Origin of the sequence: Nodosilinea sp. E11, assembly GCF_032813545.1 — a bacterium.
Lineage (GTDB): Bacteria > Cyanobacteriota > Cyanobacteriia > Phormidesmidales > Phormidesmidaceae > Nodosilinea.
The window spans coordinates 583,282-698,624 of sequence record NZ_CP136520.1 but is presented as its reverse complement, the minus strand read 5'-3'; the positions used below and the strand labels follow the sequence as shown (position 1 = coordinate 698,624).

96 protein-coding genes (2 of these 96 only partly in view) are annotated in these 115,343 nt (G+C 56.9%); 50 read left to right on the top strand and 46 right to left on the bottom strand.

Annotation, left to right across the window (positions count from 1 at the left end; all coding sequences use genetic code 11):
- A protein-coding gene (locus tag RRF56_RS05580) for a glycoside hydrolase family 2 protein (protein WP_317036645.1) crosses the window boundary here: on the bottom strand, nt 1-491 show its 5' portion. Its footprint begins 1,507 nt before the window's first position; only the first 491 of its 1,998 coding nucleotides appear in the window; its start codon is at nt 489-491; its stop codon lies beyond the left edge, outside the window.
- 483 nt (nt 492-974) lie between these two features.
- Complete coding sequence (locus RRF56_RS05575; RefSeq protein ID WP_317036644.1) at nt 975-2,285, bottom strand: NAD(P)/FAD-dependent oxidoreductase; 1,311 nt, start codon at nt 2,283-2,285, stop codon at nt 975-977.
- 212 nt (nt 2,286-2,497) lie between these two features.
- Between RRF56_RS05575 and RRF56_RS05570 the strand changes: the two genes are divergently transcribed.
- Nucleotides 2,498-3,151, top strand: a complete 654-nt coding sequence (locus RRF56_RS05570) for an MOSC domain-containing protein (RefSeq protein ID WP_317036643.1) — start codon at nt 2,498-2,500, stop codon at nt 3,149-3,151.
- On the opposite strand, the gene RRF56_RS05565 is transcribed toward RRF56_RS05570, so the two are convergent.
- Together RRF56_RS05565 and RRF56_RS05560 are read right to left on the bottom strand one after the other, a co-directional pair.
- On the bottom strand, nt 3,148-3,378 hold the full coding sequence (locus tag RRF56_RS05565) for a hypothetical protein (protein ID WP_317036642.1): 231 nt from the start codon (nt 3,376-3,378) through the stop codon (nt 3,148-3,150). The two genes, RRF56_RS05570 and RRF56_RS05565, sit on opposite strands and share 4 nt — an antisense overlap.
- A 172-nt stretch (nt 3,379-3,550) precedes the next feature.
- Nucleotides 3,551-3,793, bottom strand: coding sequence for a hypothetical protein (locus tag RRF56_RS05560; RefSeq protein ID WP_317036641.1), 243 nt, complete (start codon nt 3,791-3,793; stop codon nt 3,551-3,553).
- Nucleotides 3,794-4,082: 289 nt separating this feature from the next.
- Between RRF56_RS05560 and RRF56_RS05555 the strand changes: the two genes are divergently transcribed.
- Both RRF56_RS05555 and RRF56_RS05550 read left to right on the top strand, forming a co-directional pair.
- Nucleotides 4,083-4,790 (top strand): Crp/Fnr family transcriptional regulator, encoded by a 708-nt coding sequence (locus RRF56_RS05555; protein ID WP_317036640.1) that lies wholly within the window; start codon nt 4,083-4,085, stop codon nt 4,788-4,790.
- Between the two features lie 170 nt (nt 4,791-4,960).
- Nucleotides 4,961-6,115, top strand: a complete 1,155-nt coding sequence (locus RRF56_RS05550) for a Gfo/Idh/MocA family oxidoreductase (protein ID WP_317036639.1) — start codon at nt 4,961-4,963, stop codon at nt 6,113-6,115.
- A gap of 36 nt (nt 6,116-6,151) precedes the next feature.
- Here RRF56_RS05550 and RRF56_RS05545 read toward each other — a convergent pair whose 3' ends face one another.
- From RRF56_RS05545 to RRF56_RS05530, 4 genes are all read right to left on the bottom strand, one after another.
- A complete protein-coding gene (locus tag RRF56_RS05545; protein ID WP_317036638.1) occupies nt 6,152-6,895 on the bottom strand; it encodes an SIMPL domain-containing protein in 744 nt (247 codons plus the stop codon).
- A 338-nt stretch (nt 6,896-7,233) separates the two neighbouring features.
- Entirely contained in the window at nt 7,234-8,901 is a 1,668-nt protein-coding gene (locus RRF56_RS05540; protein ID WP_317036637.1) for an alpha glucosidase, read from the bottom strand.
- 14 nt (nt 8,902-8,915) lie between these two features.
- Entirely contained in the window at nt 8,916-10,736 is a 1,821-nt protein-coding gene (locus tag RRF56_RS05535; RefSeq protein ID WP_317036636.1) for an alpha glucosidase, read from the bottom strand.
- A 480-nt stretch (nt 10,737-11,216) separates the two neighbouring features.
- Nucleotides 11,217-11,603, bottom strand: coding sequence for a hypothetical protein (locus RRF56_RS05530; protein ID WP_317036635.1), 387 nt, complete (start codon nt 11,601-11,603; stop codon nt 11,217-11,219).
- A 383-nt stretch (nt 11,604-11,986) separates the two neighbouring features.
- Here RRF56_RS05530 and RRF56_RS05525 point away from each other — a divergent pair, with 383 nt between their 5' ends.
- A complete protein-coding gene (locus RRF56_RS05525; RefSeq protein ID WP_317036634.1) occupies nt 11,987-12,670 on the top strand; it encodes a hypothetical protein in 684 nt (227 codons plus the stop codon).
- A 770-nt stretch (nt 12,671-13,440) separates the two neighbouring features.
- Here the strand turns inward: RRF56_RS05525 and RRF56_RS05520 are convergent.
- Nucleotides 13,441-13,905, bottom strand: a complete 465-nt coding sequence (locus tag RRF56_RS05520) for a BON domain-containing protein (RefSeq protein WP_317036633.1) — start codon at nt 13,903-13,905, stop codon at nt 13,441-13,443.
- A 579-nt stretch (nt 13,906-14,484) separates the two neighbouring features.
- On the opposite strand from RRF56_RS05520, the gene RRF56_RS05515 reads away from it, so the two are divergent.
- The 9 genes from RRF56_RS05515 to RRF56_RS05475 all read left to right on the top strand — a co-directional run bounded on the left by RRF56_RS05515 (nt 14,485) and on the right by RRF56_RS05475 (nt 21,405).
- A complete protein-coding gene (locus RRF56_RS05515) occupies nt 14,485-14,898 on the top strand; it encodes a phage holin family protein (protein WP_317036632.1) in 414 nt (137 codons plus the stop codon).
- A 233-nt stretch (nt 14,899-15,131) separates the two neighbouring features.
- Nucleotides 15,132-15,824, top strand: coding sequence for an SRPBCC family protein (locus tag RRF56_RS05510; protein WP_317036631.1), 693 nt, complete (start codon nt 15,132-15,134; stop codon nt 15,822-15,824).
- A 44-nt stretch (nt 15,825-15,868) separates the two neighbouring features.
- Nucleotides 15,869-16,285, top strand: a complete 417-nt coding sequence (locus RRF56_RS05505; RefSeq protein ID WP_317036630.1) for a hypothetical protein — start codon at nt 15,869-15,871, stop codon at nt 16,283-16,285.
- A gap of 52 nt (nt 16,286-16,337) precedes the next feature.
- Nucleotides 16,338-17,519, top strand: coding sequence for a zinc-dependent alcohol dehydrogenase (locus RRF56_RS05500; protein ID WP_317036629.1), 1,182 nt, complete (start codon nt 16,338-16,340; stop codon nt 17,517-17,519).
- 98 nt (nt 17,520-17,617) lie between these two features.
- Nucleotides 17,618-17,866: a hypothetical protein gene (locus tag RRF56_RS05495; protein ID WP_317036628.1), complete on the top strand. Its 249-nt coding sequence runs from the start codon at nt 17,618-17,620 to the stop codon at nt 17,864-17,866.
- Nucleotides 17,867-18,020: 154 nt separating this feature from the next.
- Nucleotides 18,021-18,251 (top strand): hypothetical protein, encoded by a 231-nt coding sequence (locus tag RRF56_RS05490; protein ID WP_317036627.1) that lies wholly within the window; start codon nt 18,021-18,023, stop codon nt 18,249-18,251.
- Between the two features lie 248 nt (nt 18,252-18,499).
- Nucleotides 18,500-20,200 carry a beta-carotene ketolase CrtO gene (crtO, locus tag RRF56_RS05485; RefSeq protein ID WP_317036626.1) on the top strand — a complete coding sequence of 567 codons (1,701 nt, stop codon included), beginning with the start codon at nt 18,500-18,502 and terminating at the stop codon, nt 20,198-20,200.
- A 66-nt stretch (nt 20,201-20,266) separates the two neighbouring features.
- Nucleotides 20,267-20,821, top strand: a complete 555-nt coding sequence (locus RRF56_RS05480) for a DUF2231 domain-containing protein (RefSeq protein WP_317036625.1) — start codon at nt 20,267-20,269, stop codon at nt 20,819-20,821.
- A 191-nt stretch (nt 20,822-21,012) separates the two neighbouring features.
- Nucleotides 21,013-21,405 carry a phospholipid-binding protein gene (locus RRF56_RS05475; RefSeq protein WP_317036624.1) on the top strand — a complete coding sequence of 131 codons (393 nt, stop codon included), beginning with the start codon at nt 21,013-21,015 and terminating at the stop codon, nt 21,403-21,405.
- A gap of 103 nt (nt 21,406-21,508) precedes the next feature.
- On the opposite strand, the gene RRF56_RS05470 is transcribed toward RRF56_RS05475, so the two are convergent.
- Nucleotides 21,509-22,930, bottom strand: a complete 1,422-nt coding sequence (locus RRF56_RS05470) for an MBL fold metallo-hydrolase (protein ID WP_317036623.1) — start codon at nt 22,928-22,930, stop codon at nt 21,509-21,511.
- A 365-nt stretch (nt 22,931-23,295) separates the two neighbouring features.
- Here RRF56_RS05470 and RRF56_RS05465 point away from each other — a divergent pair, with 365 nt between their 5' ends.
- The 7 genes from RRF56_RS05465 to RRF56_RS05435 all read left to right on the top strand — a co-directional run bounded on the left by RRF56_RS05465 (nt 23,296) and on the right by RRF56_RS05435 (nt 29,474).
- Nucleotides 23,296-24,324: a hemerythrin domain-containing protein gene (locus RRF56_RS05465; protein WP_317036622.1), complete on the top strand. Its 1,029-nt coding sequence runs from the start codon at nt 23,296-23,298 to the stop codon at nt 24,322-24,324.
- A gap of 103 nt (nt 24,325-24,427) precedes the next feature.
- The gene (locus RRF56_RS05460) at nt 24,428-24,871 is read left to right on the top strand and encodes a hypothetical protein (RefSeq protein WP_317036621.1); all 444 of its coding nucleotides are present in this window, start codon (nt 24,428-24,430) and stop codon (nt 24,869-24,871) included.
- Between the two features lie 258 nt (nt 24,872-25,129).
- Nucleotides 25,130-25,651, top strand: a complete 522-nt coding sequence (locus tag RRF56_RS05455; protein WP_317036620.1) for a DUF421 domain-containing protein — start codon at nt 25,130-25,132, stop codon at nt 25,649-25,651.
- Between the two features lie 235 nt (nt 25,652-25,886).
- Nucleotides 25,887-26,615 (top strand): DUF3891 family protein, encoded by a 729-nt coding sequence (locus tag RRF56_RS05450; protein ID WP_317036619.1) that lies wholly within the window; start codon nt 25,887-25,889, stop codon nt 26,613-26,615.
- Between the two features lie 257 nt (nt 26,616-26,872).
- Entirely contained in the window at nt 26,873-28,024 is a 1,152-nt protein-coding gene (locus tag RRF56_RS05445) for an acyl-CoA dehydrogenase family protein (RefSeq protein WP_410510572.1), read from the top strand.
- Nucleotides 28,012-28,791, top strand: a complete 780-nt coding sequence (locus RRF56_RS05440; RefSeq protein WP_317036617.1) for a PIG-L deacetylase family protein — start codon at nt 28,012-28,014, stop codon at nt 28,789-28,791. The genes RRF56_RS05445 and RRF56_RS05440 overlap by 13 nt, the downstream gene beginning before the upstream one ends.
- Before the next feature lie 89 nt (nt 28,792-28,880).
- Nucleotides 28,881-29,474, top strand: a complete 594-nt coding sequence (locus tag RRF56_RS05435; RefSeq protein WP_317036616.1) for a class I SAM-dependent DNA methyltransferase — start codon at nt 28,881-28,883, stop codon at nt 29,472-29,474.
- Between the two features lie 7 nt (nt 29,475-29,481).
- Here the strand turns inward: RRF56_RS05435 and RRF56_RS05430 are convergent, their stop codons facing one another.
- Nucleotides 29,482-30,786 carry a glycosyltransferase family 2 protein gene (locus tag RRF56_RS05430; RefSeq protein WP_317036615.1) on the bottom strand — a complete coding sequence of 435 codons (1,305 nt, stop codon included), beginning with the start codon at nt 30,784-30,786 and terminating at the stop codon, nt 29,482-29,484.
- Between the two features lie 517 nt (nt 30,787-31,303).
- On the opposite strand from RRF56_RS05430, the gene RRF56_RS05425 reads away from it, so the two are divergent.
- Nucleotides 31,304-32,455, top strand: coding sequence for an iron-containing redox enzyme family protein (locus tag RRF56_RS05425; protein ID WP_317036614.1), 1,152 nt, complete (start codon nt 31,304-31,306; stop codon nt 32,453-32,455).
- 48 nt (nt 32,456-32,503) lie between these two features.
- Nucleotides 32,504-33,247 (top strand): hypothetical protein, encoded by a 744-nt coding sequence (locus RRF56_RS05420; RefSeq protein WP_317036613.1) that lies wholly within the window; start codon nt 32,504-32,506, stop codon nt 33,245-33,247.
- 191 nt (nt 33,248-33,438) lie between these two features.
- Here the strand turns inward: RRF56_RS05420 and RRF56_RS05415 are convergent, their stop codons facing one another.
- Nucleotides 33,439-34,299 carry an SDR family oxidoreductase gene (locus tag RRF56_RS05415; RefSeq protein WP_317036612.1) on the bottom strand — a complete coding sequence of 287 codons (861 nt, stop codon included), beginning with the start codon at nt 34,297-34,299 and terminating at the stop codon, nt 33,439-33,441.
- Nucleotides 34,300-35,033: 734 nt separating this feature from the next.
- On the opposite strand from RRF56_RS05415, the gene RRF56_RS05410 reads away from it, so the two are divergent.
- Together RRF56_RS05410 and RRF56_RS05405 are read left to right on the top strand one after the other, a co-directional pair.
- On the top strand, nt 35,034-37,703 hold the full coding sequence (locus RRF56_RS05410; protein WP_317036611.1) for a PAS domain S-box protein: 2,670 nt from the start codon (nt 35,034-35,036) through the stop codon (nt 37,701-37,703).
- Nucleotides 37,704-37,742: 39 nt separating this feature from the next.
- Nucleotides 37,743-38,426, top strand: coding sequence for a type 1 glutamine amidotransferase domain-containing protein (locus RRF56_RS05405; RefSeq protein WP_317036610.1), 684 nt, complete (start codon nt 37,743-37,745; stop codon nt 38,424-38,426).
- Here RRF56_RS05405 and RRF56_RS05400 read toward each other — a convergent pair.
- The gene (locus tag RRF56_RS05400) at nt 38,423-41,623 is read right to left on the bottom strand and encodes a PAS domain-containing protein (RefSeq protein ID WP_317036609.1); all 3,201 of its coding nucleotides are present in this window, start codon (nt 41,621-41,623) and stop codon (nt 38,423-38,425) included. The two genes, RRF56_RS05405 and RRF56_RS05400, sit on opposite strands and share 4 nt — an antisense overlap.
- A gap of 475 nt (nt 41,624-42,098) precedes the next feature.
- Between RRF56_RS05400 and RRF56_RS05395 the strand changes: the two genes are divergently transcribed.
- On the top strand, nt 42,099-42,308 hold the full coding sequence (locus tag RRF56_RS05395; protein WP_317036608.1) for an acetyltransferase: 210 nt from the start codon (nt 42,099-42,101) through the stop codon (nt 42,306-42,308).
- Between the two features lie 706 nt (nt 42,309-43,014).
- Here RRF56_RS05395 and RRF56_RS05390 read toward each other — a convergent pair.
- A complete protein-coding gene (locus tag RRF56_RS05390) occupies nt 43,015-44,034 on the bottom strand; it encodes an AI-2E family transporter (RefSeq protein ID WP_317036607.1) in 1,020 nt (339 codons plus the stop codon).
- Nucleotides 44,035-44,351: 317 nt separating this feature from the next.
- Here RRF56_RS05390 and RRF56_RS05385 point away from each other — a divergent pair, with 317 nt between their 5' ends.
- Nucleotides 44,352-44,510 carry a YqaE/Pmp3 family membrane protein gene (locus tag RRF56_RS05385; protein WP_317036606.1) on the top strand — a complete coding sequence of 53 codons (159 nt, stop codon included), beginning with the start codon at nt 44,352-44,354 and terminating at the stop codon, nt 44,508-44,510.
- A gap of 643 nt (nt 44,511-45,153) precedes the next feature.
- Here the strand turns inward: RRF56_RS05385 and RRF56_RS05380 are convergent.
- From RRF56_RS05380 to RRF56_RS05340, 9 genes are all read right to left on the bottom strand, one after another.
- Entirely contained in the window at nt 45,154-46,017 is an 864-nt protein-coding gene (locus RRF56_RS05380) for a hypothetical protein (protein WP_317036605.1), read from the bottom strand.
- A 432-nt stretch (nt 46,018-46,449) separates the two neighbouring features.
- On the bottom strand, nt 46,450-47,064 hold the full coding sequence (locus tag RRF56_RS05375) for a DedA family protein (protein ID WP_317036604.1): 615 nt from the start codon (nt 47,062-47,064) through the stop codon (nt 46,450-46,452).
- 165 nt (nt 47,065-47,229) lie between these two features.
- Nucleotides 47,230-47,868, bottom strand: a complete 639-nt coding sequence (locus RRF56_RS05370) for a phosphatase PAP2 family protein (RefSeq protein ID WP_317036603.1) — start codon at nt 47,866-47,868, stop codon at nt 47,230-47,232.
- 120 nt (nt 47,869-47,988) lie between these two features.
- Complete coding sequence (locus tag RRF56_RS05365) at nt 47,989-48,888, bottom strand: CHAD domain-containing protein (protein ID WP_317036602.1); 900 nt, start codon at nt 48,886-48,888, stop codon at nt 47,989-47,991.
- A 12-nt stretch (nt 48,889-48,900) separates the two neighbouring features.
- Complete coding sequence (locus tag RRF56_RS05360; protein ID WP_317036601.1) at nt 48,901-49,329, bottom strand: DUF6335 family protein; 429 nt, start codon at nt 49,327-49,329, stop codon at nt 48,901-48,903.
- Between the two features lie 273 nt (nt 49,330-49,602).
- Nucleotides 49,603-50,031: an MgtC/SapB family protein gene (locus RRF56_RS05355; RefSeq protein ID WP_317036600.1), complete on the bottom strand. Its 429-nt coding sequence runs from the start codon at nt 50,029-50,031 to the stop codon at nt 49,603-49,605.
- 18 nt (nt 50,032-50,049) lie between these two features.
- Nucleotides 50,050-50,451: a MauE/DoxX family redox-associated membrane protein gene (locus RRF56_RS05350; protein WP_317036599.1), complete on the bottom strand. Its 402-nt coding sequence runs from the start codon at nt 50,449-50,451 to the stop codon at nt 50,050-50,052.
- A 5-nt stretch (nt 50,452-50,456) separates the two neighbouring features.
- Nucleotides 50,457-51,371 (bottom strand): YihY/virulence factor BrkB family protein, encoded by a 915-nt coding sequence (locus RRF56_RS05345; protein WP_317036598.1) that lies wholly within the window; start codon nt 51,369-51,371, stop codon nt 50,457-50,459.
- Between the two features lie 391 nt (nt 51,372-51,762).
- Nucleotides 51,763-52,209, bottom strand: a complete 447-nt coding sequence (locus RRF56_RS05340) for a hypothetical protein (protein WP_317036597.1) — start codon at nt 52,207-52,209, stop codon at nt 51,763-51,765.
- A gap of 435 nt (nt 52,210-52,644) precedes the next feature.
- On the opposite strand from RRF56_RS05340, the gene RRF56_RS05335 reads away from it, so the two are divergent.
- Nucleotides 52,645-56,949: a PAS domain-containing protein gene (locus tag RRF56_RS05335; protein WP_317036596.1), complete on the top strand. Its 4,305-nt coding sequence runs from the start codon at nt 52,645-52,647 to the stop codon at nt 56,947-56,949.
- On the opposite strand, the gene RRF56_RS05330 is transcribed toward RRF56_RS05335, so the two are convergent.
- From RRF56_RS05330 to RRF56_RS05310, 5 genes are all read right to left on the bottom strand, one after another.
- The gene (locus RRF56_RS05330; protein WP_410510538.1) at nt 56,946-57,728 is read right to left on the bottom strand and encodes a superoxide dismutase; all 783 of its coding nucleotides are present in this window, start codon (nt 57,726-57,728) and stop codon (nt 56,946-56,948) included. The two genes, RRF56_RS05335 and RRF56_RS05330, sit on opposite strands and share 4 nt — an antisense overlap.
- A gap of 118 nt (nt 57,729-57,846) precedes the next feature.
- The gene (locus RRF56_RS05325; RefSeq protein WP_317036595.1) at nt 57,847-58,569 is read right to left on the bottom strand and encodes a rhomboid family intramembrane serine protease; all 723 of its coding nucleotides are present in this window, start codon (nt 58,567-58,569) and stop codon (nt 57,847-57,849) included.
- 155 nt (nt 58,570-58,724) lie between these two features.
- Nucleotides 58,725-59,315 (bottom strand): hypothetical protein, encoded by a 591-nt coding sequence (locus RRF56_RS05320; RefSeq protein ID WP_317036594.1) that lies wholly within the window; start codon nt 59,313-59,315, stop codon nt 58,725-58,727.
- A gap of 29 nt (nt 59,316-59,344) precedes the next feature.
- Nucleotides 59,345-60,991 (bottom strand): alpha-amylase family protein, encoded by a 1,647-nt coding sequence (locus tag RRF56_RS05315; RefSeq protein ID WP_317036593.1) that lies wholly within the window; start codon nt 60,989-60,991, stop codon nt 59,345-59,347.
- 122 nt (nt 60,992-61,113) lie between these two features.
- Complete coding sequence (locus RRF56_RS05310) at nt 61,114-62,091, bottom strand: TIGR03885 family FMN-dependent LLM class oxidoreductase (RefSeq protein ID WP_317036592.1); 978 nt, start codon at nt 62,089-62,091, stop codon at nt 61,114-61,116.
- A 371-nt stretch (nt 62,092-62,462) separates the two neighbouring features.
- Here RRF56_RS05310 and RRF56_RS05305 point away from each other — a divergent pair, with 371 nt between their 5' ends.
- On the top strand, nt 62,463-62,600 hold the full coding sequence (locus RRF56_RS05305; protein ID WP_317036591.1) for a hypothetical protein: 138 nt from the start codon (nt 62,463-62,465) through the stop codon (nt 62,598-62,600).
- 264 nt (nt 62,601-62,864) lie between these two features.
- Complete coding sequence (locus RRF56_RS05300; RefSeq protein WP_317036590.1) at nt 62,865-63,002, top strand: hypothetical protein; 138 nt, start codon at nt 62,865-62,867, stop codon at nt 63,000-63,002.
- 200 nt (nt 63,003-63,202) lie between these two features.
- Here the strand turns inward: RRF56_RS05300 and RRF56_RS05295 are convergent, their stop codons facing one another.
- Together RRF56_RS05295 and RRF56_RS05290 are read right to left on the bottom strand one after the other, a co-directional pair.
- Nucleotides 63,203-63,544, bottom strand: a complete 342-nt coding sequence (locus tag RRF56_RS05295) for a hypothetical protein (protein ID WP_317036589.1) — start codon at nt 63,542-63,544, stop codon at nt 63,203-63,205.
- Nucleotides 63,545-63,825: 281 nt separating this feature from the next.
- On the bottom strand, nt 63,826-64,119 hold the full coding sequence (locus RRF56_RS05290) for a hypothetical protein (RefSeq protein WP_317036588.1): 294 nt from the start codon (nt 64,117-64,119) through the stop codon (nt 63,826-63,828).
- Nucleotides 64,120-64,694: 575 nt separating this feature from the next.
- Between RRF56_RS05290 and RRF56_RS05285 the strand changes: the two genes are divergently transcribed.
- The 4 genes from RRF56_RS05285 (at nt 64,695) to RRF56_RS05270 (ending at nt 66,934) form a co-directional block, all read left to right on the top strand.
- Nucleotides 64,695-65,003 carry a hypothetical protein gene (locus RRF56_RS05285; RefSeq protein ID WP_317036587.1) on the top strand — a complete coding sequence of 103 codons (309 nt, stop codon included), beginning with the start codon at nt 64,695-64,697 and terminating at the stop codon, nt 65,001-65,003.
- Nucleotides 65,004-65,178: 175 nt separating this feature from the next.
- A complete protein-coding gene (locus RRF56_RS05280) occupies nt 65,179-65,874 on the top strand; it encodes a general stress protein (RefSeq protein WP_317036586.1) in 696 nt (231 codons plus the stop codon).
- Between the two features lie 84 nt (nt 65,875-65,958).
- Complete coding sequence (locus RRF56_RS05275; protein WP_317036585.1) at nt 65,959-66,378, top strand: hypothetical protein; 420 nt, start codon at nt 65,959-65,961, stop codon at nt 66,376-66,378.
- 37 nt (nt 66,379-66,415) lie between these two features.
- Nucleotides 66,416-66,934 (top strand): hypothetical protein, encoded by a 519-nt coding sequence (locus tag RRF56_RS05270; protein ID WP_317036584.1) that lies wholly within the window; start codon nt 66,416-66,418, stop codon nt 66,932-66,934.
- A 156-nt stretch (nt 66,935-67,090) separates the two neighbouring features.
- On the opposite strand, the gene RRF56_RS05265 is transcribed toward RRF56_RS05270, so the two are convergent.
- The 3 genes from RRF56_RS05265 to RRF56_RS05255 form a co-directional block, all read right to left on the bottom strand.
- Entirely contained in the window at nt 67,091-68,860 is a 1,770-nt protein-coding gene (locus RRF56_RS05265) for an ABC transporter ATP-binding protein (protein ID WP_317036583.1), read from the bottom strand.
- Between the two features lie 84 nt (nt 68,861-68,944).
- A complete protein-coding gene (locus RRF56_RS05260) occupies nt 68,945-69,874 on the bottom strand; it encodes a LysR family transcriptional regulator (RefSeq protein WP_317036582.1) in 930 nt (309 codons plus the stop codon).
- 255 nt (nt 69,875-70,129) lie between these two features.
- Nucleotides 70,130-73,777 (bottom strand): CAAX protease, encoded by a 3,648-nt coding sequence (locus RRF56_RS05255; RefSeq protein ID WP_317036581.1) that lies wholly within the window; start codon nt 73,775-73,777, stop codon nt 70,130-70,132.
- A 373-nt stretch (nt 73,778-74,150) separates the two neighbouring features.
- On the opposite strand from RRF56_RS05255, the gene RRF56_RS05250 reads away from it, so the two are divergent.
- The 3 genes from RRF56_RS05250 to RRF56_RS05240 all read left to right on the top strand — a co-directional run bounded on the left by RRF56_RS05250 (nt 74,151) and on the right by RRF56_RS05240 (nt 76,765).
- Nucleotides 74,151-75,158 (top strand): ArsJ-associated glyceraldehyde-3-phosphate dehydrogenase, encoded by a 1,008-nt coding sequence (locus tag RRF56_RS05250; protein WP_317036580.1) that lies wholly within the window; start codon nt 74,151-74,153, stop codon nt 75,156-75,158.
- A 129-nt stretch (nt 75,159-75,287) separates the two neighbouring features.
- Nucleotides 75,288-76,535: an organoarsenical effux MFS transporter ArsJ gene (gene arsJ, locus RRF56_RS05245; protein WP_317036579.1), complete on the top strand. Its 1,248-nt coding sequence runs from the start codon at nt 75,288-75,290 to the stop codon at nt 76,533-76,535.
- Nucleotides 76,536-76,630: 95 nt separating this feature from the next.
- A complete protein-coding gene (locus tag RRF56_RS05240; RefSeq protein ID WP_317036578.1) occupies nt 76,631-76,765 on the top strand; it encodes a hypothetical protein in 135 nt (44 codons plus the stop codon).
- Here RRF56_RS05240 and RRF56_RS05235 read toward each other — a convergent pair.
- The 3 genes from RRF56_RS05235 to mgtE all read right to left on the bottom strand — a co-directional run bounded on the left by RRF56_RS05235 (nt 76,762) and on the right by mgtE (nt 80,015).
- Nucleotides 76,762-77,637 (bottom strand): phosphatidate cytidylyltransferase, encoded by an 876-nt coding sequence (locus RRF56_RS05235; RefSeq protein ID WP_317036577.1) that lies wholly within the window; start codon nt 77,635-77,637, stop codon nt 76,762-76,764. The genes RRF56_RS05240 and RRF56_RS05235 overlap by 4 nt on opposite strands.
- Nucleotides 77,638-77,746: 109 nt before the next feature.
- The gene (gene queC, locus RRF56_RS05230; RefSeq protein WP_317036576.1) at nt 77,747-78,448 is read right to left on the bottom strand and encodes a 7-cyano-7-deazaguanine synthase QueC; all 702 of its coding nucleotides are present in this window, start codon (nt 78,446-78,448) and stop codon (nt 77,747-77,749) included.
- 220 nt (nt 78,449-78,668) lie between these two features.
- Entirely contained in the window at nt 78,669-80,015 is a 1,347-nt protein-coding gene (gene mgtE, locus RRF56_RS05225; RefSeq protein WP_317036575.1) for a magnesium transporter, read from the bottom strand.
- 439 nt (nt 80,016-80,454) lie between these two features.
- On the opposite strand from mgtE, the gene RRF56_RS05220 reads away from it, so the two are divergent.
- Nucleotides 80,455-83,211: a cation-transporting P-type ATPase gene (locus RRF56_RS05220; protein ID WP_317036574.1), complete on the top strand. Its 2,757-nt coding sequence runs from the start codon at nt 80,455-80,457 to the stop codon at nt 83,209-83,211.
- 38 nt (nt 83,212-83,249) lie between these two features.
- Here RRF56_RS05220 and RRF56_RS05215 read toward each other — a convergent pair whose 3' ends face one another.
- Nucleotides 83,250-83,945 carry a hypothetical protein gene (locus RRF56_RS05215; protein WP_317036573.1) on the bottom strand — a complete coding sequence of 232 codons (696 nt, stop codon included), beginning with the start codon at nt 83,943-83,945 and terminating at the stop codon, nt 83,250-83,252.
- Between RRF56_RS05215 and RRF56_RS05210 the strand changes: the two genes are divergently transcribed.
- Nucleotides 83,944-84,966: an aspartate carbamoyltransferase catalytic subunit gene (locus RRF56_RS05210; RefSeq protein WP_317036572.1), complete on the top strand. Its 1,023-nt coding sequence runs from the start codon at nt 83,944-83,946 to the stop codon at nt 84,964-84,966. The two genes, RRF56_RS05215 and RRF56_RS05210, sit on opposite strands and share 2 nt — an antisense overlap.
- On the opposite strand, the gene RRF56_RS05205 is transcribed toward RRF56_RS05210, so the two are convergent.
- Together RRF56_RS05205 and RRF56_RS05200 are read right to left on the bottom strand one after the other, a co-directional pair.
- Entirely contained in the window at nt 84,963-88,544 is a 3,582-nt protein-coding gene (locus RRF56_RS05205) for a PAS domain S-box protein (protein WP_317036571.1), read from the bottom strand. The genes RRF56_RS05210 and RRF56_RS05205 overlap by 4 nt on opposite strands.
- Before the next feature lie 32 nt (nt 88,545-88,576).
- Nucleotides 88,577-89,782, bottom strand: a complete 1,206-nt coding sequence (locus RRF56_RS05200) for an ATP-binding protein (protein WP_317036570.1) — start codon at nt 89,780-89,782, stop codon at nt 88,577-88,579.
- A 615-nt stretch (nt 89,783-90,397) separates the two neighbouring features.
- Here RRF56_RS05200 and RRF56_RS05195 point away from each other — a divergent pair.
- The 4 genes from RRF56_RS05195 (at nt 90,398) to RRF56_RS05180 (ending at nt 94,483) form a co-directional block, all read left to right on the top strand.
- Nucleotides 90,398-92,479: a response regulator gene (locus RRF56_RS05195; protein WP_317036569.1), complete on the top strand. Its 2,082-nt coding sequence runs from the start codon at nt 90,398-90,400 to the stop codon at nt 92,477-92,479.
- 79 nt (nt 92,480-92,558) lie between these two features.
- Complete coding sequence (locus RRF56_RS05190) at nt 92,559-92,933, top strand: response regulator (RefSeq protein WP_317036568.1); 375 nt, start codon at nt 92,559-92,561, stop codon at nt 92,931-92,933.
- A 111-nt stretch (nt 92,934-93,044) separates the two neighbouring features.
- Complete coding sequence (locus tag RRF56_RS05185) at nt 93,045-93,320, top strand: hypothetical protein (RefSeq protein WP_317036567.1); 276 nt, start codon at nt 93,045-93,047, stop codon at nt 93,318-93,320.
- A 47-nt stretch (nt 93,321-93,367) separates the two neighbouring features.
- The gene (locus RRF56_RS05180; RefSeq protein WP_317036566.1) at nt 93,368-94,483 is read left to right on the top strand and encodes an EAL domain-containing protein; all 1,116 of its coding nucleotides are present in this window, start codon (nt 93,368-93,370) and stop codon (nt 94,481-94,483) included.
- Nucleotides 94,484-94,747: 264 nt separating this feature from the next.
- On the opposite strand, the gene RRF56_RS05175 is transcribed toward RRF56_RS05180, so the two are convergent.
- Together RRF56_RS05175 and RRF56_RS05170 are read right to left on the bottom strand one after the other, a co-directional pair.
- Nucleotides 94,748-97,651 (bottom strand): tetratricopeptide repeat protein, encoded by a 2,904-nt coding sequence (locus tag RRF56_RS05175; protein ID WP_317036565.1) that lies wholly within the window; start codon nt 97,649-97,651, stop codon nt 94,748-94,750.
- 92 nt (nt 97,652-97,743) lie between these two features.
- Nucleotides 97,744-98,277: a pentapeptide repeat-containing protein gene (locus tag RRF56_RS05170; RefSeq protein WP_317036564.1), complete on the bottom strand. Its 534-nt coding sequence runs from the start codon at nt 98,275-98,277 to the stop codon at nt 97,744-97,746.
- Between the two features lie 318 nt (nt 98,278-98,595).
- Between RRF56_RS05170 and RRF56_RS05165 the strand changes: the two genes are divergently transcribed.
- The 4 genes from RRF56_RS05165 to RRF56_RS05150 all read left to right on the top strand — a co-directional run bounded on the left by RRF56_RS05165 (nt 98,596) and on the right by RRF56_RS05150 (nt 104,351).
- Entirely contained in the window at nt 98,596-100,140 is a 1,545-nt protein-coding gene (locus tag RRF56_RS05165) for a SagB/ThcOx family dehydrogenase (protein WP_410510571.1), read from the top strand.
- Between the two features lie 73 nt (nt 100,141-100,213).
- On the top strand, nt 100,214-101,782 hold the full coding sequence (locus RRF56_RS05160) for a sensor histidine kinase (protein WP_317036562.1): 1,569 nt from the start codon (nt 100,214-100,216) through the stop codon (nt 101,780-101,782).
- Nucleotides 101,779-102,213, top strand: a complete 435-nt coding sequence (locus RRF56_RS05155; RefSeq protein WP_317036561.1) for a response regulator — start codon at nt 101,779-101,781, stop codon at nt 102,211-102,213. Before RRF56_RS05160 ends, RRF56_RS05155 begins: the two co-directional genes overlap by 4 nt.
- Nucleotides 102,210-104,351, top strand: coding sequence for a putative bifunctional diguanylate cyclase/phosphodiesterase (locus RRF56_RS05150; RefSeq protein ID WP_317036560.1), 2,142 nt, complete (start codon nt 102,210-102,212; stop codon nt 104,349-104,351). Before RRF56_RS05155 ends, RRF56_RS05150 begins: the two co-directional genes overlap by 4 nt.
- Before the next feature lie 198 nt (nt 104,352-104,549).
- Here the strand turns inward: RRF56_RS05150 and RRF56_RS05145 are convergent, their stop codons facing one another.
- The 4 genes from RRF56_RS05145 to gcvT all read right to left on the bottom strand — a co-directional run bounded on the left by RRF56_RS05145 (nt 104,550) and on the right by gcvT (nt 108,803).
- Complete coding sequence (locus RRF56_RS05145; protein WP_317036559.1) at nt 104,550-104,882, bottom strand: hypothetical protein; 333 nt, start codon at nt 104,880-104,882, stop codon at nt 104,550-104,552.
- Nucleotides 104,883-104,995: 113 nt separating this feature from the next.
- A complete protein-coding gene (locus tag RRF56_RS05140) occupies nt 104,996-107,056 on the bottom strand; it encodes a hypothetical protein (protein ID WP_317036558.1) in 2,061 nt (686 codons plus the stop codon).
- Nucleotides 107,057-107,204: 148 nt separating this feature from the next.
- Entirely contained in the window at nt 107,205-107,597 is a 393-nt protein-coding gene (gcvH, locus tag RRF56_RS05135; protein WP_317036557.1) for a glycine cleavage system protein GcvH, read from the bottom strand.
- Nucleotides 107,598-107,705: 108 nt separating this feature from the next.
- Nucleotides 107,706-108,803: a glycine cleavage system aminomethyltransferase GcvT gene (gene gcvT / locus RRF56_RS05130; RefSeq protein WP_317036556.1), complete on the bottom strand. Its 1,098-nt coding sequence runs from the start codon at nt 108,801-108,803 to the stop codon at nt 107,706-107,708.
- Nucleotides 108,804-109,032: 229 nt separating this feature from the next.
- On the opposite strand from gcvT, the gene RRF56_RS05125 reads away from it, so the two are divergent.
- Nucleotides 109,033-109,878, top strand: a complete 846-nt coding sequence (locus RRF56_RS05125; RefSeq protein WP_317036555.1) for a GGDEF domain-containing protein — start codon at nt 109,033-109,035, stop codon at nt 109,876-109,878.
- Nucleotides 109,879-109,927: 49 nt separating this feature from the next.
- On the opposite strand, the gene RRF56_RS05120 is transcribed toward RRF56_RS05125, so the two are convergent.
- Nucleotides 109,928-111,883 carry a hypothetical protein gene (locus RRF56_RS05120; RefSeq protein WP_317036554.1) on the bottom strand — a complete coding sequence of 652 codons (1,956 nt, stop codon included), beginning with the start codon at nt 111,881-111,883 and terminating at the stop codon, nt 109,928-109,930.
- 168 nt (nt 111,884-112,051) lie between these two features.
- Here RRF56_RS05120 and RRF56_RS05115 point away from each other — a divergent pair, with 168 nt between their 5' ends.
- The 3 genes from RRF56_RS05115 to RRF56_RS05105 all read left to right on the top strand — a co-directional run.
- The gene (locus RRF56_RS05115; protein WP_317036553.1) at nt 112,052-112,762 is read left to right on the top strand and encodes a response regulator transcription factor; all 711 of its coding nucleotides are present in this window, start codon (nt 112,052-112,054) and stop codon (nt 112,760-112,762) included.
- Nucleotides 112,763-112,870: 108 nt separating this feature from the next.
- Complete coding sequence (locus RRF56_RS05110; protein ID WP_317036552.1) at nt 112,871-113,647, top strand: RNA methyltransferase; 777 nt, start codon at nt 112,871-112,873, stop codon at nt 113,645-113,647.
- A gap of 43 nt (nt 113,648-113,690) precedes the next feature.
- A protein-coding gene (locus RRF56_RS05105; RefSeq protein ID WP_317036551.1) for a serine hydrolase crosses the window boundary here: on the top strand, nt 113,691-115,343 show its 5' portion. Its footprint extends 270 nt past the window's final position; 1,653 of the gene's 1,923 nt are visible here — the first part of the coding sequence; its start codon is at nt 113,691-113,693; the stop codon falls past the right edge of the window.

Here is a 115,343-nt window from a genome sequence, read left to right as displayed (position 1 = left end):
GCGGCCCAGAGGGTTACGGTCTGCCGGCCATCGGGGCGCAGGACAGAGGTGATATCCATCGAGAAGGGGGTGTGGCCGCCCTCGTGGTCAATCATAAACTCGCCGTTGACCCACACCCGCGCCCGGTAATCGACCGCGCCAAAGTGGAGCAGGACGCGTTGGCCTTTGGCTGGTTTTTGACCATCCCCCTCGGCTAATACTTCAAACTCTCGCTCGTACCAGCAATTTGGATGAAACCCCTGGTCATGAATACCACTGCGGATAGATTCGGGAGCGAAGGGAACTTCGATAGTCTGATTCCACGCTTTGACATCGTTGGGTCGTGCATAGCGCCCTTCGTCATCGTAGGTGAACTTCCAGGAGCCATTCAGCGAGGTCCATTGAGAACGCTGAAGCTGAGGACGGGGGTAGGCTGAGATGGCCTGCGCTCGAATGTTGGGCGTCAAGTCGCAGGGGTATTCTTCTTCAAGACATTTACCGAAGAATTTCATGGGGGTGTCTAACCAAACTGCATTTGTTCAAACTGCATCTGTTAAGGATGCCCTCTGATTGCTCCCTAACTAACTCTATTCTCGCAGTTATTTACCTCTACAACCCAGATTTAATACCTGATAACGCTGCAAAAAAACCTTAAGTAAGGCTGCTTTGCAATGCTGCTGTGGCCGCAAAACGATTGGGGATTGATTTGTTAAAAGGGGCAAAATTCTACAGATTCCCTCTTGTCAGACTAGCATTAGTCAAAAACTGACTCCGGGCTATGAATCTTGTTCGCCTGGTAGGTGCGGTGGTGTCTATGCTGCCTAGACAGCTTTTTGCGTTATCGAGCGATCGGACAGGCTGGCCCCTGTTTAATCGTGAATTTGCCCTGGCTACTGGGCCTAGTACAGCCTGGCGTTAATTGGCTACCCATTCCTGACACCTGAAACCGAGCACCTGAGACCCGAATCAGAGTGCTGCATTTACGCCGCAGAGGACTAGGGCAAGGTCAGCGCTTTCCAGGCAATGCGGGGGGCGAGGAGGTGGGTGGGTGGTTTGGTCAGGTGGGCCACCTCAATAAAAGCGCAGTGAATTTGAGGGTCGTGGTTGGCGGCCTGGGTCACCCGGTCAAAGTAGCGCTGGAATTGTCGACTTAGCCAACCGGGGCGATCGCCGGTCGTCATCGGCCAGCGAAAATCTTCGCCTGTGGCCATCAGCCAGGGAGACAGTAGCTCTTGAGCTAACTGCTTTTGAAACCGACGGCCCTGCCCGCTTGTGGCAGAACGCTGCAAACAGCGATCTAACAGAGTTGCGCCCAGGGCGGCGGCGGTCATACCTTGGCCGTAAACCGGGTTAAACGCACAGACAGCATCGCCTAGGGCGACCACTCCATCAGGTAGATCGGCAAGCTGCTCGTAATGACGCCAGTGGTTGTCGGTGCGGCGGTAGCTGTGAATGGGCGAGATCGGCTCCCAATCCTGCATGGCCTGGGCTATGGATGGATCGCGCAAACTCTGGGCAAAGGCCAGAAATCCGGCCTCATCGGCTGGGGGATAGTCTTTTTCGATGCCGCTGAGGGTGACCACACAGCGATCGCCCTCTACCGGATAGAGCACCCCGCCCCGCCGAGTCACTCCCGGCTGAGACGCCACAATGATGCCCTTGGGAGGCCTGTGGGAGGGTCGCTGGTACCAGCGACTGGCGTAGCCTAAAAAGGAGTTGACGGTGGTGGCAGGGGGGCGTTGTAAACCCTGAGCTGCCAGCCAGTCGACCAGCTTAGAGTTGCGGCCCGAGGCATCGACCACCCAATCGGCGGCAAGGGTTTGGTCACCTCCGTCTTCTGCCAGTACCACCCCAGTGACGCGGGCGGCTTTTCCTTCAAACACCAGGCCAGTGACGGTGGTGGCGGCTTGTAGCTCAAAGCCCGGCATTTGCAACAGGCGATCGCGCAGGTACCACTCCAGCAGGGGCCGACTACAGATCAGGCCCTCTAGGTGTGACACATGCTGGGGCATCCAGTCCCAAGCGGTGAGAAACTGCCAGTCTGCGGTCCAGTCTAGGCGCAGGGCTCCCTGGGCAGTTAGGTCGGCAGTTAGGCTGGGAAACAGTGTCTCTAAAATCTGCTGCCCCCGCAGCAGCAAGGCATGGACATGCTGAGCCTGGGGAATGCCGGGCCGGGGGCCGGGGGCAGTGGGTAGGCGATCGCGCTCTAGCAGCGTCACCCGATCGGCGTGGTTGAGCAACACCCGCGCCGCTAGCAAACCGGCCACACTGCCACCAATTACCACTCCATGGGCTAGAGAAGCCATAGTGAATACCGGAAAAGTGCCTTATACCGAATCCGAATCCCCATACCCCCGATTCCCAACAGGCCAACTCGTAGGGGCGCAGGCCATGCGCCCTGCCGGAATCGGGGGTAACCCAGCAGGATTTGGTATCAATTCTATAACAGGTGCCTAGCTGCATTTAGTAGCCCATGGCTCCTGGGTTAAGCTAACTCCGGTGATGCGAGATCCGTGCGATGACCCCTCAAGTTGCAACCATTCAGGTTGGCCTGCCCCAGACCCTGGGCACCGACCATGCCTCCGACCCCATGGAGCAAACCTGGACTACCGGTTTTTTTAAGACGCCCGTAGAGGGAGAGCGATGGCTCAGCCTCACCAATCTGGCTGGCGATGGCCAGGCCGACCTCAAGAACCACGGTGGCCTTGACAAAGCCGTGCTGGCCTACAGTGGCGACCACTACAACTACTGGCGATCGCAGCTCGACCGCCCCGACCTGCCGCCCGGTGCCTTTGGCGAAAACTTTACGATCGTGGGGCAGACCGAAGCGACGGTCTGCGTTGGTGATGTCTATCAAATCGGCGAGGCCAGGGTGCAGGTGTCGCAGCCCCGGCAGCCCTGCTGGAAACTCTCCCGCCGCTGGCGAGTTGCCGATCTGGCCCTGCAAGTGAAGGCCAATGGCCGCACGGGGTGGTATTTTCGAGTGCTGCAAGCGGGCCTGGTGCAACCAGGGTTAGAGGTGCTGCTGTGCGATCGCCCTTTTCCTCAGTGGACCATTGCCCGCGCTAACCAGATCATGCACCACGATCGCGACAACCCAGCCGCCGTCGCCTTGGCGAACTGTCCACTGCTATCGCAAAATTGGCAAGCAAAACTGCTCCGGCAGCGCTAGGCGGGCTGAAGGTCTAGGGCGCACACCTGGGCAAGCTGGCGCGACACAATCCGCAGCTCGTGGGGGTAGCGGGGACGGGGGTCATTCACGAGCCAGATCGGCGGTACCATCGCGGCCTCGTAGCAATCAATTTCGTAGAGTAGGCCCGGCTGGTCGTCTAGCTCCACGACTGTGCCGGGTAGGTACTCAAACATCTCGTCCCAGTCGGTGGGGGATTGGCTATCCATGGCGCAGATTTGGCGTCGGTTTCAACGCCCAACAAAATGTACAAAAAAATGGCAGAGGATCAGGGATAGAACAACTGATATAGCTATGAAACGTCCTACATAGGGTCGGCTATAGCTATAATGGCTGGATTTTCTGGGAGGGCGTCACCCAAATGGGCTGCCCCTGAAGTTATCAACAGTAGAAATGGCGTCTGTCGAGCACCACTTCTCCGTGGTCGGGCACCCAGGCCACCCAGGCGTCAGCCGACTCCTGGCACAGCAACTTGGCTTCATCCGCTGCATACTCGGTGGGCGAGTGCAGCAGCTTGACCCAGGTGTCGCGGGTGTAGGTAATGTGGCAGACCAGATTCCAGTTCGCGGTGGGGCGGCTGGCGGCGATCGCGGCTTCGGTTTGAGAATTCAGTTGGAGGGCCATAGGCTCGGTTCCTATCGGGCTGACAAGGATCCATCTGCGCTGTCGCAGAGAAGATAGAAAGCTTTTTTCTGTATCCATTTTTACTAAATGCTGGCCAAAAAGCAGCTATCTAGCGGATAAGTTCACAAACCATGACAAAAATTGGCTTTGGCTAAGGGTGGTCCGGCAGTCCCGCGAAGGTCAGGCTGGCTGGGTTTCAATGCTTGGGGCTGGCTCGCTCAACCATCGCGCTCGATAGGGCTGTGGTGTAATGAAGGTTTGACCCAGCTTTTTCAAGCAGCGTTGCACTATGCCGGTAGATGTTCAGCAGCTTCAGAACAGTGCTCTATTTAAAGACTTAGAGCCCGCCCTGCTGGTGCAGTTAGCTGAGCACAGCCGCATTAAAGCCTACGACACCAGCGAGATTGTGTTTCATGAGGGCGATGCCTTGCCTGCCTGCCTTTACCTGCTGGTGACGGGGTCTCTGCGCTTAACCAAGGCCTCTGAATCGGGCAAGGAGACGATTTTGCGGCTGCTGTGGGCCGATCAGATGTTTGCGGCCCCGGCCCTGTTTGGCAATGGCCAGGCCCCAGCCACCGCGACAGCGATGGAGCCCATTGAGGTGCTGACCATTCAGCGAGAGGCTCTGCTTGAGGGGTTTCGCCAGGCCCCCGAATTGGCGCTGCACCTGCTGAGTATCTTTAACCAGCGGCTGCAGCATCTGCACGACCGGGTGCATGGGCTGGTGTCTGAGCGGGCGATCGTGCGGTTGATTCACTATCTAGACTATTTTGCGGCTAGGGCGGGCACCGAGCCGGTGCCCCAGGGTCAACGCCTGCGATCGCACCTCACCTATTACCAGATCGCCCGCAGCATTGGCATCACCTACGAAGAATGTGTGCGTCTGTTTAAGCAGCTCAATGGCGCAGTGGCCTACCAGCGGGGTGGCGAAATCACTATTCTCGACCCTGACCGGCTCGCTGCGATCGCTCAGCACCAGGCCAACCCCTCGGCCTGACCGAGGCCGTGGCCAGCCATTGCCCTAAAACTTCCCCCTTGGTCCTAGCCTAGGTGCCCCCTTAGCTAGAGGTTGAGAGCCGTTGCAGTTTTTAGGCTGAAGGGTAGGCGTGTCTTCAACCATGCTCCAGACCGCGCCCTAAAACTCCTCTAGCAACGCTCGGAACCCCCATGACACCTCCCCAACCCACCACTAACGGCCAGAGCCAGTCTGCTCAAGCAGAGCACCGCAAAATTCGCTACGCAGTCGTGGGCCTGGGTTGGTTTGCCCAGGTGGCGGCCCTGCCCGCGTTTCCTAGCACCGAGAAGTCTGAAGTTGTGGCTTTGGTTTCTGACGACCCCACCAAACTGAAGGAACTCAGTCAGCAATACGGCATTGCCCACACCTACAGCTACGACCAGTACGAAGACTGCCTCACCAGCGGGGCGATCGACGCTGTTTACATCGCTCTGCCCAACCACCTGCACTGTGAGTACACCGTGCGGGCCGCTAACCAGGGCATTCACGTACTGTGTGAAAAACCTATGGCTACGACCCCCGCTGAGGGTGAGCAGATGATTGAGGCCTGCCAGCGCAACGGCGTCAAGCTGATGATTGCCTACCGCTTGCATCTCGATCCGGCCAATTTGCAGGCAATAGAAATAGTGCAGTCGGGGCAAATTGGTGACCCCCGCATCTTCAACTCCGTCTTTTCTCAGCAGGTAGAGCAGGGCAATACTCGTCTACAACAGGCGACGGGCGGCGGCAGTTTAGAAGATATTGGCATCTACTGCATCAACGCAGCGCGGTATCTCTTTCAAGATGAACCGGTCGAGGTGTTTGCCGTAGCCGCCAACAATGGCGAAGCGCGCTTTGCCGAAGTCAATGAAATGACCAGCGTTATTCTCTGCTTTCCGCACCAGCGGCTGGCCACCTTTACCGTTAGCTTTGGCGCGAGTAAGGTCTCAACCTACCGGGTGATAGGCACCCAGGGCGATCTGCGCCTAGAACCCGCCTACAGCTGGCAGGGCGAAAGAACCCACCATCTCACGATCGATGGCGAAACTGAGACGCGTACCTTTGCTTCCCATAGTCAACTGGCGGGAGAGTTCGACTATTTTGCCGATAGCATTCTGCAAGACACCGATCTTGAGCCCTCGGGTTTAGAAGGGCTCAATGACATTCGCATTATTGAGGCGCTGCACCAGTCCATTCAGACGGGTAAGCCTGTGGCTATTTCTCCGTTAGACCACCACCAGCGCCCCACGCCAGCCATTGCTACCGTGCGTCCAGAAAACCCTACCCAACCTGACCCCGTTCACGCCGCCAGCCCAGGGGGATCTTAGGGTTGGGTCGGGTACTCCGCCCAGACAACGGGGGCTCTAGTAGCGAATTTGCAGGGTGACCTGAGCCTGCACCGTTTGCTCACCACCGACGACGGGGGTGGCTACGTCGGCTTGGGCACGGCTATACTCCGCGACACGGGGCATGGGTACCGGCGGCGGCGATGCAGCGCCGTTGATCTGGATGCTGACCACTTCTTCGGGTCTGAGATTGAGGCTGTTGAGCACCGTATTGGCCTGGGCTTGGGCATCGTCTACGGCATTGCGAAGGGCGGCCTGGCGGGCGGCTTCGAGGGCGGCATCGTCGGCGACAAAGCTAATGCCGCGAATTTGGTTGGCCCCGGCATTGACGGCGTCATCGAGCAGGGTGCCGACGCGCTCGGTGGGCATGCGAAATTGGACGGTGTTGCTGCCGCTGTAGCCGATGACCTCAGAGCGGCCATTTTCGTAGTTGTAGCGGGGGCTGAGCTGAATGCCGGTGGTTTCGAGTTTTTCGACTTGGCGCGATCGCAGCAGCTCGACCACTGCTGCGGTACGCTGGGCCACTTCGCGCTGTACGGCGGCGGCATCGGTACCTTGCACATCAACCCCCAAATCGACCTGGGTTTTAGTGGTGGGCACCGACTCTTCGCCCTGGCCGGTTACCATTAGCGTTCTCATTGTGATCTCCTGGGCGATCGCCGTGGGGGTAAATCTAGGGGTAAAGCTCAGCCCTGCGGCTAGGGCCATTGACATCAGCGCCACCGCTGTCAGTCGTTTAGGAGCATAGTGTTTCATTGTCATTGGACTCACCTGGTTGCCTCACACGCTTAGAAGGGTTATGTCCATTTACTGTGCCACGGCGACCTCAAGCCCAGGGCGCGGTTACTAATTTCGATACAGAAATCCAGTAAAAATAGGCCTAGAACGCCGGTACAAAACCCCGGTTTCTAGGCCAAAACGTAAGTGTGCCCTTATAAGTAACAGAGATAAGTGACAGAGAAACCGGGGTTTTATAGCTGTAACCAGTTTGGTTAAGACCTTTCCCCTAAGAGCGTTTGAACTTCGAACGTTCTTAGGGTTCTGGATGTCCTAACCCAGGTGACTATGGCTATAGCCAGACGGTTTCTATGTCAGAGGCTTTAGTTCTGCCAGTCAGTACCTGGCTCAAGCGCCGCAAAATAGACGCCAAAGGGCGGCAGCTCTAGGGTGTCGTGGTAGCTGCGATCGCTGAAGACAATCTCCCCGGTGGGATGCCCCTGGGGTAGGTCAGTCATGTCTTGGTAGACTGTCTCGGGGCTGAGGTTAAACATGCAGAGCAGGGCCTGGTCCTCGCTTTGGCGTACGAACCCCAGCAGGCGATCGTCGCTCAGCGACAGCAATTGCACTCGGCCCTGCTTGAGGGCAGGCTGCCGGTTGCGCCAGTGAATGAGTCGCCGATACTTGTTGAGCAGCGAGTTAGGGTCAGCCTCTTGACCATCGACCGCCGCCTGGCGGTGCTGCTGAGGAATCGGCAGCCAGGGTTCGCTGTGGGTGGTAAACCCGGCCTGGGGCGCAGTTTTTACCCAGGGCATAGGTGTGCGCGACCCATCGCGGCCCAGCACATGGGGGTAACCCTGGATGCCAAAGGGGTCTTTCATCTGAGCATGGGGAATCTCGGCCTGGGTGAGGCCCAGTTCTTCACCTTGGTAAATGCAGCAGCTGCCGCGCAGAGAGAGCATCAGGGCGGCAAACATGTGGTCAAAGGCCTCCTGAAGAAATTCGCTGCTGGGCTGATATTTACTCCAGCGGTTCTTGAGCCGGGGAAAATCGTGGGTGCCTGCGGTCCAGCAAATGATGCCGCGATCGAACAGGGTTTCTACCTGGCGAATCAGGTGCTCGATGCGCTGCACGGTGAGCGGCTCATCGGTCATTAGCGACGAGTTGTAGGCCATGTGCAGCCGGTCATCGCCGTTGACGTAGTCTCGGGAGGTGGTCAGGGCATCTTCGGCACTGCTGATTTCGGCTAGGGTAGTGGCTCCGTAGTGGTCAGTCAGCTCTCGAATGGGCTTGAGCAGAGCAATGGTGTCGGGCTGGCAAAAGTTATAGAGATTAATCTGCGCAAAGAACGGATCGCTCTGGGTCGCCCCCGCCGGACGCGGGATCTCGGGGGGCCGCATGGGGTTGTCTTGAAGGCTGCGATCGTAGGTGAAAAAGTTGACCACATCGAGGCGAAAGCCGTCGACCCCTAGATCGAGCCAGAACCGAGCGGTGTCTAAGATGGCCTCGACCACGGCTGGGTTGTACCAGTTGAGGTCGGGCTGGCTGTCTAAGAAGTTGTGCAAGTAGTACTGCTGCCGCTGCGGTTCCCAGGCCCAGGCGCTGCCGCCAAAGGTAGACAGCCAGTTGTTAGGCGGGGTGCCGTCAGGTTTTGCATCGGCCCACACGTACCAGTCGGCTTTGGCATTGTCGCGGCTGGTTCGACTTTCGGCAAACCAGGCGTGCTCGTCGGAGGTGTGGTTCCACACCTGGTCGATGAGCACCTTAAGGTCGCGATCGTGGGCCGCCGCCAAAATGGCTTTGAAGTCGTCAAGGGTGCCAAATAGGGGGTCTACCGCCCGGTAGTCGGAGATATCGTAGCCAAAGTCCTTCATGGGGGACTTAAAGAAGGGCGAAATCCAGAGGGCATCTACTCCGAGACTGGCGACGTAGTCGAGCTTTTGCAGAATACCAGGCAGATCGCCAATGCCGTCACCATTGCTGTCGGCAAAACTGCGTGGATAAATTTGGTAGATGACAGCGCTACGCCACCAGTCTGATTGAAAAGCCATAGGGTAAACCTTATCTAAGTAACAGCAATTGAAGCGGCCTGAGCATTGGGTTGGGATGTGGCCTGGGTGATCTCGGTTTTAGCTTTCTCGGTTTTGGCCCGATCGCCCGCCGAGGGGTTGGGAGAAGCGGCCTCACGATCGCGATCGCTACCGCTATAGGCCGGCGGTATAGAGGGCTGTAAGTTGCCAAAGAAATAGCCATAGCCGCGCAGGCGTAGCATGCCATCGTTGCGCTTGGCTGCTGAGCTAATGCCGGTTGCCGTGGTGCAGCTCAGCATGTCTTCGGGCAGATCGAAATGGGTTGTCTCTGCGCTGAGGTTAAAGATGCACAGCAGGCGCTGCTGGGGAGCCTCCCGAATAAAGGCAAAGAAGGGCTCTTCGGTCTCAAGAATGTGACACTCGCCCTGCATCAGGGCGGGCTGATCTTTGCGCCAGTGCAGCAGGCCGCGCCAGGTGTTGAGCAGCGAACTGGGGTCTTGGTTTTGCACATCTACCGCAAAGCCGTGGTGGGCCTGGGGAACGGGTAGCCAGGTGTCTTCGCGGCTTGAAAACCCGGCGCTGACGGCGTTGGCCTGCCAAGGCATGGGGGTACGTGACCCATCTCGGCCCACGACGGCAGGGTAGAGGGCTTTACCAAAGGGGTCTTGAATTTGGCTGACCGGAATATCTTCAGGAATGCGGGCCTCGCTCAACCCCAATTCGTCGCCCTGGTAGAGGCAGAGGGCACCCGGCATGGCCACTAGCATGGCCGCCGCCTGATGATAAAAGGTTTCGGGGTAGGGGGTGCCATTGGCGTCGTGGCCCAGCCAGCGACTGCGCAGGCGACCGTAGTCATGGTTGCCCACCATCCAACAGTTGCCGCCGTTGGTAAAGTGCTGCTGCACTTTTTCGAGGGTGCGGCGCATGAGTTGGGCGCTGATCGGTTCTTCCACCAGCAGGGCGCTATTGTAAGCCAGGTGGGCGCGATCGCTCCCCTTTACATACTCACTCGATAGCACAATCGAGTCTTCGCACAGGGTTACCTCAGCCAGGGTAACGGTGCTGGGATATTGATCGATCAGCTCGCGTACCGGCTTGAGAATATCCAGGGCCTCGGGCCGACAAAAGCTGTTTTCAAACATCAGCTTGGCCATTGGGTTGTCGGGGTGAATGCCGTCGGGATGAGGGCAGCCCTCGCCCCGCAATGGCTCATCGCGCAGTTCAGGATCGTGGAGAAAAAAGTTAGGTGCATCGAGGCGAAAGCCGTCTACACCGCGATCGAGCCAGAATTTTGCCCGGCTGAGAATGGCTTCTACCACGTCGGGGTTTTCCCAGTTGAGCTTGGGTTGGCTGCGCAAAAAGTGAAACAGAAAATATTGTTCGCGCTTGGGTTCCCAAGCCCAGGCCGAATCACCATTAAAGGCCGAAAGCCAATTATTGGGCGGCGAACCATCGGGCTTAGGATCAGCCCAAATATACCAATCAGATTTGGGATTATCACGGCTCTCGCTGCTCTCTAAAAACCAAAAGTGGCGATCGCTGGTATGGCCCCACACCTGGTCAACCACCATGCGCAGACCACGGGCGTGGGTTAGCGCTAGCAGTTTGTCAAAGACATCTAGATCGCCAATTACCGGATCAATATCGAGCATATCGGTGATGTCATAGCCCAAATCGTCCATCGGCGATTCGTAAATTGGCGTGAGCCAGATCGCATCGACTCCTAGGGCCGAGATATAGTCGAGCTTATCGATAATGCCGTTTAAGTTACCCCGACCATCGCCATCGGTGTCTAAAAAACTCCAGGGAACGATCTGATAAATTACGGCGTTTTGCCACCATTCAACGGTTTGCATGGATTAGATCCTTAATGTTTTGAAGACGGAACTTCAACCTGCCCTATGCGCTAACCTGGCTGTAGCAGAGTGCCGAAAAGGCAGCTAGCGAGGTCTCGTCTAGGTGGTTAGAGTCAGATCTGCAACCTGTTGCAAAACCGAAAAATGCCGGATTAAACAAAAGCAAGACCTAGAGGTATCCAGAAAAGTAGATGTGCTCGCATTGTGGTCTGCCTGCCGGTATGATCAGACCTCCGGCTAGGAGCCTCGCAGCAGGCGAAGTTCTCGCGTACATGAGTTTTATTATTGTTTAAGTTTAGAGTAAAAAGGGTATCTGCTATAAGTAAGAGTTAAATAGGCTGATGATGATTAAAATAGACTTTATATAGCTACCCTAGTTGTTGCGACGGTAGGGTAGCTTATTGCTGATTAAAATTTAATTTGGTAGCTATAGTGATGGCCTGACTATGCTTTTCAGTCAGGCCATCACTATGACAAAGACTAGTTCCAGGTTCGTTCGCCCGATTCGTCAACGCGGGCCTGACGAATCACGTCAGAAATCTCTTCGGCGTCTTTGATGTGGTGCAGAGCTTTTTGGCCTTCTTCAGGATCATCTACAACAAAGTAGGTCGGCACAACGATGCGATCGCCTGTAATGTCGCCAGTGTCAACGGCAACCTGTTGAGACTTCTCTTGGAGAGTCTTTTCACCATCTACCATATCGCCTGGGTTGAGCACTAGATCATGCTCTTCTAACGCCTTTTTGTGGGCCGCTTTTTGCTCAGGTGAGACTTCTTCAGGGGTTAAAGGTTGATGAATGGGCTGACGCTGCTCAGAGCGTTGTTCGTCAGTAGGTTGCTCGGTGTTCTGGGAATTTTGAGTATCCATAGTTTATCCAACTATTTACAACTGGATTCAGCGTAACGATCTAGGTAGGCGGACAACATCGCCCGAGAGAGGCAATTACCATCTCTCTAATGGCCCAAAATTCTTACGGCCCAATTAGAGACATCTAAAAAGCGGTGACCAAGGCTCCATACTTAGAGCCTGAACGGTTTTAACCGATATCTCAAAGCCGAAAACGGCACCTGAAAGGTGGCCATGATAACTAAATAAATGTCAATAAAACGATCTATGACTTTAGGTCAGCTTACTGGTGTCTCTTATGCGCCTCTAGATAGATGGGCGCAATTGGGGTACGGCATAGAGTAGTGGGCAAGAATTCACCGAAATTCAGTCTCAATCGATAAGAATTGAAAGGAAAGAGAACCATGTCTTACACTAATGAGCCCGGAGCCTACAGGAACGAACCCGGAGCCTATAGGGACGACCCCAACGTTCGAGTTGATACCACAACTACTACTGTACCCGTCGCTGAGTACCATGACTTAGTGCGCTGGGGTCCCATTTTTGCAGGACTTGTCGTTGCGATCGCAACCCAACTTGTATTGACTGGTCTCGGTGCAGCCGTTGGGCTGACCACCTTAGCAAATACCGGCACGCCTCAGAGTGACGCCAGTGGTGTTGGGGCTGCCGTTGGTATTTGGTCCATTATCAGCCTGCTGATCGCCCTATTTCTGGGTGGGTGGGTTACGGCTCGTGCCTGTGGCCCCATGAACAGCAAAACTGCCCTGCTCAATGGCGCTATTCTATGGGCTACTACGCTGGCCGTTAGCGCTTGGCTCTTGACCAGTGGCGTAACCGGTGCGTTTGGTATTGCCGCCCAAGGGGCTGATGCCGTGATCAATCAATTTCCTAACCAGCTGCCCGGCACAAACCCGGGTGCAGTTCAAGATCCAAACATAACGGCTCAGCAGGCCCAAGACATTGCGGGTAATGCCGCCACTGTCGGTTGGTCTTTTGCCCTGGGTTCTTTGCTTGGTTTGGTTGCCGCTATGGCCGGTGCCGCTGTGGGTGCTCGCAGCCCTCGCTCCTATGGTGTAGCCCCTCGCTAAACCCGTTATCAACGTAGAACCATCAACGCAGCAGATAGTGAATTCGGTAGGCCTAAGCCTACCTTTTTTTTGCTCAGATTTCTCTAGACTCGCAGACTGGATCGTGTCCTATCTTGCTCGTGTCTTATACTGAATCCGATTTGGCTAGCCCCGGTTGGGTTGGGCAAACACCATTTGCCCCTACGTAATCCGCCTGTTGGGAATCGGGATTATGTGACTCGGATTTGCTCTAAAAATAACCCTGAGACGGTGCATCGCTGCGCGGATGCACCCTACAATTTTCATCGTTGGGGGTATCGTCTTGGCGACATGGACGATTGGTATTATACCTGACTACCCCCGGTTCAACTGGGCGCATGCCATGAGCCCCTACGGGTTGGCCGTTTGAGAATCGAGGGTATTTATCAGGCCCACTGAAGTGCTCCTAATCTGTCATTCCCACTTTCGTGGGAATCCATTACGGATAAGTTACTTTAGGGTGGATGCCTGCCTCGGCGGGAATGACAGGTAATCGTAAATCCTACTTAGTTACTCCCGATTCTACTGGGCGCATGCCAGCGCCTCTCCGGTTTTGCCGATTGGAAATTGGGGTTATGTCGTTCGGGTTGGGTATCAGCCGGTTTCTATGGGCTAATCAATCGGACGTCATATCAGGTGTCAGGGTTTGGGAGCGTGGGTCAACTTACGCCACAGAGTCCTGGTGTTTATACAAAAAGCGACGGCAGAGTTCTGCCGTCGCTTTTATACACTTAGTTTAATCTGAGCTTAGTCTAGCTTTTTAGGCCGAGGTCATAGGCGACTTCGTGCACTCCAGGAATGGCTTTGACATCGTTAATGATGGCTTGGGCCGTGCTGCGGTCAGAGACTTTACCCGACAGTCGTACCGAACCATTAGAAACGCTGACTTTCAGATTTTCAGGAACCTGGCGCTCAACTCGATCGGTGATGTCTTGATCGCCTAAGGGTGTGCCTTTGACATCGGCATACTCAATACCTTGGTATTGATTGTCGTTAGGCGTTGTCTGAAGTGTTTCGTTGAGATCTTTCTGCTCATTAGATAAAACATCGCCGTTAACTGCACCCGCTAGAGCGGGCTGAGTAAAGCCAACTAGTACAACTGCTAGACAGGTTAGGGCTACCAAGCTGCCATTTACCGTTTTAGGTAGACGGCTCAGCAGGGCGATCGCTACCCCTAAACCGAGGACTAGCATTCCAGTTTCTAAAGAAATCATCATGGGCTTACTCCAAAAAAAGTAATAGAAAAGGCCACCGTGTGGTTGGGCATTCACTAATGTCGATTAGTAGTGTAAACAACAAAACTTTGGCCTGTATCTCTCAGCCGAAAGAAGACCCATACGCCCAAGGGCATAACTTATCGATCGCACATCTCCACTCGGTATTATTTTTTGTAAAAAGATTTTTGAGAGCCAAGCTTAATTAATTTTGCCTCCTGTCTGTGGGGCGCTACTTCTGTGACCTTATCTGTGGCATTAATTTATAGGTGTGTTTTATCTATTTATCTATCAAACAGTAGACACCAATACTCCAATTCATTTTTATCTTGAGAACAGGTGAGGCATTTTGCAGGCAAAGATAAGGGAAAAGTCTTAATTGTCGTAGCGTTGTTGCCCTTGGGACGCCCCAAGCTTAAACCTATCGACTCGCTACAGCGCCTTCTACGGGAGCGTTTGTTTGATTAAGCTCACCTACTCCTCTTTTGCTTTTAGATTTAGTGCTTCAGCTTGACCACAGCAACGCACTGGTTGATATGGGTCAATTGATACGTTGTCGTTTGTAAACCTTGGAGATGGATTATGTGGAGCATTCTTTTATCAGGTCTGGCTACGGCCCTCAGCTTGCTAGTCGTTGACCTAATTGTGCCCGGTGTCACCATTAACACGCTGACTGCCGCTGCGATCGCTGCGGCTGCGGTAGGGGTAGTCAACGCTGTGCTTAAACCAGCGCTACAAACCCTAACTGTGCCCATCAATGCGATCAGCTTTGGGGCCTTTTCATTCATTCTGAATGGTCTGTGCCTGTGGCTGGCTTCTCTAGTGGTGCCTGGTTTCTACGTCCATGGCATTATCGGCTTTTTGGTAGGGCCTGTGGTGCTGTCGGCAGTCAACACTTTCATTGGCAGCTATTTAGACAAAAAAGCGCCTGCTTTTCTCAAGGACGGGTCTACTGCCAGTACTGAACTCAGCACTGACAACTCTTCCCGGCTGTAGGGTAATTTTCTGCCTGTTATCCAAAATCCGAGTCACACAACTCCGATTCGAAACCGATACCTCGTAGGGGGCATTGCACTGCAATGCCCCTACAAACCGGGGGTATAAAGACTAGGAGTTTCAGGCCCAAAGCAGAAATCCTCTGAGGAGGGTTGGGAGCCGAGTTTTCCAGTCTGCTCAGTCTGTCTTCCCTTACCCACCGATCGCCCTGTTGCCCAATCAAAGGTCTTGCTATGGAAAACGCAATGAGCACCCATTCTTCTACAGACACCGAAGCTAGCAGTCTAGAGCAGTGGACGTCGATTATCGGCGGCAGCGCACTCGTGCTCGGTGGCTTGCAGCAGCGATCGCTGCGGGGGGTGCTGATGGCCGTAGCCGGTGGTGGTTTAGTCTACCAGGGAGCGCAAAAGAAAAGCACCCTAAAGCAGGTCGGCGAGGCTGCCGGCCTTGACAAAGCCATTCGGGTAGAAAAAACGGTCACCATCAACCGCCCGGCGTCAGAACTCTACAGCTACTGGCGGCGGCTCGAAAATTTGCCCGAGTTTATGCGCCACATCAAGTCGGTGCAGGTGTTTGATGACAGTCGCTCTCACTGGGTAGTCAACGCTCCCCTCGATCAGAGCATTGAATGGGATGCCGTGATTGTCAACGATCAGCCCGACCACCTGATTGCCTGGGCTTCTGCCGAAGATGCCGAAGTGGACCACTCAGGCTTTGTACGGTTTCAACCGGCCACTGGTAACCGAGGCACCGAAGTCAAAGTGGTGATGGAGTATGAGCTGCCGGGCGGCGTCATGGCCGCTGCGATCGCCAAGTTGTTTGGCGAAGAACCCGAGCAGCAGATTGGCGATGACCTCAATCGCTTCAAACAATTGATGGAAGCGGGAGAAATTGCCACCACGGAAGGTCAATCTACGGGAGCTTAAGCGGTTGGCTGCAATGATTTTTGACGTTTTTAGCTATAGTTCGAATGAATAATTTGCTTCAATTTCTCTGCTCGGCCCAATATTCTCTCCAGCTAGGTGCGCTTAGAACATTGGGCCGTAGGCTGGCGTTGACCATTCTCTCGGTGGCGCTGGTAGTTGGGCTCTACGCGCCCAGCGCCCAAGCCGCCAATGGGTCTGACGCGTACGAGGCTGGCCCCATTCGTCAAACCTACAACCCCCTCAGTAAAGAAACGTTTCAGGGCGGCGTCGATCGCACTGCGATCGATCGCAACGGCAAGGCTAGCCAGCAAACTCCAGAGCCCGAGCGCGGCCTTGTTGGCACGATCAAAACTCTGGTGCCCGGCCTCTCCGCCGACGGGGCAGGCGATGTTGCGCCCCGCAGCGACATTCAACCTGAGAAAAACCCGACCTTCGATCGCTACATGACCGACACCCAATAGGCCCAAGCCAATAGGCCTAAGCCAATCCATAAACTACCTCAGGAGAACTGTGATGAAAGCTGTTTGCTGGCACGGCACCCACGATGTACGGGTCGATACTGTGCCCGACCCTAAACTTTTAAATCCGCGTGATGCGATCGTCAAAGTTACTTCTACGGCTATCTGTGGGTCTGACCTGCACCTCTATGATGGCTTTATTCCGACTATGCAGTCGGGCGATATTCTCGGCCACGAGTTTATGGGGGAAGTGGTAGAGACGGGGCCAAGCGTCACCAACCTCAAAGCGGGCGATCGCGTGGTCATTCCCTTCACTATCTCCTGTGGTAGCTGCTTTTTTTGTGAGCGCGATCTGTGGTCGTTGTGTGACAACTCTAACCCCAACGCCTGGATGGCCGAAAAATTCTATGGTCATTCGCCCTCGGGGTTGTTTGGCTACTCCCACCTGATGGGGGGCTATGCCGGGGGGCAAGCCGAGTACGTGCGGGTGCCCTTCGCCGATGTTGGGCCGCTCAAGGTGCCCGATGGTCTTACCGATGAGCAGGTGCTGTTTCTCACCGATATTTTCCCCACCGGCTACATGGCTGCCGAAAACTGCGACATTCAGCCCGGCGAAGTCGTGGCAGTGTGGGGCTGTGGTCCGGTTGGTCAGTTTGCCATTCGCAGCGCCTTTATGCTTGGGGCCGAGCGGGTGATCGCGATCGATCGCGTCCCTGAGCGGTTGGCCCTAGCCCAAGCCGGTGGGGCCGAAATTCTCAACTACGAAGAGCTGGATGCCGGGGAAGCCTTGAAGGAAATGACCGGTGGCCGTGGCCCCGACTGCTGTATTGATGCTGTTGGAATGGAGGCCCACGGCACTGGCCCCATGGCCCTCTACGACACCGTCAAACAAGCGGTGCGGTTAGAAACTGGACGGCCTCAGGTGCTACGCCAGGCGATCGCCGCTTGCCGCAAGGGGGGCAAAATCTCTGTGCCCGGCGTCTACGGCGGGTTTATCGACAAAATGCCTATGGGCGCGTTTGTGAATAAGGGCTTGACCATGCGATCGGGCCAAACCCACGTACACAAATATCTCAAACCCCTGTTAGAACGCGTACAGCAGGGCGATATTGACCCCAGCTTTCTCATTACCCACCGACTTCCCCTAGAGGAAGCGCCCCGAGCCTACAAAATTTTCCGCGACAAAGAAGAGAACTGCATCAAGGTCGTGCTCAAACCCTTCGAGACAGCGGCGTAACGAAGGACAGGGCATCGTCAGTTTCGCAGAATGGTTTCGCACAAGACAGGGTGCTAACTAAGTACCTTTGGGTTTTCAACCTATCAGGAGTCAGTTCCATGGCAGAAGATCAGTCAAACCAATCCGATATCCTAACCGACGACGTGGCCGAGAATCCGGGGGCTCGGACAGCGGCGTTGCACCAAAACCCAGAAATCTCGAAGGAAGAAGCCCGCAACGCTAATGCTGGCGAAGGGCCTAACGCGGCTGGGGGTGGCAAGTCTTCAACCGCCGAAGGCCATGTGCCCAGTAGTTCTGATCCTGAGGCCAGTGACTTGCCCACGGCCAATGCGCCCCACTCCGACTAGAGCGGTTGTCTAGACGATGAGCCGGAGGGGATGAGCAGGGGCGATCGCACCCCGGCTCTCCTCCCTCAGCTTGAGGCAAAAACTGCCTTTCGAGAGATGGAGCAGCCTTGCTCCAAAAGCCACAGTAAACCATAGCATTCAGAGGTGATCTCTTATGGCTAACAGCGCCCAATCTCAGCCCGTTGTCAGCAACCTTGAATACGATTGGCTGACCGTCATGCAGAACAAAGCCGAGGCCCTGAAAGCCTACGATAAATACATTCAAGATGCTCGCGAAGCCAATTCAGAAGAATGCGTTGAGCTGTTCAACCAGCTCAAGCAAACTGAAGCAGAGCAAATACAAGAAATTCGCAAGCATTTGACCAAAACTATGGCGGCTAGTTAAGGGTCTACGCTGTTTTAGCAAACAGATTGGCTCAGCTTATTCCCCCTGTTGCCTTAGGTGGCAGGGGGTTTTATAGTGCAGGTCAAAAGTCCTCTTTTTTTAGCAAAAATAGACAAAATTAGCACTCTCTTGGCAGCATCTGTGACGGAGCATCTTGACGACATTCTGAGCTAGATCTACTTCCAGAGATAGGTCGCTTTTAAACTGAGATTCCTTACCATCAGGTTATCATTGTAAACCCTCCTCCTATGCAAACGTTTGATGTCATTATTATTGGTGCAGGTCACAATGGCTTGGTTTGCGCCGGGTATTTGTTGAAGGCAGGCTACAGTGTCTTGCTGTTAGAAAAGCGCTCCATTCCGGGTGGAGCGGCCACTACCGAAGAAGCTATGCCAGAGGAAGCTCCCGGCTTTCATTTCAACCTCTGTGCCATTGATCATGAGTTTATTCACCTTGGCCCTGTCGTCGATGAGCTAGAGCTAGAACGCTACGGCCTAGAGTATCTATTCTGCGACCCGGTGGCCTTTTGCCCTCAGGCCGACGGGAAGGCATTTTTGGCCCACCGCTCTGTCGATAAAACCTGTGCTGAAATTGCCCGCTACAGCACCCGAGATGCAGAAAAATATAAAGAATTTATCGCCTTTTGGGATACTCTCACTCAGGCTATCACCCCCATCTTTAACGCCCCGCCAAAATCGATCATCGATATTCTGGGCAACTACGGGATGCATAACTTAAAAGATCTGCTGTCGATCTTGGGTGGTGTTGATCAGACGCTAGATCTGGTGCGCACCATGCTCAACAGCCCCGAAAACACGCTGAATGAGTGGTTTGACACTGAATTGGTTAAAGCTCCCCTGGCCCGGTTGGCCTCAGAGCTGGGTGGCCCCCCCTCCGAAAAGACCCTAGCCGTCGGCTCAATGATGATGGGGCTGCGCCACAACCCAGGGGTAGCTCGTCCCCGGGGCGGCACCGGTGCCCTAGTCGATGCGTTAGTGCGCATGGTGCAAGACCACGACGGTACCATTCTCTGTGATCAGTCCGTAGAGCGGTTATTGATCAGCAGTGAAGGGCGAGTTGATGGGGTGCGAGTTGCCGGGGGGCAAGAATATCGGGCCACCAAAGGGGTGATTTCAAATATTGATGCCCAGCGCCTCTTCCAAGATTTGGTGCCGGCGGCTGATAGCCAAGCCTTTGCCCCCGGCCTAGGCGAACGCCTCGATCGCCGCATTGTCAACAACAATGAAGGCATTCTCAAAATCGATTGCGCTCTGTCAGAAATGCCCCGCTTTGAGGCCCACGACCACCAGGATGAGTACCTGATTGGCTCAGTCTTGATTGCTGACTCGGTCGATCAAGTGCAGACGGCTCACACCATGCCCATGCAAGGGCTGATTCCTGACCACGACCCATCGCTGTATGTGGTGGTGCCTACGGTGCTCGATCCCTCCATGGCCCCCCCCGGGCAACACACTCTATGGATTGAGTTCTTTGCCCCCTACCAGGTCAAAGGGGCTGAGGGCACGGGGCTATTCGGCACCGGCTGGACCGACGAACTTAAGCATAAAGTCGCCGATCGCGTGCTCGACAAGCTGGCCGACTACGCCCCCAACCTCAAACAGTCGGTGATCGCGCGGCGAGTAGAAAGCCCCGCTGAGCTGACTCAGCGGATTGGCGTCCGCAAGGGCAACCACTACCACATCGACATGAGCCTCGACCAGATGGTGTTCTTTCGACCGCTACCTGAGCTAGCCAACTACCAAACTCCGATTGACGGTTTGTTTTTGACAGGGGCCGGCACTCACCCCGGCGGCTCGATTTCAGGGATGCCAGGGCGCAACTGTGCGCGAGTGTTTTTGTCGGTGCAAGAACCCCTGAGCTACAACCTCAAGGAAGCCGGCAACTGGCTGAAAGACCGCTTTAAGTCTGCCGTCGGCATGGGGTCATAGCAGGGGCACTAGCCTGGCTTTAGCCGACCCTGTGAGGTGACAAACGTTATTCTAAAGGACACTGTTATGGATGCTCAAGATTACCAAAATCAGTCTAATTCGGTGCCGTATCCTAACCTGCCCCCGCTGATTGACAGTCGGGCAACCGAATATCACGGCACAGGCATTACCAGTTCAGTGGCAATTTTTGGCCATCCTATCCATCCCATCATCGTCATTTTTCCGGTTGCTTTTTTAAGTGCGGCTGCCGGCACTGACCTGGGCTATTTGCTCACCCAAGATTTCTTTTGGGCGAGGGCTGGGGTTTGGCTGCTAGGGTTAGGGGTATTAGCCGGGGTCGGCGCTGCCGTTACGGGCATGGCCGACTTTATCAAAATTCCTCGGGTACGTAACCGCCGGGCGGGGTGGGCCCACATGGTGCTCAACATTGGGGCCATGGTGCTCAGCCTCATCAACGTTCTGCTGCGGTTGGGCGACCCAGCCGCTCCAATTGTTCCCCTAGGGCTGATTTTGTCTTGCACGGTGGCAGTGCTGTTGTTGGCCAGCGGTTGGTTTGGTGGCGAGCTAACCTTTCGCCACAAAGTCGGTATTGTTGGCCCTGGAGAAACTCTAGAGCGATAGACATCGCGGCAGGCGAAGCCCTGCCTAGGATTAGCCCGTTGAAGCCTCTTTTAACGGTGTTGCTGAACTGAAGCCTGAATTTTGGGTAGGGGTAAACGGTGGTTTGCCCCTACCTGAGACGTTGAAATTTTACTTTATACCGCTATCCAGAAATGCTCTTTTAACAGTCCATTAGTAAACCACTTTTAATTATGACTTGGCACAACCAGATCGATTTTGATCAGTGTGATTTGGCCGTTACCACGGGGGCACAGCACCAGGCGATGACCCCGGGCCTCACCAATACCTACGACAGTGAGTTGCGCGAAAAAGCGGGGATGCACACGCCGCCACCGCCGCCGGAGTGCATGGGCCTAGAGGGAGAGTATGACGACTATGGCCTGGTGCGGCGGGTGGCTGAGGCTCTAGACCACGATCCAACCCTTAAGGCTGTAGATACTGTGACTCTAAGTCAACACGGGAGCACCGTTGCGCTGGCAGGGCAGGTGAGCGATCGCACTCTTTTAGAGCGCGTTGTTGCTATAGCCAGCGCCGTCGATGGCACTCGCGCCGTCGATAGCACCCACATCACGGTGGGTAACTAACGGTAGCGGTCGTTGGTTGAATACGTTTTTAGTTTTTGCTAGGGCCATAACGATAGCTATGACCCAGCTTGGCGGGAGGTGATTGTAGATCACCCCCCGACCGCTATAGGGCAACCTTGGGCATCGCGGTTGTCTTGGGTTGCTCGACCGGCAGATTGGCCGATCGCCAAGCGCTCCAAGACCCCGGAATATTGATCACCGAGGCAAAGCCGTACTTTTGCAGCAGGCTGGCGGCGATTGAGGCCCGATAGCCGCTGCCGCAGTAGGTAGCCACAGCCTTAGTGTGATCTAGCCGAGACAGCTCTTTTTCTAAATAGGGCAAATAGAGGTGCTGGGCATGGGGCACTGCGCCCTTTAAGAACTCCTGGTCACTACGCACATCGAGAATGAGCAGATCGTCGCGGTCGAGTTGGTCATAGAGCTCACATACCGGCATTTGGGTAATGCGTTGTAGGGGCAATCCCTGGTTTAGCCAGGCCGTCATGCCCCCATGGAGATAGCCACTTACCCGGTCATAGCCTAGGCGAAAGAGATGTTCGCTAGCTTGCTGAAGCTGCTCTGGCCCTTCGGTAATGAGCAGAATTGAGGTATCTGGCTCGATGAGCCAGCCCACCCAGGTGGGAAACGCAGGCCCTAACCCAATGTTGATCGCTCCAGGAATATGGCCCCCGCCAAAGCCCAGCATCGACCGGGTATCGATGATTAGGGTGTCGGGATGTTCCATCTGTTGTTGAAACAGCTCCACCGACATTGCCTGGGGGGTCTGAAAGCAACCCTGAAGGGGCGGTCCAGCGGCGTTAACTTTTTTGAGGCGGGCATAGTGGCGGGGTGGCTCGGGCAGATCGCCCAGTAACCAGTCGACAAACTCTGCTTCGCTACGCGATTGAAAGGCGGGGCTAAACCGTCGCTCGTTGCCAATGGTGGTTTGGGTGCGATCGCCAATGGAGGTGCCGCAGGCCGACCCCGCTCCGTGGCAGGGGTAGATCTCGAGGCGATCGCCCAGGGGCATCAGCCGATCAAACAGTGAATGGTAGAGCTGTTTAGCCAGGGTGCGGCTGGTGTCACTGCCTAGCAAGTCAGGGCGACCGACATCGAGGTTAAAGACAAAATCGCCGGTAAAAATCGCAAAGGGCTCATCTCCCTGCTGGGCATCGGCCAGCAGCAGGCTAATGTGCTCGGGAGTGTGCCCAGGGGTATGGATGGCTGTCAGAGTAATCTGGCCAAGGTCTAGGCTGGTCTCGGGAAGCAGCGGTTGGTAATCAAACTGGTAATCGTCACTCTGCCCCGCCAAAATGGGAATGCCCAAACGCGCTTGCAGTTCCCTGGAGCCGGAGACAAAATCGGCGTGAATGTGGGTTTCGATCGCATGGGTTAAGCGCAGGCCTAGCTGGCGCGATCGCTCTAAATAGATCTCGATGTCTCGGCGTGGATCAATAACGGCAGCAACCCCCGCCGCATCGTCGCCAACTATATAAGATAGCTGGGCTAACCCTGGGGTTTTTATTTGCTCTAAGACAAGACTCATGCTTGATGTTCTCTATATTTTTGTAGACCGTTGCTAATGACGCTAAACGGGTTGATTGACCGACCTCATCGCCCAGATGAATGATTTTTTAAGCCGCTTGGGGATCAGATTCAATGGTTGCTGGGGCGACGTTACCTAGGCCTTGGAGAGGGCTATGGCCTGTCTGGGTGAATTATCTAAATTTTCTGGAGCGGGCCGCTCACCTGGGTAGGCAAAATGCCTAGGTTTTAAATCCAATCTAGTCTCGCTCCAAAGAAATAGGCTAAGCGATTTGCTCGAACGGCTAAGTCAGCCCTAGCGACAGATACCCACCTAATCTAAAGTCCCTAGACTGTGAAAGAACCCCCAATGGAGTCCTTATTTCTATGCCTGCTACATTGACCGATCAAAAACGCACTGCGATCGCCGAAAAACTAGCCGACATTAAGGTGATCCAAGGCCTAATCATTGAAAATGAAGAGCAATTTCTCAGCCAGTGCAGCGATGGCCATCTGCGCAAGCGTCTGGAAGATATGCTTGAAGATGACCAAAAAAACTTAGATATAGTCGAAACTGCTATTACTCAATACGGCATTCAGGCTGAGCCCAAGGCCACTGTGCAGGAGTTTGTCAGCCAGGCCAAAGATACTCTCTCCCGTTCTGAGCTTACCCTCTACGAAAAAATGGCTCAGCACGAATTGCTCAAGCATGGTCAGGTAGTCTCGGGTCTGGTAGTGCACAAAGCCGCTCAGGTCGTGGGGCAAGATGTAGAAGCCGCCCTGGCCCCCCTCAATACTGTCAACTTTGAGAACCGCGCCCACCAAGAGCAGCTCAAGGGCATGCTCGAATACCTCGGCACCCTAGAGCTCACTGGGCAAGAACCCCAACAGGGCCTGTGGGCTCGGGTGCAGGATGCGGTTGCTGCAGCAACGGGCGTTGTGGGTAGCGTTGCCACCCAATCGTCCGATGCCACCTCTGCTGACGTGCTCGATCTGATCTTTATGGATCACCAGAAGGCCAAGACTCTGATGAGCGAAATTCGCAACGCCGATAACGCTGAGCAGATCAAGGTTTTGTTTGGTCAACTCTACAAAGACCTGCTGGTGCATGCCAAAGCCGAAGAAGACGTCGTTTATCCGGCGGTGCAGTCGTTCTACGGCAATGACGATACCCAAGAGCTATACAGCGAGCAGGCCGAAATGGAAACCCTGCTGAACGAGATGAAAGCCATGCCCTCTACCGGCGAACCGTTCATGGCCAAAGTTAAACAGCTCAAGGCTATGGTGGGCGATCACACTCGTCAGGAAGAGAGCACCATGTTTGCCTCTATGCGCAAAAACCTATCTGACAGCGATCGCCAGCAGCTAGGTCGGCGCTTCAAGGAGAGCAAGCAGAGCCTACAAAGCCAAATGTAGCCCATAGGCTAGTTATCGCCTTTTGTCACTGGTTTTTAGTCACTCTTTTCTGATGCCTAAACCACTGACCCCCCTGTTGTTAAGCTTCTAAAAGGAGCATGTTATGCAAACTCTAAAAAACCTGTTTAACCCTACCGTCTGGCGGCAGTGGATGATCGTTTTTCTAGCCGGTGTAGTGGTGTTTATGACCACCGCCTGTGGTACCACCCAAGCAGCGGCCCCCGGCAATAGTTCTGCTCGCGATCTCAATCCAGCGGCTAACTCGGCCAAGACCGAGGGCATGTATCCCCACAAAGATACCGACATGGATACTAGCGCCGCCGATGCCAAAGCCGATCGCATGATCCGCGAGGCTAATCAACGCATTCAGCAGAATATCGATAAGTCTGTCGGAGAGCGAGTTGAAGATGTCGGCCAATCGGCTAAGCAAGCTGCCGAAAACATTGGTGCATCGACCCAGCGCGCCGCCGAAAATGCTGCTGACAATGCCCGAGGCGTAGTTAACGGCGCAGCCAATGCCGTCGATCGCGCTGCTCCCCGCAGCTAATACGGCCCAAAGGCCAGATCCTAAAACGACTATCCAGACAGAAGCAGATGGCTTTTGTCTGGATAGCGCTTGACTGGGCACCGCTGGGGATCTGTCAACCGTTGTATGCGCCCTCTACTACCCAATCTTGCTTGGCTACCCCCGATACCCCTGAGCGAACAGCGGTTCGCCCCTAAAGGTTGGTCTTTTGGGAATCGGGGTTATGTAATTCGGATTGGGTATGAGAATTAATTTGTGTCCAACTAATCCTAAAGCTCTATGATTTGCGAGTTTGCAGCTTCCAATAACCCGCTGATTCACACCCTAATAATCGGCAGTCTGGCCTACTTAGCCCTGATTGTATTGCTGCGACTGTCGGGCAAGCGAACGCTGTCAAAGTGGAATGCCTTTGACTTTGTCGTGACGGTGGCCCTAGGGTCAATTTTGGCTACGGTGCTGCTCTCAACCGATATACCGCTGGCCCAGGGAGCGTTGGGTTTAGGGCTATTGATTGGTTGGCAGTTTGTGTTTACCTGGCTCTCGGTGCGATCGCGGCCTTTTCAGCAGTGGATCAAAGGACACCCGACGCTGTTGCTCTGGCAGGGCGAACTCAGAAAAGAGGCCCTGCAGCGGGAACGGGTCACCGAAGGTGAAGTACGCGCTGCAGTCCGTTCTCAGGGAGGCGCTGCCCTAGAGCAGGTGGCGGCCATTGTGTTAGAAACCGATGGTACCTTCAGCGTGATCATGCAGAACGATAGCGAGGTTGAACCCTCAGCCCTGTCTGATGTGTGGGGTTTATAATCCAGTGTTTTATTGAGTAAAGTACGTCATTGCCCAGGGTGACGCACCTTAACTGCATCCCGAGTTTGAAAATTCATCATTGAGCTAGTTTGTTAGTCCCGTGCAGATGGGAATCCATAGCGGCCATGTTGCTGGCTGGATTCCCCCTGGTGTGGGAATGACTTAGGCACCTGTAAAAGGGGGATGTACCCCCACCTTGGCGTTGTTTTCTACATACATTTGAACTTTAAGCACTATGATCGTCAATCTTCAATCCGACGGTTGGGAAATTATTTACCACCGTGCCCATGCTCTTTTGGCCGCTCAAATTGCTGGCCATTGGGACTTTAGTAAACAGACCTATCGGCTCTACGAAACCATTGCGGCGATCGCTTACCACGATAACCTCGAAAAAGAGTGGGAAGAAGACCAACTCACCGAAGCGGGTGCACCGCTCGACTTCACCCTAGAAAAAGAATCTCCCTTAGAAAAATTAAGCAAACATGCCGATGACGCGCTCTATCATGGGCGTTGGGTGGCTATGCTAATTTCTATGCACCTGTGTTTTTTAAACCAGGGTTTGGCTGAGAAAGATGCTAAGATGGCTGACTTTCTCGACGAGCAACGCCAGCGCCAGGCCCAATGGCAAAAGGAGCTAAAGGTGAGCCCTAAGGACGCAGAATCGGCCTATACGTTTATGCGTTGGTGCGATCGCCTCTCGTTGATTTTGTCCCAGCGCCAGATTCCGGTTGGGGGCCGCCAGTTAGAAATTACCAATGGCCCTGACAACAAGCGCTACACCATTCATCAGCTAGAATCGGGCGATCTGGGGGTGACACCCTGGCCCTTTTCCTGTGATAAATTTACCGTTATGGTCGATGCCTGCGATCTGAAAAAACTTCAGTTTGAGTCTAACGATGAGTTGCGAAAAGCCTTAGGCGAGGCTCCCCGTAAGTCTATTTCCTGGACCTTGACCAAGCCCTAGAAAGAACGTGGCGTAAACGGCTCCAAGCAATTTGACCCAAGGTCTTTCAGCTAGGTTTAAACAGCCTCTAAATATTTCTCCCGATAGAGGAGGGTGGAGCAGGACTCTGCCATGATTGTGGGGCAATTACTAGCTTGCACCATGGGTACGGTGTGGGTTTTGGCTGGGCATTGACAACCGGTTTTGTAGGAGGTTTTGCTATTACTGCTGAACTTTTAACGACTACAGTAGCGCCTGGGCTAGCGCCTGAACCGGCGATCGCCGAACTGTTGCAGTTAGCCAGTCAGTTGGCCGACGACTTTGCAGCACGGGCGGCGGCGGTCGATTGTTCTGGGGCGTTTCCGGCAGCGGAGTTTGAGCAACTGGCGGCGGCTGGCTTTTTGGCAGCTCCCTTAGTCCGAGGACTGGGTGGCTGTGGCTTAGGCACTGACGCGGCGACCACCTACGACCTACTGCGGCTGCTCAAGCACGTTGGCCGGGGCAATTTGGCCATTGGTCGGGTGTACGAGGGCCATGTGAATGCCCTTCAGCTGATTCAGACCTTTGGCACCGCTGAGCAAATCGATCGCTACGGTCGTGAGGCCCGCGATCAGCACAAGCTATTTGGCGTTTGGAATGCTGAAGATGCCGAAGGACTGCGAATTTTGCCTCTAGGTGGGGGCCGCTACCGTCTAGAGGGGGCAAAAACCTTTTGCTCCGGAGGGGGCTATGTAGAACGGCCCTTCGTCAACGGCAAGCTGCCCGACGGCACCTGGCAGATGTGTATCGTGCCGATGGATCAGGTGCAGACTAGCTGCGATCGCAGTTGGTGGCAGCCATTAGGTATGCGGGCCACCGCCAGCTACAAAATTGACTTTAGTGGCGTTGAGCTGGGGGCCACCGCGTTGATTGGTCAGCCCGGCGACTACCTGCGTCAGCCCTGGCTGACCGCTGGCGTCGTGCGCTTTGCCGCCGTGCAGTTGGGCGGAGCCGAAGCCCTGTTTGACCTCACCCGCCAATACCTGCAAGGCGAACAGCGCACTGAGCACCCCTACCAGCAGGAGCGGCTGGGGCAAATGGCGATCGCGATCGAGAGTGGCAACCTCTGGCTGCGCGGAGCGGCAGATCGTCTCGTCGCCTACGATCCGCAGTTTGGCGGCAGCCCACGGGATGGCGAGGCCTGCCCTGACCAACTGGTGGCCTACGCCAATATGATGCGCACCGCCATCGAGCAGATCTGCATAGACACTATGCAACTGTGCCAGCGCTCTGTGGGCACGCGGGGGCTGATGTCGCCCCATGCCCTAGAGCGGGTGACACGCGATCTCACCCTCTACCTGCGGCAGCCCGCCTACGACGCCGCCATAGCCGGAGCCGGGGCCTACGTGCTCACCCAGACCACCCCCGCCGATCGCCTATGGCACCGCTAGAGATGACGCCCCTGGCCCCCTTCGAGGCGATCGCTCAGCTGCCCCTGGGCTCCCTCGACGATCTGCCCCTCGCCCCGGTGGTGGTGGTGGCCCCTCACCCCGACGACGAAACCCTGGGCTGTGGGGGAGCGATTGCCCAGCTGCGATCGCGAGGTTACCCGGTTCAGGTGCTGGTGGTCAGCGATGGGGCTAACTCCCATCCGCGATCGCAGCGCTACCCCGCTCCCCGGCTGCGGCAGGTGCGCCAGGCCGAAACCTGCCAGGCTCTGGCCTTGCTTCGGGTTAAGGCCGAGGCCGTTACTTTTTTGGGCCTGCCCGATGGCTCAGTGCCGCCCATCGACTTGGCGGCGGGGCTGGCCCAGGCCTCGCCGCTGGCCCAAACGGCCCTAGAGCAATGCCGGGCCTACCTACATCGGGTGGCTCCCCGCACTATTTTTGTGCCCTACCAGTTTGACCCCCACCGCGACCACCGCGCCAGTTGGCAGCTTGTGCAGGGGGCGATCGCCGGTTTGCCCCAGCCACCCCGCCTGATCGAATACCCGATTTGGGATTGGGACCCGCGCCAGCGCCAGCCCCTGGGCGATCGCTATCGCGCCTGGCGGCTCGACATCGCCCCCCACCTTGCTCTCAAGCAGCAGGCGATTTACTGCTACCGTTCCCAAACTACCGACCTGATTGACGACGACCCCACCGGCTTTCGCCTCACCCCGGAGTTGATTGCTAACTTTCTCCACCCTTGGGAAATTTACCTGGAGCACATTCCTTAAGGCGACTTCTGGAAAACTTTCTCCCGACTGGTGGGCGGTGCCCACCCTACGTAGAGCTACTTAGAGCACAGTTCCTTAAAGCACACCCCATGACTGACCCCGTTCGTGAACAGTCCCTAGCCGCCGACTTTTTTGATCGCCTCTACCAGGCCGACCCCGATCCCTGGCGGTTTGAAACCAGCGATTACGAAGCCGCTAAGTATGCCGCCACCCTGGCTGCCCTGCCCAAACCGCGCTACGCCTCAGCCTTTGAGATTGGCGGATCGATCGGCGTACTCACCGAGCAGTTGGCCCACCGCTGCGATGCCCTGCTATCGGTTGATATTTCGGCCCTGGCCCAACAGCGAGCCCAAGAACGCTGCCGGCACTTGCCCCAGGTGCGCTTAGCGCTGATGAATGTGCCCGAGGAATACCCCGATCAGCGCTTTGATCTGGTGGTGCTGTCTGAGGTTGGCTATTACTGGTGTCGCGCCGATTTGCACCGGGCTCAACAGCAGATCTACCAATCGCTACGCCCCGGTGGGCATCTGCTGCTGGTGCATTGGCTGCACGAGGCCCCCAGCTATCCTCTGCGGGGCGACGATGTGCACAATGCGTTTCAAGCGTTTGCCAAGTCACGGTTGACTCACCTGGCGGGCGATCGCACTGCCGACTACCGCCTAGACCTCTACGAACGCCCCTAGCGCTCCTTTAGTCGGCTAGCGCTACGTCAACCAGGCCCGCTTTAGCCCTCAACGCCGCCATTTGCCCTAAGGGCGGGCGATCGACCGGCTGCCGCCACCGGTTTAAGCACAGACGCAGATCGGCGATCGCTCCTTCAATCGGTACTGCTGTCCACCGTTGCTGCCAAAGCCCCGACCGCTGCTGACAATGCTCGACCCGCTGAAACAGTTCGCCCAGGGTCAACGACTGCTCAAGGGCTTGGTGCAACTCCAGCTTGGGCACCGCTAATTGGTTAGCCAACCGGACTAGCCGCTGGGCTGTCAGATCAGACTCCGGCTGGTCGTTAGTTATCTGCATCCAATAGCGGCGTAGATCGCGACGGGCCAGCAGTTTGGCCTCGATGGCCGCCGCTGGCTCGACTAAAAACGACTGCCGCCGCTGCCCTAATGTTTGAAACTGGCTGAGGCGATCGGCTAGGCCCTGAGTAGCACGGCCCTCGTGGCGAGCCGACGTTGTCACCCGCATTAACAGGCTGTGGCGCACCTTAGCCCCGGCGGCAACCGCCGCGTTGTGAAAGGCCACATCCTCAGAGGTGTGCACCGGGGGCATCCCCCCCGCCAAAGCATACATAGTGTGGGTGACGGCAAAGTTAGCCCCAAAAAATTGATAGTGCCGGGGGGCCGGATCAAAGGGGTCGGGGTCAAGACAGTCTTCAAGCTGCTTAATCAAATATCGGTATCCCACAAAGCGTAGATAAGAGGCCTTGGTCGCTCGATCTAAAGCCGCTCGCTCTGCCTGGTGAATCACCGTCCGGCCACCCACGGCATCGGCCCCGCCGGCTATTTCGTGCAAAATGGCAGCCACCCAGCAGCAATCGACCTCGCTGTCGCCGTCGGTAGAGGCAATAATTCCCTGGGGTCGTCCCAGCCCAATGAATCGACGGTAGGCTTCATCCATGAGTAGCTGGCGCACTCGCCCAATATTGGCCTCACTGGCTGGCAGGGTTTGCTCCAAAATATGCAGTTGGAACTCACTATGTTGCCGCCCAAAACGACGGGCGATCGCCGCCGATCGATCGGTACAGTTGTTGGCAAAGACAATCACTTCGTAGGTGCGGCTATCTAACGGATCACCGTTGAAATCAACTTGGTTAGCCAGGGCTAGCAACGTTTTTTGTAGGGTGGCGGCTTCGTTGCGCACAGGCACAATTACAGAAACTCGGGTTTGGGCCAGCGGCGGTTTAGCAAGCAGTACAGGGGGCGGCTGGGTTACAGTGTGATCCAGTTTTGCAGCAGAAAAACTGGGAATTGCTGCCAAGCAATTACCTTGCATAGTGATCCTTTAAAACAGAAAATCTAGTTAAAAAGTGGGATAGACAGCCGCAGTGGTTGCCGCATCACCCATCATAAACTCCTGGAATGGAGGAAGAATCACTCCGATGACGGAGCTACAGGCGTCTTGAGATAGATAAACACGCGCTTTCTTCGATACCTGGCCTCAGCCAGCTAAATATTCCTGATACCTAAAAACTTGATGACTAAAATGCAGAATCCAAAACCTTTGTTCTGATAAGTCTCATCAACGGGATGTAAAGGTTGAGGCCAGGGATGGTTAAGTAAAGCGTCTTAATGGTGCGTAGGATGAGTCGCTATGTCAGCCTAATTCGCGCAGGGCTGTTATAGAGCAACGACCTTCAAACTATAGAGGGCAAGGGTTATATCCCTAGGCGGATAGAATAAAATTATCGACTGGCTACCATAGAAAAACGTGCTTAGCTCTGGTTAGCGATGACTGGACGACGCAGATCAGCTCCTGGCCAAGCAAAATAGATATTTCTTAGGATGCCTCCATGTTTACCGCCGTAGCTAATCGAAACTTGAAGGAGCACAATGCAAATTTTGGCTCATCAATCGCTGAAAATATTGATTTTTTGACTGCTGAAAATCAGTTTGTCGATCTGCTAAACCTTGACAATTTAGACCAGCAGGTGAACCAGTCACCCCAACGAGTGGAGAGCCTAGAAGCGGCGATCGCAGCGGCCCTTTCCCTCGCATATGGTGACCCCGCTCAACCGGGTGACGACACGGCCCATCGGTTCTTGCAGCGCATTTTATATCGCATTAACCGCCTCAATCTGTTTTGGTACGACAGCCTTAACCACTACAAAAACGAGCGTTCGTTTTACTTGCAGTGGCTGCGCGATCGCATTGAGTCAGTTTGGCAAACCTGGGAGCTAAAGCAGCTAGATATTGAGCAGTTGCAGCAGCAACCGGTGCAGCAAACCCTCAGAGCTTGGTACGAAACCGACCTTGACCCCGAAATTACTGACAATAAGCGGTTTCTGCGCGACGAGCTAGATCGAGAGGGCTACCGGCGACTGTTGGCGATCGCCTCCCTCGATGGGTTAGTAGAAGCCAGCCGCATGTCTCGCATTTTGGGAGGCGCGAGTAACGAAGTACAGGCAACCTTGATTCGGGTGCTGCTAGAGGAATATGGCAACGGTCGCCTAGCCCGCAAGCACTCTACCTTCTTTGCCAAAATGATGGCCGACATGCACCTCAATACCCAGGCCGAAGGGTATTTTGATCTGGCCCCTTGGCAGCTGCTCGCCAGCATTAACCACAACTTTTTGCTGACTGAATGCAAGCGTTACTTTCTGCGCTACAACGGTGGACTCACTTACTTTGAAATCGCTGGTCCGTCGATCTACACCGATTATTTAATCGCCGCTCAGCGCTTAAACCTCAGCGAAGATTCGTCGGGCTACTGGGCTTTGCACATCAAAGAAGACGAGCGCCACGGCCTGTGGATGCTAGAGGATGTGGCGCTGCCCCTAGCCGAACAATACCCCGACCAGGCCTGGGAACTTTTGCTGGGTTACGCCCAGGAGAAACTGATTGGCGATCGCGCTGGCAACGCCATTATTCAGCAAATTAGACAGGCCACTGAGCCCCTGCCCGCCATCGTTTCACCGAGCCTGCCTGAGGCAACCACCCGATAACGTGATAATTGGCCAACCTACCCATCCCTCTTTTACCCAACCCTTGCTATGAACAAAAGTTTGCTGATCGCCGACGCTACAGTTGAGGTCAAGTCTCCCAATCAGGTGTTCTTTTGTCCTGAAGAGTCACAGTTCTATGCTCAGTGCCTAGAGAAAATGGTGTTCTCCCAAGGGCCTACCCCCGAACCCATTATTGAGTTTGGTGCCGGAGACGGTAGCCCGGTCATTCAGGCTTTGCTCAGCAGTTCTTTTCAGGGCCTAGTGCAAGGCTATGAACTCAACCCAGACGCTCACCAACTCGCCCAGCGCAGAATTGAGCAGTATGGTCTTACCCCTTACTATCAGGTCAAAAACGCCTGCTTTTTTGACCATACCCCAGCCACCGCTCGCTACTTGATTGCCAACCCTCCCTATTTGCCAGCCCCCGACAACCAACTCTATATGCCGTCGCTTCACGGCGGCAACGATGGGGCCGCGATTACCAATCAGCTTTTAGCCCACGGCTGCGAGCAGGTCATGGTGATGATTTCTGCTTATTCAAACCCGGTTGATACCGTTAACTACGCGATCCAACTGGGCTATGAAGTGGTTGACTTCATGGTCACTCCGCTCAAGTTTGGCTACTACAGTTGTGAACCCAAGGTCAGAGATTCGATCGCTCGGCTGAAGCGCCAGCGTCAGGCATTCTTTTCAGAGCGCATCTATTTTCTGGCTGGAGTGCTTTTCCGCCAAAAAAGTACCTCAACCACCTGTCTATCTGAGGAATTTCTTAAGGTAATGACCGCTCTTTGATGGCTTGATCAAAACCGGTGCCGATCACTTTAGCGATCGGCACCGGTTTTTGGGTTGGCATCTAGTTGTGGCCAGCAATGCTGTGGGTAACCGTAAATCTGACTTGGTTCCCCCAATTCCACTGGGCGCATGGCATGCGCCCCTGCGGTTTGCCGGTTTGCCTGTTGGGAATTGGGATTTTGTGAGTTAGATTAGCCGTTTACCACCACGCCACCATTGGGGTGCAGCACTTGACCCGCGATGTAAGATGCATCCTCAGAAGCTAAGAAAACAAAGCTCGGGGCTACTTCCATGGGCTGCCCAGGGCGACCCATGGGCACCTGTTTGCCGAAATTTGAGACATCGTCACCCGAAAATGCATCGGGAATAAACGGGGTCCAGATCGGGCCAGGAGCCACACCATTGACGCGAATGCCTTTCTCCAGCATCGGCTCGGCTAAGGAACGGGTAAAGGCCAAAATTGCCCCCTTAGTGGTGGAGTAGCTCAGCAAGCTAGCATTGCCTTTGTAAGCATTTACCGAGGTGGTGTTGATAATTGAGCTACCTGGTTTCATATGGGGAGTAGCGGCTTTGGCAAAGTAAAACATCGAAAAGATATTGGTGGCAAACACATCGCCGAGCCGGGCCGCGTCAATTTCGTCAAGGCTAGGTTCTTGGTATTGAACGGCGGCATTGTTAACCAAAATATCGAGTTTGCCAAACTCCTTTACGGTTTTATTCACCGCCTCACGGCAAAACTCTTCCCCGCGAATATCACCAGGAATCAGTAAACACCGTCGCCCGTAGTCTTCGACGGCCTGCTGAGTTTCTTTGGCGTCGTCGTGTTCGTCAAGGTAGACGATCGCAACATCGGCTCCTTCTTTCGCGTAATAAACCGCCACCGAGCGACCAATGCCGCTGTCACCACCCGTAATCAGGGCGACTTTGTCTTTGAGCTTGCCACTCCCTTTGTAGTTGGGGTCATCGTACTGGGGCCGAGGCACCATTTCAGACTCTAGGGCCGGGGTGCGACTTTGGGTTTGAGCCGGAATTTGATCGGGGGTAATGGGCATGGGCTAATCTCCTTCATACTGCATACAGGCCGACAAACCATCATTTTTGAGTAGCTTTAAAGCCTTGGCCGAGTAGTGACAAAGATTAGAGCCTTTAAAGCTTAGCTACTCGTTTAGAGAATCGGCAGCTTATCACTCAACCTCACTCTATCGACGCTGTTTAGCCAGGTTATCTTTCTTTAGGATGAACCCCTTTCTAATAAAATTTTACGAAATTTAACTCACAAATAATGTCGCCGCCGATTGTAGAGAATATTGTTTCTGTAATAGGTTCTGTAATCTTTAAGCCCTAAAATGGCGTACCCTATAGTTGTTGTCAGATTGAGTTCAGATCAATCTAGGGCAGCCTCTAGAGTCTTTGGTCTGCGATCGCGATGCCGCTGCAATGCAGCCAACATTTACTCGCTCTTTGTCCCTGGCATTAGCTCACCAGTCAAACCCATCGGGCATTGCTATAGATACCCCTCGGCAACCGACGACAACCGACAATCTAGGACTTTAATCGGCCTGGAAGGCTAACTTAAAAGCGATGTCTACCTGGCGGTAGACGACAAAATCTAGAACTCCCTATAATGTTAGAAGCTAAATATTAAGATTCCTTAACTTATTTCCTGGATTCGGTACTGTTGCTTAACTCTACGGTTTACCCAGCTTTCTTAGCTTGTGACGCAACTTAGTTTATTCAATGCACAGGTGAAGGCAGTCTTTAATTTCTAAAGCATCTATACCGTTAAATGGTGATGAATCCCCCACTGTTTCATTTAAGCGCTAGAGCATTTGGCATAGCAGTACTTAGTACAGCCACAGCTCTTGTGCTCATGGGTCTGCTTGACCCAATTGCAGATATGATAATGACGCCATTTTTGCTATTTAACGGGGCTGTGGTGGTGGCGTCTTGGTGGGGTGGCATTGAGTGTGGCGTCATCACTACAGTGCTTTCTACGTTTATTAGTGGCTACTTCTTTATGGAGCCACAATATACCTTTAGTCTCGGGTTGCCAGCACTAATCCGTCTGGGGGTATTTTTGGTTCAAAATACTGTCATTAGTATTTTGTGTGGCTCGTTGAGAGTGGCAAATCGGTACTTAGATCAAAGCTACTTGCAGCTGCGAGAAAGTGAAACTTCACTGAGTGAGACTAACCAGTGGATAACGGCTATTTTAGAAAGTATCACCGAAGGGTTTTATGCCTTAGATTTGCAGTGGCGCTTTGTGTACGTCAACCCCGAAGCCCAACGTTTGCTTCAGCAGCCCCTCGATACTTTGCTGGGCCATGCTGTCTGGGAGGTGATGCCTACCCTAGAGGGCAGCAGCATGGGAAAATCCTTTCGTCAGGCGATGGCTACCCGGCGCCCAGTGGTGGTTGAAACCCTAGGGGTGGTGCATCCTGATCGCCTGTTTGAAATGCACATCAACCCCATGGCCAACGGGCTGGCTATTTATTTTCGCGACCTGACCAATCAAAAAAATGACGAGCGTCGGCTGACTCAGCAGATGCAAATGCTGAACCTGGCCAATGACGGCATTATTATTCGAGAGCTCGATAGCGGCAAGATTGCCTACTGGAACCAGGGCGCGGCGCGGCGCTATGGCTGGTCTGCAGAGGAGGTGATGGGGCGATCGGCCCCCGAGCTACTCAAAACCGTTTTCCCTGAATCGCTAGAAACGGTTCGGGCGGCGGTGTTGCACCACGGGCATTGGATAGGGGAGTTGAAGCAAACGACCCGCCAGGGCCGCACTATTTTAATCCATAGTCGCTGGACGCTACAGCCGACCACGGCGGGTCAGCCAGACACTATTTTAGAAATCAACTCTGATGTGACGGAGCAAAAGCAGGCGGAGAAGGCCCTGCGGCGTAGTGAGCTACACTTTCGCACCCTGGCTAACTCGATGCCGCAAATGTTTTGGACGGCCAGACCCGATGGCCAGCTCGAATATTGCAACCAGCGCTGGTATGACTACACGGGGCTGTCATCGGCCCAGAGTTTTGCTCAGGGGTGGCTGGCGGTGCTGCACCCCGACGAGCGCCAGCTCTGTGAGCAGGCCTGGACTGAGTCGCTGCAAACGGGGCAGCCGCTCACCCTAGAGGCCCGACCGCTGCGGGCGGCAGATGGCCAGTATCGCTGGCACCTGGTGCGGGCTTTTCCCCTGGAGGGGGAGGGCGGTGAAGTGTTGCGGTGGTTTGGCTCGTCTACCGATATTCATGACCAGAGAATGGCGCTAGCAGAGCGCGATCGCGCCCTGACCCAAGAGCGCGTGGCCCGTTCGGAGGCAGAGGCAGCCAACCGAATCAAAGATGAGTTTTTGGCGATGCTTTCCCACGAGCTGCGCACGCCGCTCAACCCCATTTTGGGCTGGCTGGCCCTGATGCGATCGCGCCCTCTAGACGAGGCCACCCGTGCCCAGGCCCTAGAGACCATTGAGCGCAACGCCAAGATTCAGGCCGAGCTGATCGAAGACCTGCTAGATGTATCGCGGATTTTGCGGGGCAAGCTGCGGCTCGACATTCAGCCGATCGATCTAGTCAGTGTGATTAACGCCTCCTTAGAGACCGTGCAGCTCTCGGCTAAAGCTAAGGCCATTGCCCTGCACACCGACCTAGATACCACCGTGGGGCCGATCGCTGGCGACGACAACCGCCTCCAGCAGATTGTCTGGAACCTGCTGTCTAACGCCGTCAAGTTTACTCCCGAGGGTGGTGAGGTCACCGTTCGGCTCTACCAAGACCACCACCACGCTGTGGTAGAAGTCAACGATACCGGCCAGGGCATTAGCGCTGATTTCTTGCCCTACGTGTTTGAGCGCTTTCGTCAGGCCGACAGCAGCAGCACCCGCGCCTTTGGCGGGTTAGGGCTAGGCCTGGCCATTGTGCGCTACCTCACCGAGCAGCACGGGGGTGATGTGTTGGTCGATAGCCCTGGGGAAGGTCAGGGGGCGACCTTTACAGTGCGATTCCCCCTGCAAGCGCCAGGTTCTCTGCCCCACCAGCAGCGGCAGTCGTCTGGCCCCGTTGACTTGGCTGGGCGTAAGGTTCTAATCGTCGATGACGATCTAGACTCGCTGCACATGCTCACCCTCTCGCTGCAAGACTACGATATAGAGGTGCTAACCGCGAGCTCGGCCCAGGCCGGGCTGCGGATGGTCAAACAGCACCACCCCGACCTGCTGATTAGCGACATTGGCATGCCCGACCAGGATGGCTACATGCTGATTCAAGCCCTGCGGCAGCAGCCCCCCGACCAGGGCGGCAACATTCCGGCGATCGCCCTCACGGCCTACGTGGGCGACCAAAATCGCGATCGCGCCCTGGCCGCTGGGTTTCAGCGCCACCTCTCTAAACCCCTAGACATTGCTCAGCTAGGTAATGTCATGGTCGATCTGATCAGCCCTGGCACCAATGACTAACTGCTCAGCCCCTTTGCCCACCCTTACGACCTCCTTGCTATGAAAATTTTAATGATTCTCACCTCCCACGCTCAGCTGGGCACCACTGGCCAAAAAACAGGCTTTTGGCTCGAAGAATTTGCCGCCCCCTATTACGTGTTTAAAGATGCCGGAGCCGACATCACCTTGGCCTCACCCCAGGGGGGACAGCCGCCCTTAGACCCCAAAAGCGATGCCCCCGACGCCCAGACCAAGGCCACCGATCGCTTTCGCCAAGACCCCGAGACCCAAGCCGCTCTGGCCAACACCGCTGTGCTGTCGAGCATCACCGCTGAGGGGTACGATGCCGTGTTTTACCCCGGCGGCCACGGCCCCCTCTGGGATTTGGCCGACGATCCTCACTCTATCGCCCTGATCGAAGCCTGCGCTGCCGCCGGTAAACCCGTGGCCGCCGTCTGCCATGCCCCCGCCGTGCTGCGCCATGCCAAGGCCACCGATGGCTCGCCCCTGGTGAAAAACTGCTCAGTCACTGGCTTTACCAACAGCGAAGAAGCCGCCGTGGGCCTCACTGACGTGGTGCCCTTTTTGGTCGAAGATATGCTGAAAGCCAACGGCGGCAACTACTCAAAAACCGACGATTGGCAGCCCTACGTCCTGTGCGATCGCAACTTGATCACCGGCCAAAATCCGGCCTCCTCCGAGGCGGCGGCTCAGGCGGTGCTTCAGCAGCTGAGGGTGGCCTAGGCGCGAGATCGCTGGGTTAGCTCAATCACCGTTTGCACCAGCTTTTCGATATCGAGGGGTTTGGCCAGGTGGCGCTGGTAGCCACTGGCCAGCGACTCTTGCTGGTCTTCGTAGCGGGCGTAGGCGGTGAGCGCGATCGCCGGAATGTTGCCGCCCTGGTCGGGGGGCAAGCTGCGAATTTGGCGAATTAGGCTGTAGCCGTCGATTTCGGGCATGCCAATATCGCTGATCAACACATCGGGTTGCTGGTGTTGCAGGCGATCGAGCACTTCGGCGGCCGAACCAATGGTCACCACTTCGGCCCCATACTGACTCAGCAGCACCGTCAGCAACTCGCGGGTATCGGCGGAGTCATCGACCGAAAAGACGCAAATACCCCGCAGGTCGGGGGCCGCCAGGGGGAGAGAGACCGACGGGCCAGGCCGGGCTTTGGCCACCAGCTTGGGTAACCGCACCGTAAACGTTGCCCCCTGGCCCTCGCCTGGGCTGCGGGCCGCAATCGTGCCACCGTGAATTTCGACCAGCTGGCGCACGATCGCCAGCCCTAGCCCCAGCCCACCGTGCTGGCGAGTAATCGAGATATCTTCCTGGCGAAATGACTCAAACAGGTAGGGCAAGAACTCGGCACTGATGCCAATGCCCGTATCGGCCACGGTAATTTCGGCCTGGCTGTCAACGGCGTGCAGGGTAACGGTGACCTGGCCCGCCTGGGGCGTAAACTTGATGGCGTTAGAGAGCAAATTGCCCACAATTTGTTGCAGACGGGCCGCGTCGCCACTGGCCTGTACCGTGGCGTCGAGGTCGATTGTCAGGGCGATCGCCTTGGCCGCTGCCGCCCCCTTGACTGTCTCCAGGGCAGACTCAATCACCCCCGCCAGCTTGACTGGGATGGGGGTGAACTGAATTTTGCCGCGCAAAATCTTCGCTAGATCGAGCAGGTCATCGACTAACTGGGCTTGTAGCAGGGCGTTGCGCTCGATTGTAGCCAGGGCCTGGGCGGTTTTGGCCTCGTCAAAGCGACGGGTTTGCAGCAGCTTTGACCAGCCCAAGATCGGGTTGAGGGGCGATCTAAGCTCGTGGGAGAGCACCGCCAAAAACTGATCCTTGAGGCGGTTGGCCTGCTCGGCTTCCTCTCGGGCAATGCGTTCGCGCTGGAGCAGTTGTTCGCGTTCTTGTTCGCTCTGCTTAATCGCCGTAATCTCGGTAAACCCACCGATCGCCCCACGCACTATCCCCTCCAGGTCGTAGAGCGGCACCGCCTTGCCGTAGATGTGGCGCACGGTGCCGTCGGCATAGACCAACTCAATTTCGTCAGTCACCTCCTGCCGGATTCGCATCGCCTTTTGCATGGGCAGGTCTTGGGGTGCCATCAGTTGCCCCTGCCTATAGGGCTTAAACGACAGCAAAAACTCATTCTCGGCAGAAGTGAGGCTAAACGGCTTGCCGGGCTCGGTGAGCATCAGATCGTGACCCATGCGGTTGGCGGTCATCAGACGGCAATCGCCATCGTGGGCAATCCAGATCGCGGCAGGGGTGGCTTCCATCAGGGCCGCCAGTTCTTCGGCCTGGGTTCTCGCTCGGGCTTCGCTTTCGACGAGGGCCTGCTCAAACCGCTTTTGCTCGGTGACATTCATCGCAATGCCCGTTATCCGCACTGGGTTACCCGCCGCGTCGTAAAAGGTTTGCCCCCGCACCATCAGCCAGCGCTGTCCCTCTTGCGGGTGCTGAACGCGAAAGCTGACCTTGAGATTTTTACCCTGCTCGATGGCCTCACGGGTTTTGCGCTCGATGTAGGGCCGGTCGGCGGGCAGCACAGCGGCCAACCAATTTTCGTAGGAGGGAGTGACGCCCAGGTCTAAGCCATAGAGGTGATAGTACTCTTCCGACCAAATTACGGTGTTGTCCGTCAAATCCCAATCCCAAAGACCGGCACCAGCGGCGGTCTGGGCCATCCGCAACTGTTCTTCGCTCTGGCGCAGGGTCTGCTCAGCTTGCAGATGCTCGGCGGTGAGTTTGGCCCGCTCGCTAATGTCTACCGCCGCGCAGGTCACTCCCACAATGTTCCCCTGCTGATCGCGAATGGGGTCAATGGTGAGGTCGTAGTAGAGCTGATCGACCTGCACCTCGGCCCGCAGGGCTACCCCATTGTCGAGCACCTGCCGTTTGAGCGCGGTGAGTCGATCGGCGGCCTCGGCAGACACCAGGTCGCGATCGCGCTGCCCAAGCATTTGGTCAACGGTGTAGTCATGGGTGGGGTTGTAGACCCAGGTATAGCGCAGATCCTGGTCTTGGCTAAACAGCGTAATGGGGGCGCTCTTGAGGGCAATATTCAGTCGTTCGGTAGCCTGCTTGAGGGCTCTTTCAGTCTCTCTAAATTCAGTAATGTCGGTGTTCGTGCCTACCCAGCGCAGCACTTTTCCCTGCTCGTCGCACACCGGGGTGCCGCGCGAGAGAAACCAGTGATATTCCCCGTCTTTGCTGCGTAGGGGAAAGGTGTCTTCCCACAGGTCGCCGTTGGCAAAGCAGTGATCGATCTTTGCCATGACCCGATCGATGTGGTCAGGGTGATGCAGCTGCTGCCAACCCTGACCCTGCAAAGCATCTAGCGGCAGCCCTGTAAAGTTGACCCAGCGCTGGTTGTACCAAAAGATTGAGCCGCTGGGGTCGGCCATCCATACCAGCTGAGAAATGTTGTCGGCTAGGTGGCGAAATCGGGCCTCGCTTTCTCGCAGGCTAGCCGCCGTGGGGCGACGGCGATCGATAAAGTGCTTTGAGACTTGGGGGTCTGGGGTGGGGGCGAGGGCGGTGGCAAACACCCCCTCAACCTGGTCGGTAGTTTGCCAAATGGCGCTAAAGGCCCAGCCGTGGTTGGCCATCAGCGGGCTCCCCTCTGGATTTACCGCTAGCGACAGCGGTTGCCCGGTGCTAAGTACCTGGTCAACGCCCGTGGCTAGGGGCTGCCAGTCTTTCGCTTCATAGCGGGTCAGAGGTTCCCCCACAGGCCAGCTGTGGCCCGGTACGCTCAGCGCTGCACAGGCATCGTTGTAGAAGACCCAGCGATCGCGGCCCCATACGCAGACCATCGGCCTGTCGCTGTTGAGTAAAAGGCTCAGGCTAGTTTTTAGCCCGGCAGGCCAATGGGCCGGCTGCCCAAGGGGAGCATTGGACCAGTCGCGCGATCGCAATCGCATCGCCATGGGGCTCTCACCCAAAAAACCAGCCTGGGTTAGTCGCTGATGATGCATTCTATTCTCCACGAACTCCCGTTTTATCCCGGTCCGCAGTGACCGCTATTACAATGAGTCAACGACTGTTAGAACTGAACGATCATTTCACTAGGTGACCTACTCTACCCCTAGCCCTGACCCATAATCAGTCTTCTTATAGAAAAGATGATCTACCTCAAGATAGAAATTATTAATACATGTTGTTGCTCTTCTAGGTAGAAGCCGTAATTACGTCTTGTTAAGCCCTAGTTGGCTAAAGTGAGCACCTATCTGTTCTCAACCTTTTTTGGGTCCGGTTTATCTCCTCCGGCAGAAGCCTCTGGGCTGCCGGCTCGATAAGCTTGAACGTAATAATGGTGACTATTTTTGGTGATTAACGAGTAGCTAGCACCAACTAGCCCCGCTAATGCCCACAGATGGCACCGCTTACCCGGCGGAAACCTCTATGTTTGTTAAAGATACTCAAAGCCAAACCTTAATTCAGGTGCTTGACCCCAGTGAATTGTTCAACCCCGTCCATGATCAGGTGCTAGGTCGGCAGCAAGCTGGTGAAGAAGAACAGCCTCCCCAGGCCTTTCCTAAGTCGCAGCTGCAATTTCCTTCGGGTGAAGCCCTGCCCCAATGCTGGATCGACCCCGATTATCAGCTTAAGTAGGTTTTTGGGGCCACCGAAGAGTTTTGTCCCCTCGGTGGCCGTTTAAGATTTTGCCAAACGAGTGATGCCCTTTGGCGATCGTCAGGGTGGATTGGGGGCGATCGCCTTTAACCCCAATTTTTTGTTTATATAGCCATAGCCAACATCACTAGGACATTTTGCTTGTAACGATCCCTGTCTGTTATTCCCGCGTCGGCGGGAATCCATTCGAGAGCAATGACAAGCTAGTGGATTCCCGTTGACACGGGAATGACGGCTCTGTCCTAACCTGGATGACCAAAGCTATAGCAAATCCGAGTCCTGTACCCCCGATTCCCAACCGGCGGAGTAGGTAGAGGCCAACGGTGTTTGCCTAACCCAACCGGGGCTAGCCAAATCGGATTCAATATTACTCGTTATATCAAGTCCGCCTAAGTGGTTTTAAACTGTCATTCCTACAGCCGTGGGAATCTATCGTGGCTAAGGTACTCCAAGGTGGACTCTCGGGGGGTGTCCCGAATTGGCAAATTCATTGCTCTGACGGGTCGCTGACCTGTCAGTCCCCTGCAGAACCTGTCCCCGTGAAGGTGTGGGGCGAGAATCTACGCCGGATAAGCCTACTCTACAAGGAATTCCCACCTGCGTGGGAATGACGTAGCCCCTTTACAAAGCTGGGATACACCTGATGCTTGCCTCTGCGAGAATGACAAACCAGCCGTTTTCTAGCTCAATGCTGTTCTAAAACCCGCTCAAACCAAAATGCTTTCAGCCACTGCTGAATAATCAGAGTTAGCGGCAGCGCCAGCACTAGCCCCAGCAACCCAAAGAATGCCGTAAAGAAGATTTGGGCCAACAGCGTTACAGCGGGTAATAGAGCCACGCGCCGAGGCATAACTCGGGCTGTCAGCCAACGACCTGCGACCTGATAAATCACTAGGTAGAGCACAACTACTGCGATCGCTTTCCAGGGAGATTCGAGCAGGGCCAGGGCAACCGGCGGCAGTACGCTAATCAACGGCCCCAGGTTAGGAATAAACGCCAGCAGCCCGGCCAGAATGCCATTGGCTAAGGCAAAGGGAATGTCAAGCATCCACAGACCGGCAAGGCTCATCAGTGCCACAGCCACCATAGTGACAAAAATACCGATAAACCAGCTTGAAAGCGCCGCTTCGCAGTTATCTAAAACCTGACGCACCTGGGGGCGCAGGGAATGGGGAAAGAGTTGCAGTAGAAGCTGCTGGTATGAAACTGGGTTTAGCAGCATCATCAGGACCAGCATTAGCAAAAGTAGCAGGTTGAAGGCGATCGCTAGCGTATTGGAAAATAACCTAAAAAACCGTCCAAAGATTATGTCTAGATTGAGCGCCTGGATTTGCCTAAAAATATTCTCAAGGTCTTGATAATTTTGAATAGAAAATCCTGGTACTGAATCAGCTAGGTCCACAAACCAGGTATAGACTTGGTTGAGCACCAGGGGAGTCAGATCGCCTAATGCCTGGAGTTGAGTAATAAAGGGTGGAATCACAAGACCACCAAATAGCCCTAGCAAGAGTAGCGCGGAACTAAAAATTACAAAAACTGCGGCACGGCGATTGGGTAAGTATTTCTGCAGGGCAACTACAGCTCGATTTAGCACAACTACTAAAACTACGGCGGCCAGCACCAGCAGCAGAACATTGCGGATTACCCAAAGTATGTAAAGGCAAACCCCCACAATTACTAAGCTTAACCAATGGCCAAATCTCACTAGAAGGTTCCTTGCAACAAAAATAATTTTTGGGCAATTTTTTGAAGTTTACTAGTTTCAACCCCGAGTGCATCCCACGTTTGCAGGTGCCTACGTCGTTCCCAGGCCGATGAGAATCTATTTTCTCTATCTCTAACAGCCCCTTCTTATAGGTTTTCATGGCCAGTCTCAAATGACATCTCCCCGTCGAAATAACTTGGCAAATCACTACCTTTTGGTAGGGAATAGTCTGCTCTTGGGGATGATGAAAAAGCTATGCCCTCTGATTTAGATTGGATGAAGGTAAAAAATACATTGGGATTGGAGGTTCACTAATCATGGATTTACTTAGGCTTTTGGCAGCCATCTTTCTCCCACCCCTAGGAGTGTTTCTTCAAGTGGGCATTGGTCCCCAATTCTGGATCAATATTTTGTTGACTCTGCTGGGCTATATTCCTGGTATCATCCACGCCGTTTGGATTATTGTGAAGCGGTAAGCCACGTCTGGTATCGGGTAAGCCGACCTAATCCTTCAGCACAGGCCGGTAAAGTGTGTAGAACTATTAGCTAGCGTAGAGGCGTTAGGGCACTGCCCTAACGCCTCTACGCTGATTGAGTTGAGGAGATAGTTGAAGCGGGTTGGCCTGTTTAACTCACAAACCTCGTCCCCCGAGGTTTTGCTCAACAACGCCCGACGCGATTATGCCAGGTGGCTCGGGCGAATTGGGCACTGCAGGAGTTGGGGGTAGATCTGGCTCGCCGGGTGGCCCAGGCAGCGGCGGCACTTCTGGGCCTTGAGGCCACTGAGGAATTTCGGGCTCTTGGGGCAAAGGGGGCACTGCCGGTGGTTCTGGTGAGGGAGGAATTTCAGGTTGTTCGGGCTGCTCAGGCACCTCTGGGGCTATGGGTGGTAGCTCGGGCTCAGACGGTTGAGGCGGGTGGAGGGGGTCTGGTTGTTCTGGCAAGCTAGTCATCTTTGATCTCCGCATCACTAAAATAAGAAAATAGGCGCATTCAAGAACTAGTTAACGCTCTAATTCTTGAATGCGCCCAGACATTGGCCACTGGGGCTCTATTGTTTCTAGACTTAGGACCGAGTTACCCGTAATGGGTACATAGTGTACCTAGGTCTGGTTGAACTTAGCGACCCAGGGGGAAGACCTGTTCAGCTACCAAAATGGACTCATCCCCGTAGTCAGATTCAATGCTCTGACGCAGGTTGTCGTCCCAGGTTAGGTTGTACTCGCGCTCTAGCTCAGCGGCGTTGAAGGGTCGCAAAGTACCCAAGATAACCACTTCAAAGTCGTCGCCTAAGTTAGCCATGTTAGCTTGGTCGCCCACAACAAGCACATCAGAGCCACCAAACAAGCCTGCCCCAGAAATGGTAAAGGTATTGTTGTCGTACTGTTCGCCAACTTCACCCTCTACGGCAATGACTCGGTTGTAGAATGCCTCAGGGTTATCGCTAATTTCGCCGGGTTCGGGAGCCAAGGCCACGCTCTCAGCAATAATGGCCGGTTGATTTTCGTAGTCACCGTAGGTGGCTTCGTCTAAGGTTAAACCATACTGCTGGGCGATTTCGCCAATCACGACTTGGCGTACTTCGCCAGTGACCTGGAGTCGCTCGGTAGCGCCGGCTTCAGTCAGCACAATGGGTTCGCCAGTGGCATTAAACACAACGACATCGTCGCCACCAAACAGACCATCGCCACGAAGGATTAAGGCATTTTGACCCACGGCTTCAACAACGTCGCCCCGCACCGAAACGCTCTGACCAAGATAGTCTTCAAGGTTGCCGGCTAGATCGCCTACTTGAATATTGGCATCATCGGGATCGGTGGCCTGCTGGTCAGTGGCAGGCTGTTGGGTGGTGGGCTGGGTGTCGGTGGTGCCGGCAGTGTCGTTAGGGGTTTGGCAAGCGGTGATGGCAAAGGCCGACAGGGCTAAAGCCACTGCGCCGCCTTTAAAGCCTAGGGTGGAGCGTTGCTTGCGTAAGGTTTTCATAAGGCAATCCTCAAATTAACAAAGTGGTGCTTTAAAGCCCGGTAATGCGATGGCGCGTTTTGGGCGATCGCAGCATACAGCCGCCAAACTCTAGACCAATGCTCGATTAGCCTAGAACGCAATCAACCGGATTTAATTGGGCTGTGGAGAAATGGTTTAGAACGGAGCTAGCCATAAAAAAGCTGGCTCAATCCCCTAGGCAGCCATACAAAAGTTGAATCTATAGCTAGAGAATGCATGTGGTAGTTTCGCACCCGCTAATACAGTTAATCCTGCGGTGCAAGGAACTAAAAGCCTGCTTTAAAACTCAGCCTAGATTTCAACCTAGTAGTATCAGTAGACCACAGAGTTCTACTCTCAACCTCATGCTTAAGGGGGGCCTTTGCCTATAGCTGAATGTAGATTATGGCTGAGCCAGTCGGTTAGTTAGTATCAAACTTTAGGCTGACGGCGATAGCGCTTAATCAGCCATATTCCTAGGGCGATCGCCCCGCTAATCAGCACCACTTTGCTCACAGGACCAATAAAGTGCTGCACTTGCTCAAACCGATCCCCTAACCCATAGCCCGCTGCGGCCAGCGCCCCGGTCCACAGCGCCGTACCCAGCGCCGAATAGCCCAGGTAGGGCAACAGCGGCATGTGGCTCAGCCCTGCCGGTACTGAGACATAGGTGCGTATTCCTGGTACGACCCGGCCTACGCCTACCACCCAGCTGCCGCCACTATTTTTAAAGAAGTCAATCGCTTTTTCAAGATCTTGGGGCTTGATCGTCAACCACCGGCCATAGCGTTTTACCCAGCCCATGAGCTGGTCGTGGCTAATTAATAAACCAACCCCATACCAGGCCGATGCCCCCACCAGCGACCCTAAGGTTCCGGCTAAAATCACCCCGGCTAGGTTCATCTGGGTACTGTTGCTGCTAACAAAACCCGCTAGAGGCATCACTAATTCTGACGGAATGGGCGGAAAAAGATGCTCTAGCACCATCAAGCCAAAGATGCCGGCATAGCCGAGAGATTCAATCCAGGTGACAATCCAGTTGAACATGGGAAAGAGATGAAGGGGGGTGAGACCTATAGCTGTAGCCAGTCTGGTTAGGACATTTTCCTTAGAAACGCTTGAACGTTCGAACGTTTCTAAGGTATCTAGATGTCCTAACCCAAGTGACTATGGCTATAACAGTTGACTTTACCGGCTTCCAGACTGAACGGCTTAACTGGCCCGCTGAACCTGTTTGAGTTTCAATAGCGCAATGCAGCCGCTAATCCATAGAAAACCAATGGCGTAGCCCGCCAGTACGTCGGTCGGCCAGTGTACCCCCAGGTAAATGCGGCTCAGGCCAATCGCCCCGATCAGCAGGGTGGCTAGCCCATAGATCAGCCCCCGCCACTGGGGAAAATATTGGACCAGCAGGTAGGACGAAAAGCCATACAAAACCATCGACCCGAGGGCGTGGCCACTGGGGAAGCTGTAGGTGTGTTCGGTAATCAGCTGGGGCCAGAGCTGGGGCCGGGGCTTGCTAAAAAACAACTTCAGCCCAATGCTCAGAACGGCTCCCCCTGTACAGGCAATCGCAAACAGAGTAGCCACTCGCCACTCTCGCCGCCACAGGAGCAGGCTAAACCCAATGCAGGCTAAGGGAACCACCGTGCTGGGGTCACCCAGGCGGGTAGCCGCCAGCATCACTCGATCGAGCCAGGGGTGAGTGAATTGATTGATCCACAACAGCGTGGCTTCATCGAGCAAAAAAGACTCTTGTTCTAAGACCTCGTCGGCGAGTTCAGCCAAGCCCAGCAACAACAGCAGGCAAAACCCTAACCACAGCACGCCAACGGTGGTCACAAAAGACATCAACCGAGGGTGCACCCCCTGCATCCACAAATGGGCCAACTGTTTCAAGGTGTGTTGCAATGTTCTCTTATCCCGTCATTACGGCCATCTCCTGAACTGATTTACCACATTTAGCGAGCATTAAGCGTGCCAGTAACTGGCCATGCGATCGCTGAAGGCTTTTGGCGTTTCGCCATAGAGCTTTTGACCCAACGTTTTGGCCCGTCGGTGCAGCTTGGTTTGACGATGCCCCATCAACGGCACCAACACCTGCATATGTACGTCTTTAACCCCGACCTCTTTGGCATGGTGAGTTAAAAACTGCCTTAGGGCAGCAATGTCGTGGTCGTCTCCCAGAAGATCGGCCAGTTCGTGGAGTTCTGACTCAAAGGCTTTCATAATCGGGGGCCACAGCGACTGCAACAAACAGGTGCAATACCACAAATCTTTGACTCGTTTGCGCCAGTTGTGGAAGTCGTCATCGTCGCCGTCGTTATAGGCCTGATCGAAGTTTTGCTGTCCTTGAGAATAGATATGGCGCAGGTTTTTGGCAACCGCTTTCCACCCAGTTTGCTTGAGCGCTACCTGGCTGAGGTTAGTTTGACTTGCCTCTAGGTCGGTCATTACCGCCGCAATGAATTGCTCGCGATCGCTGAGGTTGTCTAGCTGAACGTTGTAGAGATCAACTAAGCCCGTTTTTAAAGTAGAAAAGCTGTTGACGTCGAGGGTGAGCCCGTAGGTGTCGAGGAGGGTGCTGAGGGTGGCTGGGTAGACAGCGCTGTCGCGGGCCGGAGCCAGCGATCGCCCCACATCTCGCAGGCGTTGGCTCTCCTGCTGATAAATCGATTTATCTATCGACTTGCGCACTAAGCGCAGCAGCGATCGCGACTTTTTTAGACATTTTCGGGCGTTATGAACGGCTTGCTCAGGCTGCTTCTGAAAATTTTCGCTGAGTTGCTCAACCGCTTTGCCCAGCTGTTCGCTAAAAACGCGCTGAACATTAGCTTCTACAGTGCTGTCGGCAACAAATCGATAGGCCATGGCAGTAGAGGATTACAACGCCGCGTCTTTAGAATCAGGATCGAGTTCAAACCGCTGGCGATCGCGGCGATCCATCTCGTCTTTAATGGCTAGGGGATGCTCAGGCTTAACGTCAATTCCCACAGCCGCAGCAATGTCATCGACGTTATTTTGGTCCGGGGTCGGCGTAGTGCCGCCGATCGCCTCTTCACCCACCACTTTAGCTTGCTCGATCATGGCGTCGGGGTCACCAGCTGTGGTGGGGCCGCCCGCAGCCATAGATTCGTGGTTGGGTACGGTAGCCCCAACCATGGCGCTGTCATCCTCTAGACCCGTGCGCGCCGCCTCGGCTGCTGCCCGAGCCGGGGGAAGATGGATCACCTGCTCATTGGGCGGGGGAGGTGCTTCATCGATGGCGTGAGCCTGAGCCATCTCGGCAGCATCCGTGGATTTCTGACTCATGTTTTTCTGGTTCATTGCAAGAGTTAAGGTCAAACGTTAAGGTCTAGCGGCAAAATCCAGCGACTGGTCAGCGACAATAACGATTGTTGACAGGCCGTTGGCACCCACATCTAGACCACCTTAGCAATGCCCTGGGCGCAGCCCTATCGTTCGACCGGTAGATTTTTGGGCGTATCTATAAGCTTGAGGCACTATGGCCAAGGCTAGGGATCCCCAACCGTTGCATAGACCCTACTCGTTGACAGCGTGGCGCTAGAAAGGGCCATGGGGAGGTTAAATTTGGTCTTCGGCCCATTTCACCACCCGCAGAACAATCAACGCAAACCCCGTGCCTAAAAGGCCTAATTGCCACAGACCTAGCCCAGCGGCCACACCCGCCCCCGCCGATACCCACACGGCGGTAGCCGAGGTCAGCCCCCGCACCCGGTCTTCTCGCAAAATGGAGCCGGCCCCGACAAACCCCACCCCGGTGATGATGCCTTGCAGCGTGCGCGGCAGGGCCGTGCCTTCCACCTCGGCCATACCGCTTTGAATGGTGGCCGCAATAAATAAAGCCGACCCCAGGGATACCAGCATATTGGTTCTCAGGCCAGCAGCTTTGTGGCTGTACTCGCGATCGAGGCCGATCACAGCGCCTAAAACCAGGGCTACGGCCAGATGGCCTGCCACCGCTAACCAGGAAACAGGAGAGAGAGACGTCATGGGGCTGAGAACATCGGCTTAGGACAGCTGGGGTACTTCGGGGCGGGTAAACCAGTAGGCCCAGGCAATCAGCACAAACTGAAACGGCAACCGAATGGCGTGAAACCACCAGGTATCGGGAACCCCCGCAATGGGGATATGGTTAATCGCCATATTGAGGTTGGCAGGATAAACCGCAATAAATAGCACCACTAATCCCCAAGCCGAGAGCTGACGGACCGGGGGCCAGAGCAACCCCAGACCCAGCAAAATCTCGATTACACCACTGAGATAAACCAGGGTCGCTGGAGCGGGTAAAAACCCTGGCACAATGCGAATAAAGGGATCGGGCTGCACAAAATGCAGTACCCCAGCCACCACCATGCAGACGGCCAGAATGCCCCTCAGGGTATCTTTGTGATTGTTGAACCAAATAGTCATAGTCGCTACGCTGAATCTGACGGGGTTTGAGGTAGAGAATCGTGCTGGGTCGCGTATTGATTGGGCCTAATTTGGGAGCCAAAGCGGCCGCTATAGATTTGGGTGAGTTCGGCCCCGTAAAACAAAATTTGGGCCGAATAAAACACCCAAACCAGCAAAACAATCACCGACCCTGCCGCCCCGTAGGAAGAAGCAAAGCCGCTGTTGCCTAGGTACAGACCAATCAAATATTTGCCAATTGAAAACAGTAGCGCTGTCGCCGCCGCCCCAAACCAGACATCGCCCCAGCTAATCACCGCATCGGGCAAGTACTTAAAGATTAAGGCAAACAGTAGGGTGGTGAGGCCAAAGGCCACCGCAAAATTGAGCAGTTGCACCAGGGCATCGAGGCCAGGCAGCAAGGTGTAGAGATAGCCCGAAAATCCAGAGATCAGCGCGCTCATCACCAGGGAGACCAGCAGCAAAAAACCAATCACAATGATCATCCCCAACGACAGGAGCCGCTGGCGCAGGATGTTGAACACACCGACGTCAGGGCGTACGGAAATATTCCAGATGATATTGAGGGACTGTTGCAGCTGGGCCAGCACCCCAGTGGCCCCCACCAGCACCAGCACTAAACTCACCCCCGAGGCAACCCAGCCCGAGTTGCTACCGGGCTGATTGGCATTGTCGAGCACCGTGCTGACAAAATCGGCACTGGCTGTACCCACTAGCGATTGCACCTGCCCTAGCAACTGTTCGCGCACCGCCGTGTTATCGAAAAATAGGCTGGCGATCGCGATCGTCAGCAGCAGCAGCGGCGCTAGAGAAAATAAGGTGTAGTAAGCCAAGGCGGCGGCCAACCGCGATGCCTGATCTTGATTCCAGGCTTTGAAGGCCTCTTTTAACAAACGCCAAACCTGTTTGGGGCTGAGCATAGAGATGATGAAACAATAGTTTTTAGTTTTTTGGGCTGCTAACGGCTGCGTTGTATCAGGTCCGCTTCAGGTGCGTTTCAAAAGTTCTAATGGGTCATTCCCATAAATGCGAGAATGAAAGGGGGTAGAAGGAGCAATCCATTGTGAATAAGTTCTCCAGGGTGAATTCCTGCCTTTGCGGCAATGACAGGCCAGCCATGGTCTGCCGGTTTGTTAATTTGACTTCATGTTAATCGTTAACTTTAAAGGGAATTTTATTCAGCCGGTAGGTGCGATTTCAACCCTTTTACGTTTCTCGTTGAGGCTACTGCTTATACAGACAAGTTGATTGAGAACCTGGGTATAAGCAGTAGCTGATGCCCCAACAAAATAGGGCTAATTAAACGCTTGCTTAGTCGCTGAACGCGTCTTTGATGTTGTCTACGGCCCGCTCAACGGCGTTCATAGACTTTTCGGCAGCGCGCTCGGTGCGGTCAGCATCAGCTTCAGCCCGCTGCTCAATGCGATTGCGATCGCTCTTGGCTTTGCGCTCTACAAAGCTGCCCTGGTCGTCAGCTTCGTCGACCTTAGCGGCATTTTTTCTGGCTGCACCTTTAACATTGTCTTCGGTGTTACGAATTAGGCTTTTAGAACCATCTTTAATGTCTTCAGCAGCCCCTTTGATCTGATCGCCGGCATCGGCAGAGGCAATTAGGCTAGACCCAGGAGCAGCCAGAGCCGAGAGGTTAGAGAAAATCGGCATTTGCCAGGTGAAGGCGATCGCAGCCAGGCAAAATACCGTCGTCGCTACCCAGCGACCTAGACCGGCTAGCCGGGGCATAACACGATTCAATTTCATAAATGTAGTCCTAATCAAGCTTTTGCTCTTTATTTTTACTTCGTCAACTGGCTTGTCTGTACCACTCCCCAGGTAGAGTTCGGGGGGTAGATTTTAGAGAGTAGCCTCTTTAGCTAAACCGTGGCTCATAATGTGGTATGAGTCGCGGCAACCTACTGTTTTAGATTTTTATAGATCTATAGATCGAGCTAATGTGCTATCAGCCACCTGGCAACAGGTTATACCTTTAGATATATTTCTTAAGGCTAGACCAACCGATAAGCTCTATAGTGATTTGTAGCGGCGGACCTAACTCTTGTTTGGTCCTATTATTGGGTCAAAGCAGGTTTTTCTCTGCCGTTTGTCTTCTCAGAACGAGCGTTAACATTTGCAGTAGGTCAATCGGTTAGTCTCAGCCCTCATCTTCAGGCCTAAGTAATATTTAAACCCCGTCCCATGACAACCCCCGAGCGCACAGTTTTGTTGATCAGTGACAAGCAGGGGCAGGGTAAGGTCTATGGGTCTATGCTTCAAAAGGAAGGGGAAGAGCGTTATCGGCTGGTTGAACACCCCTACGATGGGCCGCTAGCCAGTCTTGCCCAACAGCCAGCGCTCTGCGGCATTTTGATTGATACTCACCCTAGCTCGGTCGATGGCGTTGACTTGCTGCATCGCGTGCAGCACCAGCTTCAACCGGCCTGCCCGCCGATCATTCTGATTGGGGATGACGATCTCCTCAGGGCGGTGGCTGCCCTGAAGGCCGGAGCCGCCGATTATTTGGTCAGCGCACAAATCACTCCGGCGGTGCTGCGGCGATCGCTGCAAACGGCGCAGTTCTCGGCAGCTGGTCCCAGCCCGCTCTACTCTCACGCCTTGGCCGATGTGCTGCCCCAGATTGTCTGGCTGGCCGATGCCGCTGGAACGATCACCTACTGGAACCCCTGCTGGTATGAGTACACTGGCCAAGGGGCCGATGAGGCCCTTCCCTGGCCCCAGGCTGGCCCCCTATACCCCGACGACTGTGACTCTACCGTCGCTCAGTGGATAACGGCGATCGCCGCTGGTCAAAGCTTTAAAATTGAGCACCGGCTGCGCCGCCACGATGGTGCCTACCGCTGGTTTGTCACCCGAGGCGGGCCAACCCAAAATCGTGATGGCCAGATCACCGGTTGGGCTGGCACTATCACCGATGTCCATGACCAAAAGCAGCTAGAAGACCGCCTGCGCCTGGTGATTCAGGCGGTCAATGGCATGGTGTTTGACGTCAGCGAGGTCAGCCTAGAGGCTCCCGATCGCGTTTATCGTTCAGAGCAGCTTTTCAATTTGATTGGGGTGGCCGCCGAGCAGGCCCCGCCCACCTCCAGCTGGTGGGAAGACCGCATTCATCCCGACGATCGGGCGCGATTAAAGGCCTACATGGCCGAGCTGTTTGCCGATGATAGCCAGTTATACGAGTCAGAATATCGGGTGCGCCATCAGCTTGGGCACTGGGTCGATGTCTGGGAGCGAGGCCGCCTGGTGCGCGATCTGCAGGGGCAGGTGGTGCGGGTGGTGGGGTCCACCGTTGACATCAGCAAGCAAAAGGCAGTTCTGCGCGATCGCAACCGGGCCGAGCGCCAGTTGCGAGAGGCTCACATTCAGTTAGAGTCCGCGCTGGCTGCTGGGTCGGTGTACACCTGGCGCTGGAATATTCCCAAAAATCGGGTGACGGCCAACCGCAGCTTTGCCGAGCTGTTTGGCCTCAACCCCAATCGCGTCGCTGCCGGGGTGCGCCTAGAGAAATTTATCGGCCTGATTCACCCCGACGATCGGGAGCGGGTGACGGCGGCGATTAAACAGGCGATCGCCACCGGAGACGGCTGTGCTGCTGAGTTTCGCATTGGCTATGCCGGCGGCGAAACCCACTGGGTGATTGCCCGCGGGCAGGTCGAGTACGACAGCGAGGGCAATGCTGTTGCTTTTCCGGGGGCGCTGGCTAACATCAGCGATCGCAAACGCATCGAAGCCGCCCTAGAGCAAAAAATTCAGGAGGCAGAAGCTGGCCAACAGACTCTCCAGGCCTTGATGGAATATATTCCTGAGGGCATTACCATTGCCGATGCCCCCGATGTGCGCATTCGCCAAGTCAGCCGCTACGGCCAATACCTAACGGGCCGCACCCTAGACGAGTTGGGAGACATTCCCTATTCTGACCATCCAGAAACCTGGCAGATTTTTGGCCTCGATGGCACCTTGGCCCCCCCTGAGGCATTGCCCTTGACTCGGGCTGTGCAGCAGGGCGAGGTGGTAACCAATGAAGAATGGCTGCTGCAAAACGCAGCGGGAAAAACCATCACAATTTTGTGTAACGCTGGGCCTATTTACAATCAGACGGGCGACGTTACTGGCGGCATTATTGCCTGGCGAGATATTACCGAACTCAAGCAGAATGCAAAAATCTTGAAGCGCAACCAGGAGCACCTCAGTCTGGCCATGGCTGCTGCCAAAATGGGTAGTTTTGACTGGAATATTCAAACCGGTGAAGTGCGATTTTCTGAAAATTTGAAAACCCTGTTTGGCTTGGCTCCCGACAGTTTAAACACCTACGAAACCGTGATAGGCCTAGTGCATCCAGACGATTTGCAATCGGTGCAACAAGCCCTGCACCGCGCTGTCTATCAACGCGAAGAATACAACGTTGAGCTGCGAGTGATCAGACCCGACGGCACCGTCTGTTGGATCATGAGTCTGGGCAAAGTTTTCTACAGTGCCACAGATACCCCGTCACACATGACGGGCATTGACATCGACATTACCGATCGCAAACAGGCAGAACTCAATCTGCAGCAGGCCACCGAACGGCTCAATGTGGCCCTTAAAAGTGCGCCGATCACGCTGTTTAATCAAGACCTAGATCTGCGCTACACCTGGATCTATAACCCCACCCTAGGTCTCTCGGTAGACGATGTGATTGGCAAGCGAGATGTCGACCTTGGGGCCCCCGAGACCGCTGCCCACCTAACCCAGCTCAAACGTCAGGTAATCGCCACCGGAGTGACCGTGCGAGAAGAGGTCAAGATTGTCACCAATGGCCAAGTTGGCTATTACGACTTGACCATCGACCCTATTCGCGATGGTGAGCAGGGGATTGTGGGTATCACCTGCGCAGCGGTAGATATCAGCGAGCGGGTGCAGATTGAGGCCGAACGCCAGAGGGCCATAACGGATCTGCGAGAAAGCGAAGACCGCCTGCGAATGGCGATCGAGTCGGCCCAAATGGGCACCTGGGACTGGAACCTAACCACCAACGTGCTTACCTGGAATGCAGGCTGTAAAGCTATTTTTGGCCTGCCGCCCGAGGCTGACATCAGCATTGAGCGATTTTTTGAGGGTCTGCATCCCGACGATCGCGATCGCATTCGCCAGATCGTGCAAGCCATTCAAACGGTTTCGAGTGGCGGCAAGTTCAACGTCGAGTATCGTATTCTTGTGCCTCAAGCGGGGGCAGAACGGTGGGTTAAAGCCAAAGGGCAAGTCTATTTTGCCGCCGATGGCACGCCCCTGCGGTTTCTCGGTACGGTCTTAGATATCACCCCGCAAAAACGAGCCGAAGCCGAACGCGAACGCCTGCTCCAGCAAGAGCGCCTGGCCCGTACCGCCGCCGAGCGCGCCAACCGCATTAAAGACGAATTTTTGGCGATTTTATCCCATGAGCTGCGGTCGCCTCTCAACCCCATTTTAGGCTGGGCCAAGCTGCTGCAAACCAAAAAAATGGATGCCGATAAAACCGCCCGCGCCCTGGCCACCATTGAGCGCAACGCCAAGTTGCAAACTCAGCTGATTGATGACTTGTTAGATATTGCCAAGATTTTGCGCGGCAAACTCAAGATCGAACCCGCCCCGGTCGATCCGGTTTTTATTATCGAAGCGGCGATCGAAACTGTTCAGTCGGCTGCCGATGCGAAGGCGATTCACATCACCACTGACCTGCACGATCTTGGCCCTCTCCAGGGGGATGGGGCGCGTCTTCAGCAAATTGTCTGGAATTTGCTGACCAATGCTGTGAAGTTTACCCCCGAAAATGGCCGCATTGACCTGCAACTGCGGCAGGTCGACCACTGGGCTGAGCTGAAGGTTACCGATACAGGGCGGGGTATTGGCCCAGAGTTTTTGCCCCATATTTTTGACTCTTTTTGCCAAGAAGACACCTCCATTACTCGCCAATTTGGCGGTCTGGGCCTGGGGCTAGCGATCGTACGTTACTTGGTCGAAGCCCACGGCGGCACTATCGTCGCCGACAGCCCCGGTGAGGGCCAGGGGGCTACCTTTACGGTGAAGCTGCCGCTGCTCAGCTCTAGGCCGAGCTACTTGGCCCCCCGTGCCTCAGCCAAGCCGATCGACCTCACGGGCGTACGGGTGATGGCCATTGACGACAACCCCGACGCGTTAGCCCTGCTTACCCTGCTGCTAGAGGAGTATGGGGCTGAGGTGACAAGTCTGACATCGGCGGCTGATGCGCTGAGCACCCTAATTCGCTTCCAACCCGATGTTGTCGTCAGCGATATTGGCATGCCCCATCTAGACGGCTACGGGTTGATGCGCCAGATTCGTGCCCTACCGGTCGAGCAAGGGGGGCAGGTAAAGGCGATCGCCCTCACCGCCTACGTGCGCGACGAAGATGCTCAAAAAGCCCTCGACAGTGGTTTTCAACGCCACCTATCCAAACCCATCGAACCCGAGACTGTTGTGTTGGCGATCGCCGACCTGCTCGACCGCCCTTAGGTGGTCTGCTGGGTAGCCACCTGGTAGCGTCGATTGATTTCGGGCCAGTTGACCACGTTCCACCAGTTTTCTAGGTACTCGCCGCGTTCGTTTTGGTAGCGCAGGTAGTAGGCGTGCTCCCACACGTCGTTGCCCATGATTGGGTACTGCCCATCTATGATCGGGCTGTCTTGGTTGGCGGTATCGACAATTTCGAGGTCGCCGTCGTCGTTGCTCACCAGCCAGACCCAGCCGCTGCCAAAGCGATCGCTACCGGCTTCATTAAACTGCGTCTGAAATTCGGCAAAGCTGCCAAAGGTCTGCTCAATGGCCTGGGCGATCTCGCCGGTAGGTTCGCCGCCGCCCTCGGGGCTCATGATCTGCCAAAAGATGGTGTGGTTGAGGTGGCCGCCGCCGTTGTTGCGTACGGTGGTGCGAATGTCTTCGGGAATGGCATCAAGATCGCTCAGCAGCGCTTCGACACTCTGTCCGCGCAGGTCGGGGTAGTCGGCTAAGGCTTCATTGAGGTTGTTGACGTAGGCCGCGTGGTGCTTGTCGTGGTGCAGCCGCATGGTCTCGGCATCAATGGCGGCTTCTAGGGCGGCGTAGTCGTAGGGTAGGGGCGGCAGTTCTGCTGGGGTGGCCAGCAGGCGATCGGGGAAGGCGATCGGGCTTGCTTCAGCCTGATTGGGGGCCGGGGCATCGGTTTGGGCCTGGGGCACTTGCTGGCAGGCCAGCAGCAACACCAGGGCCGCCAGGCTACAGAGCAAAAATTTAACCGGACGCGTCAAACGTTTCATCGCGTTAACCTCGAAGTTTGCGTAAAAAAACAGAGTGTTAGAGAGTTCAAAAAACAGGGCTCAGGCCCGTTGTGAGCTGGGGGGCCGTGAGGCGGCAGGGGCGATCGCACCCCTTGAGTCATGATCTCAGCCGACCACGACCGGGGCCAGGGGACGAGGATCGAAATAGTCCAAGCACTGGGGCTAGAACTAGCCCCACTACAAAGCCACCCGCGTGAGCCCAGTAGGCAACGCCGCCCGAGTCGATGCTGGTGGTGGCTTGCAGGCTGGCAAAGCCATAGAGCGTCTGCTGAAAAAACCAAAACCCCAGAAAAAATATGGCCGGGATGCGGAACGTAGTAATGAAAATACCTAGGGGAATCAGCGTCAGAATGCGGGCCTTGGGAAAGCGCAAAATGTAGGCTCCCAAAACCCCCGCGATCGCCCCGCTAGCCCCCACCATCGGGATGTCAGACTGCATCGAGAGTGCCCACTGAGCCAGCCCCGCCAAGGCTCCACAGGTCAGGTAAAAAAACAAAAAGGAGACCCGCCCCAGCTTCTCTTCAATGTTGTTGCCAAACACCCAGAGAAACAGCATGTTGCCGCCCAAATGCAGAAACCCCCCATGGAGAAACTGGGAGGTGATTAGGGTTAGCGACTGCCCGGCGATCGCGGCTACATTACCACTCTGAAAGCTAGCGGTTAGCTGGCTAGGCACGATCGCAAAGGTTTGAAAGAACCCCTGCAACTGCTCGGGCGACAGGGTCAGAGCGTAGATAAACACCAAGATATTGATAGCAATCAGGCCATAGTTCACCCAGGGCTTAATTTTGGTTGGGTTGTTATCGTGCAGAGGAACCACAGGTATTGTCCTAAACGGTGGAGACTCGGGGGGTAGGGCTCAGGGGCAAATCTATAACTGCGACCGGTACGGTCAACCAACCATCGCTAAATTGGCTGGTGGCTTATACCTATGCCTCTTACTTGTTAGGGGAGAGCCCGCCCAAGGGTTACCTATCAATGGGCTGAAGCTAGATGGAACTCTCTCCAAAGCCATAGATGCTCAACACGACAATCTAATGCCTCTAGCCATTGGGCCAGCTCGTGGTTGCTGTTGTGCCAAATTGCATAGATGCGTTCATCTTGGGCCAGGTTGAGATTGGTCTTGGGGTTAAACACGTGCCCCGCTGCCGTTTGTCGCTCAAAACGGTTGCCCAGATCGGCGATGAGCTGGCTGGTGTGGGCCGCAGAGGCGGCAAAGGTCAAAAACCGAAATCCTCGCGGTTCGGCGATCGCCCGAAAGTGATCGAGAGACTCAATGTTTCCCCAGCCGAGGGCTCCTGGCGTGGGCCAGATTAAAGCTCTCACCGCATGGTAGAGATCCTGGCGGTGGCGGGCGTAGTAGTCCCAGTCGCCAAAGCCGTACTGCACCCAGCGATCGCCCAGGGGTACCACCAGGCGAGCATGGAGGCCCGATTCGACCACATACACCGTCACCGGGTCTGAAGGCGCGATCGGGGGCACTATGGTGGCGGGCACTTTGAACCAGGTCAACGCCAGCGCCAGCACCAGCCCGAGGGTTAAGTAAACTAGCCGACGACAGTTCATAGGCGACAACCTCCTAGGCAGCCCAGGCGCTACCCGGTTTTCTCACAGGCTTGCAGCCAACAGTAGCCATACCCCGCTAATTGCATTGTGTAGGAAGACTGTTGGCTCACCTCGGTCGATTGATCGGTAAACAGATCAATCAAGCAGCGGCCCCCGTCTTCTGGCAGGGTTAAGGTCGCCTCACAATCGGCTTGACTGAGGTTGTGGACCGCAATCACCACATGGCCTTGCCACTCGCAGCGATGGGCAAAAATGCTCGGCTGATCTACCTCTAAAATTTGCCATTTACCCCAGCCAAAGGCAGGGCATTCTTTCCGCAGTCGAATGGCCCGCTCCATCCAGTTCAAGAGGGACTCAGCATCTTGCTGCTGGGTCGTGACATTGATCTGTTTGTAGCCGTAGTCACCCTCAGCAATGACCGGCAACACCAGTTGGTCGGCAGGGGCCGTCGAAAACCCGCCGTTCGGTGCCGTAGACCAATGCATGGGGGTGCGCGCGGGCTTGCGCTCATCAAGGGTGAGATCGTCACCCATCCCCAACTCCTCGCCGTAGTTGAGCACCGGGGTCCCCGGCATAGTCAGCAGCAGGCTGTAGGTGAGCTTGAGTCGTTGTGGGTCGCCATCGACCATGGGGGCAAACCGGCGGCGAATACCGCGATCGAAAACCCACATGGTGTCGCGATCGGGGGCCATTGCCGCCGCAATTTCGTCTTGCTGATCGTCGGACAGGTGGTTTAGGGTCAACTCGTCGTGGTTGCGGATGAAGTTGGCCCACTGCCCAATTTTAGGCACAGAGGGCAGGTCTTTAAACGACTGAATTAGAGGGGCGGCCTCCCCGCGCGTCAGGGCTAAAAAGAAATGCTGATTACTCCAGAAGTTAAACAGCATCTGCATGCGATCGCCACCGTCGAAGTAGTGGTGCAATTCTTCGACAGGTTCGTTGGCTTCGGCCAGTAAAATCGCATCGCCCCGCCGCCAGGAGAGGAAATCGCGCATTTCGTCAATGTAAATAAACGGATCGTCAACCTTTTCAAATAGGTTGTCGGCCTGGCGCAGTTCGATTAGGTGGGAGGCCGCGTCGATACGAAATCCAGAGACCCCTAGCTGTAGCCAGAATCCCATAATTTTCTGAATTTCTTCCCTCACCGCCGGGTTGGTAATATTTAGATCGGCCTGATGGTCGTAAAACCGGTGGGCGTAGTAAGCTTCGGCCTCAGGCGCATAGGTCCAGGTAGTATCTTGCAGCCCCGGAAACATAATGTCTTCTTCAATGTCTTCGGGTTCTTCCTTTGACCACAGGTAATAGTCCCAATATTTAGAGTTTTTATCTTGCAGGGCCGTTTGAAACCAAGGATGTTGATCGGACGTGTGGTTGACCACTAGATCGACAATGACGCGAATACCCCGCTCCTCCGCCTGGCGAGAAAATTCCACAAAATCACCGAGGCTGCCCAACCGAGGATCGACGCTGTAGTAATCCATTACGTCGTAGCCGTTGTCTTTGTTGGGGGAGGGGTAAAACGGCATTAGCCAAACACAGGTAATGCCCAACCCTGATAAATAATCTAGGCGCTGGGTCAGCCCCACAAAGTCGCCTACCCCGTCGCCGTTGCCATCCCTATAGGTCTCGATGTCGAGACAATAAATAATCGCATTCTTATACCAAAGATCTAGCATGGCAATTTCCTAATCCAACCTATTCTTCTTCCTAATCCAACCCAGCCACATCCACGATTGATCAGAGGGCAGGGGCAAGAATGTTGACGTTGCCCGGCTAAACAGCCCCAGACCCATCCCAATTACTCTCGTGGCCTGACTGACTGAAGCGCAGGCAAAATCTGCTCGCCAAAGACATCAATAAACCGTTGCTGACCTCGATTGACGTTGTGCAACGAAATCGTCTCAAACCCCAGGTCTATATCCTTCTGCAACCAGTCAATATGCTGCTGGGGGTCAGCGGCAATGCGTACGTGGTCATACATATCCTCCGGCTTTACAAAACTGGCAGCGGCATCAAACTGCTGGGGGTGCCTAAAATCGGTCTGCACCGGGCTGTCAAAAATATTGGTGCGCCACTGGTCGTAGGCCCCGGTCAAGGCGGTTTCGTCATCTTCGGCGTAGGAGAGTTGCACCTTGAGATACATCGGTTTGTCCTCGCCGCCACCGCGCCGAAAGGCCTCAACCACCTGCCGCAGTTTGTCGTGGGGGTGAGAAATGGTGATTAACCCATCGGCCCAGCCGCCCACCCACTCAGCGGTTTTGGGGGTAATGGCCGCGCCCATAATTTGGGGGGGATGGGCCGCTCGAGTGTAGAGTTTGGCTTCTTCAACACAGACCAGCCCGTGGTGGGTGACGGTTTCGCCTGCCCACAGGGCGCGCATGATGTCTACACATTCTTTAAGCCGGGCATTACGCTGGGCTTTAATCGGCCAGGTAGGGCCAGTAATGGCTTCGTTCATAGCCTGCCCGCTGCCCAGGGCGACCCAAAAGCGATCGGGAAACATTTCCCCCAGGGTGGCTGCTGCCTGGGCAATGATGGCCGGGTGGTAGCGCTGTCCTGGCGCACAGACCACCCCAAAAGGCAGCGACGCGGCCTGCATAGCCGCCCCCAACCACGACCAAGCAAAGCCGCTTTCACCCTGACGTTCGCTCCAGGGGTGAAAGTGGTCGGAACAGGTAATGGCTTGAAATCCCGCTTGTTCTGCCTGCTGCGCATAGGTTAGCAGCAGACTAGGAGGAAACTGCTCGTGGGACGCATGATAACTGAACTGCACCATAATTCACGCCCCTACCATTAGCATTACTCAAAATCTTCTACAGAGGTTTCTGGGTGGATTTTTGTAGGCTAGGCCCGTGCCCACTATCGCAAGATATTGGTTTTTAGCCATCTATCAAACGCAATAGTTCTGGCGGTAGGGCAAAACAAATCTATCTAATGCGGGCGGTGTATTGGGCGCGATCGCTACCTTTGATAAGAAGTCGTTGTCGTTTGACCTAGGATAGACAACGCTACTGCGATCGCTAGTCAAGCATCCTGACAATGCTTCAGCTTTGTTTCCAAATCACTCATTCAGTAGAGGGTGACGCCGAGAATGTTGAATAGATTGTATCTGTCGATTACGCCAGCTCAATCACTGAGGTTAATCCTATGACTGACGAAAAGAATAAGTCCTACGCCGAAAAGAACGAAGAGCGAATCACAGAATTCGTCGATAACCTTAACGAAAAAGGAGCCAAAAAGAAAGAGCAAAAGAAAAAAGAAGCCGAAGCTGAAGTTTATGAATAGATATTGAGGCCGTGACAATCTAATTGATGTCGTACTTTTATCGGTGCATAGTCACCCTGGACAATGCCAAATCTGAGTTATACAACCCCGATTTGTAACCGATAATCCGTAGGGGCATTGCACGACAATGCTCCTACGCAATCAAATAGATAAATCTTGCTATAAGACATCAATACGCTTAAAAAAGTCCACCCGTTTTAATGGGTGGACTTTTTGAGTTATAGCTAAGTAGGAAGGCTCAATTAAATATAAAACCCGCGTAGGATGGGCATTGTTGGGCGAAAGCTGCTGCTGTCCGGCTTCGGTCTGCAACAGTTGGGCGGCGTCGGCCTGGCTGACCCTGTGGCCCAAAACATCATAGGAACCCAGGCCGCTGGGGCGGCCTGGGTAATCGGCGTGTAGGTGGCCGCCAAATCAGGGGGTCGAGTCGGGATCGTGAGTTCTAGCTGAAAGCCTAAAAACCCAGCTAAGACGAACAGAGATAACGCCACAAAAAGTGTGCGAATTGGCATCGGTGCCTCCTCTTCGATTACGTCAATGATTCCGGTGCGACTCGGCCTAAACAGATCAGTCTGTCCTGAGCAAGGGCCCTGAGCAAGGGCCTAGTTATCCTGAAGGGCGGGAATGCTTCTCTCGGCCACATCGGGGTAAAGCTCAGCCCAGTCTTTAACCGCATCAGCAGACTCTTCGACAATTCGCTTGGCCCGCTCTAGGGGCCGGCCCTCGGTCTCACGAGCTTCGGCCTGCCACTCGCCCATGGTTTTAGGCCGGTCAGAGTCGTCGTCTTGCAAGGTTTTGTTGATCTCGCGGGGCAGGGTTGGGTTGTCTCGGGCGGCCAGGGCTGGGGCGGGGGCGATCGCCAGCGCCATGAGCAACCCGGCTAGACCCACCGCTAGAGCACGGCTCAGGGGGAGAGCCCTTAGCAGAGAGCGAATTGGAGTCATCAGTATCGTTAAAATGTTTAGCATGGCAAAAATCAATGTCCTGTTATTGCAGTAGCTCGGTGCCAGCAGACTCCGGTAGAGCCTGGCAAAGATTGATTCCTAAACCAATTACCAGGAGCAGTGACCAGAAAGAGCCACGGCTGACACGGCTTCATGCTACAGAGCTAAGGCCCCAAGCTAATCTTTCTTAAGGCGTAACTCAGGGGTGAAATAGATAACCCCTGCTCTGGCTAAGCCCAGAGCAGGGGTTATCTATGAATAACTAACTTATTGACCCCGATTTATTTGTCCTGAGAATTTTTGATTCTGCCGACAATTTCGTTTTCTTCGGTGATTTCTTCTAGGTTTAGCTTGTCTTTAACCGTGCCACCTACCGTGTCTTCAGTGGTGGTGTTGTCTAGGGCTGCTGCCGCCGCTGCCGAGGCTTCGCTTTGCCACTCCCGCCGCTGCTCTCGCATTTCTTCTAACCGAGATTCTGAAATGATCGGCTCTTGTCCTTCAAGTTCTTTGTTGGCTGCAAAGCGAGACGAAGCTGCCAGCGCAATCAGCGAGGTGGGTGCTGGGGTGGTGGGCATGGGTTGAGCAAGGGCAGCCGTTTGAGAGAACCCAAACAGTACCATGACACCCACAACCATTGCGGCCAAAGGTTTTGCAATAGCCTTTAAACCAAAAGAAAACCAACTTTTCATCATATGAGTCCTTTCTTTACCAGAAACAAGGGGCCAAAAACAAGGGGCCAAAATAATCAGCTTTTGAGAATTTATTTGATTGCCCCGTGGTCTCAGTAGCCTAAGCAAAAACGCACCCTGCAACGTCCCTCCCTAGGCAGAACCCTTAGGTAGAAGCAGCCTTCTTAAGATAGACAAAGCAGTGAGTGTCTATGGTTAGAACGACATGTATAGGCTTTTTACCCTTGGCCTGTCCATTCATGCCTACTGATCAAAAATTCTGCTTAGCTATTCCCAATGCCTCTGGGCAAAAGCTCTTTGCCCCCATGGTTTTGCCTTTTTTGAGTCGGGGTTATGTGATTTCGATTAGGTATCGCTGATGATTTAGGGCCATTACTGAGATAGAGCACAAAGCCCGTTTCTCTCCTACACAATCAAGTTTATTAACAAGTCTGTGGGATCAAGAAATAGCAGCAAGCACCGTGGCTAGACGGGTTATCCTAGCCGGAATTTGGATAAGTTTTATCATCTATACCCTTTGGTTGGCCCCGCTCGATCGCCCCTACACCTGGTCTTTTGCCCAACGGTTAGTGACTTTACAGTGGGGTGAAATCAATGCCTATCTGCTGGCGATTTTTTGGCTGATGGGGGTTTGGCCGATGATCTACGCCTGCCTGATGTTTGCCGATGGGCGGATGCAGCCGTTTCCGGCCTGGCCTTTTTTTGTGGGTTCAAAGCGGATTTTGTATGCGCTGCTTGATGTGCTCTATGGCATTGGGACTAGGGGGTGAAGTCGGCGATGTTGGGTTAGAGCGTCAATCTCTGCCTTTCTGTAATCTTCAATACTTCTAAGGAACGATGAAACCAGGCTGCTTTACCCGTTAAACCAGTAGAAGTACAACGGTTGCTAGATTCACAACCCGATTCGCAACGGTTGTCGGCTTCGCATCAGAGGAGGAAGCATTAATGGCTTCGCAACATATTCACAGACGAGCGGTGGGCGTTTTCCGCGATCGCCCCACCACAGCATCGGCCCTCCAGGCCCTGAGCGACTCTGGCTTTAGGATGAGCCATGTTTCGGTCATTGCCAGAGACGCCGAACGCCAAAACGCGATCGCAGGTGTCAGCGTCAACAACGAAGCAGGCAACCATGCCGATACCGGTGGCGCAGTGGGAGCGGTGACTGGCGGTGTGCTCGGTGGTGTCACCGGCCTGCTGGTAGGTCTCGGTACCCTAGTGATTCCTGGCATCGGCCCGGCATTACTGGCTGGGGAAGCTGCCACTGCCCTAGCGGCGCTGGCAGGCGGAGCGGCGGGTGCCGCTGCAGGCGGTTTAGTCGGAGCCTTAGTGGGCATGGGCATTCCTGAACACCGGGCTAAGCACTACCGCGACCGGGTTCACCAGGGCGATTACCTGATCATGCTCAAAGACACCGAACCTGAGATTGCCCGCGCTGAGCGTACCCTCAGAACCGCTGGCATCGAAGACTGGGGTGTTTATCCTGTGGCCGATGACGCCACCGCTGCTCGCGCCGGGTCTCCCAACGCCACCTTCAATGGCGACCCCAACCACGACCTGAGCGTTGCCCCTGGTCGAGACAACCCCTACAACCGGGTCGACCACCCGATGGATCAGGGCTATCCCCAGGGCGATCGCCGCTAGGGCCTAGGCGCTAGGTAGCGTCCAACCTGCGGCCCAACCGTTGCCTAGACCGTTGACTGTACTGCACCCGTTGAGGAAAAACCTGTGACTATTTTGAAATCGATTCGACGAGGGGTAATTGCCCTATGCCTGGGGGTAATTTTGTTGACCACCAGTGCCTGCGGCAGCGCGACCCAAACCAGCACTGCTCCCAGTCTCGCCCCCGCCTACAGCCAACTTGAGCGTGGCGATACAGCCAGCGGCGAAAGCTATGGCCGCTGGGTGATGGAAACCGCTCGTGGGCTCGTTAGCGATGCCTTTGTGCGCGACAACGATAAACTCGGTGTCGTCATCTCCCCTGATGTGGCCCCTCGGGAAGTTAAGCCTTTGGCCCAGTCGCTGGTGCAGGGGTTCCACAAAAAATTCCCTAACCGCGACCTGAGTGTGTTGGTCTATGCCCCCGACAAAGAGCTGATTTTAACCGCCAACTACGACGACACCACCCGCCAGGTCGAATACCGATAGGCGATTGGCGAAACCGCAACCCAATTAGGAGACTCTCATGACTAGCAGCAAAGACTACAAACGCCAAATCATGAATGACTTGGCCGGTGGCAACGTTCACGGCATTGACGAAAAGGCCACCACGCCTGAGAAAGAGTACGCCAACTTTGACGATTTTGCCAAACGGTCGTCTCGCGATGAGCGTCGCGAAATGATTGGCCGTGGGTTTCACCCCGATCGCATTCCCTCTAGCCAGATGGAGCCCGAACTGCGTAAGGCAATTTCTCAGATCAAGCCCCACGAGCGCGACGACGTGGCCCGTGATCTGTTCAAGCACCTCAAAGGACGTGGCCTGAGCGATCGCGATCTGGAGAAGCAGCTGGGGCTATCGACCCACCACGCTAGCCGCATGAACGAAGACGATGTTACCAAGCTGGCTGCCTTCACCTACCACAGCCACCCCGATATCTTCCAAGATGTGCTGGCCGATCAGCCGACGATTATGAAATTCTTCAGCAACCCGCTGGTGGGTGCTGCTGTCGGCGCGATCGCCGCCAAGTGGCTGGGCAAGCGCTAAGATAACGCGATCGCTGCCCCGTAAAAGCGTGGGGCAGCGACGGATTTGGTATACCCCCTGGGGACAGCTAAGATCTTAGTCTTAGCTGCCCCCAGGGGATTTTTTTGCTTTAAAGGTCTCTGGGGCGATCGCACTCTACCCTAGCCGCCAATCGCCTCAATCAGCCCCTAGCTGCAAACTGTAGAGGTTGCTGTAGATGCCATTGAGAGCCATTAGCTCCGTGTGGGTGCCCTGCTCAACAATCTCGCCCTGCTGAATTACCAGCACCTGGTCGGCCTGGGTCACCGTACTGAGGCGGTGAGCAATCACAAAGCTGGTGCGGTTGTGGAGTAAGGTGGCGATCGCATCCTGCACCAGCCCTTCGGTGCGCGTATCAATGCTGCTCGTCGCCTCATCCAGCAGCAAAATTCGTGGGTCTATGAGCACGGCTCGGGCAATGCTTACCAACTGCCGCTGCCCCTGGCTCAGGGGTGTGCCCCGCTCCCCCAGGCGGGTGCTGTAGCCCTGGGGCAGGGAGGTAATAAACTCGTGCACATTCGCCGCCTGGGCCGCTGCTTCAATGTCGGCCTGGCTGGCCTGGGGCACGCCAAAGGCAATATTCTCGGCCACAGTGCCGCTAAACAGCAGGTTATCTTGCAGCACAATGCCAATCTGGCGGCGCAGGCTGGCCTGGGTAACCTGGCGCACATCGACCCCGTCAATGCGTACCGCGCCCGCCGACACATCGTAGAACCGCATAATCAGGTTGATGATCGTGCTTTTGCCCGCCCCCGTCGGCCCCACCAGTGCCACCATTTGCCCCGGCTGGGCGCAGAGGTCAATGCCCTTCAGCACCTGCTGGTTGGGGGTGTAGCCAAACCCCACCGCCTCAAACCGCACCTCGCCTTCAATCGGCGGCATTTCGGTGGCGTTGGGCGCATCGTGCAGATTGGCTGGCTCGTCGAGCAGCAGAAAAATGCGATCGAGCCCCGCCAGGGCCGACTGAGCCTGGGTATAAAACTGGCTGAGAATCTGGATAGGCCGAAAGAATTGCTGTACGTAGAGCACAAAGGCCGTCACCGTGCCCACCGTCATCACCCCGGTTACCGCCAGGTAGCCGCCGTAGGCCATCACCCCAGCGGTGGCCAGGGTGTTGAGAAAGTCGATGGAGGGCAAAAACGCCGCCGTCACCGCCACCGCCTGCACATTGGCCTTGCGGTTGGCGGCATTGAGACTGTCAAATTCTTCAATGTTGAGCTGGGTGCGGTTAAAGGCCTGGGCCTCGCGCACACTGCCAATGTCTTCTTCCAGCTTGGCCGACAGGTCGCCGATGGTTTGCCGGGTGAGGCGAAAACGGCTTCTGGCCCAGCGCGAGAAAAACCCCGTGGTAAAAATCATCAGTGGCACCACCAGGTTGCTCAGTAGCCCCAGCTGCACATTGATCGACAGCATGGCGATGATGATGCCTACCAAACTAAAGGTCTGGCCCAGCACCTGGGGAATAGTTAGACCAAAGGCCTGATTCACCGTGTTCACATCGTTGAGCAGGCGGCTCATCAGATCGCCCGCTTCGCTGCGATCAAAAAAGCTCACCGGCAAACTCTGGATCTTGTCAAAAATATCCTGCCGTAGCTGCCCCAGCCGCCGCTGCACAATGCCGCCCATGCGCCAAATTTGTCCCCGAATGGCCCAGACGCCCACCAGATAGGTCACACTCAACGCCACCAGCATCCACAGCAGGCCCGGCAGGTTGCCTTGCAGAATCAGATTGTCGATGGACCAGCCAATCAGCAGCGGCCCGATCGCCTGGGTCGTAGCCCCAATGGCAACTAGCAACAGTGCGATCGGCAGCTCTTGGCGATATGGGGCAAAGTACTGCATAAACCGTCCCACCGTCGTCAGCTTGGGCTTGGAGGCCGGAAAAGCCTCGGCTGGGGTGATGCTCATCGCTGATGCCTCCGGTCGAACGGCTCAACTCCAGCATCAAGGCCAGAGTCATCGCTGATTGATTATAGCCACGGCCCTAGGCGTTCAAACTTTCGAACCAGGAATGGCATAGCGTTGTAGCACATGGTCTAAAAAGACCTTGGCCCCCGGCGAGAGGTACTTACCCTTGAGATAAGCCAAATGCCATTGCTTTCGCAGGGCGAATTCAGGCACTGGCAAGATCGCTAGGTCAGCGTCGAGTTCGGCCTGAGACAAACTCGATGCGGGCAGCACCGCAATACCTAACCCCGCATAGATGCTGGCCTTAATCGCCTCATAGCTGCTCAACTCTAGCCGGCGGCGCACCTTGATCGACTGGGCTGCAAAAAATTCCTCCAATAGCTGGCGGCTGGCCGACCCCCATTCGCTCAAAATCCACGACTCCTGAGCCAACTGCTGGGGTGTCACCACCGCTTGCTCTGCCAGGGGATGCTGCCGGTGGGTGACCAGGTGCAGCGGTACCTCCATACAGGGAAACACCTCAACCCCGTTTAGGGCCGGAGGCAGGCTAAACAAATAGATATCATCCTCATTATTTTGCAGCCGCGACAGCAACTGCCGATGGTTGCCGATATACAGCGATAGCTCTAACCCAGGGTAGCTATCCATAAACGGCTTGAGCTGTTTGATCAAGGCGGTTTTGCCGCTTTCAACGGTGGCCACTTTGACGGTCCCCCGCTCTAGCCCCTGAAATTCTAGTAGGGCATCGTCGAGGGTCGACAGCTGAGCCAAAATTTGACGACAGGTGGAGAGCAGGGCATCGCCAGCGGGAGTCAGATAGAGCTTTTTGCCCATCATCTCAAACAGGGGCAACCCAATAGTCTTAGACAATTGCTTAACCTGTATTGACACCGTTGGCTGGCTCAAATACAGCTCCTCAGCGGCTTTGGTATAGCTGCCGTGGCGCGCAACCGCTTCAAACACCTCCATTTGATGGAGGGTAATTCCCTTGGTGCTGGGCAGTTGCTGGGTCATAGCAGCATTATTCAGTAGAAATACTCATTTAGTTTAACAACATAAAAGTTGCTAAAGTCAACCACTCCTCGCCGCTAGTACAGCGTCAAGCCTAATTTTTAAAGTCTTGTAGGGTGCATTCGCGAAGCAATGCACCGCAGGGATGCTAGGTCACCGCCTACACTCCTCGCCGCTAGTGCAGCGTCAAGCCTAATCTTTAAAGTCTTGTAGGGTGCATTCGCGAAGCAATGCACCGCAGGGATGCTAGGTCACCGCCTAAAACGTCATTGGTGCGATCGGTTCGATGTCGGGGTCGTGGCCGCCCACCTGGCTAGTCCGCAGCACCCAGGCCGATGCGCCGTACTTGAGAAACTTGTGCACCACCACATCGCTGGCCTTGCGGGGAAACACCGTGCGCCAGCTACCCAGGCCCATGATCAAGTTGCGAATGGGCTCGTCTTCGATGGAGCTGCCCAGGTTAAATTCGTTTTTCTCCCAGGCGGGGCGCAGACCGCCCAGGGGTTGCAGGGTGTCTTTGAGATCGTTGCCAAAGGCGGCAAGCTGGCGCAGGGGGGCAGCCTGGTCGGGGTATTGAGTGACCAGGGCTTCGATATGGTGGCTGAGGCTTTGGCTGGTGCCCTGCAAACTGGCAAACAGCGCCTGGTTCGAGTCTTGGGAGCAGTTGTTGGACGGACCAACGAAGGTGCCGCCGGTGCCGTCGCCAATGCGGTAGCGGGCGGTCATCGCTTGCAGGTGAGCTTCCATGCGGCCCAGGGGAGAGCGGCGCTCGTCATTGAAGTAGTAGAAGCGGCTAAAGGCGTCGAGCTTGACCACAATATCGCAGGTGGGGCGGGTGCCCAGCCAGCCCCGCTGGCGATCGCCCTGGTACCGCGACCAATGAATCGTGCCCGCAATTAGCCCATCGATGTTGTGGGCGTAGACCTGGTAGTAGCGAATCTCAAATCGCTTTTCGTCGGCTAAGGGGTCGTGCACTACTTCAGCCCGCCCATAGGCAAAGTGGCCAAAGAAAATTGGCGTGGCGGCGGAGGGTTCTTTGTGGTTGCCGCCAATGCCGCCGTAGGTGTGCAGGATGAGGGCGCGATCGCCCACCTGCCACTCGTCAATCGCCGCTGCGATCGCCTCCGGGCGACCGTTATCCCGCGCCGTACAGAGCACCGAGCTAACCCGGCCCTTCTGGGCCACCACATCGGCCCACGATTCTTTGCGAATGTAGCGGTAAGCCGGTTTTGCCCCACCAAACACAACGCGATCGGGCTGGAGGCGAAACAGGGCGCGGGGACCGAGGGCCTGCACCACAAAGGTGCCACTGGCGTTCTGCGCCCCGTAGATGTACCAACCCGACTCGTTGTAGGGCGATTTTTCTAGATCCCGCGTTGTCGATGGTTCGCTGCCATAGACATCCATGGTGGCGACGGGGGGGAGGCTGACCCGGTCCTCAGGCCCGTCAAAGGCGCGACGGGTCCGGCTAAAGTGGCGTACCCGCCACTGGTCAGTACCTGCCACCGGCTCCACAAACTGCACCAGACCGTAGTAGCGCCCGGTCACCTCCATCGGCTGGGTGTTGATCAAGAGCGTCACCCCGCTTTTATCCAGCACCACCTGGGGGTTTTCGACCACCGCGATCAGGTCGTCGTCCGGCAGCGACCCGGCCAGAGATTCTAGCGGGTCGACCCGCAGCCAGTGGTTCAGCCGCACGGGGTTGATCACACCGCCAACGCGGCTGGCGTACTCAGCATCGGCGCTAAAATGCACGTCGTGGGTGACCGCCTGCACCATCTGCTGGGTGAGGGGCTGGTCAGACCAGCGCAGCTTGACCACCTGACCCACCAGGCCCCGATGATCCTCCGGCGTGTGGTGAATTTCGTAGAAGACCCCGCCAAACCGTTCCGCTTTAGCGGGTAAAATCAGCCGTCCTACCCAGTCGCCCAGGGGTAGGTACAGGGCCGGATCGGGCCGCTGATCGAGGGGGTAGTGCTGGTACTGCACCAGGGGGTGAGCGGCAAAAATGTCGTAGTTGTTGGCTTTGCCGCCCCGCTCTAGCTCGGCCTCAAGCATGTCGCCGCGCAGAATGGCGTTGATGGTGTCGATGGTCTGCGCCAGGGAACTGCGGCCATCGGGCAGAATCAGGTTGGGGTCGAGAATGCCCCCCGGCACCTGGTGCCCCACCGGCCCCAGCGAAACGAAGGAAACTTTGCCCCGCCGCTTCGCCCGGTTCCAGAAGGAGAGGGGAAACAGCGGCCAGCGACCGGGAAAAATCTTGGGGCCGAGCTTTTCGACCACATCTTTCTCTCCCGACAGGTGGTAGAGGTGCTCCAGCTGGAGCAGATTGATGTTGGCGCTGATCACCCCGCCTAACGAAATCACGTCGATGGGGGCACCCAGGGCGCGCTTCAGGTAGGGGGCGCTGGCGCAAGACATCTGTCCGCCGCCGCTGTAGCCCATCAGGGTGACGGGGATGCCGCTGCCCACCCGGTAGCCATTCTTGACCAGGCCGTTAAACACCACCTGGGCAATGCCCTGGTTATAGAGCGGCCCGTAGCGCTTGTCGGCAGACACCCCCACAATTAGCACGTTGCGAATGTTGACCAGTAGGCCCAGCACGCTCATGGGGTTAGCGAAACGCAGCTTGTCGGCGTAGCGCCATAGAAACGACAGGGGGCGGTCTTCGTCCAGGGGCGCGTTCATTACCGAGTAGGGCATGATGCCGCGAATCAGCGCCACGCCCTGGGGCATGTGTGGGGCCAGGGTGTCGAGAAATTCTTCGATGTCGGGTAGGTACTCAAAGCTGGAAATGCCAATGCCGTCGAGATACACCACGTAGCGGCTGACCTGGCTGGGGTCGGCCACTGGCTCTGCCAGTTCGCCCGCGTTGACGGTGGTGTTGACCTCGTCGTCGTACCAGCCCGCCCACCAGCCCAGGGTTTCGAGGGGGGCCAACAGCCCAGCTACCACTAAGGCGACAATGCCAATCCACAGAAAGTTGAGCCCTAGCAGTACCAGGTTGGGCAGCCCGCCCAGCCAGCCAAACCACCACTCGCGAATTGGGCGCAGCAGCGCCAGCACCACCACCGTCAGCACGGCCATGGCCAGCAGCCCCAGGAAGGGTTTGAAGTGGGGCCACAGTCGTTCGCCATTGGGGCCAGGGTCTACAGACATCACAGCACCGCCGCCTGCTGTTGCCAGGGCCGTAGGTTCTCCCGTGACTGCCGCCACCACATTCCCCTGGCTAAAGGCGCTGATGCGTTGGGTAAATTCCTCCTGCCAGCGGGTGGGGGTTTGGGCTAGGTTTTCGCGGTACGAATCGGCCAGGTCGCGACGGTTCGTGACGAGGTCTACTCCGGCGGCCCGGTTGGCAATGCGCTTGCCCAGGCTGGCCAGCGGTTGCCCCACGGTAGTTTGCAAAATTTGCAGCATCACCCAGCCCAAAACTACGTAGTTGAAGGCGTTGCTGAGGCCAAGATTTGCGATCGCCCCAAACCCCACGACCATCGCCAGCAGGTGCCACACCGACAGCAGGTTGAGAATGGGCATGCCCAGGTAGGGCAGCGCCCCTAAAAAACTAAACAACAGCGGTGCGTAGGCCAACCCCAGCACCGTCACCAGGGGCCTCAGGGGCAAACTCTGGGACCAGGGGGCCAGGGTGACCAGCCAGGTGCTCAGTACCAGGGCCAAAAAGCCAAAGGCAAACAGCACCGCATTAATCACCAGGCTGAGCCCAAACCGGGCGGGTCGCACCTGATTGACAAACAAAATAATGCTCTGGCCAATGCCCTGGGAGAGGCCCGCCAGTAGCACTACCAGCAGCGCCAAACGTCTCCCCGCCGGTAGCGTGGTGGCAATGCGAAAGGCTTCGTCGTTGAGGGCAAAGACGTACCCCAGCACTTCCCAGAAGCGATCTAGCATTGGTCCAGCCTCAACGGTGTGTCGAGATTTTACTCCAACGACCGGGGCAAAACTGCCACTGTTAGGTTAAATAAAGGGTTTTTGGCATGCGATCGCGGTCTTCCAGAGACCACAAACCATGTCACCTGCGACCATATGCGCCGCGCGTACGCCCACTAGCGTGCCGCAGGGCACCGATGGCTCTGGTAAGCACAGAGCGGCGATCGCTCGAACCCCAGGGGATGTAGTCTGCACAACTTGACAAATCAAATTTTGTTGAAATAATCGAAGCATCAACTTTTTTTGAAATGAGGCAGGTTGGTCAGGGGGAATGGATTTTGGCCACTGAACCGTTTGCTTGGGTTTTGATGCGATCGCTAAGGGAATAAAACGCATGGTTAGAGTGGCTATCAATGGGTTTGGTCGCATTGGGCGGCTGGTGCTGCGGGCGGGCTGGGCCTTCCCCGAGCTGGAGTTTGTCCACATCAACGAGATCAAGGGGGGGGCTGAGGCGGCGGCGCACCTGCTCAAGTTTGACTCCGTCCACGGGCGATGGGCTCGCGATGTCGAGGCCGTGGGCAGCGAAAAGGTCACCATCGACGGTGTGCCCCTCAGCGTCAGCAGCGGTGCATCCCCCGGAGCCGTGCCCTGGGCCGACTATGGCGTAGACCTGGTGCTAGAGTGCTCCGGCAAGTTTCGCACCACCGAAACCCTGGCCCCCTACTACGACAAGGGCGTCAAAAAAGTGATTGTTGCCGCTCCGGTCAAACAGGGGGCGCTCAACGTGGTCTACGGCATTAACGACCACCTGTACAACCCGGTAGAGCACCACCTGCTAACAGCGGCCTCCTGCACCACCAATTGTCTGGCCCCGGTGGTCAAAGTCATCCACGAAGGACTGGGCATTCGCCACGGGGTGATTACCACCGTGCATAACCACACCAACACCCAAACCATTGTCGACGCCCCCCACAAAGACCTGCGCCGTGCCAGGGCCACGGGCCTGTCGCTGATTCCGACGACGACGGGGTCGGCGACAGCGATCGCCCTGATCTACCCCGAACTGGCCGGCAAACTAAATGGTTTAGCGGTGCGGGTGCCTTTGCTCAATGCGTCGCTGACCGACTGCGTGTTTGAAGTGGCGCTCCCCACCACCGTCGAGGAGGTGAACCAGCTGCTCAAAGCCGCTGCCGATGGCCCACTCCACGGCATTCTTGGCTACGAAACCCGGCCCCTGGTGTCGGTGGACTACAAAGATGATCCGCGTTCTGCCATTGTCGATGCCCTTTCTACCCTGGTAGTGGATGACACCCAGGTGAAAATTCTCGCCTGGTACGACAACGAGTGGGGCTACTCCTGCCGCATGGCCGAGCTGGCCCGCAAGGTGGCCCAGAGCCTCTGATCCCCTAGCTCTGGTGCGAATTCTGGACAGCAGCCTTATTGTTCTGGTCAGCAGCACTATCGAATGGTGGGCAGTGCCCACCCTACCTCTACCTCTTATTGAATGGTGGGCAGTGCCCACCCTACCTCTATGACTCCCTCCACCTTCAAGCCTGAGAGCCTGCGCAACTACGCGATCATCACTGCCGCCTACTGGGGCTTTACCATCACCGACGGTGCCCTGCGGATGATGGTGCTGCTGCACTTTCATGTGCTGGGCTACACGCCCTTTGAGATCGCCATGCTGTTTCTCTTCTACGAAATTTTTGGTGTGGTGACCAATTTTCTGGGCGGCTGGATTGGCTCCCAGGTGGGCATTCGGCAGACCCTCTACGGCGGCATTGCCCTGCAAATTTTTGCCCTGGTGATGCTGAGCTTTTTGAACGCCGACTGGGCGGTGCCGGTGCAGGTGGGTTTTGTGATGCTGACCCAGGCATTTTCGGGCGTTGCCAAAGACCTGACCAAGATGAGTTCTAAGAGCGCCATTCGCCTGGTGGTGCCCAAAGAGGCCGAATCGCGGCTGTTTAAATGGGTGGCGGTGCTGACCGGGTCAAAAAATGCGCTGAAGGGGGTGGGTTTCTTTGTGGGGGCGGCCCTGCTGGAGGGGGTGGGCTTTCGCCCGGCACTGCTGATTCAGGCGGCGGTGCTGGGGGTAATTTTGATCTCTGGGTCGCTGCTGCCTGCGGGCATGGGCAAGATTGGCAAAAAAGTGACCTTTCGCCAGCTGTTTTCTAAGAGCAAGGAGATCAACGTGCTGTCGGCGGCGCGGTTCTTTTTGTTCGGCTCGCGGGACGTGTGGTTTGTGGTGGCACTGCCGGTATTTTTGTACGAGGTGCTGGGCTGGCGGTTTATGCAGGTGGGCACCTATATGGCCATTTGGGTAATTGGCTACGGCATGGTGCAGTTTTTAGCACCCCAGCTATTACGAAAAAACAGCGCCGGGAAAGTGGTGCCCAGGGCCAAGACGATTCTGTTTTGGACCTCAATGTTGACGGCGATTCCCGCCTTTATTGCCCTAATGCTGAGGTTAGGCGTGCGCGGCGACATCGCGGTGACGGTGGGCCTGATTGGGTTCGGCATTGTGTTTGCTTTCAACTCAGCGGTGCACTCCTACCTGGTACTGGCCTACACCGAAGACAAAGACGTGACCCTGAATGTGGGCTTTTACTACATGGCCAACTCGGGCGGGCGGCTGCTGGGCACGATTACCTCGGGGCTGTTTTACCAGTGGTTTGGCCTGGTGGGCTGCCTATGGGTGTCGAGTCTGTTTGTGCTGGCGGCGGCGCTGATCACCACTAAGCTGCCCGATCCTAAAGTCAGGAACCCCGTAGGGGCGTAGCATGCTACGCCTCTACATCCAAAGAATTGTAAGGGAGCCTTTACTGCACGCTTACCTCGGCTAAACTGTAACTATCGCTACAGTTTGGAGTCGAAATGATGGAACCTAAAAATTCGGGTGAGCGGCGGCAGGTAATTGGCGAACTGCGCCACCAGCTGCGGTTTGCATCGCCCCAGGAGCGCGATCGCATCCGCCAAGAGCTTAACTTTTGGGAAATGCGGGGTCGCTAACCCTGAGAAAGCGTGGGCAGCAGCAGGGTAACAAAAAAGTACACCAGTGCGCCCGTAAACACATAGCTATCGGTGCGGTCTAGAATACCGCCGTGGCCGGGGATCAGGGCTCCAGAGTCTTTGACCCCGGCATCTCTTTTCATCAGCGATTCGGTTAGGTCGCCCAGTAGGCTAGAGGTACCCACCATGAGGCCTAGAGCAGCTCCAGTCATTAGCCAGAAAGGCCATTGCAGCCAGTAGCTGCCGACAATGGCTACGACCGTACTGCCCAGCATGCCAAAAGCTGCCCCCTCTACAGTTTTCTTCGGGCTGATGTTTGACAGCGGCGTGCGGCCAATCATTTTTCCGGCGGTGTAGGCCCCAATGTCGGAGGCCCAGATACAGGCAAAGGCCAGCAGGGTGATCACTAGCCCATAGGGAAGCGCATTGAGGTCAGGGGGCCAGGTCTCGGGCCAATAGCCGCCTAGGGGCAGAGCGGTTGCACTGGCATCGCCGAGATCTCTTAGGCGCACCCAAAAGCTGGGTAGGTAGCCACCGTAGAACAGGCCCAAAATCGATGCTGCCACGTCGGCAATCGTGGCGACCTGGGGTTGAAACAGCAAATAAAAACAGATAAAGGTACCGCTGATGGGCAGCAGCGCATCGGCCAGGTTGGGTGACAGGTGGGCGGTGATGAGCAACAGCTGGCTGACGACCAGGGTAGTTTTGGTCGCCGGCAAAATGCCCTTTGCCTTGACTAGCGCAAAAATTTCGAGCTGACCCAAAAAGATCAGCACCCCAAACCCCAGGGTAAAGTACCAACCCCCCAGCCCAATCATGGTCAGGGCAACCACAATGGCGACCAATCCGCTAATTATTCGAGGCCAGGGCATAGGCGAGGGTACAGAGGGGTTGTGCAAGCGTTGTCTACTATCTGAGGGCAGGGCCTGCCATGCAGCTTATTACACTGTGCCACATTCCCCTACGGGCACTGTCAAAAAACTAGGGGCATGCCTGGCTCACGATGGGGCTGGCCAACTCGGGATAGCCCGCTTCGATCAAGGCGCGATCGCGAATTCGGCACGAGTCACAGCGCCCACAGGGCACAGCCCCACCCTCGTAGCATGACCAGGTTGCGGCGATCGGTACCCCCAGCGCCACAGCCCGCCGCACAATATCCACTTTAGAGTCTGTCACCAGGGGGGCCACGAGCTGGGGCGCATGACCCTCTAGCCCCGCCTTGGACGAAAGCTGCGCCAGCTGCTGAAACGCCGCCAGGTACTCAGGCCGACAGTCGGGATAGCCGGAATAATCGACCGCGTTGATACCCAGGTACACCGCTTTGGCCCCCTTGGCTTCAGCCAGAGCCAGAGCCAGGGCGATAAACACCGTATTGCGCCCCGGCACATAGGTGGAGGGAATGCCCGCCTCAATGTCAGCTTGGGGGGCTGCCTGGGGCAGGGTCTGGGTCAAGTCGGTGAGCGATGACGCGCCCCACTGGGCCAGGTTGACATCGATAAAGCGGTGATCGGCGATCGCAAAATGCTGTGCCACCGCCTTCGCCGCCTCTAGCTCTCGCTGGTGCCGCTGACCATAGTTGAAAGACAGAGCGGTGAGGGCAAAGCCATCGGCGATCGCCTGAGCGGCAGCGGTAGCCGAGTCGAGGCCACCAGAAAGTAACACAATCGCGGTTGGGTGGGACATGGGTATGGGTTCGGGTATTGGGTATCGGGTATCCCCTCCTGGGAGGGGCAGGGGTGGGTTGTTCGGGTTCCGGGTATCGGGTATTGGGTATTGGGTATCCCCTCCTGGGAGGGGCAGGGGTGGGTTGTTCGGGTATCGGGTATCCCCTCCTGGGAGGGGCAAGGGTGGGTTGTTCGGGTTCCGACTTGGCAACCTGCCACCTAGCCCCCGCCCCCGCCCCCTAAATCCCCAAAATTGCCCCCGCCACATTGAGATAGATCAGCACCCCGAGCACATCTACCGCCGTGGTAATGAAAGGGGCCGACATCAGCGCGGGGTCAAATTTGAGTGCCTTAAACAAAAACGGCAGGGCCGACCCCGCGAAGGAGGCCAGCACCGAAATTGCAATCAGGCTAATGCCCACCGACAGGGCCACACCCCAGTCGCCCTGGAGGAAGTAGGCCCACACCGTGACGGCGATACCCAGCAGCACCCCCAGCATGGCTCCGGCTAGGGTTTCGCGCCAGACGATATTCACCATTTGCGACGACCTGACTTCGTCAGTATTTAAGCCGCGAATCACCACTGTTGACGATTGGGCACCGACGTTGCCCCCGGCGTCAATTAGCAGCGGAATGAACGCCGCCAAAATCACCACCTGTTCAAGCAGTTCTTCCTGCCCTTTGATCACGGCGCTGGTGCCGGTGTTGGTAATTAGCAAAATAAACAGCCACACCACTCGCTTGCGCGCCACGGTGATCAGATTGGTTTGAAAGTAGCTGTCGCCGCCGCTCTGCACCCCGCCTGCGGTATAGATGTCTTCGGTGCCCTCGGCTTCGAGCACGTCCATCAGGTCATCAATCGTGACAATGCCGACTAGGCGCTGCTCGCTATCGACCACGGGCAGCGCCAAAAAGTCGTAGCGCTGAATCAGGCGGGCCGCTTCTTCTTGGTCGGTGTCGGTGTGCACGTAGACCATCTCGCGCCGCATCAGGTCTTGTAGGGTCCGATCGGGCTGGGCTACCACCAGATCGCGCAGCGAGAGGGCACCAATTAGGTGGCGAGAATCGTCGAGCACGTAGAGGGTGTAGATGGTCTCGGAGGTTTCGGCCAGGTGGCGAATGCGATCGAGGGCCTGCTCGACGGTGAAGGTTTCGCGCAGGGCCACAAACTCTGAGGTCATAATCCGCCCGGCGCTGTCGGGGGGGTAGCCCAGTAGGCGGGCGGTGGCCTCACGCTCGGCGGGGCTGAGCTGCTGAGTGAGCCGCTTCACCACCTTGGCAGGCAGTTCGTCGAACAGCCGGGCGCGATCGTCGGGCGACATGCGATCGATGATTTCTAGCAGCTCGGGGTTTTTAAAGTCTTCGAGCAGCGACTGCTGCACTCGCCCCGGCAAATACTCGTATACCTCGATCGCCTCATCCTTGGGCAACAGGCGAAAGGCCACCGCCTGAAGGGTTTCGGGCAGCTCGTCAATGGCGTCGGCTACGTCAGCAGACTGCATCGGCTTCAGCAAGGCCTGGGCTGCGTCAAAGCGGCCTGCCTCGAGCAGCGTTTGCAGTTGTGCTTGGGCGGCCTCGTTAATCATGGCTTTCCCTAGGTGTCATGGCTCTGCGGCACGGTAGTTAGGATAGCCCAATTTAGGCAATCCTCGGGTGGCGTCGAGGGTATCTCGCCTGCCGCTGCGAGAGTTAATTCTGGTGTCGAACCCGGTCTGGGCCAAGCCCTACCCCTTACCGTAGAGGTATTGGCCTGGGCTTATTCTGGCGCTCTCCCCCAATCTCTCTTGGCTACGTCTGTCGATGGAAGCCCAGGTTTAGAAATTGGACTAGGGTAATAAATTAGCCCCTTCCTTTTGGCTGATTTGAGTGACCAGGCTCTTAAGGAGATTTCTAGAAAAGAAGCTCCCCGCTGTATCCGACGACTGTAGCCACCGTAGGGTGGGCACTGCCCACCATTAGGGAGAAAGTTTTCCAGAAGTCGCCTGAAGCCTAGGCGCATCCTGCCCACCGACGGAGACTCTAGCTGTGACTCAACAGCTTTCGACCCCCAAACCCCAAGACCGCCCCACCCTGATCTGGCACCAGCTTGAAGGCCAAAAGATTACCCAGCAGCTAGGGGTTGACCCCGAGACTGGGCTGTCAGCCCAGGAGGCCCAGTCTCGGCTAGAGCGCTACGGGGCCAACGAGCTAAAGGGTAAGGCAGGCAAGCCCGCGATCGTCTTGTTTTTGCTGCAATTTAATCAGCCGCTGCTCTACATTCTGCTGATTGCCGGTCTAATCAAGGCGCTGCTAGGCTCCTGGGTAAACGCCGGGGTGATCTGGGGCGTGACGGTGATCAACGCCATCATCGGCTTTGTGCAAGAGTCTAAGGCCGAAAACGCGATCGCAGCCCTGGCTTCCTCCGTCACCACCGATGCCATGGTGCGCCGTGACGGCCAGCAGATGCAGGTGTCGTCGCGGGATCTGGTGCCCGGCGACATTGTGCTGCTGACCTCCGGCGACAAGGTGCCCGCCGATCTACGCCTGCTGCGGGGCCGCACCCTGCAAATCAACGAGTCGAGCCTGACCGGCGAGTCGGTGGCGGTGGAAAAGCAGCCCCATTTAGAATCGCTGGCCGCCGATACGCCCCTAGCCGAGCGCCACAACATGGCCTACGCGGGCAGCTTTGTCACCTTTGGTCAGGGCGAAGGCATTGTGGTCGAAACCGGTCTCAATACCGAAACCGGGCGGATCTCGAAGCTGATGAACGAGAGCACTACTCTGGTCACGCCCCTGACCCGCAAGTTTGACCGCTTTAGCAAAACCCTGCTCTACGTCATTTTGGGCGTGGCGGCCCTGACCTTTGCGGTGGGGATGGCTTGGGGCAACTCGCCGCTGCAAATGTTTGAGGCTGCCGTGGCCCTGGCGGTGAGCGCCATTCCTGAGGGGTTGCCCGCTGTGGTCACCATTACCCTGGCGATTGGGGTGTCGCGCATGGCCCGCCGCAACGCCATTGTGCGCAAGCTGCCTGCGGTCGAAACCCTGGGCAGCGCCACGGTGATCTGCTCTGATAAAACCGGCACCCTGACCGAAAACCAAATGACGGTACAGAGTATCTACGCGGGCGATCGCCACTACGATCTGACCGGCGAGGGCTACAACCCCCACGGCGAACTGCGCGACGGCGAAGATAACCCGTTACCCCTCGATGCCATGCCTGCGCCTCTGCGCCAGTGCCTGATCGTGGGCATGCTCTGCAATGATTCCGAACTAGAGCACAAAGATCGCGCCTGGGGCGTGGTGGGCGACCCCACCGAGGGGGCGCTGCTGGTGGCCGCCCGCAAGGCTAAGTTTGACCGCACAGAGCTCAACCACAGCTACCCGCGCATCGACAGCATCCCCTTCGAGTCTGAGTTTCAGTACATGGCCACCCTGCACCAGCAGGATACCGAGGGCCAGTGGCTGCTGGCGAAGGGTTCGGTGGAGGCGGTGGTGGGCCGCTGCGATCGCCTGCTGGGCTCTGACGGTACCGCTGCCCCCCTCGATGATGCAGGGCGCGATCGCATTTTGCTACAGGCTGAGCGCATGGCCTCGCGGGGGTTGCGGGTGCTGGCCTTTGCGGGCAAGGCCTTTCGCGGCCACCACATTGACCACGCAGATCTAAAAGAAGGCATGGCCTTCTTGGGCCTCCAGGGCATGATCGACCCGCCCCGCGCCGAGGCGATCAAGGCGGTGCAGGCCTGCAAGACCGCAGGCATTGAGGTGAAGATGATCACGGGCGACCATAAGGTGACAGCCGCAGCGATCGCCGATCGCATGAACCTGAGCATGCTCGACGAGGTAATCGCCTACACCGGTCGAGACCTGGCCCAGTTAGAACAGTCGGAACTCACCAACGCCGTGCAGAATGGGGCCGTGTTTGCCCGCGTCGCCCCTGAGCAAAAGCTGCGCCTGGTGGAGGCCCTGCAATCGAAGGGCCACATTGTGGCGATGACCGGCGACGGCGTCAACGATGCCCCCGCCCTAAAACAGGCCGACATTGGCATCGCCATGGGCAATGCCGGTACCGAGGTGGCCAAAGAAGCCGCCGATATGATTCTCACCGACGATAACTTTGCCTCGATTGAGGCGGCGGTGGAAGAGGGGCGCAATGTGTTTCGCAACCTGATGAAGGCGATCGCCTTCATTCTGCCGGTCAACGGTGGCGAGTCAATGACCATTCTGCTCAGCGTGCTGATCGGGCGCGGCGACGTACTGCCGATTCTCTCGCTACAAGTGCTGTGGCTGAACATGGTCAACTCCATCGCCATGACCGTGCCCTTGGCCTTTGAGCCCAAGTCGCACAATTTAATGAATCGTCCGCCGCGCAACCCCAACGAGCCGCTGCTCTCCAAAGACTTGCTCAAGCGCATCGTCTTAATCTCAGTATTCAACTGGATTTTGATCTTCGGTATGTTTGAGTGGATTCGCCGCACCACGGGCGACATTCCCCTGGCTCGCACTATGGCGATTCAGGCTCTGGTGGCCGGGCGAATTATCTACTTGCTCAGCATCAGCCAGTTTTGGGCCTCGGTGGCGGCTCGCCTGCGCGGGCTCAAGGTGCCCCTGGGCGATGTCTCGGCGATCGGCTACGGCATTGTGGTGGCGATTATCTTTCAAATCATCTTTAGCCAGGTGGGCCTGATGAACTTCCTGTTCTCTACTGCGCCCCTAACCCTCAACCAATGGCTGATCTGCCTTGGGGTATCGCTGCCGATGATTGTCGTCGCCCTGATTGCCAACCGACTCAACCCGCAAAACTAGCCCACCGCAAAAAATAGCCGCAGAGCGATAGATTTCACCTACAGAAGTAGGGCATGGCCTCGGTTGGTAAAGGTCACCGCCTCGATCTGCCAGTCGGGCTGGTTGATTAGGGTTTCTCGCAAACTGCCCAGCAGCGCCCTTTGCTCGCACATCGACAGCGATTGCAGCACCCGCCCTGCGTCGCGGGCCACTCGCAGGTCAATGGTGACGGTTTTGGTTTCCGGGGCAAAGCTCACCCGGTAGCCCGAAAGGCCGAGACTGGGACTGGCTTGCTCTGCCAAAATTAGAGCCACGGTGTGTTCCATACTCTGGGCCCGGGGTACCTGAATGGGTTCAATCTGGTAGCGATCGCAGGTAGAGTCGAGGGTGTAGAGATCGACCGCCACCGGGTCGGTGGGGATTACCAGCCGCCGGGCGCGGGCCTGCACCGTGTGGCTGGCCGCCAGTAGGGTAGGGGCTGGGCTGGAGAGCGAGGCGAGAAACCGACCCGTGCCAGCGTTGTCGGGGGCGCTTTCGGGGGCATTCTCGGGGGCAGAGGCCGCAGCATCTGTGGGTACAGCAAGGTGTTCTGGCGGCGGTGAAGGGGGAGTGGCCGGGGGTTGGTCGCTGAGGAGGGTGTCTTGGCTGCCAGTGCAGCCGCCTATCAGGCCCAGAATAACGAAGCCAATGACGCCAGAGGCCCAAGGCCAGGTATGGTGATGACGGTGTTTCACTGGGCTTAGACAACGGGTCATGGTAAGTGCTTCCTGGAATCGACGACATATCTTGTCGCTGGCCGATTTTACGGCGGCAGAGTTAGAAACGGTGATGGAAACGGCGGTGAGCTTTTGGCAGGTGCTATCGCGCCGCACTCGTAAGGTGCCCGCTCTCCAGGGGGTGGTAGTCACCAACATGTTTTTTGAGCCCTCAACTCGCACCCGCAGCAGCTTTGAGCTAGCTGCTAAGCGCCTGTCGGCAGATGTGCTCAATTTTGCCCCCGGCACGTCGTCGCTGACTAAGGGTGAGACCATTCTAGACACCGCCAAGACCTACCTAGCCATGGGTACCAACCTGATGGTGATTCGCCACCAGGAGGCCGGAGTACCCCAGGTAATCGCCGCCGAGATGGACCGGCTCAATACTGGCGTAGGGGTGCTCAATGGGGGCGATGGCCTCCATGCTCACCCGTCCCAAGCGCTACTCGATCTATTCACACTGGGGCTGACCCTAAATCCGGAACAACCGACGGCAGCGTTGCTGGCGGGCAAGAAAATTGCCTTGGTGGGCGACATTTTGCACTCGCGGGTGGCCCGCTCTAACCTGTGGTGTCTGACCGCCTGCGGGGCTGAGGTGCATTTGGCGGCTCCCCCTACGCTGCTGCCCCCCGGCTTCGCTGAGGCGTTTAAGACCCAGTCGCCCCTCAATATTCCTCGCGCCATTACCCAGCACAGCACCCTGGCCCCGGCCCTAGAGGGGGCCGACTTTGTCATGACCCTGCGCCTGCAAAAAGAGCGCATGGCCCAGCACCTGCTGCCCAGTTTGCGAGAATACCACCAGGGCTTTGGCATTACCCGCGATCGCATTGCTGCCTGCCAGCCCACGGTCAAGGTGCTGCACCCTGGCCCGGTCAACCGAGGCGTAGAAATTAGCTCCGATCTGATGGATGACCCGGAGCTGAGTCTAATTGGGGACCAGGTCACCAGCGGTGTGGCCGTGCGCATGGCCCTGCTTTACCTGATGGGGGTGGGCCATGGTACCGAGAAGGGCGATCGCTAACCCTGCTGAGCCTGCTGCAATAGAGTATGTAGGGTGTCGAAGGCGTAGGCGTCGAGCTGGCGGGTGAGCAGGGCCGCCAGGGGGCCGTGGTCAGGCGCGATCTGAGCAATGAGTTGGGCCAGTTGATCGCTGTCAAGCTGGAGAATGGCCTGATGCAACTGGGTGAGTAAGGAAACAGGGAGACGGCGCAGGGCGGCGACCCCGTCGATGTCGTCCGGGGGTGGGGCAGCCCCTTGATCCCTAGGGTCGGGGCCATAGGTGTACTGCACCTGGAGGTGTTCGACCAGCTTGGCCAGCAGATAGTCAATTTGAAAGGGCTTACGCACAAAATCGTCGCAGCCAATGTCAAGGGCACGGGCGCGCTCGTCTTCAAAGGCGTTGGCGGTGAGGGCAATGATTTTAGTGGGAGGCTGGCTACAGCTTTCCTCCTGGGCGCGAATGTATTGGGCGGCCTCGTAGCCACTCAACACGGGCATACGCATATCGAGCCAGATCAGCTGGGGCTGCCAGCGTTGCCAGCGGTCGATTGCCTCCTGGCCATTGTTGGCCTCAGAGACCTCAAAGCCCACCGATCGCAGCAGCTGGGACAGCAGGTGGCGGTGGTTGTCGTCGTCATCGACTACCAAAATTCGGTAGCTAGGTTGCCCTGGGGCTAAACCGGTTACCCGAGCCGTTGGTACGACAGTGGCATTGTCAATGGTGTCGGCCACCTCCACGGGCAGGGTGACGACAAACCGGGTGCCCTGACCGAGGTGGCTCTCAACGGTAATTTCGCCTCCCAGCAGTTGGACAAATTGGCGGCTAATGGTGAGCCCTAGCCCAGTTCCCCCCAACCCATTGCCCCCCTGGCCAACCTGTACAAAGGGCTCAAAGAGCTGGGCACAGTCGGTGGGGGCAATGCCAATGCCCGTATCGATCACGCTAAACACCAGCGACAGCGGATCGCCAACATGGGGCGGGGTGAGCAGCGGGTTGGCGGAGGTGACCCCAACCCGCACCTGCCCCTGGTGGGTAAATTTAATGGCATTGCTGACTAGGTTAATGAGCACCTGATGCAGCTTGGGCTCGTCGGCTTTGAGGTAGCGGGGCAGCGTGGGGTCACGGCCAACGGTTAAGCTCAACCCTTTGTTGCGAGCCCGCAGATCAAACATATCGGTTAGAGCACTGACCAGGGCGTCTAGGTCAAAGCCAACAACCTTGAGACTGACCTGGCCCGCCTCAATTTTGGTCATTTCGAGAATGTCGTTGATCAGGCCCAGCAGGTGCTCGCCGCTGCGGTTGATAATGCTGAGCGATTGGCGGTTGTCTTCGCTGATCGCGGCATCGCAGGCCATTAGCTGAGAAAAACCCAAAATGGCGTTGAGGGGAGTGCGCAACTCGTGGCTCATATTGGCGAGAAAGGTGCTCTTGGCCCGGTTGGCCTCCTCAGAGATTTTGACGGCCTGCTCAAGCTCCCAGGTGCGTTCTTGCACCCGCTGCTCTAGGTCTTGGTTGAGCTGCCGCAGGGAGGCTTCTACCTGTTTAAAGTCGGTAATGTCTTCGTAGCAGCCCAGTACGCCAATCACCTCGCCGTCGGTGTTTGTGAGGGGCACCTTGCTGGTGCGCGTCCAAATATTGGTGCCGTTGGCGGTTGAGAGCAGCTCTTCATAGCTCAGCTTGGAGCTTTGGCCAGAGAGAATCTGGGCGTCTTCCGCCTGGTAACGGGCGGCATTGACGGCAAAGCAGAGATCGGCGTCAGTTCGGCCCACGATTTGGGTCGGAGACAGCGAAAAATCTCGGGCAAAGGCCAGATTGCATCCTAAAAACCGCGAGTGCCGATCTTTCCAAAAAACCCGCTGAGGAATGGTGTCTAGCACCAGCTGCATTCTGTTGCGCGATTCTTGCAGTGCCTGTTCAGCCTGCTTGCGATCGCTAATATCGTTGACCACCCCCAAAAAATATCGAGGCTGACCGTCGTCACCATATATTAGCGAGGCCGATAGATTAACCCACACAGCTCGCTGGTCGGCATGGAGATAGCGCTTTTCTAGGGTGATGTGAGTGGCTGTGCCCGCCAGCAGGCGCTGCATGTGGGCCAAGGTGGCTTCAAGATCGTCGGGGTGCACTAGATCCATACAGGTTTTGGTCAGCAGATCGGCAGCGGTGTAGCCGACTGTGGCACAGAACTTTTGGTTGACCTGCACAATGTGCCCATCTAAGGTTGTCTCGATAATGCCCAAGGCCACCTGCTCAAAGGTGCAGCGCAGGCGCTCTTCGCTAGCTTGCAAAGCCTGGGTGCGCTCGTTAACCCGCTGCTCTAACTCGGCGTTGAGCTGTTTGAGCGCCAGTTCAGCCCGTTTGAGGCCGGTAATATCGGTAGTGGTGCCAAAGAAGAGTTCTGGCTGGCCCTGCGCGTCTCGCTTAAGCTGCCCCCGCGACAGTACCCAAATGACCGATCCATCGCTGTGCAGTAGGCGGTACTCCATCCGAAACTCGGTCTGGTTGCCACTGATAACCCCTTGAATGGCCTCACTCAGAGGCGTACGATCCTCGGGGTGCAGCAGTGTGAGCCACTGATCGAGACGGTCATCAATGTCGGCATCGGCATAGCCAACCAGTGCCTTAATGCTGGGGTCGAGGTAGCCAGTCTGGGTGGCAATGGTGAGCTCCCACACTCCGGCCCGAGCCGCCTGGGTCGCCCGTTGGTAGCGTTCTTGCACCTGGGCTAGGGCCAGCTCTGTCTGCTTGGTCTGGGTAATATTTTGGGTGATGCCTAAGACTCGTTCTAGATCGCCGGTTGGGCTGTAAATCCCCTGCCCCTTGAGCCTGAGCCAGACCAGGGCACCATCGCTCAGGTAATAGCGATAGTCTTCGGAAAAGGATTCCCCCGTAGCCAGGGCGGTGTCGATGGTGGCAACCACGCGATCGCGATCGTCTGGGTGAAGGCGATCGCGCCAGTGCTGACCAATGTTCTCTAGCCCCAGGGGCAGCTCGAGCAGCTCGAGCATCTTGAGGTTCCAGTCGTACTCGCCCGTGGCCGGGCACCAGCTCCAGGTCCCAATGCCCGTCAAGTCGAGGCTGAGCCGCCGCCACAGCTCGTTCTGGCTGATCTGGGTCTCAAGGTACCTGCGCTCGGCTGCTTCACCCTTATTCTCGCTGGTGTCTAGGACCAATGGCCCCTCCGCCGGGGTAGCCCGCAGCTGCGCCAGCTGCCGCTCCTGGTCATAGCAGCGCAGGGCCGCAGTTACCGTAAACTCAAGGTCGCCCTGCGTCCACGGAACGGGCAGGCAGCGATAGAGGTGCCCTGCGGGAATCGGGGTAGTTTCACAGGAGGGCGGTTCACCCAGCACCAGGGTGAGCGCCTGGGGAACGCGATCATAAAAAGTCTGAAACCAGGTGGCTGTCGCCAAGCTTTGGTCGACAATGGCCAGAGGGATGTCAATGCCCTGGCTTAGGCAGTCATCTACCTGGGCGATCGCCGCTGCCGCTGTTGTGGCTAGAGCCAGCGACACCTCCGCCAATACCCCCGCGAGCTGAGCCTGTAAGTCCTGTAGCACTGGGGGATGGTCGCTGAGGCAGAGAATCGTACCGGTACGCATAGCAGGTTTCAGAAGAGATCTCCCCATCGGGGTCAAGCGATATATTTGACAACGTTGGACTGACTGGGGATGTAGACCACCTCAGAGGGCGGAGCAGCCTGAAGGGTAAAGTAAAACGTGCTGCCCTGATCTAGCTGTGACTCAGCCCAAATGCGACCTCCGTGAAGCTCGACGATCTTTTGACAGGTGGCTAGGCCAATGCCGCTACCGGCGTAGGTTTCGGCACTGTGAAGGCGGTGAAAAGCTTCAAAAATTTGCCCCAGGTGCTCTGGCGCAATGCCAATGCCATTGTCGTGAATGCCAAACCGCCAGCCTGCGGCCTCGGCCTCGGCGGTAACCGTGATCTGGGGTACGGTGCCTGGCCGAGAAAACTTGAGGGCGTTGCCAATCAGATTTTGAAACAGCTGCAACAGCTGTACGTCACTACCCATCACCGTTGGTAAATGGCCATAGCTCAACTCAGCCTGGGCGTCGGTGAGGGCCACCTTGAGATTGAGCTTGACCTGGTGCAGCAGCATGTTGCCATCGACGGGAGTAAAGGCGGGTACCCACTGCCCTGCCTGGGCGTAGGTTAGCCAGTCTTGAATCATCTGCTGCATGCGATCGCTAGCGGTCAAAATATTGTCGAGGTAGGGCTGAGCTGGCGACTGCTGGATGGGGGGATAGGCTAAACCCATCAGCTTGGCATAGCCCATAATGCTCTGCAACGGCTGTTGGAGGTCGTGGGACACTATCGAGGCAAATTGCTCTAGCTCTCGATTCGATCGCATCAGCTCTTCGTTTTGATCGACGAGCTGCCGTTGCAGCCGCCGCAGTTCTAGCTGGTGGGCAATGCGAGCCAACACCTCGGCCTCTTGAAAGGGTTTGGTAATATAGTCAGCCCCGCCAGCCGCAAAGGCTTTGACCTTATCGATCGCATCGTCAAGGGCGCTGATAAAGATGATCGGCACCGCCTGGGTTTTGGGGTCGGCCTTCAGCCGTTCGCAGACCTCATAGCCGCTCATCTCAGGCATTTTGATGTCTAGCAAAATCAAATCTGGCGGTGCTGTCTGAGCCGCCGTAATGGCCCACTGTCCCGTAAGTGCTTTGCGTACACCGAGGTGATTGCGGCTGAGAATGGCCGAGAGCAAGCGCAGGTTATCGGGAGTGTCATCCACAATCAAGATATCGCCCTGCGCGGTGTCACTGGCAGCGCCGTTGCTACCGTTACTGGCAGTGCCATTGTTAGGGGAGTTCATGGGGGGGCTCCTGCATTGATCCCAAGTAATTTCTCAAGTTTATAAAACCTTAATAACTACCTTTAAATAACTACCCCTAGTTGAGGTCGTTGCGACTAACCCCCTGGCCATCAACGTTTTCTCCGGAGCTGTGCTTGGTTATGGATAGCAGAGCCGTTAAGCGCCCTGGTACGAGGTTAATTAATAATCGTGTATTCATCACTATTTTTCCCTAAACGGTAAAGCATTAACCAGCCAATAGACTTAAAACGTAAAGGCCAATGTAAAGCTCTCAAGAGCATTCTCCCGCCTACAGCCCCTGGGCCATGGCGGGTCGACTCCTCCAGTAAACTGAGGCTAAGCCCAACGAGTCTCAGGGCCGACGTTGGTGGAGAGCCGCCGAGCAGCGTCGCTACATTTGTTCCACTGAATTAGCGGATCGGATCAACCTGGCTACTGCTGGCTACCTAAGGACGAATCATCCTCTGTACTTTAACGCTAGCCTGGCTGAGCTGACTCGGGCTAAACCGCTAGCCGAGGATCGTTGGGTCATTGCCTTGGCCCTTAGGCCAGTACTTTTGCTTAGGGTGCAGTTGGTGGTGAGACGGTTAAGATCTCGTTGAGGTGGTGAGCGCTATGAAAATTCTTCTTGTTGACGACGATGACCTATTGATTCAGCAGCTCACCGCTGATCTCCTCGCCCAAAACTATGTCGTCGACACCACCACTAACGGCCTATCGGGGTGGGAATATGCCACTGCCAATCCCTACGATCTGATTGTTCTAGATATCAATTTGCCGGGATTAGACGGGGTATCGCTGTGTCAGCGGCTACGCCAGGTGGGCTATTCTGGCGCGATCTTGCTGCTGACGGGGCGCAGCAGCAGCAGCGATAAAGTCATGGGGCTAAATGCTGGGGCTGACGACTACCTGGTCAAGCCCTATACTCTGGCCGAACTAACGGCCCGCCTGCGGGCGCTGCTGCGGCGACCAACCCTGGTGAGTGATCCGGTTTTGCGCTGGGGCGATCTACAGCTCGACCCCAACGCGGGCCTGGTGACGGTGGCTGGCCGGGGGGTGGTGCTCTCCCCCAAGGAGTATGGTCTGCTAGAGCTATTTCTGCGCAATCGCGATCGCATCTTTAGCAACACCGTGCTGCTGGAGCGGCTCTGGAGTATAGACGAATCGCCTGGGGAAGAAACCATTCGCACTCACATTAAGCGGCTACGGCGCAAGCTCAAGCAGGCTGGGGCCAACGACCTAATCGAAAATGTCTATGGTATGGGCTATCGACTAAAACCTGACATTGCGGCAGATTCAGGCCCCGACCCCGACCCATGCCCCGATCAGTCCGGTGCTCCAGCCGCCGCTGCCCCAACCGTAACCGCCGATCAGGCTGCCGCGGCCCGGGCCGCAGCGATCGCTGCCCTTGAGCGCTTTCGCCCCACCATTGACGAACGCATGGCGGCGCTGCACCACGCTGTTACCGCCCTAGACAACCACCAGTTGTCTCCTGAGGTGCAGACGGCGGCCCTAGGCGCAGCCCACAAACTGGCCGGCACCCTGGGGCTGTTTGGCTATGGAGCCGGGACAACCCTGGCTCGTCGCCTCGAAGACTGGCTCCAACAGCCCAACCTGGCCCAGAGCAAAACCTTTTGCGGCCTGGTTACCCAACTGGAGCAGCTGCTGCGATCGCCGCCGCCGCTCGATGCCGCCGCTCCAGGCCATCCTCCAGGGGCACCCCAACCGGCACTCCAACCGGCACCCCAACCGGCCATAGTGCCCCTACCGCCGACCCAGGGCGATCGGGTGCGGGTAGTTGCCGTCGACGACGACCCGATGATCTTGGCCCAGCTACAAACCCTCCTAACCCCCTGGGGGGTCGATGTGGCGGTGCTCCAAGACCCCTGCCAGACCCTGGCTACTCTGACCGCTAACCCGCCTGACCTGCTGCTGTTAGACCTCGATATGCCGCTTCTCCACGGCCTTGACCTGTGCCACCAGCTGCGCCAGAGCGATCGCTGGCAGACCCTCCCGATTGTCTGCCTGACCGCCTGCCGTGATGCTGCCACTCTCTACCGGCTCTACCAGGCCGGAGCCGATGACTATCTGCCTAAACCGGTGATTGAGCCGGAACTGGTGAGCCGTATTTTTCATCGGGTTGAGCGCGGTCGTCTGCTGCAAACCCTGGCGGGCACCGATCCCCGCACCGGCTTGGCCAATCGCCAGAAAGCCACCATCGAGCTAGAGCTGTTGCTGAGCCTAGCCCAGCGTCAGCAACAGCCCGTGACGGTGGTGGTGGTGCAGTTGCGTCCCAGCCCTCCCGTTCCCGAGGATTGCTCCGCCCAGCATGGCCTAGACAAGGGCGACGAAACTGCTCTAATGGCCACTCTGGGCCAAGGGTTGCTGGGCTTAGGTGGTCAGGCTGAGGTGACTTCCTGCTGGGGGCCGCGCGAGTTTCTGCTGAGCCTGTGGGGCACCGACGGGGCTGGGGCCCAAACCTGGCTGCGTCGCACCCTTGCACCGCAGTTAGTAGAGCCGCTCCGTTCCTATTCCTTGGCGCTGGGCACTATGGCGTTGGGCATTGGGGCGTTGGGCACTATAGACCTTGTTCTAGGTGCAGCGACCTTTCCTGCCGATGGCCAAACGCTGCAATCGCTCTATAACCAGGCCAGTGGTCGCGCGGCTCCCTGCAATGACTGGCTGAGCCTGCCCTAAGCGAGTCGGCGGCAGACCTAGGAACTAGAAATGGCCAATTGTATCAGGGTTTTTACAACATCTTACAGAGCTTATGACTATGGCCGCCAAACGTATTTTGATTATCGATGACGAAGCCGATGTGCGGGAAATTGCTAAGGTTAGTCTAGAAATAACTAAAAACTGGGATGTAGCCACCGCTGCCTCTGGTGAGGAGGGTGTAACTCTAGCCTCAACCTACCACCCCGACGCCATTCTGCTCGATGTGATGATGCCTAAGGTAGATGGCCTAGCCACCCTGGTTAAGCTAAACGAAAACATAAATACCTGTAAGATTCCAGTCATTTTATTGACAGCTACGATTCGATTGGCGACCCAACCTGCTTATGTAGAAGCCGGGGCTAAGGCCGTATTAATTAAGCCCTTTGACCCAGCCCTTTTAGGCGGCCAGATAGAATCAGTATTGGGGTGGTAATGGGCTGGGTCGGCCAAATGTAGCGATTGCCATCTAAACTGGGCAGCCCTGTTCACAAAGGTGTCACATTCTTTTTTTAGTCTTACAGGGTAGCTATCACCAGAACAGCCCGTGCTCCCCTTAATTGTGGTCGAAAATTTGGTCTCCCCCTTCAAATTTTGGCATGAAGGCATTCATGTCGGCATGCTCTACCGCAACGATTTTTATATGATCTTGCAGAAATTTGATAGCGTCGACCGTACCCAGGCCCATGCTAAAGCCACCGAAGAGAGTAACAAAGGATTCAAGGTCTGCATTACGGTCTCTAAAACCCACTACACGGTGTGGGTCGAGATGCGATCGCGGATGCCCTCCATCCCCGCTCCTGTCCCCTGCCTCGTTAGCTAACGCCCCCTCGCCCCCTGCCCCCGTTGCTATGTTGTTCAGCATCTGCCATGGCCTACCCTACCTTGACTCATCCCGCCGAAGCCACTGAAGACCCTACTTTAGCGATTGACTGTGCCCATCCCTTTGACGATATTTCACTGTTAATCTGCCACGAGCTTAGAACCCCGCTCACCTCAATTCAAGGGGCGCTCAAGCTGCTTGGGTATCAACAATCGGGCTCCTTGTCAGATGATGGGCAACGACTGCTGACGATCGCAATCAACAACGCCGACCGGTTGACTCGCCTGGCCAATGCCCTAGAAACTCACCCAGTGCAGCTGCTCACCCTCCTCTCTAACGCCGAGATAGACTCGCTGCAACTAGAGAATGAGCTTCACCAAGCCGTAGCCCAGCAGGAAATTTATCTGGCCTATCAGCCCATTGTGGCTACCGATACCCATCAAATTATTGGTCTAGAAGCCCTAGCCCGCTGGCGCCATAGCAGCCGTGGAGATATTTCCCCTGAGGTGTTTGTGCCGCTGGCCGAAAAAACCGGCCTGATCTATTCTCTAGGTCTTTTCCTGCTAGAGCAGGCCTGCCAGCAGCTAAATCGATGGCAAAGTGAGTTTCCCTCGCCCTCGCCCCTGACCATGAGCGTCAACCTGTCTGCGGTACAGCTGCTCCAGCCCCAGTTAGCGGCTCAGATCGATCAAATTTTGCAACGCCATAGCATCGCCCCTAGCAGCCTGAAGATCGAGGTGACCGAGAGTGCCCTGATTGAAAACAAAACCCTGGCCCTCAATACCCTGGCTGACTTACGGCGGCTTGGCATTCAGCTCTATATCGATGACTTTGGCACGGGCTATTCCTCCCTGGGGCGTCTGCAAGACCTGCCCTTTGACACGCTCAAGATCGATCGATCGTTTATTCGCAACAAAAACTGGGCTATGAGCGAAGCCATTTTAATCATGGCTGAGAAGCTGAACCTCGATGTGATTGTCGAAGGCGTTGAAACCTTAGAAGACATGACGTCACTACAGAAGCTGGGTTGTATTAAGATGCAGGGTTACTACTTCTCGCCCCCTAGAGACAGCACAACGATCACCACCATGCTGGCTCAGCAGGCGCTAGGCAACGTCCCCAACTTGGTTCAGGAACTGCTCTCTGCTGTGTCTATGGCCTGACGCCAAGCTCCCAGCGCAGTGGCGTATAGCCATCGCTTTAGGGGTATTGGTCATATCCTGACGGTTTTGGCGATGGCTATAACCCCGATACCCAGCCGGCGGATGACGTAGGGGCAAACGGTGTTTGCTCAACCCCACCGGGGCTAGCCAAGTCAGATTTAGTATTATTTCAGGGTGGATTCCCGCAGAGGCGGGAATGACGGGCATGTCCCTAGCGTTACGAATCATGCAGGCTAGAGTGCTCAGCTCCTATCGGGGGAGGCGCTAAGCTTCCACTAGCTCACGGAACCAGTTATCGCTCCAAAGTTCGTCAAAAGCGGGCTCGGTGCGTGCCTCTTCGCGGTAGTCAGGGTCGAGGCGCACGGCCTGCTGTAGCGCTTCCATGGCGTTGTCAAACTGGCGCTGGAGGGCGTAGCAAAGGGCTTTGTTGTAGTGGGCTTTGGGATAGTCGGGGTCGAGGGCGATCGCCTGATCAAAGCTCTTGATCGCATCGTCATCGCGGCCTAGTTTGACCAGGGCCAGCCCCCGGTTATCCCAGGCTTTGGGGGCATCGGGGTTGAAGCGGGTGGCTTTGTCGAAGCTGGCCAAAGCGTCGTCGTAGCGCTCTAGCTCAATCAGCGAGAGTCCCCGGTTGAGCCAGGCGATCGCATCGTTGGCCTGATACTCTACGGCTTTATCAAAGGAGTTAAAGGCTTCCTCGTGCTGCTGCAAAATACCGTAGGATACGCCTCGGTTGACCCAGGCTTCGTGGTATTCGGGGTGAATCTCTAGGGCTCGGTCGAAGGCGGTAATGGCGTCTTCGCGGCGCTTCAGCCGGCTCAGCACCATGCCCCGGTTAAGCCAGGCTTTGGCGTCGTTGGGGGTGATGGCGGTGAGCTGGTCAAACACCGTCAGGGCGTCTTCGTGGCGGCGCAGTTCCCGCAAAATCAGCCCCTTTTGCAGCAGAGCGCCAGTGTGCTTGGGCTCTAGCTCCAGGGCATGATCGAGCGAATCAACGGCGGACTCAAGCTGCTCTAGGGCCTGCTGAGCCTGGGCGCGGTTGAGCCACACCTGGGTGTTGACCGGCTGAATCTCTAGGGCTTTGTCGTATTCGGCCACCGCTAGGGCATAGTCGCCCGCCGCGAGATAGCGATCGCCCTGGCCAATGTATTCGTCGGCAGTGAGAAAGAGCTGGGGCCGGTTGGTTTCGAGGCGGGTGAGTTTGTCGGTGAGGGTGGCAAACTGCTGTCTGGCCTCGCTCATAAACGAGTCGGCCAGGTACTGGGGCGAGACTTCGCCCAGCCGCTGCATAATGTCGTCTTTTTGGTGCTGGGCCTCGGCGGCGATCGCCTCTAGGCGCACCCGGTAGCTCTGCTGCAAGTCGCCCAGGCGACCCAGGGTGACCTCGCGCCCGGCCTCAATGTCGGCCTCAAGCTGGGCAAAGCGCTCGGCCATCTCGGCCATCAGGCCATCGAGCTGGGTGCGGGCGGCGGCCTCTCGCTCGGCGGTGGTGGTACCTAGGGTGGCCAGGTCTTCGCTGAGGCGGGTGTCAAAGCTGTCGATTTTATCGAGAACGCGATCGCGGCGGGTAAAGATGACCTCCCGCACCTGCCCCAGCTGTTCGGTAAAGGCCGTTTCTAGCGATCGCAGGCTATCGATGACCTGAAGCTGCTGCTCACCTGCTGCCTCCTGCAACACCCGCACCTGCTGGCGAAAGGCGTTGGCGGTTCCCTCTACATCGGCCAACAGGGTAGAGCGCTGAATTTCGGCCTCAGTGGCCATCTGACTGAGTCGACTCTGCAATTCCTGGGCGGTGCGCTGAAAGTCGTCGAGGGTGTTGTGCTGGCGGGCATCCACCTCTGTGCGCGCGGTGGTGAACCGCTCTAGTGCGTCGTCTGCGGCCTGCCGCAGATCGCCCAACAGCGTATTTTGTCGGTTTTCAATATCGATTTTGAGACCGCCAAACTGGGCCAAAAACTCGTCGGCCTGGCGGCTGAGATCGGCCAAAATGCGGCTGCGCTGGGCATCGACCTCGCTGCGCAGGTTGGCAAAGCGTGGGGTAAATTCGTCGATGGAGCGCTGAATAGTTTGCAGGGCCAAGTCGCGTTCGCCCAGGGCGCTGACTTGCAGCTCGCTGAGCTGACGACTGATGTCTTCGGTTTGGCTCTGGAGGCGGGTGAGACTGGTTTGGCGCAGGGCCTCTAGGGCCTCGGCAATGGCGGCAGCCTGGCGCTCTACCTGGTCGCTGGCCTGGGTAGTAAGCTGCTGGCGCAGGTCGGCGAGGGCCGCCATAACGCGATCGCGCTCTTCCTGCATGGCCAAAGTCAGGGTGCCCATCTGGTCGCTAAAGCTGGTTTCGGCGTTGCCAATTTTTTGCAGCACCGCATCCTGGTGCACTTCTACATCGCTGCGCAGGCGGTTGACGTCGCGCAAAAAACCGGTCTGGTTTTCTTCGAGGGTGCGAAACACGACATCGCGCTGGAGCTGGGTGTCTTTGCGCAGGGTGGTGATTTCGTCATCGGCGGTGGCCCGCAGCCCGGTGAGGTGCCCGACAAAATTGGCCTCGGTAGACTCTAGCTTGACCTGCAAGTCGCTCAGGGTTGACTGCCAGTCGTTGATGGTGCGGGCCTTAAACTCAGCCAAGTCATCCACCAGCCGATTGAGCACCTGCTTTTTGGTGACGGCTTCTTCCTGAAAGCGATCGGTGCGGCTGTCGAGCTCAGCGGCGCGTTCTTTGGCCTGGGCCAAAATATAGTCGAGATCGCGGGTGGCGGTTTGAATCTTGGTTTCTAAATCGGTGATGTCGTTGATCTGGTTGCGCACCACCACAGACACTTCTTGAATCACCGATCGCCGCAGCAGCCACAGCATCGCCACCCCGATGCCCAGCAGCAGCAGTAGCGTGCCCAGCATGACAAAAAACAGAGTGGTAGCCCGGCGAAAGGCCAGATCGGTTTCTGTGCTCAGGCGCTCTAGCTCGGCGGTAGTGGCCACCTGGGCCAGCAGCCTAGCATTTGGGGCCTGGGCCACCCTGGGAACAATGGCTTGGGCGGCCAGACTGGGGGTATCTGGGGTCGCAGCCCGTGCGGGCAACCCAGACCGCACCACTACCCCACCGCTGATCCACATCAGCGCCAACAGTAATAAGGGGCGGGGAACATCGGCCAGGGAACGCATGGGCTGCCTCATCAGGACTTTCCTAATGGAATATGCCTAGGATACCTGATACTTCAAAGGGTTAGGGCACAGCCTAGGAACATTTGCGCTGGGGTTGACCACCGCTAGAAGCCATAGTTGTAGCCGTTGGGCAAGATGGTGGTGCGATCGCAGCAGCTGTCGGTGAGGTCTGCCCCCACGGCCCGGAACAGGTTGCAGCGGTTGAGGTTAGCGTTGGCGAGGTTAGCTCCCTCCAGCTTGGCCCCACTGAGGTTAACGCCGGTTAGATTAGCCTTGATTAAGCTGGCCTGGCGCAGGTCGGCCCCGCTCAGATTGGCTCCTTCAAGATTGGCCTGGCTCAGGTTAGCCCCTCGCAGGTCGGCCCGGCCCAGGTCGGCCCCAACCAGCACTGCCTCGCTTAGGTCAGCCCCGTAGAAATTAATGTCGCCTAGCTGAGCCCTCACCAGGCTGGCCCCCCGCAGGTTGGCCAGGCTGAGGTTGCCGTAGGGCATGTAGCTTTCGTCTAGACAGCTACCCTGCAAGTTGATCTGGCGCAAATCTGCCTCAAATAAATGGAGGCCGGCCAAATTGATCGCCGAAAACCCCCGCTCACCCTTTTGATAGGCTCCTAGTAGGGCCTCTTTAGTAAATCGATCCATTGGTGTCGAAACCAGGCTTAGCGCCTAAGTATTTCTGCTTAACTAAACGACAGAAACACTGTAAGCGCTTAACGTTTTGCAACAACAGAGCGTTAAGAATCTCTTCAGGTTCTGGCGGAGTAACTCCAAAGCTACGGTCCCGCTGCCGATCTGCAGATCTAAGGACAGTGAATTGTTTGGGTCCGTCTAGGCTACCCACCCCGCGCTTACCGCTCACTGGCTCCACTCTCCCGATTGGCCATTCCCAATCCCCTAGGCTTGGATAGAATTTAGACAACCGCTGCGGTGGTTTGCGATCGCTACTCTATGTCTCTGGCCATGCCCGATGCCTTGGTTTCCATTGCCCAGCACTATCACAGCCGTACTAAGTACGATCCTGATACTTTGACCACTAAGGCGCGGCCCCTCGACTACAGTCGTCAGCCCAGCCCGTTTAAGACCTATCGCGTGGGGGCCGAGATCGATCTCAAGCCCTACCTAGAGGAGGACAGCCCCGGCAAAGGTAGCGAGCAGCTGGACTGGATGCGGCTGTCTAGGCTGCTGATTAATGCCTACGGGCTGACGGCCAAGTTTCCCACGGTGACGGGGCAGACCTTCTACCTGCGATCGGCACCATCGGCGGGGGGGCTCTACCCGGCGGAAGTCTACCTGATTTCGCGCGGTACTCGGCTGCTGCCCGCTGGGCTCTATAACTACCAGGCTCGCAGCCACACCCTCTGGCGCTACTGGGAAGACCATGTGTGGCAGGGGCTGCAAGAGGCCTGTTTCTGGCACCCGACCCTAGAGTCTACTCACCTGGCCCTGGTGGTGACGGGGATGTTTTATCGCTCTGCGTGGCGCTACCAAGACCGGGCCTACCGGCGCATTTGCCTCGATATTGGTCATCTGTTGGGCAATGTCGAACTGGCCAGCGCCATCGTCGACTACCGCCCCCACCTGATTGCTAGCTTTGCCGATCGCGCCATTGCCAAACTGCTCTACCTCGACCCGGCGGTGGAGGGTGCCCTGGCGGTGCTGCCTCTAGCCGACCTGCTGACGGTGGAGCAAAACCTGCCCTGCGCCCAAGTGGCCTTTGCCACCGCGCCCCAGACTGACTTTCCGACGGTGCCCGATGGTGAGTTGCTAAGCTACTTTCACCAGGTCACCGAAATTGAGCCTCAGGCCGAGGTGCCCAATTGGACCATGCGCCCCACGGGCGATACCCCCCAGCCCGCCGATACCCTAGAAGATAAATACAACCTGCCCTTTGGGCTGCGGGTGCCCATGGCTACTAGCTCCCTCGACTGGGGTGCCCATATGGAGCAGCTCGAAACGGCCCTGTTTAAGCGGCGATCGACCCGGCGTTTTAGCGGTGGATCGATCGCCCTAGATACTTTGAAGCAGCTTTTAGACTTTACCTACCAGCCCCATCACTACCGCGACCAGGGCTTAGACCCTGACCCCGACTACGGCGATCGCACCCTAGTGCATACCTTTGTGGTCACCTGTGGGGTAGAGGGGCTAGATGATGGCTGCTATTACTATGCTCCCCGCAGCGAAGAATTGCGCCAGGTGCGATTCAAGACCTTTCGCCGCGAGTTGCACTATCTCTGTCTGGGGCAAGAACTGGGCCGCGATGCCGCTGCTGTCGTGTTTCACACCGCTGATTTGGCTGGGGCGGTAGCGGCCTACGGCGATCGCGTCTATCGCTACCTCCATATGGATGCCGGGCATTTGGGGCAGCGACTGAATTTGGCCGCCACGCGTCTGGGGTTAGGGGTAAGTGGCATCGGTGGGTTCTACGATGACCAGGTCAACGATGTGCTGGGGATCCCCGCCGATGAAGCCGTCATTTACATTACGACCCTAGGACAGCCGGGGTAGGCTAAAGGAGCGCAGGCTACCGCCGCCGACGGTAGGTGGTCAAGCTCATTCCCCAGGGTTGCCCGGTTTGTCTATGGCCAATTTTCAGTCTCACCGCTTGCTGGCCGATGCTAGCCCACCATCACTCAGCGAGTTGAGTGACCATCAGCACCCCCTGGTCGTGCTGGTGGTCACTCAACATCCCGATCGCACCCGTCTGAGTGGGCAGAGCGACGAGGTGGCCAGTGTCTATCCTGTTTTAGAAGCCAAGACATTGCCTCAGGGGCTGGCTCTCTGGCAGCACGGTGGCGCTGACGGCATTTTGCTCGATCTCACCTGGCCCAGTGACGGGGCCTTAGACTTTTTGACAACGCTGGGCAAAAGCCAGGCCCAGCGTCCCTTGCCCGTAGTAGTGCTGGTGGAACCAGGGCAAGAACGCAGCGCCCTTGAGGCGATGAAGCTGGGCGCAGCCGACTATATTTATCGGGCTGAGCTGACCCCCCAGGCCCTTTGGAGCAGCTTAGAGTTGAGCCTGAAGACCCGCTTAGAGCAGGAAACGCTGTCGTTGCGGCTGAGCCTAGCGCTTGAATCGGGGCAGATTGGCAGCTGGGAACGGGATCTAAGCACTGACAACATTATTTGGGATCAGTGTTTGATCGATCTATACGGTTTTGCTCGGCTAGGGCGATCGGCCACCTACCAAGACTGGTGCACCCACGTTCATCCTGACGATCTGCAGCGGGTGGAAGCGGGACACCAGGCGCTTTTAGACAGCGATCGCGTCTACGATATCGAGTTTCGCATTTGGCGGGGCGATGGCAGCCTGGGATGGATTCACTCCAGCGCACTGGTCCGCCGCGATGCCCAGGGGCAGCCTCTGAGCATCATCGGCATTAACTACGACATTACCGATCGCAAGCTGGCCGAACAGCAGATGTTGCGCACCACCGCCCAGCTCGAAGCCTCAAACCGTGAGCTGGAAGCCTTTGCCTACTCGGTTTCCCATGACCTGCGCGCCCCCCTGCGGGCCATTGACGGGTTTAGCTTAGCCCTAATTGAAGACTTCGGCGATCAGTTTGGCCCCGAGGGGCGAGATTACTTCGATCGCATTCGCTACAACGTGAACCGCATGGGCGGTCTGATTGAGGATCTGCTGCGGCTGTCGCGGCTGTCGCGATCGGCGATGGTCTACGCTCCGGTTAACCTCAGCCGTCTGGTGCAATCGCAGGTTCAAGACCTTCAAGCTACGGCCCCCGATCGCCAGGTGGCCGTGGCCATTGCCCCTGACCTGGTCGTCAGTGCTGACCCCACGCTCATGGGAATGGCGATCGCCAACCTGGTCGAAAACGCCTGGAAGTTTACCGCCCACCACCCCACCGCTCGCCTAGAATTTGGCGTAGTTAATCAGGCCGGGGAACCGGTCTACTACCTGCGCGACGATGGGGCGGGCTTTGATATGGCCTATGCCGACAAGCTGTTTGGCGTGTTTCAGCGACTGCACAATACCGATGAATTTCCGGGCACGGGCATTGGCCTGGCTACGGTGCAGCGGGTGATTGGTCGCCACGGCGGGCGGGTGTGGGCCCAGGCTGCCGTAGAACAGGGGGCCACGTTTTACTTCACCCTGCCCCAGATCGCGTCCCCCCTAGAGAATTGGCCATGATGACAACTCGCTATGGTCTACGCCCTATCTTGCTGGTCGAAGATAATCCCGACGATGAGCGGCTCACCCTGCGGGCGCTGAAGCGGAGCAATTTGACCAACCCAGTGGTTGTGGTCCGCAACGGCGAAGCAGCTTTGCAGCGGTTGTTTGGCCCTGACTGTTTACCCTGTGTAGTGATGCTCGACCTCAAGCTGCCCAAAGTCGATGGCCTAGAGGTGCTGCGCCAAATTCGGGCGGGCGATCGCACCTGTCTGCTGCCGGTGGTGGTGCTTTCCTCCTCCAGTGAAGACCGCGATATCATTAACAGCTACAGTTTGGGGGCCAATAGCTACGTGCGCAAACCTGTAAACATAGATGAATTTACCGAGGCTGTGCGTCAGCTCGGGTTGTATTGGGCATTGATAAGTGAGCTGCCACCTACCCTGCCATGACTGCTGCTGAGCCGCTTCGAGTGCTGATTGTCGAAGACTCCGAGGACGATCTGCTGCTGCTACTGCGGGAGCTGCGCCGAGGTGGATTTACCCCCACCTGGCAGCAGGTGCAGACGGCGGCAGAGTTTCAGGCGGCCCTAGACAACGACTGCTGGGACGTGGTGTTTTCAGACTTTCAGCTACCTCAGTTTAAAGCCCCGGCGGCCCTCAATATTTTGCAGCAGAACGGCTACGACCTGCCGTTTATCGTGGTGTCGGGCACCGTGGGGGAGGCTACCGCCGTCGCCATGATGCGGGCAGGAGCCCACGACTACGTGATGAAAGATAACCTCTCTCGCCTGGTCGAGGCCGTGCGCCGGGAAGTGCGGGAAGCCCAAAGCCGCTGCGATCGCAGGCAGGCTCTCACCGAGCTAAAACGCACCAAAGAACTGCTTCAACTCGCCATTGAGGGCTCGGGCATCGGTATTTGGGATTGGCAGGTGCAAACGGGTAAGGTGTGGACAAGCGATGGCTGCGCCGCCCTGATCGGCTATACCCCCAGTCAAATTATCCCGACTCGCATCGACACCTGGCAGCGGTTTTTGCACCCCGATGATCGGGTCGGCAAAACGATCGCGCTCCAGCGCCACTTCGCTGGCGAAACGCCGATCTATGAGTGCGAGTTTCGGCTGCGCCATCAGCTCGGACACTGGGTCTGGGTGCTCGACCGGGGCAAAGTTGTCGATTGGGATGATGCCCACCGCCCTCGCCGCATGAGCGGCACCTACACCGACATCACTAATCGCCGCCTGGCGGAGGCCGAGCACCAGCGGGTGGCCGACCAGATGCTCTACAACAGCCTCCACGATGCCCTGACCCAGCTGCCCAATCGCAACTTTCTCTTGCAGCGGCTCGATCTGGCCATCCAGCGCGCCCGTCGCCATCCCCCGGCCCAGTTTGCGGTGCTATTTCTCGATCTAGACCATTTCAAGGTGATTAACGACAGCCTCGGGCATCTAGCGGGGGACGAAGTGCTAGTTGTCGTCGCCCAAAAGCTGCGATCGCTAATTCGCGCCAGTGACCTGGCCGCCCGGCTGGGGGGCGATGAGTTTGTGCTATTGCTCGAACATGTGACGACTTTACAAGAGCCCGTGGAGCTTGCCGAACGGCTGCTGCAAGAACTGCAAGCCCCCCTGGTGGTAGGCGGACGCCAGATTGTGCTCAATGCCAGCCTGGGCATTGTCATGGACCTGCGTAACTACGAGCAGCCGCCCGAGCCCCTACGCGATGCCGATATTGCCATGTATCAGGCCAAGGCCAAGGGGCGGGGCTGCTACGTGGTGTTTGACGAGTCCATGCATCTACAAGCCCTGCAACGTCTCCAACTCGAACAAGAGTTGCGCCACGCCATTGACCGGGCCGAGCTAGTGCTCTACTATCAGCCCATTTTTCACCTCGCCACCCAAGAAATTCAAGGGTTTGAGGCTCTGGTGCGGTGGCAGCACCCCGAGCGAGGCTTGATCGCCCCCGACAGCTTTATTCCCATTGCCGAAGAAACCGGGCTGATTGTGCCCCTCGATCGCTGGGTGCTAGCCGAGGCCACTCGGCAACTGGCCCAATGGCACCAGCGCTATCCCCACCGTGCCAACCTGACCGTGAGCGTGAACTTTTCGGTTAAAGACCTGCTGCGAACCGATCTGATCGACGATCTGCGCCATATTTTGGCTAAAACCGGCCTCCGGGGTCACCACCTCAACCTCGAAATTACCGAAAGTACCCTGATCGAAGACATTCAGGCCATGGTGCGGCTGCTACGACAGCTTAAAACCTACGGATTTACCGTGACTATCGATGACTTTGGCACGGGCTACTCATCCTTGAGCTATCTGCACCAGCTCCCGGTCGATGCCTTAAAGATCGATCGCTCCTTTGTGATGGACATGGAGGCCAGCCGTCGCAACTCAGACATTGTGGAAACTATCATTACCCTCAGCAACCGCTTGGGTTTAGCGGCGATCGCCGAAGGAGTTGAAACCCAGGCCCAGCTTGAGCATCTAGCCCAGCTCGGCTGTGAACTGGGCCAGGGCTACTGGTTTGCTAAACCGCTGGCCACCGAGGTCGCTGAGGCGCTGCTGGCTGCCGTCCCCCTTCAGCCCTAACCTCTACCCTGCCTGATATAGCTGTAGCCAGTCTGGTTAAGACATTTTCCCTAAAAACGTTCAAACGTTTGAACGTTCATCTAAGAACTGTCTCAACCAGACTCGCTACAGCTATAACCGGAGCAGAGGCTGATGTTCTAAGCGCAAGGGCCATCGCTATAATTAATCGGACTTCCTCTGACTTATTCAGGCCAGGGCTTATTCAGGAAAGAAAAAGTCGGTCGGCTCTTCGTCTTCTTCGGCGGCAATGTAGCTGCGGTAATACTCTTCTAGGTCTGAGGCCCCAATGGAGCGCTCAGAGGGGTTCTCAAAAAAAGTTTTGACCTTGAGATAGCGGCGCAGTCCCTCAGCGCCGGCATCGTGCTGGGTGGCCGCCTTAAAGTCGTCGGGGAAGGTATCGCTGATTTGCAGCCACGCCTCTTCTAGGATGTCCTCCACGTCTTCGTTGGGGGCGACATCAATTAACGTTTCTAGCCCATCGAGAATGTCAATTAGCTTGAGGATCTCTGGGATTTTCTCCGAATCAGACATTGAGCCGTGCACAGGTAGGAGCGAAACAACCGCCAATACTTAGAAAATCTTAGTGGAGTATGGCCCCTATCGATCAACCGCTTAGGCGAGATTGCCCGCTCCTGTGCTTGGCTCTAGGGTAGAGTGAATCCCCCCTGGGGGGTCAAATTAGCCCGCCACTCCCGCAGGCGCAGCTGGGCCTGGGCGTAGGCCTCGGTCTGGGCGGGCACGGCTTCGGCGATCGCGATCGCTCGGCTGGGGTTAACGGCGGCTTCGGTTTCGGCCAGGCGCAAAATATCCCAGCTCCAGCGAGTGAGCGCCTGGGTGGCTTCGGCTCGCTGGGGGCTACTGTCGGGCACCTGCTGAGCCAGCCTTACCGCCTCAGCTAAGGCACTGACGGTGCCGGTCTGGGCCGCTTGGTAGGCAGACTGGAGCTGCTGCTGCCCAGCCAGCTGACTGCGCCAGCCCTGAATGCTGGTCTGGGCTTCGCTGTGCAGGGCTCGCCCGGAGCCAATCCGCGAGGCCACGGCTATGGCCTCGCTGAGCCGCCCCTGGGCAGCGAGCTGACGGGCCTGGGCCAGCAGGGGGCCATCTTCGGCTCGCTGGAGGTTGCCCCGCCAAGTGCCAATCTCGCCCTGGGCTTCGTCGTAGAGGGCACGGCCTGAGCCAATCTGGCGGGCGGTGGCGATCGCGCTGGCTAGATCGCCGCCCTGGGCCTGCTGTCGCGCCAGGCTGAGAATGGGCCGATCTTCGGCGGTTTCAATCTGGCTGCGCCAGCGGCTAATCTGGGCGGCGGTGTCGTCCCAGGCGGGGTTGTTACGCTCCACCTGCTGCGCTTCAATAATGGCGGCCTGAAGGTCGGCTATGGTGCCGGGCAGGGCCACCTGGCGAGCCCACTCTAGCTGCGTTCGCCCCTGGACCTCAGCCTGCCAACGGCGCATCAGCGACTGCGCTTTGCCGTAGAGCGGGCGATCGGCGCTGACGCTCTGGAGCCGCACAATGCCCCCCTCTAGCCCGGTGATGCCTCCCTGCCAGGCCAGCTGACTGGCATCGATTAAGGTGCGCATGTCGGCGATTTCAGCGCCCATACCCAGCACCGCCGGAATGGCCTCCAGCATTTGCCCCGCCGCCGTGGCATCGCGCTGCTCAAGGGCGGTTTCAGCCATGGCCAGCAGGTCACGGCCAAAGCCCCGAATCACCGACTGAGCCTCACCATAGACCGGGCTGGTGCTCGGAATGCTTTGGGCAATGGTCAGGGCCTCTTCCATGGCTTTGAGGGTGCGCTGGCGGGCCAGTTCTTTGGCACGCCCCAGGGTGTTGAGGTCTTCGCGGGAAGCGGTAATTTTAGTCGTTAGCTCTTCGTACTTGGTCGTTTCCCAGTAGGTGTTACCCACGGTGAGCAGTTGAATCGCCTTGGCAAATGCGTCTTGAAAAGCCAGCGCTTTGAGATCGGCTTCGGCGGCCTGGTAAATGGTTTCGGCCTCTTTCCAGATCTGGTTCCACTCACTGACCTGCTGGTTGACCGCCTGGGCCGCTGCGGTGTGGTTGGGAATGCGGCGGGCGATCGCGATCGCTTCCCCCAGATCGCCTGCTTGAAAGGTGGTTTCGGCCAAGGCCAAAATGTTTTCTGACCAGGTTTCGATGCGCAGATCTACCTCGCCCCGCAGCGGATGGTCGGTGGGCAGCGACTCCAGCAGGGCGATCGCCTCTAAATAGCCCTCGACGGTGCCTTGCTCAGCGTAGGCTTCGGCGCACTGTAGGCGGGTGCTGGCCGCCGCCGTGGGCCAAAATATGGCGCGGCAGTTAGGCAGGTTAGGAATGCGAAACAGGCTGACCGCTGACAACACCCCTACCCCCGTCACCATGACCAGCAGCCCCACCGACCACAGAGGCCAGGACTTGGCCAATCGCTGCACCAGTGGCGGGCGGTTGGGGCGAGGGCCTGGGGGGAGCTGAGCCGGTTTGCCCTGCTTACCCTCTCGGCCTCGACGCAGGTCGGCCAAAGGGTCGTAGCGCGGTGGCCGCATCTCTGGCTCTGGAGTCCCATAGTCGGGCGATCGATAGTCGAGGGGAGACCCAGGCGCACTGCCCGTCGCTAAACCTTCGGGTGGCACCAGGGGTTGGCCCGGCCTTGGTCGGGGTCTCCCGGTGCTGGGGTGAGACTGTCGCTCAGAGATGTTTGGGTCTGAGGCCATGCCTGCTTCCTACAGTTTCCAAGGCTTTGCAATCGCTGCGCTAGGGTTACCCCTAGCATACTCAACCAAAGACATGGTGAAAGTCAGCCCTAGTATAGCCGGGTCTCGCTGAAACGTAATCGTCTGCTGCGATCGGGGGCTACCGGCCCTAGCCACCCACCTGATCTTTATACTCATCGGCGGTGAGGGCATCGTCTAGATCGTCTAGATCGCTCGCTCTAATCTTAATCAGCCAGCCATCGCCGTAGGGGTCGTCGCCAATCTGTTCGGGGGATTCAATCAGGGCTTCGTTGCGTTCGAGCACCTCGCCGCTGGCTGGGGCCTTCAGCTCTTCTACGGCCTTAACCGACTCAACGGTGCCAAATTTTTCCCCTTTTTCGAGGCTATCGCCCACCTCGGGCAGTTCTAAAAAGACAATGTCGCCCAGCTGGTCAATAGCAAAGGCCGTAATGCCAACGGTCACAATGCCTTCGTCTTCATCGGCGCGGGCATATTCGTGGCTGTCGAGATATTTCAGCGTTTCGGGATAGTCAAATGCCATAGCAAAACCTCACATCGCCGAGAAAAATAGGGGAAACCGAGTGGGTGGACACCGTCAGTAGAATCCAGTGCCAGTGTGCCATGAGTCGACGGTTTTGGCGCAACCATATCACTGCGCTCGATAAAAGGGCCGCTTTACCACCGTTGCGATGCGCGGTACGCCCCGGACTTCGACCTCAAGGGGCTGCCCGACCTTGGCCAGGGCGGGGGGCACGTAGGCCAGGGCAATGGGCAGATTGAGGGTGGGGGCCTGGGTGCCGCTGGTGACGATGCCAACGGCGGTGCCCTGGTGGAGCACCGGGTAGCCGTGGCGGGCGATGTGGCGGCCCTCCATGGTCAGCCCTACCAGGCGGCGACTCACCCCCTGGGCTTTTTGGGCTTCTAGGTGCGATCGCCCAATAAACTCGCCTTTTTCGTCGAGGTGCACCAGCCAGCCCAGGCCCGCTTCGAGGGGGCTGGTGGTGTCGTCAATGTCTTGGCCGTAGAGGGCCATGGCTGCCTCTAGGCGCAGAGTATCGCGCGCGCCAAGGCCGCAGGGGGCTACACCGGCCTCGGTTAGGGTCTGCCAGAGGGCCAGGGCGGTAGCGGGGTCGCTCATGAGTTCAAAGCCGTCTTCGCCGGTATAGCCGGTGCGCGCCACCCAGGCGGGCTGCCCCAGCAGCAGGGTGTCTTGGTGGGCAAAGCGGCCCAGGGTGGTGAGGTCGAGAGCACTGTGGGGCTGCAAGATCTGGGCGGCGGCGGGGCCTTGGAGCGAGATCAGGGCGCGATCGCGCGATTCGTCTACCAGGTCAATGCCGCTGCCGGCCAGGTGCTCCAAAATCCAGGTTTTGTCTTTGGCGGTGGTGGCGGCGTTGACAATCAGCGCTACGGTTTCGATCGTCGCCCCCAGGGGCGACTTGAGGTACACAATCAGGTCGTCAATGATGCCGCCCTGGGGGTTGAGCAAGACGGTGTACTGGGCCTGGCCAGGGTTGAGCCGCTCTAGGTTAGAGGGCACTAGGCGCTGGAGCGCTGCGATTACCCCCGGCCCCGTGAGCTTAAACTTGCCCATGTGGGAAATATCAAACAGCCCCGCGCGATCGCGCACGGCTTGGTGTTCTTGTTTAATGCCGCCAAACTGCACCGGCATCGACCACCCAGCAAACTCAGTCATGCGGGCCGCTTGAGCAAGACAGGCAGAATATAGCGGGGTTTGCAACAAAGCCATGAACGTTATAGAAAAGCCATACAACCACCCCGAGTGTACTGGCAAAACCCCTCTCTCGAAGGTTTGGTTTTTCTACCCTGGTGGGCCAGGCTTGGGTAATCGATAGTTGGGGCAGTCGTCGGCAGAGGCAGTGTTACAGCCTCGATCAGCTTAGACCAGGTTAATGTGGCTATCGAATTTAGTTCGGTGTTCCCTTCGTTTCTACACCTGCATATCCATGATTGCTCTAATGCCTCACGGTTCCTGCTTTTTATGGGATCCATGGCTGACGTCTCTCCATACAGTCAGCGATCTAGCGGTGATGGTGGCCTATTTTTCGATACCGCTGCTGATGATGCTCAACCGGCAGCACATTGACGCTCAAATTCGCCCCGTACTGCTGCTGTTTGCCGCCTTTATCTTTAGCTGCGGCATTGGCCACGGCATTCGCGTTTGGAATATCTGGCACGCCAACTACTGGCTAGAGGGATGGTGGTCTTGGGTTACCGCTATAGTTAGCCTCTACACCGCGTGGCAGCTGAAGGAACTCGTGCCTCAATTGCTCAATACCCACAAAGATTTGGTCACCACCCGCAAGCTGGCCGAGCAAGACCCGCTGACCCACCTCGCCAATCGTCGCGGTCTAGAGTCGACCCTGGTGGCTCTGGCCTACCAATCAGCGGCGATCGTGCACACATTGATTTTGCTCGATCTAGATGGGTTTAAAGCCATCAACGACACCTATGGCCACAGGGCAGGCGATCAGCTGTTGCAAGCGGTCGCTGAGGTGTTGCGCCAGCAGATTCGCTCTATTGACCTGGCAGCCCGCATTGGCGGCGACGAGTTTGCCGTGCTGATGGTGGGGTGTACCCCGCTAGAAGCCCAGGAAAAGGCCGAAACGATTCGCGATCAGATTCAGCAGATTCAGCTGCCCGATGTGCCGCTCCATCAGGTGCGATCGCTGGTGTCGGCCAGCATGGGCCTGAGCGAACTCACCCCAACTCTGGGGTTAACCCATAGCTACCAGCAAGCTGACACCGCCCTTTATATCGCGAAGCAGAGCGGCAAAAATCAGGTCAAGCTCGCCCTTTCCTAATGGTGGGCTAGTGCTTTTGGGCGAGACCACTAGAGGGCTTAGGGCGGGGTTAATTCCTTATGAACCCACCTAAATCAGGTCGATAGCGAGCCACAAAGCCGCCACGGGCGTCGTACACTGCCACCTGGCGATCGATCCGGTGACTCGTGGTAATAATTTGCTCGATCAGCTGCTGAGCAGTGGGGTTGAGCTGATTGGTAAAGGCAAAGGTGCCGTCGGCGGCGGGGGGCGTGATGGCCTGGCGCAGGGGTTCGGCAAACTGACTTGAGAGCACCACCCGAATTTGGCTGGGGTCTTCGCGCACGGTGCAGGGGGTCGCTGAAGATTCACAGAGCTGGGCCAGGGTAGTGGTCAGAGTTTGCAGGGCCACGGCGGTTTGCAGACGGTTTTGGGCGTTGGCCAGGGCAGGCTGATAGGTCTCTAGCAGCACTCCGCCCTCTGCGGCCAAAATGGTGTCGGTTGGAATTTGCTGGGCGCTGGCTACGGCCTGTCGCCACTGGGCTACGGCCATAGTCCACTGGCTTTTGGCTTCGTAGGCGGCGGCGGCGCGGGCGGCCTGAACAGCCTGATGGTAATTATGGGCTCCGGCTTCTTCGAGGGTAGATCGGTTGGTGACCCGGCTGAGCTGCTGCTGATAGTCTCTGAGCTGGGCTTGGGCCTCGTCGTAGACCATAGTGCCCTGGGGAATCAGCGACAGCCCCTTGATCGCGGCCTGCCATTCTTTGGTGGCTAGCTGCCAGCCCGCTAAAGAGTTAGCGGTATCCATCCGCTGGCGGGCCAGGTTGCCGGTCTGAATGGCGGTGCTAAAGTTGGCCTCGGCTTCTTCTTCGGCCACAACGCGGCGACCAATGGCGCTGTGGTTGGTGCGGTATTCGCGCAGTTTTTGCTGGCTGTAGTCAAAGGCGGGGCTATTGGCGGGAATAGTTGCCAACCGGTCGATCGCCTGTTTCCAGAGCAGGTGGATTTTGACCCAGCGCTCGACGGGGTGGGGTGGGTTTTGGCTGAGGTTGGCCGCTTCACTGGCTAGGGCCTGGGCCTGGTTAATGGCATTGAGCGCAGCAATGCTGTTCTGGTAGCGCTGCAAATCGACCTGGGCGACCTCGTAGTACGACGACCAGGTGGGCACTGGGGTCAGCAGGTCGATGGCAGCCTGCAGGTCTGATTGAGCGGTGACTAGATCGTCGCCCGTGGGGCTGCCAGCCAGGGTGGCCTGGGCCAGATCGTAAAACTCGGTGGCCTGGTCTAGGCGATCGCAGCTCCCGACCACGCAGGGCCGGGTCAGCGCGTAGACAAAGGCACCACTGCCAACCAAGATCAAGGCTGCCAGGCCATAGCTCCAGTAGTGACGCAGCGATCGCAGCCCCTGGCGGCTCCAGGCTTGCCGCCGGTCAGACCAGCTTGGCCCATCGGGCGATTGAACCGCTGCATCGGGCAGGGCCAACGCCGCATCGCTGAACGGACTGCCGAACGGTAAAACCCCACTGCCGTTAGCGCTTTCAGGGCTGGATTGATCGGCGATCGCCGCCTCGACCTCACCCTCAGCCTTGATTGGCACCTCTGGAGGCTGCTCTTGGCTAGCCGCTTGGCCCAGTTCAGGCTGATCATAGTCATCGCTTAACTCTAGATCGGGCAACTCTGGGGGAAATAAAATCCGCACCGCGTCTTCAGGCTGCCAGGTAAAGGTGTGAATGGCGTAGGGCTGGGGAGCCGCCTTAAGCTTTAGATAGATCCGGACCGAGAGTGAAGTAACCCTGGCCCAGTCGGCCTCGGGCAGACCCACCATCGGCACCAGTTCGCAGAAGGCCGATTCTAATTCTTTTAGCAGGGGGTTGGGTTCGCTGACCTCAGAGCCTGGGTGCTCGGCCACCAGCAACAGCCGCCCTAGCCGCTCTGAGCACTCGATCGCAGTCAGCCTAGGATACAGGTTGGTCTCTTTCAGATAGCCTGCAAAGGCCTGCTGAAGGGGGGCAAAGCCCGTGTAGGTAGACGGTGATAGTGAGGTCATAGGACACCGGAAAATCGCTCGACCAAAGGGGCCAAACTCAAGCCCAGGAGGCTTGGATCGCAAAACCCCGACCAGGTGGTGAGCTGGAACACGCTTAGTGAGTATGCTAGTTCAAGGTTGATATTCTGGGGCAAGATATCTTGGGCTGATAGGGAGCGAGAGGTCACGGTGCTGATTTTAATTGTGGAAGACGAAGCCGAAATTGCCCGACTAATTCGGCTCTACCTCGAAAAAGAAGGCTTTACCTGTGAGGTGTGTGAAGACGGCGAAACCGCCCTTCGCTATCAGCAGACCCTCCAGCCCGATCTAATTATTCTCGATGTCATGCTGCCCAAGCTCGACGGCTTAGAAGTGTGTACCCGAATTCGCCAGGGGCCAGGGGCTAAAGATCCCTACATTCTCATGCTCACTGCTCGGGGTGAAGAAATTGACCGGATCATTGGCCTCTCTACCGGAGCCGACGACTACCTCGTCAAACCCTTCAGCCCGCGAGAACTAGTGGCCCGCGTGCGTGCCCTTCTGCGCCGCAGCCTGCGCCATAGCCAAGACGCCCCCACCCAGACCTACCGCACCGCCCACTTTAGCCTTGATCTCGACCAGCGCACCGCCCACCGTCTTGAGGGCAGCCATCCCGAACTGTTAGACCTCACGCCCCTAGAATTTGACCTGCTGGCTACCTTTATGAGCTACCCAGGCCGGGTGTGGAGCCGTCACCACCTGATTGAAAAACTCTGGGGTGAAGACTTCTTTGGTGACGAACGGGTGGTCGACACCCACATTGCCCGCCTGCGCAAGAAAGTTGAACCCGACTCGTCTCAGCCCACCTTTGTGAAAACCGTTACAGGGGTAGGCTATCGGTTCGAAGACGAAACGGCGTAGGGCGTAGGGAGGTGTAGTGTTTAAGTACTCACCCCTTCACCCCTCCACCCCTCCACCCCTCCACCCCTCCACCCTCCACCCCTCCACCCCTCCACCCCTCCACCTCCCATGACCCTCTGGCAGCTCGACCAAGTCCGCATCGTCTTAGTCGAGCCAGCGGGGCCGCTCAACGTCGGCGCGGCGGCGCGGGTGATGAAGAATATGGGGCTGGCTCAGCTGGTGTTGGTCAACCCCCACTGTGACCCCACCTCAGAGGAGGCGCGGCGGATGGCGGTACATGGCGGGGACGTGCTGGCGGCAGCCACCATTGTGTCAACGCTACCTGACGCCTTAGCGGGGTGTGAGCGGACGGTGGCAACGACGGGTCGCCTGCACCCCCAGGCCCAACCGCTCGATTCGCCAGAGACTGCTTTGCCCTGGCTACTGCCCACCGAGCCTGGCGATCGCGTCAATGCTGCCCTGGTGTTTGGCCCTGAAGATCGGGGGCTGAGCAATGAGGAACTGGTCTTTGCCCAGCGCTGGGTGCGCATTCCCGCCACCGATGCCTACCCCTCTTTAAACCTGGCCCAGGCTGTTGCCGTGTGTAGCTATTTGCTTCACCGGGCGGCCCTGAGTGCGGCTCTGATAGAACCGTTTGCCCCAAGGGCGGTGGCCGCCCCGGCGGGGCCTTTGGCCCCCTTTGACCAAATGGAGGGGTTTTATCGAGATTTAGAATCCCTTTTGCTAAAAATCGGTTATCTTTACCCCCATACCGCTCCGAGTCGGATGGCAAAACTGCGGCGATTGCTGCATCGAGCTGGGCCAGATAGTCAGGAGTTGGCTATGCTTAGGGGCGTTCTTCGCCAGGTGAACTGGGCGACAGATAGGTGTTCTCAGCAAGACTGAGCCTGGGGCTGAGGGTTTGGCTGGGGCAGGGGCAATGGCACACATGGCGCGAGCAAGGCACATGGGACAGTACGACGATTCTCAAAAACCATTTTCATCGCCTGCGGGACGTCCTGAGGCTGGGTCGCCCTGGGGTGAAACCGCCCCTGCCCGAGTTAGGGGCGAACAAGGGGGGCTTCAGCTACCCGGGGAATCGGAATCAACTGCTTGGGGAAGCGATGGGCTACAGCGGCCTTCGCCTCTGGCGCGACGGCGGAACCAGTGGCGGCAGCACCAGCAGCTTACCCCCGACTTTGGCAGCACCCCCGTTGAACCTGAGCCCACCGTGCCCTCGCCCCCCCGCAATCCCAATGCCTCGCTGCCTAGTTTTAAGCGTGGCCCCGCTCCTCAACGTCCCGCCCCCCAACGTCCCGCCCCCCCTTTAGCTGCTCCTCCTCGGGTAGAGCGACCGGCGGCTGGCCCGCCCCCGAGGCCCCGCGCTCCCCAACCTGGCCCCGCACCGCTCCAAATGCATCCCCACAGCATTCAGGGCCAGGGTATTCCAGGCCAGGTCTTACCAGCCAGTACGGCGGCCGCTTTGGGCACCAGCGCCATGGGAACGGCAGGGCTGCCGCCTAACGTCACCCCCCTGCGATCGCGCCCTCGGCAGCGGTCTAAAGATCGTTCTGGCGAAGCCCTGGGTATGCCCCCGGCCCCCCCGATCGACGGCGCACGCCCCGGCCAACCCTTAGACCCAATGGCCCCGGCGCGGCGATCGCGGGCTGCCACGGCCCGACGGCGCTTGGCTAACCCGCCGCTGCCCCTGCTTTATCTCATTCGTCTCATTATTTTAGGGGTGGGGGTCGCGGCGATCGCCGGTACTCTGCTATCGGTGCTTAGCCCCAGCAATGTGGCCTCTTCTCGCGATGGGGCGGCCTCTGCTGCCCGCGAAACCCCAACCCCCCGAGGGGGCGGCGCGTTAACCCACGGGTCGGCCACCACCGTGAATGACCTTCGCCTTACCAGCGAGATGTCTCGTCTGACGGGGGAGCTAGGGGAGCTAGCCACCCTGACCCCTGGCCTCACCCCGGTGGCCTTTGCTGTCGATCTCGATTCGGGCCAATATGTTGACCTAAATGGAGCTGAGCCAGTGGCCGCAGCCAGCACCATCAAGGTGCCAATTTTAGTGGCCTTTTTGCAGCAGGTCGATGCGGGCACCATGTCGCTGAACCAATCTCTGACGCTGCAAGAGGAGTATATGGCCGGGGGCTCAGGTACCCTGCGCGGCGAGCCGGTAGGCACTGAATACACCGCTCTAGAGATTGCTACCCGCATGATCGTGGTCAGCGACAATACCGCTACCAATATGATGATTGCGGCCCTGGGGGGGATTGAGGCCCTCAACCAAACCTTTGCTGACTGGGGCCTAGAGCATACCCTGCTGCGCAACCCTCTGCCCGATTTAGAGGGCACTAACACCACCAGTGCCAAAGACCTGGCACTGATTATGGCCCTCATTGACCAGGGGGGGCTGGTGACGGCGCGATCGCGCGATCGCCTGTTTAGCATCATGCAGCGCACCCAAAATGACAGCCTGATTCCCTCCGGCATTCGAGATCAGTCATTGACTGCCAACAAAACCGGCGACATTGGCAGCTTGCTGGGTGATATGGCCGTAGTCGACGTGCCCAACGGCAGGCGCTACAGCCTGGCGGTG

What these genes read in the sequence shown, in the direction of transcription:
- RRF56_RS05470 (WP_317036623.1), bottom strand. Translation starts at nt 22,930, where the DNA reads ATGAGTCTTGTCTTAGAGCAAATAAAAACCCCAGGGTTAGCCCAGCTA.
- RRF56_RS05475 (WP_317036624.1), top strand. Translation starts at nt 21,013, where the DNA reads ATGACTTGGCACAACCAGATCGATTTTGATCAGTGTGATTTGGCCGTT.
- RRF56_RS05260 (WP_317036582.1), bottom strand. Translation starts at nt 69,874, where the DNA reads ATGACCCAGCAACTGCCCAGCACCAAGGGAATTACCCTCCATCAAATG.
- RRF56_RS05195 (WP_317036569.1), top strand. Translation starts at nt 90,398, where the DNA reads ATGAAAATTCTTCTTGTTGACGACGATGACCTATTGATTCAGCAGCTC.
- RRF56_RS05155 (WP_317036561.1), top strand. Translation starts at nt 101,779, where the DNA reads ATGATGACAACTCGCTATGGTCTACGCCCTATCTTGCTGGTCGAAGAT.
- RRF56_RS05455 (WP_317036620.1), top strand. Translation starts at nt 25,130, where the DNA reads ATGATTTGCGAGTTTGCAGCTTCCAATAACCCGCTGATTCACACCCTA.
- RRF56_RS05505 (WP_317036630.1), top strand. Translation starts at nt 15,869, where the DNA reads ATGAATAATTTGCTTCAATTTCTCTGCTCGGCCCAATATTCTCTCCAG.
- RRF56_RS05500 (WP_317036629.1), top strand. Translation starts at nt 16,338, where the DNA reads ATGAAAGCTGTTTGCTGGCACGGCACCCACGATGTACGGGTCGATACT.
- RRF56_RS05210 (WP_317036572.1), top strand. Translation starts at nt 83,944, where the DNA reads ATGGTAAGTGCTTCCTGGAATCGACGACATATCTTGTCGCTGGCCGAT.
- RRF56_RS05360 (WP_317036601.1), bottom strand. Translation starts at nt 49,329, where the DNA reads ATGAGTCAGAAATCCACGGATGCTGCCGAGATGGCTCAGGCTCACGCC.
- RRF56_RS05395 (WP_317036608.1), top strand. Translation starts at nt 42,099, where the DNA reads ATGTTTGTTAAAGATACTCAAAGCCAAACCTTAATTCAGGTGCTTGAC.
- RRF56_RS05140 (WP_317036558.1), bottom strand. Translation starts at nt 107,056, where the DNA reads ATGGCCTCAGACCCAAACATCTCTGAGCGACAGTCTCACCCCAGCACC.
- gcvT (WP_317036556.1), bottom strand. Translation starts at nt 108,803, where the DNA reads ATGGCTTTGTTGCAAACCCCGCTATATTCTGCCTGTCTTGCTCAAGCG.
- RRF56_RS05235 (WP_317036577.1), bottom strand. Translation starts at nt 77,637, where the DNA reads ATGCCCTGGCCTCGAATAATTAGCGGATTGGTCGCCATTGTGGTTGCC.
- mgtE (WP_317036575.1), bottom strand. Translation starts at nt 80,015, where the DNA reads ATGATTAACGAGGCCGCCCAAGCACAACTGCAAACGCTGCTCGAGGCA.
- RRF56_RS05375 (WP_317036604.1), bottom strand. Translation starts at nt 47,064, where the DNA reads ATGTTCAACTGGATTGTCACCTGGATTGAATCTCTCGGCTATGCCGGC.
- RRF56_RS05530 (WP_317036635.1), bottom strand. Translation starts at nt 11,603, where the DNA reads ATGGATACTCAAAATTCCCAGAACACCGAGCAACCTACTGACGAACAA.
- RRF56_RS05160 (WP_317036562.1), top strand. Translation starts at nt 100,214, where the DNA reads ATGGCCAATTTTCAGTCTCACCGCTTGCTGGCCGATGCTAGCCCACCA.
- RRF56_RS05250 (WP_317036580.1), top strand. Translation starts at nt 74,151, where the DNA reads ATGGTTAGAGTGGCTATCAATGGGTTTGGTCGCATTGGGCGGCTGGTG.
- RRF56_RS05150 (WP_317036560.1), top strand. Translation starts at nt 102,210, where the DNA reads ATGACTGCTGCTGAGCCGCTTCGAGTGCTGATTGTCGAAGACTCCGAG.
- RRF56_RS05575 (WP_317036644.1), bottom strand. Translation starts at nt 2,285, where the DNA reads ATGGCTTCTCTAGCCCATGGAGTGGTAATTGGTGGCAGTGTGGCCGGT.
- RRF56_RS05335 (WP_317036596.1), top strand. Translation starts at nt 52,645, where the DNA reads ATGACAACCCCCGAGCGCACAGTTTTGTTGATCAGTGACAAGCAGGGG.
- RRF56_RS05465 (WP_317036622.1), top strand. Translation starts at nt 23,296, where the DNA reads ATGCCTGCTACATTGACCGATCAAAAACGCACTGCGATCGCCGAAAAA.
- RRF56_RS05415 (WP_317036612.1), bottom strand. Translation starts at nt 34,299, where the DNA reads ATGCCCATTACCCCCGATCAAATTCCGGCTCAAACCCAAAGTCGCACC.
- RRF56_RS05165 (WP_410510571.1), top strand. Translation starts at nt 98,596, where the DNA reads ATGCCCGATGCCTTGGTTTCCATTGCCCAGCACTATCACAGCCGTACT.
- RRF56_RS05425 (WP_317036614.1), top strand. Translation starts at nt 31,304, where the DNA reads ATGTTTACCGCCGTAGCTAATCGAAACTTGAAGGAGCACAATGCAAAT.
- RRF56_RS05265 (WP_317036583.1), bottom strand. Translation starts at nt 68,860, where the DNA reads ATGAGCATCACCCCAGCCGAGGCTTTTCCGGCCTCCAAGCCCAAGCTG.
- RRF56_RS05495 (WP_317036628.1), top strand. Translation starts at nt 17,618, where the DNA reads ATGGCAGAAGATCAGTCAAACCAATCCGATATCCTAACCGACGACGTG.
- RRF56_RS05125 (WP_317036555.1), top strand. Translation starts at nt 109,033, where the DNA reads ATGCCTCACGGTTCCTGCTTTTTATGGGATCCATGGCTGACGTCTCTC.
- queC (WP_317036576.1), bottom strand. Translation starts at nt 78,448, where the DNA reads ATGTCCCACCCAACCGCGATTGTGTTACTTTCTGGTGGCCTCGACTCG.
- RRF56_RS05545 (WP_317036638.1), bottom strand. Translation starts at nt 6,895, where the DNA reads ATGACAATGAAACACTATGCTCCTAAACGACTGACAGCGGTGGCGCTG.
- RRF56_RS05315 (WP_317036593.1), bottom strand. Translation starts at nt 60,991, where the DNA reads ATGCTAGATCTTTGGTATAAGAATGCGATTATTTATTGTCTCGACATC.
- RRF56_RS05320 (WP_317036594.1), bottom strand. Translation starts at nt 59,315, where the DNA reads ATGAACTGTCGTCGGCTAGTTTACTTAACCCTCGGGCTGGTGCTGGCG.
- RRF56_RS05410 (WP_317036611.1), top strand. Translation starts at nt 35,034, where the DNA reads ATGGTGATGAATCCCCCACTGTTTCATTTAAGCGCTAGAGCATTTGGC.
- RRF56_RS05535 (WP_317036636.1), bottom strand. Translation starts at nt 10,736, where the DNA reads ATGCAAACCGTTGAATGGTGGCAAAACGCCGTAATTTATCAGATCGTT.
- RRF56_RS05440 (WP_317036617.1), top strand. Translation starts at nt 28,012, where the DNA reads ATGGCACCGCTAGAGATGACGCCCCTGGCCCCCTTCGAGGCGATCGCT.
- RRF56_RS05430 (WP_317036615.1), bottom strand. Translation starts at nt 30,786, where the DNA reads ATGCAAGGTAATTGCTTGGCAGCAATTCCCAGTTTTTCTGCTGCAAAA.
- RRF56_RS05370 (WP_317036603.1), bottom strand. Translation starts at nt 47,868, where the DNA reads ATGTCTTTTGTGACCACCGTTGGCGTGCTGTGGTTAGGGTTTTGCCTG.
- RRF56_RS05340 (WP_317036597.1), bottom strand. Translation starts at nt 52,209, where the DNA reads ATGAAATTGAATCGTGTTATGCCCCGGCTAGCCGGTCTAGGTCGCTGG.
- RRF56_RS05120 (WP_317036554.1), bottom strand. Translation starts at nt 111,883, where the DNA reads ATGACCTCACTATCACCGTCTACCTACACGGGCTTTGCCCCCCTTCAG.
- RRF56_RS05345 (WP_317036598.1), bottom strand. Translation starts at nt 51,371, where the DNA reads ATGCTCAGCCCCAAACAGGTTTGGCGTTTGTTAAAAGAGGCCTTCAAA.
- RRF56_RS05180 (WP_317036566.1), top strand. Translation starts at nt 93,368, where the DNA reads ATGGCCTACCCTACCTTGACTCATCCCGCCGAAGCCACTGAAGACCCT.
- RRF56_RS05565 (WP_317036642.1), bottom strand. Translation starts at nt 3,378, where the DNA reads ATGGATAGCCAATCCCCCACCGACTGGGACGAGATGTTTGAGTACCTA.
- RRF56_RS05525 (WP_317036634.1), top strand. Translation starts at nt 11,987, where the DNA reads ATGTCTTACACTAATGAGCCCGGAGCCTACAGGAACGAACCCGGAGCC.
- RRF56_RS05175 (WP_317036565.1), bottom strand. Translation starts at nt 97,651, where the DNA reads ATGAGGCAGCCCATGCGTTCCCTGGCCGATGTTCCCCGCCCCTTATTA.
- RRF56_RS05305 (WP_317036591.1), top strand. Translation starts at nt 62,463, where the DNA reads ATGACTGACGAAAAGAATAAGTCCTACGCCGAAAAGAACGAAGAGCGA.
- RRF56_RS05170 (WP_317036564.1), bottom strand. Translation starts at nt 98,277, where the DNA reads ATGGATCGATTTACTAAAGAGGCCCTACTAGGAGCCTATCAAAAGGGT.
- RRF56_RS05145 (WP_317036559.1), bottom strand. Translation starts at nt 104,882, where the DNA reads ATGTCTGATTCGGAGAAAATCCCAGAGATCCTCAAGCTAATTGACATT.
- RRF56_RS05280 (WP_317036586.1), top strand. Translation starts at nt 65,179, where the DNA reads ATGGCTTCGCAACATATTCACAGACGAGCGGTGGGCGTTTTCCGCGAT.
- RRF56_RS05190 (WP_317036568.1), top strand. Translation starts at nt 92,559, where the DNA reads ATGGCCGCCAAACGTATTTTGATTATCGATGACGAAGCCGATGTGCGG.
- RRF56_RS05350 (WP_317036599.1), bottom strand. Translation starts at nt 50,451, where the DNA reads ATGACTATTTGGTTCAACAATCACAAAGATACCCTGAGGGGCATTCTG.
- RRF56_RS05300 (WP_317036590.1), top strand. Translation starts at nt 62,865, where the DNA reads ATGGGCATTGTTGGGCGAAAGCTGCTGCTGTCCGGCTTCGGTCTGCAA.
- RRF56_RS05520 (WP_317036633.1), bottom strand. Translation starts at nt 13,905, where the DNA reads ATGATGATTTCTTTAGAAACTGGAATGCTAGTCCTCGGTTTAGGGGTA.
- RRF56_RS05450 (WP_317036619.1), top strand. Translation starts at nt 25,887, where the DNA reads ATGATCGTCAATCTTCAATCCGACGGTTGGGAAATTATTTACCACCGT.
- RRF56_RS05420 (WP_317036613.1), top strand. Translation starts at nt 32,504, where the DNA reads ATGAACAAAAGTTTGCTGATCGCCGACGCTACAGTTGAGGTCAAGTCT.
- RRF56_RS05295 (WP_317036589.1), bottom strand. Translation starts at nt 63,544, where the DNA reads ATGACTCCAATTCGCTCTCTGCTAAGGGCTCTCCCCCTGAGCCGTGCT.
- crtO (WP_317036626.1), top strand. Translation starts at nt 18,500, where the DNA reads ATGCAAACGTTTGATGTCATTATTATTGGTGCAGGTCACAATGGCTTG.
- RRF56_RS05560 (WP_317036641.1), bottom strand. Translation starts at nt 3,793, where the DNA reads ATGGCCCTCCAACTGAATTCTCAAACCGAAGCCGCGATCGCCGCCAGC.
- RRF56_RS05110 (WP_317036552.1), top strand. Translation starts at nt 112,871, where the DNA reads ATGACCCTCTGGCAGCTCGACCAAGTCCGCATCGTCTTAGTCGAGCCA.
- RRF56_RS05480 (WP_317036625.1), top strand. Translation starts at nt 20,267, where the DNA reads ATGGATGCTCAAGATTACCAAAATCAGTCTAATTCGGTGCCGTATCCT.
- RRF56_RS05255 (WP_317036581.1), bottom strand. Translation starts at nt 73,777, where the DNA reads ATGCTAGATCGCTTCTGGGAAGTGCTGGGGTACGTCTTTGCCCTCAAC.
- RRF56_RS05290 (WP_317036588.1), bottom strand. Translation starts at nt 64,119, where the DNA reads ATGCCCACCACCCCAGCACCCACCTCGCTGATTGCGCTGGCAGCTTCG.
- RRF56_RS05570 (WP_317036643.1), top strand. Translation starts at nt 2,498, where the DNA reads ATGACCCCTCAAGTTGCAACCATTCAGGTTGGCCTGCCCCAGACCCTG.
- RRF56_RS05270 (WP_317036584.1), top strand. Translation starts at nt 66,416, where the DNA reads ATGACTAGCAGCAAAGACTACAAACGCCAAATCATGAATGACTTGGCC.
- RRF56_RS05240 (WP_317036578.1), top strand. Translation starts at nt 76,631, where the DNA reads ATGATGGAACCTAAAAATTCGGGTGAGCGGCGGCAGGTAATTGGCGAA.
- RRF56_RS05365 (WP_317036602.1), bottom strand. Translation starts at nt 48,888, where the DNA reads ATGGCCTATCGATTTGTTGCCGACAGCACTGTAGAAGCTAATGTTCAG.
- RRF56_RS05460 (WP_317036621.1), top strand. Translation starts at nt 24,428, where the DNA reads ATGCAAACTCTAAAAAACCTGTTTAACCCTACCGTCTGGCGGCAGTGG.
- RRF56_RS05435 (WP_317036616.1), top strand. Translation starts at nt 28,881, where the DNA reads ATGACTGACCCCGTTCGTGAACAGTCCCTAGCCGCCGACTTTTTTGAT.
- RRF56_RS05550 (WP_317036639.1), top strand. Translation starts at nt 4,961, where the DNA reads ATGACACCTCCCCAACCCACCACTAACGGCCAGAGCCAGTCTGCTCAA.
- RRF56_RS05200 (WP_317036570.1), bottom strand. Translation starts at nt 89,782, where the DNA reads ATGAACTCCCCTAACAATGGCACTGCCAGTAACGGTAGCAACGGCGCT.
- RRF56_RS05400 (WP_317036609.1), bottom strand. Translation starts at nt 41,623, where the DNA reads ATGGCGATGCGATTGCGATCGCGCGACTGGTCCAATGCTCCCCTTGGG.
- RRF56_RS05405 (WP_317036610.1), top strand. Translation starts at nt 37,743, where the DNA reads ATGAAAATTTTAATGATTCTCACCTCCCACGCTCAGCTGGGCACCACT.
- RRF56_RS05355 (WP_317036600.1), bottom strand. Translation starts at nt 50,031, where the DNA reads ATGACGTCTCTCTCTCCTGTTTCCTGGTTAGCGGTGGCAGGCCATCTG.
- RRF56_RS05310 (WP_317036592.1), bottom strand. Translation starts at nt 62,091, where the DNA reads ATGGTGCAGTTCAGTTATCATGCGTCCCACGAGCAGTTTCCTCCTAGT.
- RRF56_RS05555 (WP_317036640.1), top strand. Translation starts at nt 4,083, where the DNA reads ATGCCGGTAGATGTTCAGCAGCTTCAGAACAGTGCTCTATTTAAAGAC.
- RRF56_RS05510 (WP_317036631.1), top strand. Translation starts at nt 15,132, where the DNA reads ATGGAAAACGCAATGAGCACCCATTCTTCTACAGACACCGAAGCTAGC.
- RRF56_RS05515 (WP_317036632.1), top strand. Translation starts at nt 14,485, where the DNA reads ATGTGGAGCATTCTTTTATCAGGTCTGGCTACGGCCCTCAGCTTGCTA.
- RRF56_RS05385 (WP_317036606.1), top strand. Translation starts at nt 44,352, where the DNA reads ATGGATTTACTTAGGCTTTTGGCAGCCATCTTTCTCCCACCCCTAGGA.
- RRF56_RS05380 (WP_317036605.1), bottom strand. Translation starts at nt 46,017, where the DNA reads ATGAAAACCTTACGCAAGCAACGCTCCACCCTAGGCTTTAAAGGCGGC.
- RRF56_RS05330 (WP_410510538.1), bottom strand. Translation starts at nt 57,728, where the DNA reads ATGAAACGTTTGACGCGTCCGGTTAAATTTTTGCTCTGTAGCCTGGCG.
- gcvH (WP_317036557.1), bottom strand. Translation starts at nt 107,597, where the DNA reads ATGGCATTTGACTATCCCGAAACGCTGAAATATCTCGACAGCCACGAA.
- RRF56_RS05540 (WP_317036637.1), bottom strand. Translation starts at nt 8,901, where the DNA reads ATGGCTTTTCAATCAGACTGGTGGCGTAGCGCTGTCATCTACCAAATT.
- RRF56_RS05490 (WP_317036627.1), top strand. Translation starts at nt 18,021, where the DNA reads ATGGCTAACAGCGCCCAATCTCAGCCCGTTGTCAGCAACCTTGAATAC.
- arsJ (WP_317036579.1), top strand. Translation starts at nt 75,288, where the DNA reads ATGACTCCCTCCACCTTCAAGCCTGAGAGCCTGCGCAACTACGCGATC.
- RRF56_RS05215 (WP_317036573.1), bottom strand. Translation starts at nt 83,945, where the DNA reads ATGACCCGTTGTCTAAGCCCAGTGAAACACCGTCATCACCATACCTGG.
- RRF56_RS05205 (WP_317036571.1), bottom strand. Translation starts at nt 88,544, where the DNA reads ATGCGTACCGGTACGATTCTCTGCCTCAGCGACCATCCCCCAGTGCTA.